This window comes from Rhizobium sp. BE258, assembly GCF_031457345.1.
Lineage (GTDB): Bacteria > Pseudomonadota > Alphaproteobacteria > Rhizobiales > Rhizobiaceae > Rhizobium.
In genome coordinates, this window is the sequence record NZ_JAVDWL010000002.1 from 439,159 (window position 1) to 552,696 (window position 113,538).

Annotated in this window: 115 protein-coding genes and 2 tRNA genes (2 of these 117 cut by a window edge); 34 read left to right on the forward strand and 83 right to left on the reverse strand. The window is 60.2% G+C overall.

Going from position 1 to position 113,538, the window contains the following annotated elements:
• Together J2X43_RS07405 and J2X43_RS07410 are read right to left on the reverse strand one after the other, a co-directional pair.
• Positions 1–280: the 5' portion of a polyamine ABC transporter substrate-binding protein gene (locus J2X43_RS07405; RefSeq protein WP_310292822.1), read on the reverse strand. Its footprint begins 818 nt before the window's first position; only the first 280 of its 1,098 coding nucleotides appear in the window; its start codon is at positions 278–280; the stop codon falls past the left edge of the window.
• 135 nt (positions 281–415) lie between these two features.
• The gene (locus J2X43_RS07410; RefSeq protein WP_310292824.1) at positions 416–1,825 is read right to left on the reverse strand and encodes a short-chain fatty acyl-CoA regulator family protein; all 1,410 of its coding nucleotides are present in this window, start codon (positions 1,823–1,825) and stop codon (positions 416–418) included.
• A 160-nt stretch (positions 1,826–1,985) separates the two neighbouring features.
• Between J2X43_RS07410 and aceA the strand changes: the two genes are divergently transcribed.
• The 3 genes from aceA (at position 1,986) to J2X43_RS07425 (ending at position 4,718) form a co-directional block, all read left to right on the forward strand.
• Positions 1,986–3,275: an isocitrate lyase gene (gene aceA / locus J2X43_RS07415; RefSeq protein WP_310292827.1), complete on the forward strand. Its 1,290-nt coding sequence runs from the start codon at positions 1,986–1,988 to the stop codon at positions 3,273–3,275.
• 23 nt (positions 3,276–3,298) lie between these two features.
• Entirely contained in the window at positions 3,299–3,535 is a 237-nt protein-coding gene (locus J2X43_RS07420; protein WP_112387649.1) for a hypothetical protein, read from the forward strand.
• 106 nt (positions 3,536–3,641) lie between these two features.
• Positions 3,642–4,718, forward strand: coding sequence for a helix-turn-helix transcriptional regulator (locus J2X43_RS07425; RefSeq protein WP_310292829.1), 1,077 nt, complete (start codon positions 3,642–3,644; stop codon positions 4,716–4,718).
• Between the two features lie 2 nt (positions 4,719–4,720).
• On the opposite strand, the gene J2X43_RS07430 is transcribed toward J2X43_RS07425, so the two are convergent.
• Positions 4,721–5,590 (reverse strand): LysR family transcriptional regulator, encoded by an 870-nt coding sequence (locus J2X43_RS07430; RefSeq protein WP_310292832.1) that lies wholly within the window; start codon positions 5,588–5,590, stop codon positions 4,721–4,723.
• 90 nt (positions 5,591–5,680) lie between these two features.
• Between J2X43_RS07430 and J2X43_RS07435 the strand changes: the two genes are divergently transcribed.
• Positions 5,681–5,914 carry a hypothetical protein gene (locus tag J2X43_RS07435; protein ID WP_310292835.1) on the forward strand — a complete coding sequence of 78 codons (234 nt, stop codon included), beginning with the start codon at positions 5,681–5,683 and terminating at the stop codon, positions 5,912–5,914.
• Here the strand turns inward: J2X43_RS07435 and J2X43_RS07440 are convergent.
• The 4 genes from J2X43_RS07440 to J2X43_RS07455 all read right to left on the reverse strand — a co-directional run bounded on the left by J2X43_RS07440 (position 5,887) and on the right by J2X43_RS07455 (position 12,234).
• Positions 5,887–7,731, reverse strand: coding sequence for a methyl-accepting chemotaxis protein (locus J2X43_RS07440; RefSeq protein WP_310292837.1), 1,845 nt, complete (start codon positions 7,729–7,731; stop codon positions 5,887–5,889). The two genes, J2X43_RS07435 and J2X43_RS07440, sit on opposite strands and share 28 nt — an antisense overlap.
• A 259-nt stretch (positions 7,732–7,990) precedes the next feature.
• Complete coding sequence (locus J2X43_RS07445) at positions 7,991–10,519, reverse strand: methyl-accepting chemotaxis protein (RefSeq protein WP_310292839.1); 2,529 nt, start codon at positions 10,517–10,519, stop codon at positions 7,991–7,993.
• 285 nt (positions 10,520–10,804) lie between these two features.
• Positions 10,805–10,948: a hypothetical protein gene (locus J2X43_RS07450; RefSeq protein WP_310292842.1), complete on the reverse strand. Its 144-nt coding sequence runs from the start codon at positions 10,946–10,948 to the stop codon at positions 10,805–10,807.
• A 152-nt stretch (positions 10,949–11,100) separates the two neighbouring features.
• Positions 11,101–12,234, reverse strand: a complete 1,134-nt coding sequence (locus J2X43_RS07455) for an NAD(P)/FAD-dependent oxidoreductase (protein WP_310293761.1) — start codon at positions 12,232–12,234, stop codon at positions 11,101–11,103.
• Between the two features lie 174 nt (positions 12,235–12,408).
• On the opposite strand from J2X43_RS07455, the gene J2X43_RS07460 reads away from it, so the two are divergent.
• The 5 genes from J2X43_RS07460 (at position 12,409) to edd (ending at position 19,363) form a co-directional block, all read left to right on the forward strand.
• The gene (locus J2X43_RS07460) at positions 12,409–13,845 is read left to right on the forward strand and encodes a glutamine synthetase family protein (protein ID WP_112387643.1); all 1,437 of its coding nucleotides are present in this window, start codon (positions 12,409–12,411) and stop codon (positions 13,843–13,845) included.
• 13 nt (positions 13,846–13,858) lie between these two features.
• Positions 13,859–15,157 (forward strand): FAD-binding oxidoreductase, encoded by a 1,299-nt coding sequence (locus J2X43_RS07465; protein ID WP_310292845.1) that lies wholly within the window; start codon positions 13,859–13,861, stop codon positions 15,155–15,157.
• Between the two features lie 135 nt (positions 15,158–15,292).
• Complete coding sequence (gene zwf / locus J2X43_RS07470; protein ID WP_112387641.1) at positions 15,293–16,768, forward strand: glucose-6-phosphate dehydrogenase; 1,476 nt, start codon at positions 15,293–15,295, stop codon at positions 16,766–16,768.
• An 11-nt stretch (positions 16,769–16,779) separates the two neighbouring features.
• Positions 16,780–17,478, forward strand: coding sequence for a 6-phosphogluconolactonase (pgl, locus tag J2X43_RS07475; protein ID WP_310292850.1), 699 nt, complete (start codon positions 16,780–16,782; stop codon positions 17,476–17,478).
• 64 nt (positions 17,479–17,542) lie between these two features.
• Entirely contained in the window at positions 17,543–19,363 is a 1,821-nt protein-coding gene (gene edd / locus J2X43_RS07480) for a phosphogluconate dehydratase (RefSeq protein WP_310292853.1), read from the forward strand.
• Between the two features lie 58 nt (positions 19,364–19,421).
• Here the strand turns inward: edd and J2X43_RS07485 are convergent, their stop codons facing one another.
• The 6 genes from J2X43_RS07485 to J2X43_RS07510 form a co-directional block, all read right to left on the reverse strand.
• Positions 19,422–19,775: a hypothetical protein gene (locus J2X43_RS07485; protein WP_112514332.1), complete on the reverse strand. Its 354-nt coding sequence runs from the start codon at positions 19,773–19,775 to the stop codon at positions 19,422–19,424.
• Positions 19,776–19,943: 168 nt separating this feature from the next.
• Positions 19,944–21,032 carry an ABC transporter ATP-binding protein gene (locus J2X43_RS07490; protein WP_112513939.1) on the reverse strand — a complete coding sequence of 363 codons (1,089 nt, stop codon included), beginning with the start codon at positions 21,030–21,032 and terminating at the stop codon, positions 19,944–19,946.
• Positions 21,033–21,051: 19 nt separating this feature from the next.
• Positions 21,052–22,704, reverse strand: coding sequence for an alpha glucosidase (locus J2X43_RS07495; RefSeq protein ID WP_310292859.1), 1,653 nt, complete (start codon positions 22,702–22,704; stop codon positions 21,052–21,054).
• 36 nt (positions 22,705–22,740) lie between these two features.
• Positions 22,741–23,907 carry a carbohydrate ABC transporter permease gene (locus J2X43_RS07500; RefSeq protein ID WP_310292862.1) on the reverse strand — a complete coding sequence of 389 codons (1,167 nt, stop codon included), beginning with the start codon at positions 23,905–23,907 and terminating at the stop codon, positions 22,741–22,743.
• A gap of 1 nt (position 23,908) precedes the next feature.
• Positions 23,909–24,922, reverse strand: coding sequence for a carbohydrate ABC transporter permease (locus tag J2X43_RS07505; RefSeq protein ID WP_112387634.1), 1,014 nt, complete (start codon positions 24,920–24,922; stop codon positions 23,909–23,911).
• A 164-nt stretch (positions 24,923–25,086) separates the two neighbouring features.
• The gene (locus tag J2X43_RS07510) at positions 25,087–26,448 is read right to left on the reverse strand and encodes an ABC transporter substrate-binding protein (protein WP_310292866.1); all 1,362 of its coding nucleotides are present in this window, start codon (positions 26,446–26,448) and stop codon (positions 25,087–25,089) included.
• A 284-nt stretch (positions 26,449–26,732) separates the two neighbouring features.
• Here J2X43_RS07510 and J2X43_RS07515 point away from each other — a divergent pair, with 284 nt between their 5' ends.
• On the forward strand, positions 26,733–27,758 hold the full coding sequence (locus J2X43_RS07515; RefSeq protein WP_112513942.1) for a substrate-binding domain-containing protein: 1,026 nt from the start codon (positions 26,733–26,735) through the stop codon (positions 27,756–27,758).
• Here the strand turns inward: J2X43_RS07515 and folD are convergent, their stop codons facing one another.
• From folD to J2X43_RS07645, 26 genes are all read right to left on the reverse strand, one after another.
• Entirely contained in the window at positions 27,759–28,658 is a 900-nt protein-coding gene (folD, locus tag J2X43_RS07520) for a bifunctional methylenetetrahydrofolate dehydrogenase/methenyltetrahydrofolate cyclohydrolase FolD (RefSeq protein ID WP_310292870.1), read from the reverse strand.
• 136 nt (positions 28,659–28,794) lie between these two features.
• Positions 28,795–30,525 carry a succinoglycan biosynthesis protein exop gene (locus tag J2X43_RS07525; protein WP_310292873.1) on the reverse strand — a complete coding sequence of 577 codons (1,731 nt, stop codon included), beginning with the start codon at positions 30,523–30,525 and terminating at the stop codon, positions 28,795–28,797.
• A gap of 115 nt (positions 30,526–30,640) precedes the next feature.
• A complete protein-coding gene (locus tag J2X43_RS07530; RefSeq protein ID WP_112387629.1) occupies positions 30,641–31,480 on the reverse strand; it encodes a WecB/TagA/CpsF family glycosyltransferase in 840 nt (279 codons plus the stop codon).
• 284 nt (positions 31,481–31,764) lie between these two features.
• Positions 31,765–32,304, reverse strand: a complete 540-nt coding sequence (locus J2X43_RS07535; protein WP_310292877.1) for a hypothetical protein — start codon at positions 32,302–32,304, stop codon at positions 31,765–31,767.
• The gene (locus J2X43_RS07540; RefSeq protein WP_112387627.1) at positions 32,304–32,669 is read right to left on the reverse strand and encodes a hypothetical protein; all 366 of its coding nucleotides are present in this window, start codon (positions 32,667–32,669) and stop codon (positions 32,304–32,306) included. Before J2X43_RS07540 ends, J2X43_RS07535 begins: the two co-directional genes overlap by 1 nt.
• An 11-nt stretch (positions 32,670–32,680) precedes the next feature.
• The gene (locus tag J2X43_RS07545; protein WP_112513947.1) at positions 32,681–33,244 is read right to left on the reverse strand and encodes a rod-binding protein; all 564 of its coding nucleotides are present in this window, start codon (positions 33,242–33,244) and stop codon (positions 32,681–32,683) included.
• Positions 33,245–33,279: 35 nt separating this feature from the next.
• Positions 33,280–33,690 carry a hypothetical protein gene (locus J2X43_RS07550; RefSeq protein ID WP_112387625.1) on the reverse strand — a complete coding sequence of 137 codons (411 nt, stop codon included), beginning with the start codon at positions 33,688–33,690 and terminating at the stop codon, positions 33,280–33,282.
• A 4-nt stretch (positions 33,691–33,694) separates the two neighbouring features.
• Complete coding sequence (locus J2X43_RS07555) at positions 33,695–34,447, reverse strand: flagellar biosynthetic protein FliR (protein ID WP_112387624.1); 753 nt, start codon at positions 34,445–34,447, stop codon at positions 33,695–33,697.
• A complete protein-coding gene (gene flhA / locus J2X43_RS07560) occupies positions 34,444–36,531 on the reverse strand; it encodes a flagellar biosynthesis protein FlhA (RefSeq protein WP_112387623.1) in 2,088 nt (695 codons plus the stop codon). The genes J2X43_RS07555 and flhA overlap by 4 nt, the downstream gene beginning before the upstream one ends.
• A gap of 92 nt (positions 36,532–36,623) precedes the next feature.
• Positions 36,624–36,890: a flagellar biosynthesis protein FliQ gene (fliQ, locus tag J2X43_RS07565; protein ID WP_112387622.1), complete on the reverse strand. Its 267-nt coding sequence runs from the start codon at positions 36,888–36,890 to the stop codon at positions 36,624–36,626.
• 78 nt (positions 36,891–36,968) lie between these two features.
• Positions 36,969–37,415: a flagellar hook assembly protein FlgD gene (gene flgD, locus J2X43_RS07570; RefSeq protein WP_112387621.1), complete on the reverse strand. Its 447-nt coding sequence runs from the start codon at positions 37,413–37,415 to the stop codon at positions 36,969–36,971.
• Entirely contained in the window at positions 37,406–37,855 is a 450-nt protein-coding gene (gene flbT, locus J2X43_RS07575; protein WP_112387620.1) for a flagellar biosynthesis repressor FlbT, read from the reverse strand. The genes flgD and flbT overlap by 10 nt, the downstream gene beginning before the upstream one ends.
• Positions 37,852–38,199: a flagellar biosynthesis regulator FlaF gene (flaF, locus tag J2X43_RS07580; RefSeq protein ID WP_112387619.1), complete on the reverse strand. Its 348-nt coding sequence runs from the start codon at positions 38,197–38,199 to the stop codon at positions 37,852–37,854. Before flaF ends, flbT begins: the two co-directional genes overlap by 4 nt.
• Before the next feature lie 36 nt (positions 38,200–38,235).
• A complete protein-coding gene (locus J2X43_RS07585) occupies positions 38,236–39,363 on the reverse strand; it encodes a flagellar hook-associated family protein (protein WP_112538197.1) in 1,128 nt (375 codons plus the stop codon).
• Positions 39,364–39,366: 3 nt separating this feature from the next.
• Positions 39,367–40,914 (reverse strand): flagellar hook-associated protein FlgK, encoded by a 1,548-nt coding sequence (flgK, locus tag J2X43_RS07590; RefSeq protein ID WP_112387617.1) that lies wholly within the window; start codon positions 40,912–40,914, stop codon positions 39,367–39,369.
• A 21-nt stretch (positions 40,915–40,935) separates the two neighbouring features.
• Positions 40,936–42,297 carry a flagellar hook protein FlgE gene (locus J2X43_RS07595; protein ID WP_112387616.1) on the reverse strand — a complete coding sequence of 454 codons (1,362 nt, stop codon included), beginning with the start codon at positions 42,295–42,297 and terminating at the stop codon, positions 40,936–40,938.
• 126 nt (positions 42,298–42,423) lie between these two features.
• Positions 42,424–43,095 carry a transcriptional activator Rem gene (rem, locus tag J2X43_RS07600; protein WP_112387615.1) on the reverse strand — a complete coding sequence of 224 codons (672 nt, stop codon included), beginning with the start codon at positions 43,093–43,095 and terminating at the stop codon, positions 42,424–42,426.
• A 281-nt stretch (positions 43,096–43,376) separates the two neighbouring features.
• Positions 43,377–43,961, reverse strand: coding sequence for a transglycosylase SLT domain-containing protein (locus J2X43_RS07605; protein WP_112513952.1), 585 nt, complete (start codon positions 43,959–43,961; stop codon positions 43,377–43,379).
• A complete protein-coding gene (locus J2X43_RS07610) occupies positions 43,882–45,291 on the reverse strand; it encodes a flagellar hook-length control protein FliK (RefSeq protein ID WP_112538199.1) in 1,410 nt (469 codons plus the stop codon). The genes J2X43_RS07605 and J2X43_RS07610 overlap by 80 nt, the downstream gene beginning before the upstream one ends.
• A gap of 1 nt (position 45,292) precedes the next feature.
• The gene (gene motC, locus J2X43_RS07615; protein ID WP_310292894.1) at positions 45,293–46,603 is read right to left on the reverse strand and encodes a chemotaxis protein MotC; all 1,311 of its coding nucleotides are present in this window, start codon (positions 46,601–46,603) and stop codon (positions 45,293–45,295) included.
• Between the two features lie 3 nt (positions 46,604–46,606).
• The gene (locus J2X43_RS07620) at positions 46,607–47,875 is read right to left on the reverse strand and encodes a MotB family protein (RefSeq protein WP_310292897.1); all 1,269 of its coding nucleotides are present in this window, start codon (positions 47,873–47,875) and stop codon (positions 46,607–46,609) included.
• Complete coding sequence (locus tag J2X43_RS07625) at positions 47,872–48,510, reverse strand: hypothetical protein (RefSeq protein ID WP_310292900.1); 639 nt, start codon at positions 48,508–48,510, stop codon at positions 47,872–47,874. The genes J2X43_RS07620 and J2X43_RS07625 overlap by 4 nt, the downstream gene beginning before the upstream one ends.
• A gap of 164 nt (positions 48,511–48,674) precedes the next feature.
• Positions 48,675–49,622, reverse strand: a complete 948-nt coding sequence (locus tag J2X43_RS07630) for a flagellin (protein ID WP_112387609.1) — start codon at positions 49,620–49,622, stop codon at positions 48,675–48,677.
• Positions 49,623–49,921: 299 nt separating this feature from the next.
• Complete coding sequence (locus J2X43_RS07635) at positions 49,922–50,827, reverse strand: flagellin (RefSeq protein ID WP_112387608.1); 906 nt, start codon at positions 50,825–50,827, stop codon at positions 49,922–49,924.
• A 247-nt stretch (positions 50,828–51,074) separates the two neighbouring features.
• Positions 51,075–51,974: a flagellin gene (locus J2X43_RS07640; RefSeq protein ID WP_112387607.1), complete on the reverse strand. Its 900-nt coding sequence runs from the start codon at positions 51,972–51,974 to the stop codon at positions 51,075–51,077.
• A gap of 269 nt (positions 51,975–52,243) precedes the next feature.
• Entirely contained in the window at positions 52,244–53,140 is an 897-nt protein-coding gene (locus tag J2X43_RS07645; protein WP_112387606.1) for a flagellin, read from the reverse strand.
• A 439-nt stretch (positions 53,141–53,579) separates the two neighbouring features.
• Here J2X43_RS07645 and J2X43_RS07650 point away from each other — a divergent pair, with 439 nt between their 5' ends.
• Positions 53,580–55,451 carry a glycosyl transferase gene (locus J2X43_RS07650; protein ID WP_112513959.1) on the forward strand — a complete coding sequence of 624 codons (1,872 nt, stop codon included), beginning with the start codon at positions 53,580–53,582 and terminating at the stop codon, positions 55,449–55,451.
• Between the two features lie 90 nt (positions 55,452–55,541).
• Here J2X43_RS07650 and fliP read toward each other — a convergent pair whose 3' ends face one another.
• The 13 genes from fliP to flgF all read right to left on the reverse strand — a co-directional run bounded on the left by fliP (position 55,542) and on the right by flgF (position 64,497).
• A complete protein-coding gene (fliP, locus tag J2X43_RS07655; protein WP_112387603.1) occupies positions 55,542–56,279 on the reverse strand; it encodes a flagellar type III secretion system pore protein FliP in 738 nt (245 codons plus the stop codon).
• A complete protein-coding gene (locus J2X43_RS07660) occupies positions 56,276–56,797 on the reverse strand; it encodes a flagellar basal body-associated FliL family protein (RefSeq protein ID WP_112387602.1) in 522 nt (173 codons plus the stop codon). Before J2X43_RS07660 ends, fliP begins: the two co-directional genes overlap by 4 nt.
• A gap of 10 nt (positions 56,798–56,807) precedes the next feature.
• Positions 56,808–57,524 (reverse strand): flagellar basal body L-ring protein FlgH, encoded by a 717-nt coding sequence (flgH, locus tag J2X43_RS07665; RefSeq protein ID WP_112387601.1) that lies wholly within the window; start codon positions 57,522–57,524, stop codon positions 56,808–56,810.
• Positions 57,521–58,063: a MotE family protein gene (locus tag J2X43_RS07670; protein WP_112513961.1), complete on the reverse strand. Its 543-nt coding sequence runs from the start codon at positions 58,061–58,063 to the stop codon at positions 57,521–57,523. The genes flgH and J2X43_RS07670 overlap by 4 nt, the downstream gene beginning before the upstream one ends.
• Positions 58,060–59,181 (reverse strand): flagellar basal body P-ring protein FlgI, encoded by a 1,122-nt coding sequence (locus tag J2X43_RS07675; RefSeq protein ID WP_112513962.1) that lies wholly within the window; start codon positions 59,179–59,181, stop codon positions 58,060–58,062. The genes J2X43_RS07670 and J2X43_RS07675 overlap by 4 nt, the downstream gene beginning before the upstream one ends.
• On the reverse strand, positions 59,178–59,660 hold the full coding sequence (gene flgA, locus J2X43_RS07680; RefSeq protein ID WP_112387598.1) for a flagellar basal body P-ring formation chaperone FlgA: 483 nt from the start codon (positions 59,658–59,660) through the stop codon (positions 59,178–59,180). The genes J2X43_RS07675 and flgA overlap by 4 nt, the downstream gene beginning before the upstream one ends.
• 18 nt (positions 59,661–59,678) lie before the next feature.
• Positions 59,679–60,467 (reverse strand): flagellar basal-body rod protein FlgG, encoded by a 789-nt coding sequence (gene flgG, locus J2X43_RS07685; RefSeq protein WP_112387597.1) that lies wholly within the window; start codon positions 60,465–60,467, stop codon positions 59,679–59,681.
• 18 nt (positions 60,468–60,485) lie between these two features.
• Positions 60,486–60,818 (reverse strand): flagellar hook-basal body complex protein FliE, encoded by a 333-nt coding sequence (locus tag J2X43_RS07690; RefSeq protein WP_112387596.1) that lies wholly within the window; start codon positions 60,816–60,818, stop codon positions 60,486–60,488.
• Positions 60,818–61,234 (reverse strand): flagellar basal body rod protein FlgC, encoded by a 417-nt coding sequence (gene flgC, locus J2X43_RS07695; protein ID WP_112387595.1) that lies wholly within the window; start codon positions 61,232–61,234, stop codon positions 60,818–60,820. Before flgC ends, J2X43_RS07690 begins: the two co-directional genes overlap by 1 nt.
• Positions 61,235–61,238: 4 nt before the next feature.
• Positions 61,239–61,631, reverse strand: a complete 393-nt coding sequence (gene flgB, locus J2X43_RS07700) for a flagellar basal body rod protein FlgB (protein WP_112387594.1) — start codon at positions 61,629–61,631, stop codon at positions 61,239–61,241.
• Positions 61,632–61,797: 166 nt separating this feature from the next.
• The gene (locus tag J2X43_RS07705) at positions 61,798–62,280 is read right to left on the reverse strand and encodes a flagellar protein (RefSeq protein WP_405049580.1); all 483 of its coding nucleotides are present in this window, start codon (positions 62,278–62,280) and stop codon (positions 61,798–61,800) included.
• A gap of 68 nt (positions 62,281–62,348) precedes the next feature.
• Positions 62,349–63,746, reverse strand: a complete 1,398-nt coding sequence (gene fliI, locus J2X43_RS07710) for a flagellar protein export ATPase FliI (RefSeq protein ID WP_112538621.1) — start codon at positions 63,744–63,746, stop codon at positions 62,349–62,351.
• 16 nt (positions 63,747–63,762) lie between these two features.
• The gene (gene flgF / locus J2X43_RS07715) at positions 63,763–64,497 is read right to left on the reverse strand and encodes a flagellar basal-body rod protein FlgF (protein WP_112387592.1); all 735 of its coding nucleotides are present in this window, start codon (positions 64,495–64,497) and stop codon (positions 63,763–63,765) included.
• Positions 64,498–64,743: 246 nt separating this feature from the next.
• Between flgF and motA the strand changes: the two genes are divergently transcribed.
• From motA to J2X43_RS07745, 6 genes are all read left to right on the forward strand, one after another.
• The gene (gene motA / locus J2X43_RS07720) at positions 64,744–65,616 is read left to right on the forward strand and encodes a flagellar motor stator protein MotA (RefSeq protein WP_112387591.1); all 873 of its coding nucleotides are present in this window, start codon (positions 64,744–64,746) and stop codon (positions 65,614–65,616) included.
• A gap of 6 nt (positions 65,617–65,622) precedes the next feature.
• Positions 65,623–66,564, forward strand: a complete 942-nt coding sequence (locus J2X43_RS07725; protein ID WP_112387590.1) for a FliM/FliN family flagellar motor switch protein — start codon at positions 65,623–65,625, stop codon at positions 66,562–66,564.
• Between the two features lie 64 nt (positions 66,565–66,628).
• The gene (gene fliN, locus J2X43_RS07730; RefSeq protein WP_310292921.1) at positions 66,629–67,195 is read left to right on the forward strand and encodes a flagellar motor switch protein FliN; all 567 of its coding nucleotides are present in this window, start codon (positions 66,629–66,631) and stop codon (positions 67,193–67,195) included.
• A 30-nt stretch (positions 67,196–67,225) separates the two neighbouring features.
• Entirely contained in the window at positions 67,226–68,266 is a 1,041-nt protein-coding gene (gene fliG / locus J2X43_RS07735) for a flagellar motor switch protein FliG (protein ID WP_112387588.1), read from the forward strand.
• A gap of 129 nt (positions 68,267–68,395) precedes the next feature.
• A complete protein-coding gene (flhB, locus tag J2X43_RS07740) occupies positions 68,396–69,478 on the forward strand; it encodes a flagellar biosynthesis protein FlhB (RefSeq protein WP_112387587.1) in 1,083 nt (360 codons plus the stop codon).
• Positions 69,479–69,483: 5 nt separating this feature from the next.
• Positions 69,484–69,927, forward strand: coding sequence for a hypothetical protein (locus tag J2X43_RS07745; RefSeq protein ID WP_112387586.1), 444 nt, complete (start codon positions 69,484–69,486; stop codon positions 69,925–69,927).
• Between the two features lie 57 nt (positions 69,928–69,984).
• Here the strand turns inward: J2X43_RS07745 and visR are convergent, their stop codons facing one another.
• The 13 genes from visR to J2X43_RS07810 form a co-directional block, all read right to left on the reverse strand.
• Entirely contained in the window at positions 69,985–70,728 is a 744-nt protein-coding gene (gene visR / locus J2X43_RS07750; protein ID WP_112387585.1) for a transcriptional regulator VisR, read from the reverse strand.
• Positions 70,729–70,737: 9 nt separating this feature from the next.
• Positions 70,738–71,484: a transcriptional regulator VisN gene (visN, locus tag J2X43_RS07755; RefSeq protein WP_112387584.1), complete on the reverse strand. Its 747-nt coding sequence runs from the start codon at positions 71,482–71,484 to the stop codon at positions 70,738–70,740.
• 583 nt (positions 71,485–72,067) lie between these two features.
• Positions 72,068–73,762 carry a flagellar basal-body MS-ring/collar protein FliF gene (fliF, locus tag J2X43_RS07760; RefSeq protein WP_310292929.1) on the reverse strand — a complete coding sequence of 565 codons (1,695 nt, stop codon included), beginning with the start codon at positions 73,760–73,762 and terminating at the stop codon, positions 72,068–72,070.
• Positions 73,763–73,871: 109 nt separating this feature from the next.
• Entirely contained in the window at positions 73,872–74,261 is a 390-nt protein-coding gene (locus J2X43_RS07765) for a hypothetical protein (RefSeq protein ID WP_112387582.1), read from the reverse strand.
• Between the two features lie 16 nt (positions 74,262–74,277).
• Positions 74,278–74,832: a chemoreceptor glutamine deamidase CheD gene (gene cheD, locus J2X43_RS07770; RefSeq protein ID WP_112387581.1), complete on the reverse strand. Its 555-nt coding sequence runs from the start codon at positions 74,830–74,832 to the stop codon at positions 74,278–74,280.
• On the reverse strand, positions 74,829–75,218 hold the full coding sequence (locus J2X43_RS07775; RefSeq protein WP_112387580.1) for a response regulator: 390 nt from the start codon (positions 75,216–75,218) through the stop codon (positions 74,829–74,831). Before J2X43_RS07775 ends, cheD begins: the two co-directional genes overlap by 4 nt.
• Entirely contained in the window at positions 75,218–76,264 is a 1,047-nt protein-coding gene (gene cheB / locus J2X43_RS07780) for a protein-glutamate O-methylesterase CheB (RefSeq protein ID WP_112513971.1), read from the reverse strand. Before cheB ends, J2X43_RS07775 begins: the two co-directional genes overlap by 1 nt.
• Positions 76,261–77,172, reverse strand: coding sequence for a protein-glutamate O-methyltransferase CheR (gene cheR / locus J2X43_RS07785; protein ID WP_310292933.1), 912 nt, complete (start codon positions 77,170–77,172; stop codon positions 76,261–76,263). The genes cheB and cheR overlap by 4 nt, the downstream gene beginning before the upstream one ends.
• A complete protein-coding gene (locus J2X43_RS07790; protein WP_112387577.1) occupies positions 77,169–77,636 on the reverse strand; it encodes a chemotaxis protein CheW in 468 nt (155 codons plus the stop codon). The genes cheR and J2X43_RS07790 overlap by 4 nt, the downstream gene beginning before the upstream one ends.
• A 4-nt stretch (positions 77,637–77,640) precedes the next feature.
• On the reverse strand, positions 77,641–79,929 hold the full coding sequence (locus J2X43_RS07795) for a chemotaxis protein CheA (protein WP_310292938.1): 2,289 nt from the start codon (positions 79,927–79,929) through the stop codon (positions 77,641–77,643).
• A gap of 17 nt (positions 79,930–79,946) precedes the next feature.
• On the reverse strand, positions 79,947–80,312 hold the full coding sequence (gene cheY1, locus J2X43_RS07800) for a chemotaxis response regulator CheY1 (RefSeq protein WP_003570362.1): 366 nt from the start codon (positions 80,310–80,312) through the stop codon (positions 79,947–79,949).
• Entirely contained in the window at positions 80,309–80,605 is a 297-nt protein-coding gene (locus tag J2X43_RS07805; protein ID WP_112387575.1) for an STAS domain-containing protein, read from the reverse strand. The genes cheY1 and J2X43_RS07805 overlap by 4 nt, the downstream gene beginning before the upstream one ends.
• Positions 80,606–80,668: 63 nt before the next feature.
• Positions 80,669–82,300, reverse strand: a complete 1,632-nt coding sequence (locus J2X43_RS07810) for a globin-coupled sensor protein (protein WP_310292971.1) — start codon at positions 82,298–82,300, stop codon at positions 80,669–80,671.
• 643 nt (positions 82,301–82,943) lie between these two features.
• Here J2X43_RS07810 and J2X43_RS07815 point away from each other — a divergent pair.
• Positions 82,944–84,374 carry a glycosyltransferase family 39 protein gene (locus J2X43_RS07815; RefSeq protein ID WP_310292973.1) on the forward strand — a complete coding sequence of 477 codons (1,431 nt, stop codon included), beginning with the start codon at positions 82,944–82,946 and terminating at the stop codon, positions 84,372–84,374.
• Positions 84,375–84,382: 8 nt separating this feature from the next.
• On the opposite strand, the gene J2X43_RS07820 is transcribed toward J2X43_RS07815, so the two are convergent.
• Complete coding sequence (locus J2X43_RS07820) at positions 84,383–84,646, reverse strand: helix-turn-helix domain-containing protein (protein ID WP_112513973.1); 264 nt, start codon at positions 84,644–84,646, stop codon at positions 84,383–84,385.
• Between the two features lie 79 nt (positions 84,647–84,725).
• Between J2X43_RS07820 and ybaL the strand changes: the two genes are divergently transcribed.
• The 4 genes from ybaL to J2X43_RS07840 all read left to right on the forward strand — a co-directional run bounded on the left by ybaL (position 84,726) and on the right by J2X43_RS07840 (position 90,395).
• Complete coding sequence (ybaL, locus tag J2X43_RS07825; RefSeq protein ID WP_112538613.1) at positions 84,726–86,522, forward strand: YbaL family putative K(+) efflux transporter; 1,797 nt, start codon at positions 84,726–84,728, stop codon at positions 86,520–86,522.
• A gap of 57 nt (positions 86,523–86,579) precedes the next feature.
• Complete coding sequence (locus J2X43_RS07830; RefSeq protein ID WP_310292980.1) at positions 86,580–86,957, forward strand: hypothetical protein; 378 nt, start codon at positions 86,580–86,582, stop codon at positions 86,955–86,957.
• 86 nt (positions 86,958–87,043) lie between these two features.
• Positions 87,044–89,599: a protein translocase subunit SecD gene (gene secD, locus J2X43_RS07835; protein WP_112387569.1), complete on the forward strand. Its 2,556-nt coding sequence runs from the start codon at positions 87,044–87,046 to the stop codon at positions 89,597–89,599.
• Between the two features lie 94 nt (positions 89,600–89,693).
• Entirely contained in the window at positions 89,694–90,395 is a 702-nt protein-coding gene (locus J2X43_RS07840) for an ATP-binding protein (protein WP_310292983.1), read from the forward strand.
• Positions 90,396–90,399: 4 nt separating this feature from the next.
• Here J2X43_RS07840 and J2X43_RS07845 read toward each other — a convergent pair whose 3' ends face one another.
• The 3 genes from J2X43_RS07845 to J2X43_RS07855 all read right to left on the reverse strand — a co-directional run bounded on the left by J2X43_RS07845 (position 90,400) and on the right by J2X43_RS07855 (position 92,393).
• A complete protein-coding gene (locus J2X43_RS07845; protein WP_310292985.1) occupies positions 90,400–90,837 on the reverse strand; it encodes a response regulator in 438 nt (145 codons plus the stop codon).
• A gap of 14 nt (positions 90,838–90,851) precedes the next feature.
• Positions 90,852–91,556 carry a helix-turn-helix transcriptional regulator gene (locus J2X43_RS07850; protein ID WP_310292988.1) on the reverse strand — a complete coding sequence of 235 codons (705 nt, stop codon included), beginning with the start codon at positions 91,554–91,556 and terminating at the stop codon, positions 90,852–90,854.
• A 459-nt stretch (positions 91,557–92,015) separates the two neighbouring features.
• Entirely contained in the window at positions 92,016–92,393 is a 378-nt protein-coding gene (locus J2X43_RS07855) for a response regulator (protein WP_310292991.1), read from the reverse strand.
• Positions 92,394–92,581: 188 nt separating this feature from the next.
• On the opposite strand from J2X43_RS07855, the gene J2X43_RS07860 reads away from it, so the two are divergent.
• The 7 genes from J2X43_RS07860 (at position 92,582) to J2X43_RS07890 (ending at position 102,443) form a co-directional block, all read left to right on the forward strand.
• Positions 92,582–94,723, forward strand: a complete 2,142-nt coding sequence (locus J2X43_RS07860; protein ID WP_310292993.1) for a PAS domain S-box protein — start codon at positions 92,582–92,584, stop codon at positions 94,721–94,723.
• Positions 94,710–95,135, forward strand: coding sequence for a response regulator (locus J2X43_RS07865; RefSeq protein ID WP_112387563.1), 426 nt, complete (start codon positions 94,710–94,712; stop codon positions 95,133–95,135). Before J2X43_RS07860 ends, J2X43_RS07865 begins: the two co-directional genes overlap by 14 nt.
• Positions 95,136–95,139: 4 nt before the next feature.
• Complete coding sequence (locus J2X43_RS07870) at positions 95,140–96,762, forward strand: response regulator (RefSeq protein ID WP_310292996.1); 1,623 nt, start codon at positions 95,140–95,142, stop codon at positions 96,760–96,762.
• A gap of 62 nt (positions 96,763–96,824) precedes the next feature.
• Complete coding sequence (locus tag J2X43_RS07875; protein ID WP_310292999.1) at positions 96,825–98,384, forward strand: VOC family protein; 1,560 nt, start codon at positions 96,825–96,827, stop codon at positions 98,382–98,384.
• Between the two features lie 514 nt (positions 98,385–98,898).
• The gene (locus tag J2X43_RS07880; RefSeq protein WP_310293002.1) at positions 98,899–99,828 is read left to right on the forward strand and encodes a glycosyltransferase; all 930 of its coding nucleotides are present in this window, start codon (positions 98,899–98,901) and stop codon (positions 99,826–99,828) included.
• A gap of 59 nt (positions 99,829–99,887) precedes the next feature.
• Entirely contained in the window at positions 99,888–101,378 is a 1,491-nt protein-coding gene (locus J2X43_RS07885) for a lipopolysaccharide biosynthesis protein (protein ID WP_310293005.1), read from the forward strand.
• A gap of 39 nt (positions 101,379–101,417) precedes the next feature.
• Complete coding sequence (locus J2X43_RS07890) at positions 101,418–102,443, forward strand: polysaccharide pyruvyl transferase family protein (protein WP_310293009.1); 1,026 nt, start codon at positions 101,418–101,420, stop codon at positions 102,441–102,443.
• A gap of 3 nt (positions 102,444–102,446) precedes the next feature.
• Here the strand turns inward: J2X43_RS07890 and J2X43_RS07895 are convergent, their stop codons facing one another.
• Positions 102,447–103,340: a DMT family transporter gene (locus tag J2X43_RS07895; RefSeq protein WP_112387557.1), complete on the reverse strand. Its 894-nt coding sequence runs from the start codon at positions 103,338–103,340 to the stop codon at positions 102,447–102,449.
• A 109-nt stretch (positions 103,341–103,449) separates the two neighbouring features.
• On the reverse strand, positions 103,450–103,878 hold the full coding sequence (locus tag J2X43_RS07900) for an OsmC family protein (RefSeq protein WP_310293013.1): 429 nt from the start codon (positions 103,876–103,878) through the stop codon (positions 103,450–103,452).
• 116 nt (positions 103,879–103,994) lie between these two features.
• On the opposite strand from J2X43_RS07900, the gene J2X43_RS07905 reads away from it, so the two are divergent.
• A complete protein-coding gene (locus J2X43_RS07905) occupies positions 103,995–105,206 on the forward strand; it encodes a TIGR03862 family flavoprotein (protein ID WP_310293016.1) in 1,212 nt (403 codons plus the stop codon).
• Positions 105,207–105,219: 13 nt separating this feature from the next.
• Here the strand turns inward: J2X43_RS07905 and J2X43_RS07910 are convergent, their stop codons facing one another.
• The 11 genes from J2X43_RS07910 to J2X43_RS07960 form a co-directional block, all read right to left on the reverse strand.
• Positions 105,220–105,576 (reverse strand): VanZ family protein, encoded by a 357-nt coding sequence (locus J2X43_RS07910; protein ID WP_310293019.1) that lies wholly within the window; start codon positions 105,574–105,576, stop codon positions 105,220–105,222.
• 124 nt (positions 105,577–105,700) lie between these two features.
• Positions 105,701–105,776: transfer RNA gene (locus tag J2X43_RS07915), tRNA-Phe, on the reverse strand.
• Between the two features lie 182 nt (positions 105,777–105,958).
• The gene (yacG, locus tag J2X43_RS07920) at positions 105,959–106,171 is read right to left on the reverse strand and encodes a DNA gyrase inhibitor YacG (RefSeq protein WP_112387554.1); all 213 of its coding nucleotides are present in this window, start codon (positions 106,169–106,171) and stop codon (positions 105,959–105,961) included.
• A 15-nt stretch (positions 106,172–106,186) separates the two neighbouring features.
• The gene (locus tag J2X43_RS07925) at positions 106,187–106,807 is read right to left on the reverse strand and encodes a Maf-like protein (RefSeq protein ID WP_112513984.1); all 621 of its coding nucleotides are present in this window, start codon (positions 106,805–106,807) and stop codon (positions 106,187–106,189) included.
• 45 nt (positions 106,808–106,852) lie between these two features.
• Positions 106,853–107,071: a translation initiation factor IF-1 gene (infA, locus tag J2X43_RS07930; RefSeq protein WP_003545338.1), complete on the reverse strand. Its 219-nt coding sequence runs from the start codon at positions 107,069–107,071 to the stop codon at positions 106,853–106,855.
• 120 nt (positions 107,072–107,191) lie between these two features.
• Entirely contained in the window at positions 107,192–107,677 is a 486-nt protein-coding gene (locus J2X43_RS07935) for a low molecular weight phosphatase family protein (protein WP_405049570.1), read from the reverse strand.
• On the reverse strand, positions 107,674–108,147 hold the full coding sequence (locus J2X43_RS07940) for a UPF0262 family protein (protein WP_310293027.1): 474 nt from the start codon (positions 108,145–108,147) through the stop codon (positions 107,674–107,676). The genes J2X43_RS07935 and J2X43_RS07940 overlap by 4 nt, the downstream gene beginning before the upstream one ends.
• A 3-nt stretch (positions 108,148–108,150) precedes the next feature.
• On the reverse strand, positions 108,151–109,449 hold the full coding sequence (gene hisD, locus J2X43_RS07945; protein WP_310293031.1) for a histidinol dehydrogenase: 1,299 nt from the start codon (positions 109,447–109,449) through the stop codon (positions 108,151–108,153).
• Positions 109,450–109,502: 53 nt separating this feature from the next.
• Positions 109,503–109,940 (reverse strand): DUF2948 family protein, encoded by a 438-nt coding sequence (locus J2X43_RS07950; protein ID WP_310293033.1) that lies wholly within the window; start codon positions 109,938–109,940, stop codon positions 109,503–109,505.
• Positions 109,941–110,083: 143 nt separating this feature from the next.
• Positions 110,084–111,376, reverse strand: a complete 1,293-nt coding sequence (murA, locus tag J2X43_RS07955) for a UDP-N-acetylglucosamine 1-carboxyvinyltransferase (RefSeq protein ID WP_112387548.1) — start codon at positions 111,374–111,376, stop codon at positions 110,084–110,086.
• 105 nt (positions 111,377–111,481) lie between these two features.
• Positions 111,482–111,676 carry a hypothetical protein gene (locus J2X43_RS07960; RefSeq protein WP_310293036.1) on the reverse strand — a complete coding sequence of 65 codons (195 nt, stop codon included), beginning with the start codon at positions 111,674–111,676 and terminating at the stop codon, positions 111,482–111,484.
• Positions 111,677–111,830: 154 nt separating this feature from the next.
• Here J2X43_RS07960 and J2X43_RS07965 point away from each other — a divergent pair.
• The 3 genes from J2X43_RS07965 to J2X43_RS07975 all read left to right on the forward strand — a co-directional run bounded on the left by J2X43_RS07965 (position 111,831) and on the right by J2X43_RS07975 (position 112,750).
• Positions 111,831–111,905: transfer RNA gene (locus J2X43_RS07965), tRNA-Thr, on the forward strand.
• A gap of 207 nt (positions 111,906–112,112) precedes the next feature.
• Entirely contained in the window at positions 112,113–112,280 is a 168-nt protein-coding gene (locus J2X43_RS07970; protein WP_112387546.1) for a Thivi_2564 family membrane protein, read from the forward strand.
• A 227-nt stretch (positions 112,281–112,507) separates the two neighbouring features.
• Positions 112,508–112,750, forward strand: coding sequence for a DUF982 domain-containing protein (locus J2X43_RS07975; protein ID WP_112387545.1), 243 nt, complete (start codon positions 112,508–112,510; stop codon positions 112,748–112,750).
• A 252-nt stretch (positions 112,751–113,002) separates the two neighbouring features.
• Here J2X43_RS07975 and J2X43_RS07980 read toward each other — a convergent pair whose 3' ends face one another.
• Complete coding sequence (locus J2X43_RS07980; RefSeq protein WP_310293038.1) at positions 113,003–113,269, reverse strand: hypothetical protein; 267 nt, start codon at positions 113,267–113,269, stop codon at positions 113,003–113,005.
• A 162-nt stretch (positions 113,270–113,431) separates the two neighbouring features.
• Between J2X43_RS07980 and J2X43_RS07985 the strand changes: the two genes are divergently transcribed.
• Positions 113,432–113,538, forward strand: partial view of a hypothetical protein gene (locus J2X43_RS07985; protein WP_162698714.1) — the 5' portion only. It continues 31 nt past the right edge of the window; only the first 107 of its 138 coding nucleotides appear in the window; it begins with the start codon at positions 113,432–113,434; its stop codon lies off the right edge, out of view.

Genomic DNA, 113,538 nt, shown 5'->3' on the forward strand with positions numbered 1-113,538 from the left:
CGCCCGCAGCGATCTGGCGCTGCATGAAGGAAACCGTCGGAACGACCACGTCATAGCCGGTGCCGCCTGCCAGGAGCTTGGTTTCCAGCGTCTCGTTGGAATCGAAGGTGTCGTAGACAACCTTGATGCCGGTTTCCTTGGTGAAGTCCTCTAGGATCGAGCTGTCGATATAATCGGACCAGTTGTAGACATTGACGACGCGCTCCTGGGCGTAGGATGGCGCTGCTGCAAAAATAGCCACGGCGGCTGATACCGCGAGCTTTGCGATGACTGACCTCATAATCTCTCCTGTGCCTTTATAATTATTAGGTATCACGCCCCCGGACACCCATTCCCTCTGGATTTTTGGCTAGACTAGAAAGGAATTTGGGAGGCGACAAGCGCTAAATCCGGGTGCTCGCAATGATTTCACCGGTCACCGGAAATCGAAGGCGCTGAGGCCGGTCACCATCTCGTCTAGCCCAAGCGGGCGAGTGACCGGCGGCTCGGCGCGGGCAAGACAGCCTTTTCGCTCACAAAGGCGGCAGGCTGGGCCGATTGCAACTGCATGTGGCGAAGATGACGTGGCCTGGCTGTAGACGGTCGCATCCCGGAACTGCGCGTCGCAGCCGACGAGCACGGCGGTGCGCCTGATCCGTTCGCCGAAGGGCGCGGCAGGGCCTTCGAGCGTTCTCGACACCGTGAGAAAACCGGAGCCATCGGGCGTTTCGGCCGTTTCGGCGATGATCTGTCCCGGCTGCAGCAGAGCGGCGTGTATGCCGAGCTTCGGACAGCCGCCGCCGAAGCGGGCATGCGGGAAACCGGCAGCACCTGCCCGGCGCAGACGGTTTCCCGCGGCATCGACCTCCATCAGGAAAAACGGAACGGCGGCATTGCCGGGACGCTGCAGCATGATCAGCCGGGCGGCGGCCTGCCCGAACGAACAGCCGTAGCGGCTGCGCAGCAGATCGAGATCGTAGCGCACCGATTTCGCTGCAGCGAGAAAGGCCTCATAGGGCATCATGATCGCCAGCGCCGCCGAGCGCGCCAGCTCGAAACGGGCAATGCGCTGGGCCTCCGGTGTGGAAAGGCCGAGACCATCGAGCTCCTTGCCGATCGCGTTACGCAGGGCGAGCGTTGCCACTTCGATGGCGATTTCCTGCAACTGTTCGGATGCGGACAACCGCTCGGAGATGAAAAGGCGCATCGAATGCCGGTCGAAACGGCGGCGCAGGTCCGGCATGACATGAACCGGCATAATGCGCACGGTGATGCCGCGCTCCTTCTGCAGCCAGTCCTTCAGCACCTGCTGGAGATCGCCCGATGGCAGCGACATGAAGAATTGCTCGGCGGCATCCTCAATCATGGCGAAATAGGCCTGGCGCCGCTCCAGCACATCGCGGACCTCATCTGCCGGAAGCCTGGCACCGGCGGCCGGGACATGGGCGTCGCCGGCCATGAGGGCGCTCAGATCCGACAGCCGCGCCGCCTGTTCGCGGTAGGCGCGGTAGAGCTTCACCATGCCGCTTGCCGCGTTCGGTGCCGCCTCGGCGATTTCGACGAGCTCCTGATCGCCCGGCAGCTCACCCGATAGCAGCGCATCGGCAAAGACCTCGCGCAATCCGGCGAGATTGTTGCCGGGTTCGCTTTGGAGATCGTCGAGATCGACCTTGTAGACCGAGGCGAGCTTCAGCAGTAGCTGGACCGTCAGCGGCCGCTGATTGCGCTCGATCAGGTTCAGATAGGAGGGCGAGATGCCGAGCGCCTCGGCCATCGCCGTTTGCGTGACGCCCAGGCCGTTGCGGATACGCCTGACTTTCGGCCCCGCGAAGATCTTCCGTTCCATATGCCAGCCTTTTACAAATCTTTACAATTTGACAGAGCGACCTTGTAAAACCCGAGGCAATATAACCTCTTTCTATTCCCAATAATCAAGTATTTTCTGGCCATTCTCGCGTGATTTGTAAATTCTGTCACACAGGCAAACGACGCCAAAGGAGGATACTGTGACTGAGTTTGACAAGCTGATCCGCAACGCACCGGCTGGCCGTTTCGACGGTATCGAGCGCCCCTATTCCGCAGAGGACGTCCGGCGTCTGCGCGGTTCCGTGGCGATCAGCCATTCGCTGGCGGAGATCGGCGCCAACAGGCTCTGGGAGCTCTTGCGCCGGGATGATTTCGTCAATGCGCTCGGCGCCCTCTCGGGCAATCAGGCGATGCAGATGGTGCGCGCCGGGCTGAAGGCGATCTATCTTTCCGGCTGGCAGGTGGCGGCTGATGCCAACACGGCGTCCGCGATGTATCCGGACCAGTCACTCTACCCGGCCAATGCCGGCCCCGAGCTTGCCAAGCGCATCAACCGCACGCTTCAGCGCGCCGACCAGATCGAGACCTCGGAAAACAAGGGATTGTCGGTCGAGAGCTGGCTCGCGCCGATCGTTGCCGATGCCGAGGCCGGCTTCGGCGGGCCGCTGAACGCCTTCGAGATCATGAAGGCCTATATCGAGGCGGGCGCGGCCGGCGTCCATTTCGAGGATCAGCTGGCATCGGAAAAGAAATGCGGCCACCTAGGCGGCAAGGTTCTCATCCCGACGGCGGCCCATATCCGCAACCTCAATGCGGCGCGTCTGGCGGCCGACGTCATGGGCGTCCCGACGCTGGTGATCGCCCGCACCGACGCCGAGGCGGCGAAGCTTTTGACCTCGGACATCGACGAGCGCGACCAGCCTTTCGTCGATTACGATGCCGGACGCACGGTCGAGGGCTTCTATCAGGTGCGCAACGGCCTGGAGCCCTGCATCGCCCGCGCCGTCGCCTATGCGCCCTATTGCGATCTCATCTGGTGCGAGACGTCGAAGCCGGATCTCGAGCAGGCACGGCGCTTTGCCGAGGGCGTGCACAAGGTGCATCCGGGTAAGATGCTCGCCTATAACTGCTCGCCGTCCTTCAACTGGCGCAAGAACCTCGACGAAGCGACGATCGCCCGGTTCCAGCGCGAGCTCGGCGCCATGGGCTACAAGTTCCAGTTCATCACCCTTGCCGGCTTCCACCAGCTGAATTTCGGCATGTACGAGCTGGCGCGCGGCTACAAGGACCGGCAGATGGCGGCCTATTCCGAGCTGCAGCAGGCGGAATTCGCCGCCGAGGCCAATGGCTATACGGCGACGAAGCATCAGCGGGAAGTCGGCACCGGTTACTTCGATGCCGTATCGCTCGCCATCACCGGCGGCCTGTCCTCGACGACAGCGATGCGAGAATCGACCGAACACGCACAGTTCAAACCCGCTGCGGAATGACCGCGCAACAGGAGGAGAAGACAATGGCTTCCATCTCACGTGTCCGCGAACGCGCGGAAGAACAGGCATCGACGATGACGCCGGACCAGCAGAGCATGATCCGCATGCTCGCCAACGATCTGCACCGGCTCAACGCGTCGGTCATGAAGGCGGTCGAGTCCGGAGTTTCCGTAGAGCTTGTCCGGTCCGCCCGTCATCACGGGGGCGACGGCAACTGGGGCGATCTGATGATCCCGGTTGTCGTTGCCAACCGCGCCTAAAGGAGGAGAAGGCGCCGGAAAAACCGGCGCCTTCTGCGTCATTTGACGCAATTGTCAGTCCCGGCAAAGACGAGCATAATGTCTTCAAGCTCTTATGGGACATCATATGCCTGCAATGATACGCGCGGACGTGCAGTCCCTGACCGACTTGGTCTATGGGGCACTGCTCGGGGAAACCAGCTGGCAGGATTTTCTGGATACGCTGAACACGCGCATGCCGGATGGAAAATCGACGCTGTTTTTTCACGATGCCGTTCTCGGCTCCGGCGGGCTGTCGCTTTCGTCGGGTCTCGATGGCTCGGCAGCCGAAGCCTACAACACCCATTTCAGTACCGTGAACCCATGGATGGCGAAGGCGGCCGTACGGCCCGTCGGGCTCGGCGTGATCGCCGATCAGATGCTGCCGCATGAAGAGCTGTTGAAAACCGAATTCTATCACGACTACCTGCGCAGCATCGATTGCCGCAGCAGCATCGGCGTGACGATCATGCGGGAGAAGGGCCGGTCCTTCAATCTCTCGACGCTGACCTCAAGCACCGACACCGGCTATAACCGCACCAATGCGCAGGCGCTGACCGAGCTTGCCCCGCATCTTCGGCGGGCTTTCGATTACCTGCGCCGCGCGCGAAGCAACGAGGCAGGCGGCAAGCCGCTGCTCGATGCGATCGGCGTCGGGCTGATCTATCTCGGCGAGGAGCGCAAGGTGCGCTCGATGAATGCTGCCGCACAAAGGCTGCTCACCGAAGGCTGCGGCATCAGTGTCACGCCAACCGGACGGCTCAATGTCAACGACGCTGGTATCAACGAGCAGCTGCGCGCGACCGGCCATTCCAGCGAGCCGCTGCAGCCGGTTTGCAGCGGGCGCATCGGCAATGTGAAGTATACGCTGGTTCGGCTGCAATCCGATTTCATGAGCGAGTTCCTGCAGGAGCCGACATCGGCGTTGATCATCGAACGCTCCGGCGGCACCTGCGCCCATTTGAACGACAGGCTGAACGGCAACGAGCACCTGACCGCCGCCGAACTGCGCATTGCCTCCTCCATCGCCAGCGGCCTGTCGCTGCGCGATACGGCGAAGCTCAACGACATCAGCTACGAGACGGCACGCTCGCACCTGAAGAACATCTTCTCCAAGCTTGGCGTCAACAGCCAGGTGGCGCTGGTGCGGCGGCTGATCCCCTAACGCTAGCTGCGGCTGGCGCGCTTTCCGGCGAAGAGGTCGGAATAGCTCTTCAACAGCTTCGTCATGCGATCGGCAACCGCGCGGATTTCCGGCCGGTGGCGGTCTTCGTTGTTCATGACGATCCATTGGCGATGCCGCAATTCCGGGATTTCGGCGCCGAGACGCTGTAGCTCGGGATCGAGATCGCCGACGAAACAGGGCAGGACCGCCCTGCCCGCACCCGCCCGCACCAGATCCGGCAGCGATCGCGGCCGGTTGACGGTGGCGGCGATCGGGCCGGATGCGTTTCGATAAGGCCAGCGCAGATAGCCGGAGATCGCTTCGTCTTCGGCAACGGCCACCCATTGCTCGGCGGCGTCGGCGGCATTGCGCCTGACATAGACGGCATAAGCGACCTCGCCGAGCAGGCGGGCGGCAAGGTTCGCCTCTTCGGGCTCGAAGGCGCGAATGCCGATATCGCTTTCGCGGTAAGAGAGATTAGCGCGCGTTTCGCCGATTGTCAGCGAGACGGAGAACGGATCGCCAGGCATGCGGATCGCTGAAAAATTCTCGGTCAGCAACCAGGCCACCCATGTTCCGGCAGCGATCCTGACCGTTGCCCCACCCTCGCCCGACTGCCGCCAGGCATCTATCTTGCGGGCAGCGGCTTCCATTTCCTGCAGATGGTCGAGCAATGCCTGTCCGTCCGGGGTCAGGCGATAACCGGTCTGGCTGCGGACAAACAGCGTCCGACCGGTGTCCTGTTCGAGTTCGAGCATGCGGCGGCCGACGGTAGCCGGGCTGAGCCCGCTGGTACCGCTCGCGCCCGTCAGCCCGCCGAGGCGCGCCACCTGCAGGAAAAGCTGATAGGAATCCCAGGTCGTGTTTTTCATCGGTGAAAATCATATGTCGATTTCGCGTGTTTAAGAAGCGATTTTTGATGTGTATCTGAAGTGATGTCTCGTAAAACGGAGGACATCATCATGATCGACCAGATCGCCATCGCCAACATGATCGGGCTGTCGCAGGGCGGGCGTATTTGCCGCCAGACGTCGGAGGACGAATTCTACGAGCAATATGGCAACTCGCGGATTGTACGGGCCATCGCGTGGCTGACGGATATCGGCCTCAAAAACAAAGGCCGCGCTGATGAGGCGCGGCCCAGGACCATTCATTCAATGCATGCCGATCAGGCGGCCCGTCTTGCCGGACGGTGAGCTGCGGCAGCGTTGCCGATGCGGAACTGCTGGAGCAGGCCCATCAGCGCGTCGGCTTCGTCGGCGAGCTGGCGGCTTGCCTGCGTCGTCTCCTCGACCATCGAAGCGTTCTTCTGGGTCATCTGGTCCATGGCATTGACCGAACCGTTGACCTCCTGAAGAGCGGCCGACTGATCCTGGCTGGCCGTGGCAATCGTCTCGACATGCTTGCTGATGACGATGATCTCCTGGCTGATCGAAGCCAGGACATTGCCGGTCTTCTGCACCAGCTCCGAACCAGCCGTAACCTCGCGGGTCGACTTCTCGATCAGACCCTTGATCTCGCGGGCGGCATCGGCCGAGCGCTGCGCCAGTTCGCGCACTTCCTGCGCGACAACGGCAAAGCCCTTGCCCGCTTCACCCGCACGGGCGGCTTCGATACCGGCATTCAGCGCCAGAAGATTGGTCTGGAAGGCGATGTCGTCGATGACTTCGATGATCTGTTCGATCTTCTGCGAGGCTTCCTCGATACGCCCCATGGCAGCCACGGCATCGCCGACCACGGCGCCGGAGCTGTCGGCGGTCTTCTTGGTCAGCGCCACAGTGTTGTTGGCCTCGCGGGCCCGTTCCGCGGAAGAGCGGACGGTAACGGTGATTTCCTCGACGGCTGCAGCCGTCTCTTCAAGGTTGGCGGCCTGCGCCTCGGTGCGCTTGGAGAGCTCACCGGCAGAGGCGAGCATCGCGCCGCTATTGCGCTGGATGGCGTTGGCATTGTCGCGGATGCTCGACAGCGTGTCCTGCAGACGCAGCAGCGAGCTGTTGAAATCAACGCGCAGCTGCTCGAGGCGGCCGACGAAAGGCGTTTCGATGGTTTCCGAAACATCGCCCTGCGCCAGACGGCCGAGACCGGCGGCGAGCTGGTTGACGGCGAAGTCAATCTGGCCGTCGAGCGTGCGCTTGTCGGCGTCGTTGCGGGTGCGCTCGGCTTCCGTCAGCGCGCGCTGTTCGGCGGCCTGGGTTTCCAGGTCCTGGCGTGCCTTGGCGCTGTCGCGGAAGGCTTCCAGGGCGCGGCCGATCTCGCCGAATTCGTTGCGCTTGTCGACACAGGGAATGGCACCGGAGAGATTGCCCGAGGAGATCGCATGCACCGTCTTCGTCAGCGCCTGGAGCGGGCTGACCGTCCGGCGGATGGCAAAGAAGGCAAGCAGGCTGACGGCCAGCATCACGGCAGCACCTGCGCCGATGACGAGGACCTGCAGATGCTGCAGCCGGGCGAAATAAACTTCCATCGGAATGCCGATGAAGAGGATGCCGATATTGGCGCCGGCGGCATTCTTCACCGGGAAATAGCCGGTCATGTAGTTCTTGCCGAACAGGACAGCCGGGCCGTAATAGGCGTCGCCCTTGGCAAGCACCGTCTGCGCCGGATGATCGGCGGCAAGCTTGGTGCCGACAGCGCGGCTGCCGTCTTCCTTCTTCACATTGGTCGAGACGCGCACATAGTCGCTGCCCTGCTTGTCGAAGATCGTGGCGACGCCAGCGATCGCCTGAGCCGTGCGATCGACCAGCGAGTGGTCGGTGAATGCGGGGATCTTTTCTTCGGTGACGGTGGCGAGCTGCGAATCCGTGACCGTGATCGTGGCGCTCTGATCGCCTGCGCCATAGAGGATGGCCATGGTGCGGTTTGCGTCCCTGGCATCGGAGACGGCGTTGTCCATCACATAGCGGCTGAGGTCGTAATAGGTCACGGCAACGATCGCGCCGGTGCTGACCACAAGCAGACCGAGTGTGATCGCGACCGCCTGGCGGACGATGGATGTCGAGAAAAAGCGCAGCATGAGGGCCCTCTGCAAGATGAATTGCAGATACTCTATGCGTTAAACGTTAAAGAAAATTTTCCTCTAATTACCTGAAAAAATGCAATAAATTTCATAAGTATGATAATTTACCTATGTCTTTTCCCACATCGGTAGAAAATATGGCCTGTCGCAGCAAGAACACAACCATGGCGGATATTTTCCAAGTCATTGACGTTGTTCGACAAACAGAAAACGGCGCCACGCGGCGCCGTTTTCTTCATCTGGTTTTCGGCTGGGATCAGGCAGCGCGGTAATAGGCCGTGTGCGATTCGCCTTCGATCTTGAACTGCTGCACGAGAGTAAGCAGGCTGTCTGCCTGGGAAGCGAGTTCGCGGCTTGCTGCCGTCGTCTCTTCCACCATGGCGGCGTTCTGCTGGGTCATCTGGTCCATCGAGTTGACGGTGGCGTTGACTTCCTGCAGCGCACCGGACTGATCGTGGCTGGCGCGGGCGATCATTTCGACATGCTGGCTGATGGTGACGATCTGCGCGCTGATCTTCGCCAGCACTGTGCCGGTTTCCTGCACCGACTGCGAACCGGAGCTGACTTCCGTCGTCGATTTGTTGATCAGGCCCTTGATCTCCTGCGCGGCAGCGGCGGAGCGCTGGGCAAGCTCGCGAACTTCCATCGCGACGACGGCAAAGCCCTTGCCCGCCTCACCGGCGCGCGCAGCTTCGATACCGGCGTTCAGCGCCAGCAGGTTGGTCTGGAAGGCGATCTCATCGATGACACCGATGATCTGCTCGATCTGTCGCGACGCATCTTCGATACGGCCCATGGCATCGATCGCCTTGCCGACGACGGTTGCCGAGTCATCGGCGCTGCGCTTGGCCTTACGGACGATCTGGTCGGCATCCTTGGCGCGCTCGGCAGACGAGCGGACGGTAACGGTGATCTCGTCGACGGCAGCAGCGGTCTCTTCGAGCGAGGCAGCCTGCTGTTCCGTACGCTTGGCAAGATCTTCGGCCGACTGGGCCATCTGGTTGCCGTTGCCCTGGATCATCTGCACATTATCGCGGATCTGGCTCATGGTCTCCTGGAGGCGGAACATCGAGCCGTTGAAGTCTTCACGCAGCTGCTCGAGGCGGCCGATGAACGGCGTGTCGATCGTCGTGGAGATATCGCCCTGCGACATGCGCTGCAGACCGGCGGCAAGTTCGTTGACCGCGTATTCGATCTGGCGGTCCATCTCGCGCTTTTCGGCATCGTTGCGCTGGCGCTCGTGCTCCGCGGCCTGACGCTCCTCGTCGCTCTGCTCCTCGATGCGGATCTTGGAGATCGCATTTTCCTTGAAGATCCCGAGGGCGCGGGCGATGTCGCCGATTTCATCGTAGCGCTGCTCACCGGAGATATTGGTGTCGAGCGCGCCCTCGGCGATGCGGCGCATCGCAGCGGTGATCTGGCCGATCGGGCGCTGCAGGGTCAGAACCAGGGCGATGCCGCCGATGATCGAAACCAGGATACCGAGGCCGGTGGTGCCGACGGAGATGCTGTTCGCCTGCTCGCGCTCGGCGCCAGCCGTCTGCTTCTGCAGTTCGGCGAAGCTGGTCAGCTGACCCCAGACGCTGTCGAGTTCCTGGCGGGCAGCGGCATAATCGCTGATGCGCTGATTGATGACATCGACGAGGCTCTGCGCGTCCTTGTCCATCGAGACGAGCGCGGGAGTAATCGCCGAGATGATGTCACCGGCAAAGTCCATGCCCTTGGCGCTGGCCTGCAGGGTGTTCAGCATGGTGTTGAGGGTCGAGATTTCCTGGTTCAGGCGAACCCGGTTCTCCTTGGTCGGCTTGGCGCTGAAATCGGCGAGCACCAGCTGTAGCGAATAGATCGACGTTTCCAGACGGCGGGTGTCTTCCAGAACCGAGTTGGTCTGGGCGATACGGCTGTCGAGCTGAACGAAGGTGGTCGTCGCTTCGCGCATCATCTGCGTGGCCGTCAGCTGCGTGTAGGTGGACATCTGGCGGAAGCGGGAAACGAGACGGCCGAGATTGGCAACGCCGTCATCGGAGCCGGCATCGGGCGCGGCGGCTTGCGTCTTCAGATCGCTGATGGTCTGGGCCATCGACTGCGTCATGCTCTTCTGGTTCTGCGGAACCGAGATTTCGATCATCCGCTGAGCCTTGATGATCGTCGGCAGCGCCGTCGTCACGACCTTCAGCTTGTCGGCAGGAAGCTGCGCCTTGTTGAAGTCGTTCATGGCGGTTGCCAGCGTATCGCCGCCCTTCAGCAGACGGTCGGCGGCGCGAAGCGTTGCGGTCGCGTTGCCTTCGTCGGTGCGCACGCTCTCTTCGAGCTGACGCGCGTCGTAGCTGACGTTAAAGCGGTTGGTGATCATCACCTTCTGGGCGTCGTCTATCTGCTTGCGCAGCGCGACTTCCTGGTCATGCAGCGTCCAGAGTTTGCCGACGGTGCCCGAAATGGCGCTGGTGCCGTCCATCGCAGCCTGCAGATTGTCGCGGCCGGCATTCTCGCCGATCTGAGACAGGGTGGCGTTCAAAGTTTCGCCCTGTGTCTTGATATCCGCGTAGAGCTTGTCGCGAGCCTGCTCGTTGGTGTTCTGCAGGAAGTCATCCATGGAGCCGTAGAGATCCTTGAAGCCGCTCAGCGACTGCAGAATGCTGTTCGAAATTTCCATGCGCCCTTGCAGCATGCCGGAGGCGTAAAGGCCGGTGAGGCCGACCGCCGAGATGGCGACGACGAAAGGCAGAACGAAGATCAGGACTTTCGTCTTGATCTTGAAGCGCGACAGGATCTTATCAATGAACATGGCTATACCGGCCTTCCATACACCACTCCTCCCACCGGCTGCTGTTGCTGCGCCGGTCGAGTGCATCGAGCTGACTTTTTTGGAATAATGGGAAACCCGAGGGCTCAGGCGGCAATCATTGCCAAGTCATCGCCGCACGAAACGGGATGCCCATAGTTTCAGCAAGTGTGACAGAAGAGATATTAATTTTCGGATAAGCCAAATCGTTTGAAATGGCCTTTCCGATCAACGCCATGCGGCTGCACGCCAAGGGCAGACCGCAAATTATATGATAATTCGGAAAGGTCAGACGGCGTGCGCGATCACCAAGGCGATAATCGCAGCGGTTGCGCCGGTGGCGAGCATGAGAAAGCGGAGCGTCGCGAGTTTCGTGTCAGGCTTTGCCTGGGCGATTGCGATGGCGCGGGCGCGGCGTGTGTTCCTATTCATCTAAAGGACCTCACTTTTCTCAATACTGTAACAATCCATCAAAATGGCTGTGCGGTAAAGCTTTAAATGGGAAGCTTGTTCCATCGTTGCCATTGAGACACGATGGCGCACCCGGCTTAAGAAGTCTTGAATCTATTTGCCCGGATTCGAGCCTATAAGGATTCACCTGCAGCAAAACCCGAGGCCCAGGCCCACTGGAAGTTATAGCCGCCGAGCCAGCCCGTGACATCGACGCATTCGCCGATGAAATAGAGGCCAGGAACGGCCTTCGCTTCCATCGTCTTCGATTCCAGCGTTGATGTGTCGATGCCGCCAAGTGTCACTTCCGCCGTGCGGTATCCCTCGGAGCCAGACGGCTTGACCGTCCATTTCTGCGCGGCGTCCGCAAGCCGCGTCAGCGCCTTATCGGAGAGGTCGGCCATGTTGCCGGAAATGCCTTCGCGCTCGACGAGGTATTGGGCGAGACGCTTCGGCAGGATGTCCGCCAGCGCCGTCTGCGCCGACTGGCGGCCATTCGTCTGCTTGGCTTTCTTCAGATGCTGGAGCAGATCGACATCGGGTTCGATATCGACGGTGATCCCCTCGCCTTCGCGCCAATAGGACGAGATCTGCAGGATCGCCGGGCCGCTGAGGCCACGGTGGGTGAAAAGCAGCGCTTCCCGGAACGCCGTCTTGCCGTGGCGGATTTCAGCCGGAGCGGCGATGCCCGAGAGCGGCGCGATCGCTTCCAGCAGCAGCGGATCAAGCGTCAGCGGCACCAGGCCGGGGCGGGTCTCGGTCATCGGAAGCCCGAACTGCTCGGCGATCCGATAGGCAAAGCCGGTGGCGCCCATTTTCGGGATCGACTTGCCGCCGGTGGCGATCACCAAGGAAGCGCACTCGTAGGCGCCTTCCGAAGTATCGACACGAAAACCTTCGTCCGTCTTTTCGACACCGAGGATTTCGGTGCGCAACTGCCATTCGGCGCCGGCCGCCCGCATCTCGTCGAGCAGCATATGGATGATATCCTTGGCGCTGTCATCGCAGAACAGCTGGCCGAGCGCCTTCTCGTGCCAGGCGATCTTGTGCCTGTCGACCATGGCGACGAAATCGGCGGGGGTGAAGCGGGCGAGCGCCGACTTGCAGAAGTGCGGGTTGGCGGAGAGAAAATTCTTCGGCCCTGCATGGATATTGGTGAAATTGCAGCGGCCGCCGCCAGAGATACGGATCTTCTCGCCGGGGGTCTTGGCATGGTCGAGAACCAGAACGGAGCGGCCGCGCTGGCCGGCGCGGATGGCACACATCATGCCGGCGGCGCCCGCGCCGATGACGATCACATCGCTCTTCCGTCTCAAGCCGGTTTCCTTCCGTAAAGTGTGCCTTCTTTTTCTATCAAATGGCGAAAGTCAACGCCTCTACCCCCCTCGCCAATTGCCAAACTCTGGCTATTATGGCCTTCCGATCAACGTAACCGGTGTGTCATGTCTCCAAAAAAGACAACGCTTAAGCCTGCCAAGAACGTTAGCCCCACGATCAAGACTCCCCCTGACCCTGGGTCGTCGCGCGGCGTAGCGAACTGGAAGGAAGCGGCACAGTGGCTACGGGCACGCGGCATCGAAGACATCGAATGCATCACCCCCGACCTCGCTGGCGTTCCGCGCGGCAAGATGATGCCGACATCGAAATTCACCTCCAACACCTCGCTTGCCCTGCCTTCGGCGATCTACCGCCACACGATCTCGGGCGCCTATCCCGAGGAGACGGAAAGCTTCCGCTATGAGCCGCGCGACAGCGACCTCAAGCTGGTCCCCGACCTTTCGACGCTCTCCGTCGTGCCATGGGAAACCGACCCGACGGCGCAGGTGATCTGCGATATCGTCAATTCCGATGGCGGCGAAGTGTCCTACACGCCGCGCAACGTGCTGAAGCGCATCATGGGCCTCTACAGCGCCCGTGGCTGGAAGCCTGTTGTCGCGCCCGAAATCGAGTTCTATCTGGTCGCCACCAACGATGACCCCGACTACCCGCTGCATCCGCCGAAGGGCCGCTCGGGCCGTTCGATCCTCGGGGGACAAGGCTATTCGATCGCCGGGATCAACGAGTTCGACGAACTGATCGACGATATCTACCATTTCTCGGAGAAGCAGGGTCTCGAGATCGATACGCTGATTCACGAAGAAGGTCCGGCGCAGCTCGAAATCAACCTACGCCACGGCAATCCGATCGAGCTTGCCGACCAAGTCTTTATGTTCAAGCGCACGATCCGCGAAGCGGCGCTGAAGCATGGCATCTTCGCGACCTTCATGGCCAAGCCGATGCAGGGGCAGCCGGGTTCGGCGATGCATATCCACCAGTCGGTGGTCAACGAGGAGACGGGGAAGAATGTCTTCTCCAACCCGGATGGCTCACCCTCGAAGGAATTCTTCCACTTTATCGGCGGCATGCAGAAATACGTGCCGAGCGCGCTGGCGATGCTGGCACCCTACGTCAACTCCTACCGCCGCCTGGCGCCGAACATGTCCTGTCCTGTGAACAACGCCTGGGGCTACGACAACCGCACGACGGCCTTCCGCGTTCCGGTTTCCGATCCGCAGGCGCGCCGCGTCGAGAACCGGCTGCCGAGCTCGGATGCCAATCCCTATCTGGCGCTGGCGGCTTCGCTGGCTTCGGGTCTGCTGGGGATCATGAAGGAAATCGAGCCGACGGCACCGACGGAAGATGCCGCCAACGAAGGCTCGATCGACCTGCCGCGCGGATTGCTGGAAGCCGTGGCGCTGATGGAAGACGAGCCGGCCTTCGAAGAGGTGTTCGGCGCGGAGTTCATCGGGCTCTATGCCGGCGTCAAGCGCGGCGAGTTCGAGACCTTCATGGAAGTGATCAGCCCCTGGGAGCGCGAGTTCCTGCTGCTCAACGTGTGAGGAGGCATTCCTCATGGCGGTGAAGCAAGACTGGCAGAGCCCGATCGCGCCCGGCGTTTCCTGGTATCAGGCAACGGCGGGCGAGCGGCCGACCTATCCGGAGCTCGACGGATCCAGAACCTGTGACGTCGCCATTGTCGGCGGCGGCTATACCGGGCTGCAGGCGGCCTACAATCTCGCCAAGGCGGGGGTATCGGTCGTGCTCATCGATGCCAACCGCTTCGGCGACGGTGCATCCGGCCGCAACGGCGGCCAGCTCGGCACCGGCCAGCGCTGGTGGCCGGAGGAACTCGAAGAGAAGATCGGCTACGAGCGCTCCAAGGCGCTGTTCGACCTGGCGGAGGGTGCAAAGAAGCACCTGCTCGATTTCGCCAACGAACATCAGATCGACATCGAGTTCATGCCCGGGCAGATGAACGTGGCGCACAAGGAGAGCTACAAGCGTTCATATGCCGAAAATGCCGAGATCGCAGCCTCGCGCTACGATTATCCGCATGTGCGCTTTATGGACAGGGAAGAGACGCAGGAGCGGCTGGGGTCGAAGCGCTATCATTGTGGCGTGCGCGACACCGGCACCGGACATATCCACCCGCTGAAACTGCTGGTCGGGCTTGCCCGCGTCGCCGCCAATGCCGGCGCTCAGATCTTCGAGATGACGCCGGCAAGCGCCGTCCGCAATGACGGCGGCAAGGTGAAGATCGATACTCCGAGGGGAACGATCACCGCGGACAAGGCGCTGATTGCCTGCAACGGTTACATCGGCAATCTTGAGCCGGTGACGGCAAGCCACGTCATGCCGATCCGCTCCTTCATCGGCGCCACCGCGCCGCTGGAGAACTTCCCCTCCGTGCTGCCGGGCGGCGAAGCGGTTGCCGACTCGCGCTTCGTCGTGCGCTATTTCCGCAAGTCGAAGGACGGGCGGCTGCTGTTTGGCGGGCGCGAGGCCTATACCTCCGACAACCCGCGCGACATCACGGAGCACATCCGCCGCCAGATCGCCGAGATCTACCCCGTATTGAAGGACGTCGAGATCACCCATGCCTGGGGCGGCTCGGTCGGCATCACCCTGCCGCGGCAGCCCTTCGTGCGCGAAGTGATGCCGAATGTGACATCGATCGGCGGTTATTCCGGCCATGGCGTGATGCTGTCAAATTACTGCGGCAAACTTTATGCAGAAACGGTTCTTGGAAAATCAGGGGAACTCGACCTCTTCAAAGGGCTCGATATCCCGGCCTTTCCCGGCGGACCAGCCATGCGGGCACCGCTGCTTTTCCTAGCCTTGTCCTGGTTCGCGCTGCGCGACAAGTTTTAGGGCGATTGCGGGATTTCCTCTCGGGTCAATTCGCTTTAAAACCGGGACCCGAGAGATTCATTGCATCGCACACTGGCTTTTTTAAATCGATTAGATTAAAACGGCCGCCAACCAGACTGATTGAGAGAAAAGCTCATGAGCAGCCAGATCATTCCCGTTGAACCCTTTGATTATGTCGTCTTCGGCGGCAGTGGCGACCTTGCCGAGCGCAAGCTCCTGCCCGCCCTCTACCACCGCCAGATCGAGGGACAGTTCACCGAACCGACGCGCATCATCGGCGCTTCGCGCAGCCCGCTGACCGACGAAGAATACCGCAAGTTCGCCCAGGACGCCCTCAAGGAGCATCTGAAGAAGGGTGAATATGACGAAGCGGAAGTCGAAAAGTTCTGCAAGCGTCTGCATTACGTATCGGTCGATGCCCGTTCGGACGCCGGCTGGGACAAGCTGAAGAAGCTGCTCGACGACGGCAAGGATCGCGTTCGCGCCTTCTACCTCGCGGTTGCGCCTGGCATCTTCGGCGACATCTCGCAGAAGATCCACGAACACAAGCTGATCACCAAGTCGACCCGCATCGTCGTTGAAAAGCCGATCGGCCGCGACCTCGCATCGGCGCTGTCGTTGAACGACAGCATCGGCAAGGCCTTCAAGGAAGAGCAGATCTTCCGCATCGACCACTATCTCGGCAAGGAAACGGTGCAGAACCTGATGGCGCTGCGCTTTGCCAATGCCCTCTACGAACCGCTGTGGAACGCCAACTACATCGACCACGTACAGATCACGGTTGCAGAAGCCGTCGGCCTCGAAGGCCGCGCCGGTTACTACGATACGGCAGGCGCGCTGCGCGACATGGTGCAGAATCATATCCTGCAGCTGCTTTGCCTGACCGCGATGGAAGTTCCCTCCTCGATGGATTCCGAAGCCGTGCGCGACGAGAAGCTGAAGGTGCTGCGCGCCCTGAAGCCGATCAACGCCTCGAATGTCGAGCAGATGACGGTTCGCGGCCAGTACCGCGCCGGCGCCTCCGGCACCGGCCCGGTCAAGGGCTATCTCGAAGAACTCGAAGGCGGCGTTTCCAACACCGAAACCTTCGTCGCCATCAAGGCCGAGATCAACAATTGGCGCTGGGCCGGCGTTCCGTTCTTCATCCGCACCGGCAAGCGTCTTGCCGGCCGCATGTCGGAGATCGTCATCACCTTCAAGCCGATCCCGCACTCGGTGTTCGACCAGTCGGCCGGCCGCATCAGCCAGAACCAGCTGATCATCCGCCTGCAGCCTGACGAAGGCGTCAAGCAGTCACTGATGATCAAGGATCCGGGTCCGGGCGGCATGCGCCTGCGCAACGTTTCGCTCGACATGAGCTTCGCCGAAGCGTTCCATGTCCGCAACCCGGACGCCTACGAACGTCTGCTGATGGACGTCATTCGCTCCAACCAGACGCTGTTCATGCGCCGCGACGAAGTCGAGGCGGCATGGGACTGGGTCGACCCGATCCTGAAGGGCTGGGAATCCACCGGCCAGCTGGTTCAGGGTTACACCGCAGGCACCTGGGGCCCGAGCCAGGCTATCGCGCTGATCGAGCGCGACGGCCGCACCTGGCACGACAACATCTAGGATTGAGAGCGATGGCAGCGACCATGCATGCTTTTGCCAATGCCGCGGAACTGGCCGCCAACCTTGCAGACAAGGTTGCGGACACGCTTTCCAAGGCGATTGCAGCGAAGGGAACGGCTACGATCGCCGTTTCCGGCGGTTCCACGCCGAAAGCCTTCTTCCAGGCGCTTTCGACGCGCGACCTCGACTGGCCGAAGGTAACGATCACGCTCGTCGACGAGCGCTTCGTGCCTGAAACCAGCGACCGCTCGAACCATCTGCTGGTTGCCAGCAACCTGCTGCAGAACAAGGCAAAAGCAGCGCGGTTCCTGCCGCTCTTCCACAACACGGGCTCCGCGGAAAGTGCCGCGAAGCTTGCCAGCGCAGAGACGACATCGGTCGGCAATCCGTTCGATATCGTCATCCTCGGCATGGGGGGCGATGGCCATACGGCTTCGTTCTTCCCGGGCGGCAACAATCTTGCGGTCGCGCTCGATCCGAAGACGCCGCGCGGCATCATCACTATGGAAGCGCAGGATGCCGGCGAGCCGCGCCTGACCTTCACCTTCTCCAGCCTTCAGGATGCCAAGCTCCTGGTGCTTCATATCGAAGGCCAGGGCAAGAAGGACGTGCTGACGAAGGCTGAAGGCGCCGGAGACGAGGCAGAGATGCCGATCCGGGCCGTGCTGCGGCGGGCGGCAACGCCGGTCGATATCTACTGGGCTCCGTAAGACCAAGCCTTCGGGCGAGCCGCGAACAGACAATTTGAACAGCAACCAAGGCAGGATAACTCCCATGTCCGCTAACGCACGCATTTCTGCGATTACCTCCCGCATCGTCGAGCGATCGAAGCCGACACGCGAGCGATATCTGGAGCGCCTGCGCGGCGCGGCATCGAAGGGTGCCGTCCGGTCTATCCTCGGCTGCGCAAACCTTGCGCACGGCTTCGCGGTCTGTTCCCCCGCCGAGAAGGATGCGCTCGCCGGCGACCGCGTTCCGAACCTCGGTATCATCACCGCCTATAACGACATGCTCTCGGCCCACCAGCCGTTCGAGACCTACCCGGCAATCATCCGTGAGGCGGCTGCCGAGGCTGGCGGCATTGCGCAGGTCGCAGGCGGCGTGCCTGCCATGTGCGATGGCGTGACCCAGGGCCAGCCGGGCATGGAGCTTTCGCTCTTCTCGCGTGATCTGATCGCCATGTCTGCAGGTGTGGGCCTGTCGCACAACATGTTCGATGCGGCGCTCTTCCTCGGTGTCTGCGACAAGATCGTTCCCGGGCTTGTCATCGCCGCTCTCTCCTTCGGCCACCTGCCGTCAATTTTCGTGCCCGCCGGGCCGATGACGACGGGACTGCCGAACGACGAGAAGTCGCGCGTGCGCCAACTCTATGCCGAAGGCAAGGTCGGCCGCGCAGAACTGCTGGAAGCCGAATCCAAGTCCTATCACGGCCCGGGCACCTGCACCTTCTACGGCACTGCCAATTCCAACCAGATGCTGATGGAGATCATGGGCTTCCATATGCCCGGCTCCTCCTTCATCAATCCCGGCACGCCGCTGCGCGAAGCGCTGACGCGTGAAGCCGCCAAGCGGGCGCTCGCCATCACGGCGCTCGGCAACCAATTCACGCCGGCAGGCGAGATGATCGACGAGCGGTCGGTGGTGAACGGCGTTGTCGGCCTGCATGCGACGGGTGGTTCCACGAACCACACGCTGCATCTCGTCGCCATGGCGCGCGCGGCCGGTATCCAGCTGACGTGGCAGGATATCGCCGAGCTCTCGGAAGAAATCCCGCTGCTTGCCCGCGTCTATCCGAACGGCCTCGCCGACGTAAACCACTTCCACGCTGCGGGCGGCATGGGCTTCCTGATCAAGGAGCTCCTGAAGCAGGGCATGCTGCATGGCGACGTGCGCACGGTCGCCGGTCAGGGCCTCGAAGCCTACACGATCGACGCCCGCCTCGGCGACAACAACACCGTCGTCCGCGAGCCCTCCCCCGAGAAGAGCCATGATCCGAAGGTGCTTGCCAGCATCGAGACGCCCTTCCAGGCGAATGGTGGCTTGAAGATGCTGCGCGGCAATCTCGGCAAGGCGGTCATCAAGATCTCGGCGGTAAAGCCGGATCGCCATATCATAGAGGCCCCGGCAATCGTCTTCCACAGCCAGCAGGAGCTGCAGGACGCCTTCAAGGAAGGCAAGCTCAACCGCGATTTCGTCGCTGTCGTGCGCTTCCAGGGTCCGAAGGCCAACGGCATGCCGGAGCTGCACAAGCTGACGCCGCCGCTCGGCGTGCTGCAGGACCGCGGCTTCCGCGTCGCGCTTCTGACCGACGGGCGCATGTCCGGCGCATCGGGCAAGGTTCCGGCAGCGATCCATGTGACGCCGGAGGCCGTCGAAGGCGGTCCGATCGCCCGCATCCAGGATGGCGACATCATTCGTCTCGACGCCATCCGCGGCACGCTTGAGGTGCTCGTCGATGCCGCAACCATGGCCGAACGCGAGCCGGTGACGGCCGATCTTTCGGAAAACGAATGGGGCATGGGCCGCGAGCTCTTCGCGCCGTTCCGCCGCGCGGTCGGCGCCTCCGATCACGGAGCGAGCGTCCTCTTCCACTAAACGAAAAAGCCCGCGATCAACTCGCGGGCTTTTTTCTTTTCAGGTCCTGCAGCCCTGATCAGCCGCGAACGTCGAGGACATAGTCGCGATGCGCCGGATGCGTGCTGTAGACGAAGATCTTGTTGAGTTCCTTCTGCGTCAGCAGACGCAGGAAGCGGACTTCCACAGTATTGTTGGCATTCACCCGCATCAACATGCAGCCGACCTTGGTGATGCGTGCATCCGGGATGTCCAGATAGAACTGCTTGGGCAGATTGAACTGCGTCAGGATGGCGAGAACCGCCGAGCTCATCGAGATGCGAACGATATCGCAACGGCGCGAGGCCATGTGCATGACGCCCTTCTCGGTATATTCGAGACGCGCCGCGTTCATCGTGTCCTCCATTTTGAACCGCTGTTCGCGGTCATACATGAAGGATTCTTCCTTGTTCAAAAAATGCCCTGATGGCGATGGATTTGATACACCCACGACCTTATTCCCCACTCGATACAATGGGGAAATGCTAGCAGCGCCGACTTAACAGAAAGTGTCGAACGGAGGGCTTCGGGGGCTTCGTGAAAAAGCCCCCAATTTTGGCTGTCAGCGACGGTAGGTGCGGCCTTCGGCATCGAAGAGATGCAGCTTCTGGCGATCGGCCGAGAAGCGCATTTTCTGGCCCTTCTTGATGTCGATCGTGCCGGGCAGCTTGACGATGATCGGCTCGCCCGGAACCAAGCCTTCGATGTAAAGCAGCGTCACTTCGCCGAGCGCTTCGACGATCGAGACTTCGCCTTCGAAGAGGTAGGCATCGCCGCTGGCGATCTCGAGATCCTCAGGGCGGACGCCGAAGCTGGCGGACTTGCCCTTTTCGGAAGCGGCGGTCGGGATGTCGAGAGTAACCGATTTGCCGCCGGTGAGAGTGACCGTCGTCGTGCTACCGGCTTCCGCGATGGTTGCCGGGATGATGTTCATGGCCGGAGAGCCGATGAACTTGGCGACGAAGAGGTTTGCCGGACGCTCGTAGAGTTCCAGTGGTGCCCCGACCTGCTCGATATGACCTGCCGAGAGCACGACGATGCGGTCCGCCAGCGTCATCGCCTCGACCTGGTCGTGGGTGACGTAGATCATCGTCGTATCGGCCATTTGCTCGTTGAGCCGGGCGATCTCGATGCGCGTGGCAACACGCAGCGCGGCGTCGAGGTTGGACAGCGGCTCGTCGAAGAGGAAGACCTTCGGATTGCGGCAGATGGCACGGCCGATGGCAACACGCTGGCGCTGGCCACCGGACAGAGCCTTCGGAAGACGGTCGAGATACTTGCCGAGCTGCAGGCTGTCGGCGGCAGCGCGGACGCGGCGATCGATCTCCTGCTTGTTCTCACCGGCGATCTTCATGCCGAAGGCCATGTTGTCGTAAACGGTCATATGCGGATAGAGCGCATAGGACTGGAACACCATGGCGATACCGCGCTTCGACGGCGGCACATCGTTGACCAGCTGGCCATCGATATACATGTCGCCGCCGGTGATGTTCTCAAGGCCGGCGATCATGCGCAGCAGCGTGGACTTGCCGCAGCCGGAGGGACCGACGAAGACGATGAATTCGCCCTGTTTGATCTCCAGGTCGATGCCGTGGAGAACGTCCACGGAACCATATGACTTGCGAATTTCCTTAAGCGACAGTCCCGTCATCAGTGCCTCCCTCTGATTTTTAGGCGAGCCGGGCGAAATAAGCGCCCCACGCCGGAATATCGATTTTTCCGCCATAGTTATTGCTGGTGAAGCCGTGGCCCGTCAACGCCTGCCAGTCACCATCCGGCAACGTAATGAGCGTTTCAGCAGCACCCATGTTGAACACGCAGAGCATTTTTTCGTTGCCGTATTCGCGCGTGAAAATCAGGCCGTCACCCTGCGGCTCCTCGAAAGCGATCTCGCCCTTCGCGAAGGCGGGGAACTGCTTGCGGAAGGCGAGGAAGCGCCGGTAGTGCTCGAGCACCGAGTTCTCGTCGCCCTGCTGCACGCTGACGGCGCGCAGGATGTGCTCAACCGGAACCGGCAGCCATGGCTTGACGGTGGAGAAACCGCCCTGCGCAACCTGGCTGTCCCAGACCATCGGGGTACGGCAACCGTCGCGGCCCTTGAACTCCGGCCAGAACTGGATGCCGTAGGGATCCTGCAAGTCTTGATAGGCAAGGTCAGCCTCGGTGAGGCCAAGCTCCTCGCCCTGATAAAGGCAGACAGAACCGCGCAGCGTCATCAGCAGCGATGCATATTGTTTGGCGAAGGCGTCGTGGTCCGACACCAGCGAGCCCCAGCGGCTGACATGGCGCATGACGTCGTGGTTCGAGAAAGCCCAGCAGGCCCAGCCATCGGGCGCCGCAGCGCCGAAATCCTTCATCACCTCTTCGACGCGCTCAGGCGAGAGCGGATCGGGTGCCAGAAACTCGAAGGCATAGCACATGTGCATCTTGTCATTGCCGGACGTGTATTCGCCGACGATCTCCAGGCCGCGCTGGCTGTCGCCGACTTCGCCGACGGCGGCGATCGCCGGAAACTCTTCGAGCACGGCACGGAAGCGCTTCAGGAAGTCGATATTCTCAGGGCGGTTCTTGTCGTAGAGGTGTTCCTGAAAATTATAGGGGTTCACGGCCGGTGCCGTGGACGCATTGCGGCGCTCGGGCGCCAGCGCCGGGTTATCGCGCAGTTGCTTGTCGTGGAAATAGAAGTTGATCGTATCCAGACGGAAGCCGTCGACACCGCGCTTCAGCCAGAAACGGACGACATCGAGCAGGCGGTCCTGAACCTCGGGATTGTGGAGGTTCATATCCGGCTGCGAGGTCAGGAAATTGTGCATGTAATACTGCATGCGCGTCGGATCCCACGCCCATGCTGAACCGCCAAAGATCGAAAGCCAGTTGTTGGGCGGCGTACCATCGGGCTTGGCATCGGCCCAGACATACCAGTCGGCCTTGGCGTTGGTCTTGCTCGACCGGCTTTCGACGAACCACGGATGCTGGTCCGACGAATGCGAGATGACGAGATCGATCATCACCTTGACGCCGAGGCGGTGGGCCTCGGCGATCAGGGTGTCGAAATCCACGAGCGTGCCGAAGATCGTATCGACGTTTTCGTAGTCCGATACGTCATAGCCGAAATCGCGCATCGGCGAGGTGAAGAACGGCGAGATCCAGATGGCGTCGGCGCCGAGAGCAGCAACATGCGGCAACCGGGCGGTGATGCCCTTCAGGTCGCCGATGCCGTCACCATTGGAGTCCTGGTAGGAGCGCGGATAGATCTGATAGATCACCGCGCCACGCCACCAGTCCTTGTCGTCAGCCAAATTGGGTTGAGATGCCACGCTCATGTCTTTTCCTATGCGAAGTCAGGTCTTGGGATTGGATCAGCCGCCCTTGACCGAACCCGCCAGCAGGCCACGCACCAGATATCGCTGCAGCCCGAAGAACACGAGCAGCGGAACGATGATGGTGACGAAGGCCGAGGCCGTCAGGATTTCCCAGTTGCCGCCGCGCGAACCGAGCAGCGCGTTGAGGCTGCCGGTGAGCACGAGATGCTGCCTGTCGGTGCCGAGGAAGACCATGGCGACGAGCAGGTCGTTCCACACCCACAGGAACTGGAAGATCGCGAAGGACGCGAGTGCCGGGAAGGACAAGGGAAGAACGATTTTGACGAAAATCTCGAAATCGGTCGCGCCATCGACACGGGCGGATTCGATGATCTCCTTGGGCAGCCCCGCGATATAGGCGCGGAGCAGATAGATGGCGAGCGGCATGCCGAAGGCGGTATGCGCCAGCCAGATGCCGGGATAGGTTTTCGATGGTGCATCGAGTGCCGCGCCAACGATATTGTAGAGCCGGAGCAGCGGGATCAGCGACATCTGCAGCGGCACGACGATGAGGCCCACCACCAGCGCGATGATCAGCGCGCGGCCCGGAAACTCCATCCAACTCAGCGCGTAGGCCGCAAAGGCCGCGATGAGAATCGGGATGATCGTCGCCGGGATCGTCACCGTCAGCGAGTTGATGAAGGACTGGCCGATGCCCTCGCCCGTCAGAACCGTCTTGTAGTTATCAAGCGTGAATTCCGGCGGGGTCGAGATCGCGACGTAAACACGGCGGCCGGCATCGTCATCGGTGAAGGCTGCGGTCTTGATATAGCGGTAGGTGCCGTCGGTGTTGACCTGCAGGTTGAGACCATCGCCGAGATCGGCGTTCTCGCCGACCTTGTAGGCCGACGGCTGCTGGATGCGCGTGCCGAAGGCGCTGATTGCGCGACCGGCCAGATCGCCCTGCAACACATTGCCGGAGATGACATAGAGCGGGCCTTCCTGCTTCTGATCGGCAGCGGCGCCGACGCGGGCGGCCACCGTGCGGGTGGAGCCGACGAAGGACGTCCACCAGCCCGACACGACGATCTGATCCTTATCGCGCAGCGCGCTGACGAAGATGCCGAGGGTCGGGATCAGCCAGATGATGACGATCAGGAGAACGCAGGCGTGAACGAAGAGACGGGCCGGGCCGATCTTGAAGAAGCTTCCTGACAAGGTCATCTCAGTGCCCTCCGAGTTCGCGGTTGGCGCGACGGACGTTCCAGACCATGATCGGCGTTACGGCCAGCATGATGATCAGCGCGATAACCGCACTTCGGCCGGAATCCCCGCCTCCGCGGAACATCCAGTCGAACATCAGGTTCGCAAGCACCATCGTCTGCCACTGCCCGTTGGTCATCGTCAGAACGATGTCGAAGACCTTGAGGACGAGGATGGTGATGGTGGTCCAGACGACGGCGATCGTGCCCCAGACCTGCGGCACCATGATGCGCCAGAAGATCTGCCAGCCATTGGCGCCGTCGATGACAGCCGCCTCGATCGTCTCCTCCGGGATACCGCGAAGCGCGGCCGACAGGATGACCATGGCGAAGCCGGTCTGGATCCAGATGAGGATGACCATCAGGAAGAAATTGTTCCAGAACGGAACCGAGATCCAGACCTCAGGCGTGCCGCCGAACATCTGGACGATGGCGTTCAGGAGGCCGATCTGCACGTCGTTGCCGCCGCGATATTCGTAGATGAACTTCCAGATGACCGAAGCGCCGACGAAGGAAATCGCCATCGGCATGAAGACGATGCTTTTCGCGATATTGCCCCACCAGATGCGGTCGGTCATCACGGCGATGACGAGACCGAAGAAGGTGCAGGCGGCCGGCACGACGGCGAGCCAGAGAATGTTGTTGAAGATCGACTGGCGGAATTCGCGGTCGCTGAGCGCCCAGGTGTAATTGGCGAAACCGACGAAATTCGAACCTGATCTGTCATAGAAGGACAGAATGAAGGTCGCGATCACGGGATAGACGAGATAGACGATCAGCAGGAAAAGCGCCGGGCCGAGAAAAAGCCAGGGGCGGATCATGCCGCGAAGATTGAGATTGCGCGCGGCGGAATGGATATCACCATCCCTGACCGGCAGCGCCAGATCCAAAATCTTGTTCGAGAAATAGAAATAGGCCGAGCAGGCGAAAACCGCCACGACCACCACGCCCAAAGCGGAAACTATCTGCGATAGCATTCGTCCCTCCCCTGCTACCCTAGTCTATCTGAAGGGCTTACACCGGCCTGCGTCAACTTCTTCAAGGTGTTTGACCACAGTTCCGGTGCCGGCCGGATCCTTTTGCGAATCCGGCCCTGCATTCCGGGCTGCCGCGGGGAACCCGCAGCAGCGTTCAAGGATGATTACTTGATGGCGTCCCAGGCAGCCTGGATTTCCTTGCCGGTGTCTTCGGCAGACTTGCCGCCGACGAAATCGACCATGCCCGTCCAGAAGGCGCCAGCGCCGATCTTGCCGGGCATCAGGTCCGAACCGTCGAAGCGGAAGGTCGTGGCCGTCGTCAGGATTTCGCCTTCGCGCTTCATCTGATCGTTGGCGTAAGCCGCGGTGCTGACACCCTTGTAAGGCGTCAGGAAGCTCGACTGTGCCATCCAGACTTCATGTGCGATCGGCGTCTTCAGGAAGTCGACGAAGGCGCGAGCCGTCTTCGAGTCCTTGGTGATCGACACCAGCGTGCCGGCACCCAGAACCGGCTTGCCGAGATCGGCATGCGCAGCATAGGTCGGCATGTAGAAGAAGTCGGCATCGGTGCCGAGCTTCGTGCCTTCCGGGAAGAAGGACGGGATGAACGAAGCCTGGTGGTGCAGGTAGCACTTCGGCGGAACGGCGAAGAGACCCTTCGGGCTATCGCGGAAGTCGGTCGAAGCCACGGCTGCGACACCGCCATCGACATACTTCTCGTTCTTGGCGAACTTGCCGAATTCGTCGATCGCTGCAACGACGGCCGAATCGGTGAACTTCACTTCGTTGGTGGTCCACTTGTCGTAGACGTCAGGCTTCTGCGTGCGCAGCATGATGTCTTCGATCCAGTCGGTTGCCGGCCAGCCGGTTGCACCGCCAGAACCGAGACCGATGCACCAGGGAACGCCGCCGTCCTTGACGATCTGGTCCGTCAGCGCATGGAGTTCTTCCATGGTGGTCGGAACCTTGTAACCGGCTTCCTTGAAGTTTTCAGGCACATACCAGACCAGCGACTTCACGTCGGCCTTGTAGGGGAAAGCGTAGAAGCCTTCCTTGCCGTCCTTGCCCTTGTAGGTGCCGTAACCGACCCAGCTGTCGCCGGCGCCGTAATTGTCCTTGACCCACTTGGCCGTGTCGTCACCCAGCGGCGTCAGAAAGCCCTTGCTGGCCAGATCGGCAAAGAGGCCCGGCTGCGGCAGGATCGCGACATTCGGCGGCGAACCGGCCTGGGTGTCGATGACGATCTGCTGCTCGTAGTTTTCAGAGGACGAATAGGTGGCTTCGATGCCGGTCGCTTCGGTGAAGTAGGCAAGAATGCTGCGGAAGAAGGCTTCATCTTCGCCGCGCCACGGTCCGAAAATGGTCAGCGGCTGACCCTTGAGGTCGGCATGCGATGCCTTGAATTCGTCGTAGCTCTTCCAATTGAACTTGGCGTCTTCGCCCGGAGCAAATTTCAAATCAGCGGCAGAAACACCACCTGCAAAAAGCGCCGCCGCGGCGACGCTCATCAAGAAAGTCTTTTTCATGTGATCAACCTCCCATCACAATCCCAACGGCACTTTCAACCTCTCACCGGAGGACTTCAAAGCGCTTTGACAAACAACTCATCTCACTCTCGCGTGAAAGGAGTCAAGCCATTTCGCGAATACCGCTAAAAGAGACGCAAATATCGCGGTGCAGCAACGCTTAAACGGGAATATGGAGCGATTTTTCTTGAGTCAAGCACGCCAGGTGCTACATAGTTTGAAAGCGCTTTGGGCGGTCTGGGAGAAACCGCAGCGTGCGCTGATCCCGGGAGGAAGCATAACACGTGAATCTCAAACAGCTATCGGAATTGCTTGGTCTTTCGCAGACGACTGTGAGCCGCGCCCTCAATGGCTATCCCGAAGTCAACGAGGCGACGCGCGAGCGTGTGCTGCAAGCTGTGCGGGAAACCGGCTACCGACCGAATAAGGCGGCGCAGCGTCTGGCCACCGGCAAGGCCGGCTCGCTCGGCCTGGTGATGCCGACCGCTCCGGGGCATCAGTCCGACGTGCATTTCGGCGAGTTTCTCGCCGGTCTCGGCGAAGAGGCTGTGCGCCACGACTTCCATTTCGTGATCATGCCTGCCGATCCCGACGACGAGGTAGCTGCACTCAGGCGTCTGGCGATCAGCGGCAATGTCGACGCGCTGTTCGTTGCCTACATGCGTGGACACGATCCGCGCCTGCCGATGCTGAAATCGCTATCGACGCCCTTCGTCGTCCATGGCCGCTCGCATGGGACGGAGCCAGATTATCCCTATCTCGATATCGACAATGAAGCGGCGTTCTACGATGCCGCCAAGCTGATGCTCCAGCTCGGCCACAAACGCTTTGCGCTGATGAACGGCCCGGAGCATCTGGATTTCGCAATCCGCCGGAAACAGGGCCTGGAGTCGGCGCTTGCCGAGCGCGGCCTGCATCTGAACGAGGACTGTATCAGCCATACGCTGATGACCGATGAGCAGGGACTGGTGGCGATGGAGCAGTTTCTGCAGCTGCCAGACCGCCCGACGGCGATCCTGTGTTCCAGTACGGTTCTGGCGCTAGGCGCCATCCGCGCCGTCAATCAGGCCGGACTGAAGCTCGGCGAGGATATTTCGCTGATCGCCCATGACGACGTGCTGCCGCTCTTGAAGCCCGAGAATTTCTCGGTGCCGCTGACGACGACGCGTTCGTCGCTGCGATCCGCCGGCGCGCGCATTGCGCAGCGGCTGATCGGAACGGTCAAGCAGACCGGGAGTTTCCCGGAGCAGGAACTCTGGAAGACCGAGCTGATCGTCAGGGGCTCGACAGGCCCTGCCCCGAAGCCCTGATCAGAACTTCGGCGGCGTTTGGCCGGCAGTGCGATGCGCTGCGATCACGGTATTCGCCATCAGCATGGCGATGGTCATCGGACCGACGCCGCCCGGAACAGGCGTAATCACCGCAGCGATCTGTTCTGCCTCATCGAATGCGACATCGCCGACAAGGCGGGTCTTGCCTTCGCCCTTCTCAGGTGCGGCAATGCGGTTGATACCGACATCGATCACTGTGGCGCCGGGCTTTACCCAGTCAGCCTTGACCATCTCGGGACGGCCGACGGCGGCGACGAGGATATCTGCGTTGCGGCACACCGCGGGCAAATCCTTGGTACGCGAATGGGCAATCGTCACGGTGGCGTTGGCATTGAGCAGCAGCTGCGCCATCGGCTTGCCGAAGAGGTTGGAGCGGCCGATGACGACCGCGTTGAGACCGGACAGGTCCTCGCCATGGGTGCTGCGCACGAAAACCATGGCGCCGGCGGGTGTGCAGGAGACCAGGCCGGTTTCCAGATCACCGGTGGCGAGCTTGCCGGCGTTGACGACGTGAAGGCCGTCGACATCCTTTTCCGGCAGGATCGACTGGATGATCGGCTCGCTGTTCAGCGGCTTCGGCAGCGGCAGCTGCACCAGGATGCCGTGGATCGACGGATCGGCATTGAGTGATGCGACGAGGGCTGCGAGTTCTTCCTGCTTCGTTTCGGCAGGCAGCGTGTACTGCACCGATTTGAAGCCGCATTCCTTGGCCATCTTGCTCTTGGAATTGACATAGGCGTGGCTGGCCGGATCGTCGCCGACGATCACCACGGCAAGACCGGTCTTCACGCCACTCTGCTTTTCAAGCGAACCCGCCGCCATCTTCACGGTTTCGATTACCGAAGCGGCCACCTGCTTGCCATCGATCACTGTCGTCACGCGTCTCTCCCGCCTGTGCGTTCGTGCGCAAAGCTAGGACTTTGCCAGCAGCGCCGTTTGCCTCAGAACGCCCTATCCTGTTTAAAAGCGGCAAATGCAAGGGCAATGATGCCGCCAGTTGCCAAGAAGATGAAGGTTAGCGGCCACTTGCCGCATAGGTCTGGAACTTGCTGCGCAGTTCTGCAAGCTCCGCACGCAGTTGGTCGAGCTCATCCGGCTCCGCCGCCGCTTCCTCGACTTGGGGCTCCTGGAGCACCACAGGCTCCACCGTCTCCGGCAGAACCGGAATATCGAATGCATCCTCGTCGCGCCTGCGCACGAGCGACAATGCCAGCGAGGTGGCGAGCCCGACAAGCAGACCGATTCCGCCGCCGATTGCCGAGCGCATCGGCGTTGCGTAGCCAGCCTGCGCCGCAGTCACCTTCGGCGGGCTCTGGACCGTGACCGATGCAGACGGCGTTGTCGCGGATGGCAAGGCATTGTCGAGGCGGGCTTTGGCGGCACCGGCCTTGTCACGCAGTTCCGTAAGTTTGGCGAGATCGACACCGGTGTCACGGCTCTGGGCGATCATGCCGTTGCGCTCGTCGCTGAGCTTGCGACGCGCATCGACGGCGGCCTTGGCATCCGCGGCTGCATCCTTGGCTTGCAGCGACAGTTCCTGGGCGAGCTTGTCGCGCAGACCATCGACGATCGCCTGCTGCGCAAGCAGCTTCGGATGGCGGGGGCCGAGATCGATGGAGAGTTGCGACAGCGACGCCTTTTCGACCGCATATCTGTCGCGTGCATCCAGCAGGACCGGTGACATCATCTCCGCAGGCAAGACGCCGTTGATCACGTCGTTTGCCTTTGCAGTCTTCAGACGATCGGCACGTTCCTTGGAGATGGTGATACGCTGCTCGGCGATCTTGAGATCGGCATCGCGCTGATTGATGCGCTGCTGAAGATCGGCGGCGACTTTGACATTGCCCTCCCCGGCCTTGGCCGTGAAGGCATCAAGTTCGGCACGCGCCTGATCGTAGGCGTTGCGAAGTGTGGCATTGGCCTCAATGGCATTGCCTGCCGGTGCGCCGGTCAAGATTGCTGAAAGCCGGTTGGCGATCTGCCTGGATTTTTCGGCGCCCAAGGTGGAGATCCTGAGCGTCACAAGACCAGTGCTGCCATCCGGCACGGCGTCGATCGCAGCGGCGACGGCTGTTTCTGCGCGGGATGCCGCGTCTGCCGCAGCACCGCTGCCAGAGAGCAGATCGACAGCGATGCCAACCGCATTTGGCTGGCCGCCTGCAAATTCGGGATCCCGGTCAAGTTTCAGGGCGGCGACCGTGGCGGCAATGGCCGGCGCCGAGACGAGCTTCTTAGCTGCAGCCGATGTCAGCGCCGGGCGTGTGGCGGTATCGGCTGCAACACGCAACGCCGTTTCGGCCACATAGCGTACCGGCGCCTGCGGCATCATCAGCGGAAAGGCGGCACCCAGCATCAGGCCGAGTATCGCGAACGCCACCGGCTTGACCGGAAGGCGGCGCGGCGCGTCGCCGATCTCAAGGGCGGCGATATCGTTGGTATTGGCAGGAATGAAGGCCGGTTCGTGCGGCACCGATGCCGGCTGCATCACAGCCGGCGCGGCTGGCGGCGGCGTCTTGACATCGTTGGCGGCTTCGAAACGGGGGGAGAGAATGGCTTCGATGCGGCTTGTCAGCGGCGCTGCAGCCGCCGCCCGCGCACGGCGCTGCTCGTCGAGTGCCTTTTCGATGACACGAAGAAGCTCGGCTTCCGAAGGAAGGACAGCAGCGCCCGAATTTGGCGCATGCGGTGCCGCACGGTGATCCGTCGCGCTAACGCGTCTGCCGTTCAATGCCTTGTTGTCATACATGGATGCCATTTCTCATGCACGTGATGATCCGGCTGGTTGCCCGCACTCGCGCGAGTATTAATCCAGCCTAAAGATTCATGGCAAAGAAATGGTTAACGGAAGACCAAGGTCGCGGTCAGCGCTGTGAGCCGCTGCGCTTTTGAAGCGGCAACTGACTGCTACGGTCGCCTTCCAGCTTCATGATCCGCTCCCGGCGGCTGAATCGGTATTGCAGTACATGGAACAGGAAGACCGGGATACCGACGACATAACGGCGCCACAGGCGCGACGGCTCCTGAACAAGCCGGTAGGCCCATTCGAGGCGCATCATGCGGATGGTATCAGGCGCGCGCGGTATCTCGCCCGAGACGAAGTCGAAAAGAGCACCGACCGTCAGCACCAGACGCGCATGCTCCGGACGGATATGGCGATGCGCCCACTTCTCCTGAAGGGGCGTGCCCATGCCGACGATCAGCATGTCGACTTGCTGGGCATCGAGTTCGCTGATGACATCGACCGGGTTATCCTTGTCGAAATAGCCATCCGAAATGACGATGAATTCGTGCCACGGCGCGTGTCTGGCAAAGTTCTCGGCCGCTCGCTCGACGACATCGCGCTTGCCGCCGATCAGGCCGACACGCCGCGGCGTTTCCATGAACGTCAGCAGCGCAGGGACAAAATCGGTGCCATTGAGATTGGCCGGGAACGGACCGCCATGCGAGACCTGCGAGGCGATGTTGAGCCCGATACCGTCAGGCAGGACGAGGTTGTGTTCGAGGATCTCGCGATATTCGGGGTCGCGCAGCGTCATCAGCATGTTGTGTGCGTTGACGAAGGAGATGACCGTCTGGCCAACCGGCAGTGACGCCAGCTCGTTGATGAAGACGAGGGCATCGTCCCATCCGAGATCGCAGACCGGCACGTCGAAAATCGTGCGGCGCGAGGCCATAACCGCGAAGTTCGCGATCAAATTCATCCCAACCTCCTGCAAGGGGTGCTTCATGCGCCCAGCATCCCGGAAAACGAGCGACAAATATCCGAACCGGCAGCTGCCCGCCGGCGTGTGGCTGTCATGACGATACCTGCTATCCCGGGCACCCGACCAAGACTGGCCTAACCGAGGGTATATCAGCTTGACTTCAAACAACCTTTAGGAAAATCCGTTGCATTGCGGGAACCGGAGAAAGCATTGGTTAACCGTCATCTCCCAAACGCAAATGGCGCCCGAGGGCGCCATTTTGATCCTGACTGTCAATGTGATCAGTGCGCCGCCGCTGCCGCCGCATCGGCGGCAGGTGCCGCTTCGACGATCTTGACCGGCTTGCCCATCTTCGGCTGCTGGCCCGATGTCGCCGCCTTCTGATCTTCCTTGGACAGATAGTCGAGCTGCTGCAGCATAACGTCGGCAATGTATTCGCCGCCCAGCCGTTCGTTCATGCCCTTCTTGATCGCATCGCGGAACGCCTGCGGATCGAAAGACTTGACCTTGCTGATATCGACCATCTTGTTGCCGACGAGCAGCGTGAAGAGCTGATCGGTGGTCATCTCCGTCAGCGGCAGGGTGGCTCCCTTGACGACATCCTTGTTCATCATGAAGGAGAGCTGGCCGATGAAGTATCCGGTGACGGCACCATCGCCGATGATCGGGATGGTGACAGTCTCGCCTTTGACAAGCTCAAGCTGCGCCTGCTTGGAATCATCCGGCGGCGGTGCCGGCGCGGTGGCCATTTTCACCGAGAAATAGACCGAAGCCAGCGTGATCGCGCAGACCCAGACGCCTGTGAAGACGAGTTTAAGCATCAGGCATCACGCGCGACGAATTGTTCCTGGGAATAAGTGCCGTCGGCATCCGCATCCTGCACGGCGTTCTTCAGAATATCGGCGACAGCACGAACGGCTTCGAGGTGAGCCTCGACACGGCGCGCGTTCAGCGTCAGCTTCTTCTTCAGGCCATGCAACTGCTCGAGATGCGAAGCGGCAAGCTCTGCCGGATCGGTATCGCTGAACAGCATCGAAAGCTCATAGAGGCAACGGCTCTTGTGCGCGTTTGAGACCTTGAGATCGAACTGCGGGTCGTTGCCGATCCGCGTGTTCTCGTTGTCGATGATCATCTCTAGGCGGCCGAGGACCGACTTGATGCGATATTCGTTTGAGATTATTTCCATTTTATCCTCGGTTATGCTTCATTATTGGTCTTGGCATCAGCGGTCGGGGTGCCAAATGTCTTGCGCTGGAACTCGTCGACCATGCTGAAGGCGACCTTGCGGTCGTTCTGATCGGCGCTAGCGTTGACGATGGCGCCTTCCTTCTTGCGAAGAGCGTCGTGATAAAGTTCCTTGGCGATACCGATGCCATCGCCCTTGGACATGACGTTGCCGAGCTGCTCGGCCATCATGCCCTTCCAGATATCGCCCGTGGCGCCCTTGCCGTAGACCTGCTCGCTATCGCTCGGCAGCATGTTCTTGACGAAGTTCTGCAGAACCATCGATTCGAACTTCCGATAGGTCTCGGGGATCTCTTCGGTCTTGGTGCGATTCTTGACGTCGTTGAGACCGGTCTTAGCGGCAGCGCTTTCGAGAACATCGACCTTGGACGAAAAACCGTTGCCGGCGTCAGCGAGGCTGTTTGCCCTGAAGGCGGCGCGCGTCGCCATGAGTTTTTCCTGGGCAGCCTGAACCTCGGTCGGGTCCGCAGCTTTGACAACGTCCAGGACGAGATCACTAGGGGGCGAAATAGCCAACGTCACAATCCTCTAATGTAAGGTTGCGGCGATTATTATTTTTGAAGCTTGCTGGAGGCTGGCGTTGCGAACTTCTGATCGATGATATCATAGACTGCATTGTCATCGGCCTCGCGGCGCTCGGACTCCTGGGCCTCTTTCATGCCCTCCTCCAGCCGGTCGCCCTTAGCCCGCTCATGCTGCAGACGCATCTCATGCAGCTGCTGGATGCCCGTCAGCTGCTTGTCCTTGGTGCTGAGGCGCTCGAAACGGTCGGCGTAATTCTGCGAGAACACCCGGTGGATCGGATCGACCGAGCCGAGTGCTGTGATGACCGTATCCATCGATTCGTTCACTTCGGCGCGCTGCCGTGTGGTTTCGGCAAGGTCATACTCGGCCATCTGCTCGAGGTGGCGCTGAACCGCGACAAGGCGCTTGAGTTTCTGCGAACGGGATTTTTCCGCCATTTCGCTACATGCCTATGAAGACGGACGGGAAGGATTCCGCGAACTGACTGATCAGCGCGGCCACGGAGAAATAGAACAGGAACAACCCGCCAAGTATCAGATATGGCGTCGAGATGAAGTAAACGGGGATCTGCGGCGCCAGCTTGTTGATGAAGCCGATCGAGACGTTGAACATCATGCTGTAGAGCAGAAACGGGCTGGAAAGCCTGAGCATGATGGAGGTCGTCGAGACCAGCGTGTCCGTCAGCGAGATGAGGTTGGCGCGCACATCGGTCAAGCCGCCAAAAGGCATCGTCGTGTAGGAATCGATCAGAGCCTTGAAGACGATGTGGTGAAAGTCCATCAGGAACAGGATCATGATGCCGGCGAAAGTGATAAAGCCGGACAGGCTGGTTTCCGGCGTATCTTCCACGACATCCTGGCCGCCCGGCGAGGTATAGCCGACCATCATGGCAATGATGGTGGCGGCAAACTGGAAGCCCATCGTATAGAGCCGCGCCAAGAGGCCGTACATGACGCCGATCAGCGATTCGCTGAAAATCAGCCCGATATAGCTGGCGCTGGTACCGCTGACCGCGGGATAAACCGTATCCCAAAGCAGCGGCAGAACGGCAAGCGACAGACCGGCAGCAACAAAGACCCGCAGGATTTCAGGCACACGCGCCGAGGAAAAACCCGGCATTGCCAGGACGCAGCCACCCATCCGGCAAAAAATCAGAAAGAGCGCAAGGATGGTGCCCTGCGGGTCTGTTATCATGAAACCGAGCCCAAAATCTTTATCTCGATGCCCTTCGCCAACTCGACGTGGGACAGAACCGGAAGCGTCGCGAACAGACGTTCGATGATCATGCGCACATAGGAGCGCGTTTCCGGCGACGTGACAAGGCAGAAAGGCAGGCCACGGTCCATGAATTCACGGATAACCTTCGTCGCCTGCTCGCTGAACTCTTCAAGGGCACGTGGATCGATGTCGAACTCGACGACTTCTCCCTTGTTGTCGCGCTTCAGAGCCTGGTGGAAGGCCAGATCCCACTTGCTGCCGAGTCGCAGCACGCGCAGCACGCCGTTGTCGGCCAGGTCGCCGCAGATCTGCTGCGCCATGCGGATGCGGACGTGTTCGACGATCTGTTCGGTCTTGCGGACATGCGGCGCCAGTTCGGCGACGGCTTCGAGAATGAGGTGCAGGTTGCGGATCGAGACGCGCTCGGCAAGCAGCAGCTTGAGGACCGCCTGCAGACCCGAATAGGACATGTGCGAGGTGCAGATCTCGTCCGCCAGCTTCTTGTATTCCGGGTCGAGCCGGTCGATCAGCACCTTGACGTCCTTGTAGGACAGAAGCTGCGGCAGGTTGTTGCGAATGACTTCGCTCATATGCGTCAAGACGACGGAGACGTTGTCGATCGGCTGGAAGCCCTCGCGCTTCAGATCCTCGGTAAAGGCTTCGAGAACGGAAACAGCCGGCATGCCGAAAGCGGGTTCGCGGATCTCGTCTCCCGGGATACGCGGCTTGCGGCCAGAGCCGGTGACGACGAGAACTTCGCCCACACGCAGCTGGTTGGCGGCGATCGTCGTTCCGTGAATGCGGATCTGGTAGGATTTCTCGGCAATGGCGATATCGTCCGTAACCTTGATTTCGGGGACGACAAAGCCGTATTGCGTCGCAAACTTCTTGCGCATCTTGCCGACGCGGAAAGCCAGTTCCTGGTGGGCACCGAGTAGACGGGTTGAGACCATCTTGCCGAGCGCGAGCTCGATCTCGGAGGTGCGAAGGACCGACTTGACCGAGTCCTTCTCCAGTTCCTTGTTGGCGACGACCTTCTTTTCTTCCTGGTCGCGGCGAACCTTGTTCTCCGCCTCGATCTGGCGCGGGATGAACCAGGCGCCGAAGGCCATCAGGCCGCCGAGCAGCGTGAAGGGCATGGTCGGCAGACCAGGCATCAGGGCCAGAATGAACATCAGTGCTGCCGAGACCGAGAGCGCGCGGGGATAACCGGACAGCTGACCGATAACCGCTTCGTCGGTGGAGCCGACATTACCGCCGCGGGAGACCAGAAGACCGGCAGCCAGCGAGACGATAAGCGCCGGCATCTGCGATACCAGACCGTCGCCGACCGACAGCTTCACGAAGACGTCGGCCGCTTCGCCGATCGGCATGCCGTGGCGGAAATAGCCGATGATGATGCCGCCGAAGACGTTGATGCCGGTGATCAGAAGACCAGCGACCGCGTCACCGCGCACGAATTTCGACGCACCGTCCATCGCACCGAAGAAGGAGCTTTCTTCTTCCAGCTCCTTACGGCGGCGCTGCGCTTCGCGCTCGTCGATGATACCGGCCGAAAGGTCAGCGTCGATCGACATCTGCTTGCCGGGGATGGCGTCCAAGGTGAAACGCGCGCCGACTTCCGCGATACGCGTCGCGCCCTTGGTGATGACGATGAAGTTGATGGTGATCAGGATCAGGAAGACGATCAGACCGATGACGAAGTCGCCGGACATGACGAGGCTGGCAAAGCCGGCGATGACGCCACCGGCTGCATCGTGGCCTTCGTTGCCGTGCGAGAGAATGACGCGCGTCGTCGCGATGTTCAGCGCCAGTCGCGTCATCGTCGCGATCAGCAGGATGGTCGGGAAGGACGAGAATTCCAGCGGCTTCTTGATCCACAGTGCGACCATGAGGATCAGCACCGAGAAGGCGATCGAGAATGCCAGGCCGAGGTCGATCAGAAATGGCGGGATCGGCAGGAAGAGTATGCAGATGATGACGATGATGCCGAAGGCAAAACCGACATCGCGCAAACTCGGTGCGACTTTCGGAAGGGGTAGTGCAGGTGGTTGCGCCATAACTGGTTCCGTCTCTTCATGAGAGGAGGCGGATACCGGGACCCGCCCTATTCGGATCGACAGTTAAATGGCGAAGCTTGCGCGAGGGTGGCTCAGAAGCCTGACTGGATGCGCGAAAATACCATGTCGGTAAAGATCGAAATCTGCGCGCCGACGAAGGGCGCGGAGATGCCGACGGTAATCAGGACGGCGACAATCTTCGGGACGAAGGTCAGTGTCGCTTCCTGGATCTGCGTGAGTGCCTGAAAAAGAGCGATGACGAGACCCACGACCATGGCAGCGGCAACTGCCGGGCCAGCCGCAACCAGCACGGTCCAGATGGCTGCCTGGAACAGATCGAGTGCGTCAGCTTCATTCATCAGGCAACCTCATATCGCCTTGGAGAAACAGCCCGGCACAAACCGGACTGTAGGTCTTCATTGTTCAAGCGAGCTCGACTAGGTGGAGCTGCCGGTATCAGTGCTCGGCGTCGTTGGTGCCGAATCAGAGATGGTGACACCGGTTTGCACCAGAATCTTACCCCCATCCTTCGTCGTTGCAATGATGCCGTCGGAATAAACCTTGACCGACGATACGACACCTTTGACGCTGCCGTCGGCGCTTTCCATGTATTTGCCGATGTAGCTGCCGGCCTGGGTGAGGCTGGAGCTGGACAGCAACGTGTCAAGCTTGGTGTTCGTCTGGATCGTCTGCTCGACCTGCGAGAAGCTGGCAAGCTGCGCCATCTGCTGGCTCGCATCGACGGGATCCGTCGGATCCTGGTTCTTCATCTGCGCGATGAGCAACTGCAAAAAGTTGTCGTAGTTCAACGTCGCCTTCTGCTGCGCGGAAGACGTGTTGCCCGACGCGGAAGAGCCTACGCCCGAGAGTGCGTCTACCGCCATGGTGCAATCTCCTTGCGAATCTGTTCGACCATCGCCGGCGCCATTTCCTGGTTGTTGAGGATGCTGTCCTCAAGCGTGTACATCGAGCGGATGGCCTTCAGAGCGTCGAACGCGCGGCCTGTCGAGACCAGACCGTCGATGCGCTTCAGCTCAGCAAGGATCTCTTCATTGCGGAAGCAGCTCAGCAGCATGGTGATCGACTTGCGGAACATCACCGTCGACTGCTCTTTGCCCTCAGGATTGATCAGAATCATCTGGGCAATGAAGTAGAGCTGGCGCAGAGGCGTCGTCGCGTCTTCAGGCTGCAGGACGTGGTTTTCGAGAAGGAATGTCACATCATTCAGGAATTCCAGCGCGACCTTGCGGTCAACGCGCAAGACCGCGCCGTTGATGAAGATTCTCTCTCCGGCTTTAAGCGAAATGCGAAGTGTACTTTTCATTTAAGTCCATCCCTGATGATGATGGTAATGTCGATAATGCCCTGGTAGTTATCGGACTGACGCCGTCTGATCCTGTCGCATTCCTTGAGAATCCAGATCGCGATGGAGATGAGGTTGGCACGCAGTTCGACTTCAAGCTGATTGTCGGGGTGCTTCAGGTCCTCGATAAAGCTCACCCAAACGCGGCGGGTATAAAACAGAGCCTCAATGGCTTCCCGGCCGTATTTTGTTTTCTCGCGCGCCGCAGCAAGCATTTCGATAGACCGATCGAGAACTTGCCGCTCTCTCTCTTTCGCATCGGTCACCGAGTCTTGCATGACCTCGGCATAAGAGAACTGATACATTCATGCATCCTTCTTTGTAATGCGCGCCTTTGATCATCAAAGGTAATTTACAAGGCTCAACTGCTGGATCTTCGAGATGATCGTGTAAGAGGTCTGAAGCTGCGTCTCCATGTTCTTGACGATCGTGGTGGCTTCAACCGGGTCGACGCCTGTCAGATCGATAAGCTTGCCCTGCAGAATGCTGGACTGTGCGTCGAGTGCGGCGTTCGACTTGGTCACGCGCTCCTGCGACAGGCCGAGCTGGCTCTGCTGGCCGGTGATACCGGTGGTCGCGCGGCCGGCGTAGTCGATGGCGGCGTCGGAGAGACCCGACATGCCTGCCGTACCCAATCCCTGATTGGTCAGCGCCTTGGTCATGACCGTCGCCATGGCGAAATAGCGCATACCGTCCGAATTGGCATTGGTCGAAGACGTGACGACTTCCGAGTTGCTGATGCGGCTCGTCATGTTCTGGTTGGATGCCGACGACCAGTTGCCCCAAGCCGGTGGCGTCGTGTCGTAGGTCAGGCCACCTGTCGGAGCCGGAGCACCGACGGGATATCCTGTAGGCAAAGTATCCTGCATGAACATCGGCTCGACGAACATGGTGGTGAAGTTCTTCATGTCCGTGGCATCGAGGTCGGCAACGGTCTTGGGATTGCCGGTTACCGGATCGGTCAGCGCGCTGGCATAGGCCTTCAGATTGGTTTGCATCGCCGACATTGCCGCAGCACTCTGGTCGGTCAGCGGCGCGACATCGGTGTTGATGCCCGAGAACAAATATTCGCCGTTCGTCAGCGAGTTGCCGGTATCCATCAGCTGCGAGAACGCGCTGGATGCCTGCTGCAGCGTGACGGTGATCGTGTCGGCGCTCTGGCTTCCCTTCAGGGCCGTCAGTTTGGCAACAAGGTCATCGGCGGCGCCGTTCATCGCGTCGAGACCGTTCTGCGACATCTCCAGACGAAGGTTGACGACCGAATTGCTATCCTTGATCGACTTGATGCGGTCGATCTCGCGGTTGAAATCGACGCTCTTGGCCGTATTCACGCCGAGCGCAACACCGACATCGGCGTACATCTTCGTGCTGGCCTCAACCGCCGACTGCACCATCTGGTTCTGCGACTGACGGATCGTCAGCCGCATGGCGTTTTGAATGGCTGAACTAGAAATAAAAGAGCTTTTCATTTTTTAACTCGCAATATCCAGCAATGACTTCAGCATTTCGTCGACGGCATTCAAAATCTTCGTTGCCGCCTTGTAGGACTGCTCGATGTCGAGCATCAGAGTCAGCTCTTCGTCGAGGTTGACGCCCGTCTCGTTGGAATAGGCCTGATCGGAGCGCGCCAGGGCAGCAGAAGTGTTTTCGGACGCATCGCTGGCACTGCTGCGGTACTGCTCGAGCCAACCGATGGAGTTGGCGGCGAAATCCATAATGCTGACGTTAGAATCTAGACCCGAGCCCGTGTTGAAGCCGGAGACACCAGTGCCAGGATCGAAATCTATCTTGGCGCCCATGGCGTTGTAGTACTTGTCGAGCTGATCCGTGTAACCGCCGTTGCCCGAAAGATTGGTGCTGTAGGGGACGTAAGGAGGAATAGCCGGCATCGGGTCCGGATCGTTGATCGAACCGTCGCGCAGCTTCATCGGATCGCCACCCTGAGAGGTGATGACTGCCGAGTTCACCTTGATCGATCCCGCCATCCCATTGATGATAGCGTACTGCCCCGTGACCGGATCGACGGTCGGCATTCCGCCCGCAGCACCGCTTGGAGACTGCGTCCAGACGAATAGTCCTGGCGTCGTCGAGCTGCCGTCGGTCTTCGTTTCGGCGAACATGTTGACGAGTCCCTTGGCGATCTCGTCAAGCTGACTCTGGAATTTCGGCGCGACATCGTCACGGATTTGAAGCAGCGCCTGGAGGCTTCCCTGGCCGGAAGTCGTGCCGCCCTGCCCCATAGCCAGCGCCACGCCGTCAATATAGACGCCGTTGCCCTTGTCGCTCGCCTGATAGGTCGGGGTCGCCGTGAATTTTACCTCGCGAGGAATGGTATCGAAAAGGACCACACCATCGGAGGTGTAGAGCGCCATATCGCTGCCATTGCGCGATACCGGCTTGACGCTGACGATGCTGGAGATCTGCTTCAGCAGCTTGTCGCGCTGATCGAGCGCATCCGACGGATCGGAATTGGTGTTGACCGCGTTCTTGACGGCGTTATTGGCCGTCTCGAACTGCGATAGCAACGAGTTCAGCGTGTCGACCTGGGTCGCAATCGACTTGTCGGCAGCGGCCCGGGTGTTCTGGACGGAAGCCGTTGCGTTATTCAGCGAGTTGGCGAGATCCTGCGCCGCATTGATCGCACCCTGCGCGGCGACGACATTGTTCGGCGACGTCTGAAATGCGGCCAGCTTCTTCTGGAAGGCGCTGAGATATTCGGACGGAGAGGTCTCGTAGTCGTTGCCGCCGAGGACGCTTTTCACATCCTCCAAGCCATTTAGCAGAGTCTGCTGGGCGCTGTCCTGCGAATTGCTGGCGAGGTACTGCTTTAGGAGAGCATCCTCCTGCGCCCGATCAATCTTGACCACCGATGCGCCGTTCAACGACGTGGTGATCATCGCCTGCCGGCGCACATAGTCCTTGTTGCCGGCATTGGCGATGTTCCCCGACACGGTCGCGCTCTGCGTGCCCGTGTTGTTGAAGATGCTTTGTGCCGTATTAAGTGCTGACGTGAGCGACATGGCTTACCGGTTACCCTGATTTTATCGCTTGAGGTTGACGAGGACGTCCATGATGTCCGAACCCGTCTGGAAGACCTTGGAATTGGCCGTATAGCTGCGCTGCGACTCAATCATTTCGGTCAGCTCGCCTGCGAGGTCGACGTTCGAGCCTTCGAGCGCGCCGGCCTGGAGGGTGCCGAGACCGTTGGTCTGCGGGAAGCCGGTGACAGTGACGCCGGAGCGGCCGTTCGCCTGATAGACGTTGCCGCTAAGCAGCGTCAGCTCGTCCGGGCTTGCAACGGTTGCAAGAGGAATACGGAAAACCGGCTTCGGGTCGCCTTCCTTGTAGTTCGCGTAGACCGTACCGTCCTTGTCGATGGTGACACCGGTCACTTCGCTGGCGGCCTGGCCATTCGGCGAACCGGTGCCGCTGCTGGCCGAAGCCTTCTGTGTATACTTCGAGAGATCGAGATCGATGTTGAGATCGCTCTTTGTATCGGCGATTGCGAGATTGCCGGTGATCGTACCGGCAGCAGGATCCGCCGCGTCGGTGATCAGCCCGCCGGTGGCGTTGAAGGCCATCGTGCCAGAAGCGACCAGCGAATCGGGCATCGGCGAATAGGGGAACGAACTCGTGCCCGATGCCGCTGCGCCATCCTTACGATAAATGGCAACGTCCCAAGTGCCAGAAGTCGCCGATGTCGGCGGAGTCGTCGTATTGTCGGCAGCCGTCGCTGCGGCGGACTTCGTGAAGTAGAAGTCGTATTGAACCTTGCCGCCAAGCTTGTCGAACACAACCATCGAGGTCTTGAAGGTGTTGGACACGCCGGCTGCCGTAGCGCCCGGATCTTGGTTGGCGCTTGGCAGATCGGTTGCAGCAACGACGGGCATGTCAGAATTCAGATTGCCCGAGAACGTTGCCAACGTGGATTCGATCGCGGTCAGACCTGTCTGGTTGACGTTAACAGGAACCAGACCATCGAAGCCGTTGACGACGACTGCCGGCGGGCCGGCCGTGTAGGGGTAGCCCATCAGCGTGAAGCCGGCGGCGTTGACCAGGTTGCCGTTCTTGTCCTTGGTGAAATCGCCGGCGCGGGTCAGAACCGAGGTTCCGTCCGGGCTCTGGACGATGAAGAAGCCGTCGCCCGAAATGGCGAGGTCGGTGCCTGAAGTCGTGTAGGAGAGGTCACCCTGGGCAGTCACGGACTGGCGGACGGACGTCTGAACACCACCGGAATTGTAGTTGCCGGCCGTGGAGGGCAGGACGAGCGACGAAAATGCCGTCGATACCGACTTGTAGCCCGTGGTGTTTGCGTTCGCGATGTTGTCGGCGACGGTGCTCAGGCGGTTCGCCTGGGCGTTCATGCCGGACACTGCCGTCTTCATGCTGCCAAAAATGCTCATCTGAAAACCTCGTTTTCCTTGATAGTCCGGAGAGTATTTGGCGGGCCTTGCGTGAAGCTGTCTGGTGCGGGCGGTGCTTTGGAAATCTTAAGCACCGCTGCCGCGCGGCGAGGCCCGTCGCTGAAATCAGTTCCAGTCGATGCAGTAACCGAGGAAGCGCTTGGAATCGACGGGATCGACACCGAGCTTCTTGCGCAGCTTCTTGCGCAGCTTCGAGATGTGGCTTTCGACGACGTTCTCTTCGACTTCCTCGTCGAAGATGCCGTAGATGGCGTTGAAGATCTGGGTCTTCGTAACGCGGCGGCCGCGGTTTGCGATCAAATACTCGAGGATGCGGCGCTCGCGGCGCGGCAACGCAAAGACCTCACCGTGGATCTCGGGATCGCGGCCGTCCGAGAAGACGCGAATGCCGCCGATATCGGTGTGGCTTGCAATCGCTTTCAGGCGGCGGCGGATGGCCGCGGCCCTAGCGAGAATTTCACGGGGATGGACGGGCTTGCGCACCACGTCATCGACGCCACAATCAAAAAGTGCAAGCGTCGTTTCAAGCGAAGGTTGATCGCTGACTGCAATCACCGGCGCCTGCGAACGGTCGCGGATGGCCCGCGGCAACTCGAAGGTCTGCTGGCCCTGGCCAATCAGAAACGCCTCGACGGCCTGGATATCCGAATCCGCCGCCGTCTGTACCCACTCACCAAATTCGCTTGGATCAAAACCGGTCGAAGGGATGCCTTCCCGGCCAAATAGAGATGTATATCCATCTTTAACGAGCTCTCGCTCATCAACCACGACGATCATTCGTCCGCCTCCGAATCAGTGTGGCACTTCAATGACCTATGGGTACGAATCGCGTGAATCTGGAACAAGGTGTTGGAAGTTAATGGCGGGAATTAATAGTTGATTAACTTTTGTGTCCCGATTTGCTCTACATGTAGTAGGCCACCTCAGTTATGCACACAAAAATTTCGTGGAAAAGTTAACGACCGGTAAATTAGGTCTTGCGTGGCCAGATTCTGGCGGATTCCTGCCACATTTTGACACGATTCCGCTTTGTTCTCTTTTTGCTATTTTTGATTGCATCAATTCTGGCAGAAGTTGCTCGCATTAGGAGTCCACTTGCCGTAGCCGGTGGCGACCAGATTGGCGATGACCCGGCACACATACTGCTTCTGCGCGGGGTCATTGTTCGGTCCGGCGTGGTATCTGGCTACCGCCATCGTCCAGGTCTCATGACGATCGTGAAGGTTGCGGAGGAACTTCGCTGCGTATTCGACATTGGTGTGCGGGTCGAACATCTCTTCAGCGGAGCGGAAGTTCTCACCATGAAAGTAATGGTTGATCTGCATGCAGCCGATATCGATGAGTTTGGCGCCCGCTTTGGTGGCCGAATAATACTGCCGCATGGCGTCTTCTTCGGAAGGCGGAAACACCGCCTTGCCCTCGATATTGAGAGCGAAGGGATACAACGATCCCTTGCGTCCCGTCTCCGTCAGACCCACCGAATAGAGAATGCCTTCGGGGATACCGTACTTGGCCGCGGCCGACTGGATTTCCTTCTCGCAGGCGCCGTTATAGGCGGCCGCCTCAGAGGTAAACGCTGCCAGAGCTGCCGCTGCCAGCGGCGCCAGAAGCAACGTCTTCCACACCGGTCTCAGTTGCGCCATCGAAGCCTCCATTCCCTCGCTGTGCTGTCTGCGACTGGCGCTCACGCGCCTCGCCGCCCTGGCCGTGCTGCAGGGACTGCTGACCCGACTGGCTCTGTGCGTTTGCCTGAGTGCCGGTATCGGCCTTTTCGACTGGCGCCATGCTGATCGTCACGTTGTCGACCGTATAGCCCTGGCTGCGCAGCGACTCGAGGATCTTGCTGTGATCCTCCTTGAGTTGGCGGTAAGCAGCACCCGATTCGACCTTGAGATCGACATTCAACGCATCGCCCGATAGGCGCATCGTCGCCGTTACCAGGCCGAGGTCAATCGGCGTCATCTGGATTTTCAGCGTGTTGACGACCTTGCCCGTGCTGGTCCATTCGGCTGCATTTGACAGCGCCGAACCCGGCTGCATGGCCTGCGCCCACTCCTTGTCGCCGCTGATTGCCGCGGTGACGGAAGCGGAATTCTGCGCCAACCCGATATAGCGGCGCGATTCAAGCACGGTGACGTTCTCGACATCGCCCTTGCTCTTCACGCCCTGCTCGCCATGATCTTCGGTGCCGATGTGGATATCCATCGACTGCCCGCGGCCATCGGCGCGGCTCAGGCGGAATGTCTTGCCATCAGAGGCCTCGGCACCCTCGGTACCCGGAACGGCATCGTCGGCTGCCTTGGAAACACCCACCGCAGCCAGCGCGTCGCTGACATGCGATGCGGCCTTGCCGCCAGCATCGATGGCATCGGCCTTCTTGTCCTTGGCGACGGCGCCGTCATCCTTGGTCTTCACGGATGATCCCTGCGCGGCCGCAGCGATAACGATGGGCACCTGCGGGCCGTCTTTCTGCAGGAGATCGAGCGCATCGCTTGCGGCGTCCTCGCCGTCACCCTTATCCGCCTTCTTTGTCTCGTCGCCCTTTGCAGGCTTGGCGCTCTTCGTCGCATGCGGCAGCGCGTCGTCGGCGAGCGTCTCCGGCGCATCCTTCTTGATGGCGTCCTTGGCCTGTTCGATCGCGTCCTTGACCTGATCCTTCAGCGACTTGCCCATCGCGACCGTTTCCGGTTTCACCGCCGCCTGCTCCTTCAGCGACGCGTCGCTGAGATCGATAACAGGCTTGGCATGGGGCCGAGAGCGGGCAAGTGCGGCAGCATCGGCCTCACTGGGCCCACCTGCATTCGACGCAGCGTTGGCATCATTCGGATTCTGCCCGTTGTCGCCGGCCTTCGAAAGCACGTCGGAAAAGCCGCCGCCCTTGCGGCCGTCGTCGTCTTTCCCAACCGGGCGATTGGATTTCGCTGACGGCGCCTCAACCGGTGCCGCTCCCCCCGAAACGCTGATATCCATCATCTCAATTGCTTTCTTGGCTCAACAACTTGTCGATATCGTCAAGTTTGGACCGGCTCGCAGCCATAAAGGATTTGTAGGCAGGATCGGCATTCTGCTGACCCTGGCTGCTGTCTGCCGGGAGTGCCTGCGCCGCGCCATCGTCCACCACCTCCGAAGGGGCGGTCGGCGACTGCGATTCGGCGTCCGTAGTAACAGCTGCCTGTTCTGAAGTATTCTCTTCATTAGAAGAAGTAGAATCCTTGGCTTGCGTCAAGCTTGCAGGGTCAGGCGCTTTCAATACTTGTTCGGCTACCGAGCGGGCTGCAGCTCGCAGAGCCTTGTCGCGATCCGAGAGATCGCCGTCTGCGACCTTGCCGATATGCTGGGCGGCCGAATCGACATCCGGCGTCGAGACCGACGCCATGTTGCCGTAGAAGCTTGCCAGGGCGCCAAGCGGATCGGTGTCGCCCCCAGACAGAGTCTGTGCGTGCTCGGCCGCGGTCTTGGCGAGTTCCACCTTGCCGGCGATACCGGCCGCACGGGCGATACGCAGATAAACCTCGCGCTGACGCGCATCATCCATGAAACCGAGAATGCTGACGACGTCCTCCGGCTTCACGTCATGCTCGTGATCGACGATCAGCTTGACGAACAGGTCGGCAAACTGGCTCGCATAGGGAGAATGCAGGAAGCGGCGAACATAGCGCTGCGAATAGGCCATGCCCTTGTCGACCAAGCCGGCCTCGACGCTGATCGCCACCGAGCGGCGCAAGGCCGCCTCCTCGACAATGGTGCCGGGTGCAGACAGCCGCGCCTGATCGTAGAGCTTCAGTGCCTCGAGCGGGCTTCGCGCCACCATGACATTGCCGCCAACCAGCGACAGATAGGGACCGATTTTCTTGTCGCGGTATTCGTTGGCCGTTTCGACCAGTGTCTTGGCAACCAGCAGTCCCTTGCCGCTCAGATACTTCCGCAACACGTCGGTGACACGATTGTCGAAATAGCCGTTGACGTCGCGCGACACCAGGTACTCCAGCGTCGCCGGATTGCCGCCGCTCATCGCGTAGACGAGCGCCGCATCAACGTTGCGATCATCGTCATAGACCGAGGCATCGACCGAGCGCAGACGCTGATCGATCGTGCCCAGCATGAAGCGCTGCATTTCGGCAGCGGAGTGATCGCCAAGAACCACGGAATCCTGCACGAATTGCAGCGAGCGCAGCATCTTGTAGGGCGCCAGATCTTCCTGCTCATCCGCAACGGCTACAGCCGGCGCTGTAAGCGCCAGTCCGAGCATGAGGGAGAGAAGATGATGGGGCTTGCTGCGCGCCATGGTTTATCCCTGGTCCGCCTGAACGAGGATTTCGATACGGCGGTTTGCGGCGTTCAACGGATCATCCGGAAGCTTGAGCTTACGATCGGCAAAGCCGGACACCTGCGAGACGCGCTGCTCGCCCAAGCCGCCACGCACGAGCATGTAATAGGCAGCCTGAGCGCGATCCATCGACAGGCGCCAGTTTTCGTTGTCTGCGCCCTTATACTGACGGCCATCGGTATGGCCACGGATCACCACCGCACCCTGGCGCGCCTTCAGGATCTCGCCCAACTTTTCCATGACCTGCACCATTTCCTTGCGGGGAACGGCCGAGCCGACGTTGAACATCGAGTCATTGCCCTGGTCGGAGAGGCTGACGAGCAATCCGCCTTCGGACGGGGTTACCGTCAGGCCTTCTGCGAGCTTGCCGCCTACGCCGCTGATCTGCTTGGCAATTTCCTGCTTCAACTCATCGGCCTGCTTCTGCTCTTCGGCCTGCTTTTGCGCATCCTGCTGCTTGTCGGCCGCGGTATCTGCCGGCTTCTGATCGGACTTCTTGTCGGTTGCCTTTTCGTGAGGCTGATCGGCAGGCTTGGCATCGGCAGACTGGTCTTCAGGCTTCTGCTCCTCGAGCTTGGCAAGCTCTGCAGCATCCGGCTGCTCCTCGGCGTCCTTGGTCGCCGGCGTCTTGCCAGGATTGTCGGCGCGCGTCACCTCGACCTGCTTGGTCCAGAAATCCGGATCGAAAGGATCGCGATAGGCCTCGCCACCATCAGCGCCGGTCGCCGGGCCGGAATCGGCTGCACCACCCTCGCCCTTGGCGCTGACGTTAGCCTGCTGTCCGACTTCCTGGGCGATTTCGGCCAGAACGGAATAGGGATTTTCGAAGAAGTCAGCTTCGGAGTAGTTCGTCTGGTCGCCTGACGTCGAGGTCTGGTCGTCGCCGCTGGCGGCAGAAGCGCCCTGCGTCTGCTGCTCTTCCTTCTGCTTCGACTTGTCCTTCGTCTCCTCGCCCTCAGCCGTATCGACAGGCTTCTTCAACCCCTTTTCGGTGGGCTTTTCGTCGGCAAGCTTGATCGGGTTGAAATAGGTCGCAACGGAGGCTTTCGTCTCCTCGTTTGCAGCATTGACCAGCCACATGACGAGGAAGAACGCCATCAGGGCGGTCATGAAGTCGGCGTAAGCGATCTTCCAGGCGCCGCCATGCGCGCCGTCATGATCGCCACCACCATGTTTCTTGATGATGATGACTTCATTTTTGCCGTGGTGGTGATTTTCGCTCTCACTCATTCCAGAACTTTCTTCAAGCTGGCAGACCAGGCAGAAATACGTGTGACGAGAACGGAGCCATCAACCTCAACAATGAGGTCGACGTCATCCGTCTCAATGTGCCGCAGAAGGCCGGACTTTTCTCCGAGCGCCTTCTCCAGCGATGCGAAAAGATTGGCGGGACCCTTGACGATCACCACACCGGCCGCGCCATCGAGAATTGCCTCTTTCAGAAGCACCGCAAGATCTGCGACAGCCTGCTCCGCGACAGCCTCCGTCACAACGGGCGCGATCGCCTTGGCGGCGGCGGCGCTGACAAGTTCCGCCACTTCGAAGGCGATGCCCGACAATCTGGCAGCGAGAAGGACCGCGAGTTCCTGCTCATACTTCTCTTTCAGCTCATCGAGCTGCCGTTGATAGCCAAGCTCGGCAGCCTGCAACTGGTCCGCGTGGGTCTTGGAGAGACCAGACGTTGCCGCGGCGTAGCCCTCGGCATAGGCAGAGCGGCGTTCAGCTTCGAGATCGACTGCAGGTTCTTCCGCGAAATCTGCAAATCCCCCAAACGCCTCTTCGGCGAAGTCGGAGGCTTCGGGCGCCGGGGCGACCGGCTTGATATCACTGAAATCCTTGAGATAGCGGGATAGCATCGCGCTCATCGACCACACCCGGTATCTGCAAAAAGCTGCGGCATGCCTGCGCCTCGTTCAAACCAATTCTGACCGCCGCTTCACAGAACTGAGGCAGCCTTGCCTGGAACCTAGAAAGTCAAACTTGCGCGAGGATGAATGGCGGGCACGTGCCCGCCAGCTGAGCCAGATTACTATTCGAGCAGGATCAGGATGTTGCCGGCGGAATTGTTAAGAATGTTCATCGCCTCGGTCGCGATGTTCAACTGCGCCTGGATTGCTGTCTGACGAGTCGATGCCTCATCCATATCGGTATCGACAAGCGCACCCACCGTGGTGTCGAGCGAATCCATCATCTTGTTCACATAGTCCGACCGGGCATCGACCTGGTTCTTCATGATGCCGAGACCGGCCGCTGTGGTGTTCAGACCGGAGAGGACCTTTTCAACGACAGCCTGCATGTCCGCCAGATTCTGCGGTGTCGTGCTGTCAGAAAGCGAGATCTGGCTGCCGGTCGCGGGGGTCGTCGAGTTTGCGTTCAGCAGGAAGTACTGGTTGCCGCTGCCAGTTCCCGGATCGATGTCCTTGGTCAGCAGACCCTTTGACGCGTCGCGCGTATCGATCATGACCAGGCTCGATGATGGAAAGCTGATGTTCTGCGGGTAGAACTGGCCGTTAGCGCCGCGGATATAGCCACCGATCACCGAGCGGGTATCCGGAATGACCGAGTTGTTGTTGTAGAGCCAGTTCTCGCCCGAGAAGCTGGTACCGGTAACGCCCGACTGGAGCTGCGACAAATACTGCTGCAGTGTGGTGTTCAGCTTGTCACGGTCATTCGCCGGGTCGGCGGCGGAAACGAGCGTAGCCTTGATATTGCTGACCAGGTCGATCAGCGAGTCCATGGTCGTATAGGTCGTATCGACCTTCGCCGCACCAAGGCCAAGCGCATCATCGATCGTCTTCAGCGAGCTGCCGTCGGTGCGCAGGGTCTGCGCGTAGGACCAGTATGTGGCATCGTCCGCAGCAGTCTGGATCCGCAGTTCCGATGAGATCTGCTGCTGAATTTTATCGGAGTCCTTGCCGAGGCCCCGCATGATGTTCAGTGCGGTCAGGGCAGCCGGGTCTTGAATGGTATAGGCCATCTGTCGATCTCTTGAATGAATGGGAAAGGGACAGACCGGTAACCGGTAGCGACAGATTATGGCTTCATGCCCCCGGCAAAGCGGCCGGTGCGTCGCAGTAACAAATCAACTCGTTGGTGAAATTAACCCAACTTTAATCATAGTTTCAAGGGTTGAGGCCCCTCGGGACGCCGAAACTTGAAAACGTACTTAAGCACATGTTTTTAAAACGAAAATCGCGCCTTTCGAGCGCGATTTCTGTGTGTTTTTGACGGATTGAAAACAGCGCCGCAAGATTCGGTCCAGCTTCAATTTCCGGCTTAGCTGCGGAACAGCGTCAGAACGTTCTGCGCGCTCGAATTCGCAATCGACAGCGACTGGATCGCCAGCTGCTGCTGTGTCTGAAGCGCGGTCAGTTTGGACGATTCCTCTTCCATGTTGGCATCGACGAGGCGGCCGACACCCGAGTCGATGGAGTCACTGAGCGACGAGACGAAATTCTCCTGCAACTGAATGCGTGTCGAAATCGAACCGAGCTGCGAAGCCGCCTTCGTCATCGATTCAAGACCTGCCTCCACAGCATTCAGGGCGAGGCCGATGTCATCCGTCGACAGGTTGGAGATGTCGAACGAGAAAATCGAGCCGATCGTGCCGTTGGAGCTACCGATGATGCCAGTCGAGGTATCGATCGATCCGTTGCTAGTGCCGAACAGCACGTTGCCGGTCGAAGCGGAGTTCAGCACATATTCGGTGGTGGTGACCGAAGTGTTGCCGTTGCCGTCGCGAACAAAGGACGAGACCACACTCTTGGTTTCGTTGCCCGCCACCCAGTTTTCGCCGGAGAACGATGCGGACTGCGCAATGCTCAGAAGCTGAGACTGAAGCTGCTTCACTTCTTCCTGGATCTTCGTGCGGTCGACGCCCTTTTCGGTTGCGGCAACAAGCTTGGACTTGATCTCGGTGACGACGTCGATGGCGCTGTCCATCGCCGAATAGGCGGTGTCGACTTTTGCTGCGCCAAGACCCAACGCGTCGGACACGGCGGAAAGCGCCTTGTTGTCGGAGCGCATGGTCGTCGCAATCGACCAGTAGGCGGCGTTATCGGCAGCCTTGGCGACACGGTAACCGGAGGATACGTGATTCTGGGTGGTTTCGAGACTGTTGTTAATCGTACGAAGTGTCTGAAGCGCAGCCATGGCTGCGACGTTCGTCAAAATGCTCGTCATGAAAAAGTGCCCCTTATTGGCAATACGTCGAGAAGGGACATTCCGGCCTACCGGGAACGGGAACCAGCGCTCATGCCTGTTAACCTGGGATTAAACTTGGTTAACTCACCGTTACGTTGAGCGCAGAAGACGGCAAAATGGTTAACAAAACGTTAACGCGGACAGCAAAAAACCGCGCCCGTTAAGGCGCGGTTTCGTTTTCCTGGGCCGACCGGACAATACCGGACGGCTTGTATCGCCAATCCTATTAGCCGCGGAAGAGCGACAGGATGTTCTGCGAAGAGGAGTTTGCAATCGAGAGCGACTGGATGGCCAGCTGCTGCTGCGTCTGCAGAGCGGTCAGCTTCGAGGACTCTTCTTCCATGTCGGCGTCGACGAGGCGGCCAACACCCGATTCGATTGCGTCGCTCAGCGACGAAACGAAGTTCGACTGCATGTCGATACGCGAGGAGATCGAACCGAACTTCGAACCGAGCGAGGTCATGTCCTTCAGAGCGGTTTCAACGTCGGTCAGCAGGCCGTCGATGTCGCCCTTGGTCGTGGAGGAGTCGATCGTGAACTCGGTGATCGACTTGCCCGAAGACGCGCCGGCCGTGCCGAGAATACCGCCGGTACCGGCAGTCGCATCGGTGTAGAGCAGATCGGTGTCGGAAGCGGTGTACTCGGTGACCGTAACAGATACAGCGCCGGTGTTGCTGCGGACGAAGGAGGAGACAACGCTCATCGTTTCGCCGGCGTTGTTGGCAACCCAGTTTTCGCCGTTGAACGAAGCGGAAGAAGAAATGCTCTTCAGCTGCGCTTGGAGCTGGGTGATTTCGTCCTGAACCTTCGACTTGTCAACGCCGTCTTCGGTTGCAGCAACGAGCTTCGACTTGATTTCGGAAACGACGTCGATGGAGCTTTCGACAGCGGTGTAAGCCGTGTCAACCTTGGCAGCACCCATGCCGAGAGCGTCAGAAACGGCGCCGAGGGCCTTGTTGTCCGACTTCATCGTCGTTGCGATCGACCAGTAAGCTGCGTTGTCGGCAGCCTTGCCAACGCGCAGACCCGACGAAACGTGGTTCTGAGTGTCGGCGAGGTTCTGGTTGACGTTGCGCAGGGTCTGCAGAGCGGACATTGCGGAATTGTTGGTAAGAATGCTGGTCATTTAAATGTGCCCCTAATTGGCTACGTGATGAAGGGCATTCCGGTCTCACCGGGAACGGCGCTCAGCGTCATGCCTGCCGATCGTCTGTTGACCGACCGCCGTTTCGATGTGCTTAGAAAACAGCATCATCGTTAAAAGAAGCTAAACACGGTTAAAAAAAATCGTTAAAAATCGGTAACTTAGGTTAAATCCTGTTAATCCATTTTTAATAACAAAAATGGCCGGTGAGACACCGGCCATTTCGATTTTTCGGTACTTGCTGCCAGCTCTTAACGGAAGAGCGACAGGATGTTCTGCGACGAGGAGTTTGCAATCGAGAGCGACTGGATAGCCAGCTGCTGCTGCGTCTGCAAAGCGGTCAGCTTCGAGGACTCTTCTTCCATGTCGGCGTCGACGAGGCGGCCAACACCCGATTCGATCGAGTCGCTGAGCGACGAAACGAAGTTCGACTGCATGTCGATACGCGAGGAGATCGAACCGAACTTCGAACCGAGCGAGGTCATGTCCTTCAGAGCGGTTTCAACGTCGCTCAGCAGGTTGTCGATACCGCCCTTGGTCGTGGAGGAGTCGATCGTGAACTCGGTGATCGACTTGCCCGAAGACGCGCCGGCCGTGCCGAGAATACCGCCGGTACCGGCAGTCGCATCGGTGTAGAGCAGATCGGTTGCACCGGCCGTGTATTCGGACGTGGTGACCGATACCGAACCAGAGCTGCTGCGAACGAAGGAGGAGACAACGCTCATCGTTTCGCCGGTCGAGTTGGCAACCCAGTTCTCGCCGTTGAACGAAGCGGAAGAAGAAATGCTCTTCAGCTGCGCCTGGAGCTGGGTGATTTCGTCCTGAACCTTCGACTTGTCGACACCGTCTTCAGTCGCAGCAACGAGCTTCGACTTGATTTCGGAAACGACGTCGATGGAGCTTTCGACAGCGGTGTAAGCCGTGTCAACCTTGGCAGCGCCCATGCCGAGAGCGTCAGATACGGCGCCGAGGGCCTTCGTGTCCGACTTCATCGTCGTTGCGATCGACCAGTAAGCTGCGTTGTCGGCAGCCTTGCCAACGCGCAGACCCGACGAAACGTGATCCTGGGTCTTGCCGAGGTTCTGGTTGACGTTACGCAGCGTCTGGAGTGCTGCCATTGCGGAAGTGTTGGTATTAATGCTTGTCATAAGTCTGTCCCCTAGAAAACTAGATACAAAAACGAGGACATACCGGACTGTGATTACCGGCGATGGCGGATGCGCTTCATGCTACTGGGCGCCTTTTCTGTGTGGCCCCAAACCCGTCATGTCCAGGGCAATCTCGCAGCCAATGCTTGCCAACTCCTTAAATGTGCGGGGGCCGACAGGACCCATGCCAAGTATAGTTAAATCTTCCGCAAGATATTTTCGGTTGCACTCACCGAGCCCGTCCGGCGCCTGCGCCACCAGCTTCGAGCAGGCTTCGCGTGCGAATATGGCAAAGCCGGGAAGCAGGTGAACTCGTTCCATTTCGAGGTGACGGTCTTCTGTGCCGCGGCTGCATTGGCGTTTTGATCAGAGCATTTCCAAACGGAGTTCGGTTTTGAACAGCAAAGTCTCGTTTTCGGTGGCATCCCGTGAATACCAGATGGGGCGCTACACAAAGTCTCTCGCAACCCTGAACCAGCTGATCGACGTCCAGAAAGATGCGAAGACCTACGCGCTGCTGGCCAAGAACCTGCTTCAGCTTGGTTTCAAGTCGGACGCGGCGAAATCCTATTCTCTTGCGGCCAAATCCGAAGGCCCGAACTCCTACGAGTATCACAAGCTCGCCGCGCGGCTGCATTTCGAATGCGGCGAGGAGGACGAGGCTCTGGTGATCTGCATGCGCAACTTCGAAAAGGCGCAGCGCGACCCCGACCTCGCATTCATTCTCGTGTCCGTATTCCTCGGCCGCCAACAGCGCGATCTGATCCAGCCGCTGAAGAACGTCCTTTCCGAGAGCAGCAACCGCGAGCACCTTGCCGCCGCTGCCAAGCTGGTTTCCAACGATCTCAGCGACGCTTCCAACGAGCTTCTCGCCCGCAATATCTTCAAGCGCTTCCCGAAGGATTATTCGGCACGCTTCCTCTATCTGATCTTCCTGCGCGAATTCAACGATTACGAAGAGGCGCAGAAGCACCAGAAGGTCGTCGACGACTTGGTTGCCGGCGGACGGCCGGAGGTCCTGCAGAAGGATCACCCATTCTATCACCTTCACTGGTGCGGCAACGAAGACCACAATCGCTACCCGACGGTCGGCGTGCCGAAACTCGATCCCGAAAAGATCGCACTTCGCCGCGGTCTGCCGCATGCGTGGGCCGGCAAGATCCGCGTCGGCTACATGTCCTCGGACTTCTGGGACAACCACGCGACCATGAAGCTGATGCAGCGCGTTCTCGAACTCCACGACCGCGACAAGTTCGAGATCGTGCTATTCGACCATAGCGGACCGCTGGCGCTGCAGACCAACAAGACCGATCGCAGCAAATGGGGTACCGTCGTCGATATTCACAGCATCGCCGACAAGGACGTGCTGCAGGTCGTTCGCGACCACAACATCGACATCATGGTTGACCTCAAGGGACACACGGCCGACAGCCGCGCCCACACATTCAACATGCCGCTGGCGCCAGTGCATGTCGCCTGGCTCGGCTTCCCGGGAAGCACCCTCGGCATCGATCTCGACTATGTCATCGGCGACCACTTCGTGCTGCCTGACGTCGCCAAGCCCTTCTATCACGAGAAGTTCTGCCGGATGCCGGAGAGCTACCAGCCGAACGACCCTGCGAACCGTCCGCAGCCGCGTCCGGTCACCCGCGACCAGTTCGGTCTTCCGGAAGACGCCTTCGTGTTTGCCTCCTTCAACGGCAATCGCAAGATCACCCCGGAAGCGATTGCGAGCTGGGCCCGCATCCTGAAGCGTGCGCCAAACAGCGTGCTGTGGCTGATGACGACCTCTCCGCGCAACGAGGGCAACCTGCGGAAGGCCTTCCAGGCAGAGGGCGTGCCCACCGACAGGATCGTCTTCTGCAAGCGCAGCGCCTATGAGGAACATATCAGCCGTCTGCAGGCTGCCGATATCGGCATCGACACCTTCCCCGTCAACGGCCATACGACGACGTCGGAGCAGCTCTGGGGCGGTCTGCCGGTTCTCACCATGAAGGGCACCAACTTCGCCTCACGCGTCAGCGAGAGCCTGCTGAATGCCATCGGGCTGCCCGAACTCGTCGGTGCGGACCTGCAGGGTTACGAAGATCTCGCTGTCGAACTGGCGGCGCAGCCGGAAAAGATCGCCGGTTACAAGGCGCATCTTGCCGAACAGCGCTACATCGCCCCGCTCTTCGACGCAGAGCGCTTCTGCCGCCATCTGGAACAGGCTTACGAAACGATGGCCGAACGCGCCAAGCAAGGCGAAGCACCCGATCACTTCGACGTCCCTGCCCTGCCGGCACGGACCGAACCGTTCCCGGCCGCATAATAGCGGCCCGAGACCGGAGACATGCAAAACCCGCCGGAGTTGCTCCCGGCGGGTTTTCTTTATGCGGACGAATGAAGGATCGTGAGCGTATCAGCTGAAGGAGCGGACCAGGCTGCCAACCAGAAGATTCCAGCCGTCGATCAGCACGAAGAACAGAATCTTGAAGGGCAGCGAGATCGACGTCGGCGGCAGCATCATCATACCCATGGCCATAGTGATGGTGGCGACAATGAGGTCGATGACCAGGAACGGCAGGACGACCAGGAAGCCGATTTCGAAACCGCGGCGGATTTCGGAAATCATGAAGGCCGGGAGCAGGACGCGGTAGTCGATGAGCGCGCCTGTCTGAACGTTCTGCCCACGCTCGCGGGCCAGATCGACGAAGAGCGCCAGATCCTTGTCGCGGGTATTGGCTGCCATGAAGGTGCGAAAAGGCTCGGCAATGCGCTGGACCGCTTCCTGCTCCTGGATCTGGTTGGCGAGAAGCGGCTGAACGCCGTCCTGCCATGCCTTATCGAAAGTCGGCGCCATGACGTAGAAGGTCATGAACAGCGACAGCGACAGCAGGATCATGTTGGATGGCGTGGACGAGAGGCCGAGGCCGGTGCGAAGGATCGAGAAAGCGATGATGAAGCGAGGAAAACTCGTCACCATGATCAGGATGCCCGGCGCGACCGAAAGAACGGTCAGAAGGCCGAATGTGCGGATGATCCAGGCAGCGACCGAACCATCGACAGGAAGATTTAACAGATTTGTCGGCAGCTGCTGAGCCACCGCCAATTCTGGTACCGCCATCATGGCGGCCAAGAAAATTATGAATCGAATCATTCGATGACAAAGGTCCTGAACATGACCTTGGATACGCGCCCCTGAGAGCGCAGGTCAACACGTTCCTGGATGTCATCCCGTAGATATTGAAAGCCGCGCGGACCTTCGATCTGCTGCAGCGAAACCGTTCTGATGTAAGCCATTATATCTTGATGGATATCTTCAGCGACCTTCACATCAGGCGGTCCGTTGAAGAGCAGTGCGACCTCTAGCCTCACCCAGTTTTCAGAGGGGTAAGCGAGATTGGAGGTGATAGGCTCGAGCTGGACGACGTTGTTCGCTTCGGTCGAGACATGCGGGAGGCCGGTTTCGCCTTCCTTCTTCTCGCCGCCAGCGGGCTTCGGTTCGGCAGCTGCCTCATTTGCCTGCTCGGCGCTCTTAACGTTCGGGGCGATCATCGTGCCCACCGCCCAGCCGCCGCCGGCGCCGAGAAGTGTCAGGATGGCGATGCCGACGATCGTCATCATCGCTGCCGATTTCTTCTTCGGTTTGGCTTCGCCTGCTTCTTCGTCTGCCATGGTTCCGGCCTTAAAGCGGTGAGAAGAGATCGACGGCCTGCTGGCCGCGCGGCGGCTGCTGCATTTCCATCAGGCGGCCACGGCCACCGTAGGAGATGCGGGCTTCGGCGATCTTCTCATACGAGATCTGGTTGTCGGAATTGACATCCTGCGGCCGCACGATACCGGCGACGTTGAGGATGCGGATTTCCTGGTTGACGCGAACTTCCTGCGAACCGCTGATAACAAGGTTGCCGTTCTCGAGGATACCGGTGACGACGGCGGCGACCATGAGCTTCAGCGTCTCGGACCGGTCGATCTTGCCCTTGCCGTCGGTGCTCGTGTCGGAGCCGTAGGTCAGGTCCGTCTTCGAAGCCGGATTCCAGCCGAGAATATTGGCATTGACGTCCCAGTTCATGCCGCTGGAATTGGTGCGGCTACGGCTGGTGTCGTTCTCGAACTTCGCCTTGTCGTTGATCTGGATATTGACCGTCAGGATGTCGCCGACATTCAATGCGCGTGCGTCCTTGAAGAGCGCGGCCTGGCTATCGCTCCAGAGCGAATAGCCCTGCGCGACCTGGCGTGGCTGCTTCGGATAAAGTGCCATCTGCGGCGTCTGGCCGTAAGCCAGGCCGCTGCCGATCGGGCTCATGGCGGGTGCCCGGCCGATCTCCCTCACGGACTGCGGCGACTGGCAGCCGGCGAGAAGGGCGACGGCGGCAATGGCAGCCGGGAAACGCTTGTTCATGAGGGATCCTTCGACGTATTGGGATCGGATGCACTGGCGATGATGTTGGCGATGACGGCGGCCTTCTCAGGGTCCATCTCGTTGAGGATCAGGCTCGACTGGCGCGGGCCAAGCCGCATGATCACGGCGGCCGCAATCTCGGTCTTGGCCTTCTCGAGCTGCAGTGCAGCAGCATCCGGCTTCATGTTCTTGTAGATGTCCGTCAGGCCGGCTTCGGCCTGCTTGAGGAAGACATCACGGCGCTTCAGCCAGTCCTGGTATTCGGCCTTGCGCTTATCCATTTCGGCGACGCGCGTATCGATGTCGGCGCGCAGCTTCTCGAGCTCCTGCTTTTGCAGGAGATAACGCTGGTCGCGGGCCGGATCGGCGATGTTGGTGCAGAACTGCTTGATTTCGTCCTCGGAGGTGATGTCGCCCTCCGGCTTCTGCGCTTCCTGTGCGAAGGCGCCAGGAATGGAAAGCAGCAGCACGGCTGCCGCCGGCAGCGCCGAGCGCCGCAACAGCTCGGCAACCGTCATGTCCTTGTTCAGCCTGATCATTGCAGCACAAGCTCCGCCTGCAGCGCACCTGCAGATTTGATGCCTTGGAGGATGGCGATGATGCCGTCCGGTTTCACGCCAATATTATTGAGACCGGCAACGAGGGTGCGCAGATCGGGACCATCAAGCATTGCCACCCGGCCGCCGGATTTCTGCGCGGCGATGTCGGTCTGCGGCTGTATGGCCGTCTGGCCCTTGGAGAAGGGTTCGGGCTGGATGACCTGCGGCGTCTCGGTGACCTGGACCGTCAGCGTACCATAGCTGACAGCAACCGGTGACACCCGGACGTCGGCGCCGATGACGATCGTGCCCGTTCGCTCGTTAACCACCACCTTTGCAGGCGTATCGGTCTCGACGACGAGGTTTTCGATATCGGCCATCAGGCGCGTCAGGTCGGCTTCACGCGGCTTCTGTACGATGACTTCCTGGGCGTCCTTGGCTTCGGCAACGGGGCCGCCGAAGCGCGACGACGCATAGCCGTTGACGACATCGGAGATACGCACCGCGGTCGAGAAGTCCGGGTTGCGAAGCTGCAGGACGAGATTGACGGAATCCTTGAAGCGCGATGGCAGTTCGCGTTCGATGATCGCACCACCGGGAACGCGGCCGGCGGTGGTGACACCTTCGGTAACGGTTGCCGCAGCACCCTGCGCCTGAAAGCCCGATACCACGACGGAGCCCTGGGCAACGGCATAGATCTGGCCATCGGCGCCCGACAGCGAGGTCATGACCAGTGTGCCGCCGCGCAGCGACGAGGCATCGCCCAGCGAGCTGACATTGACGTCGATGCGGCTGCCGGGGCTGGCGAACGGCGGAAGATTGGCGGTGACCATGACCGCTGCGGTGTTCTTGGCGTTGGATTCGCCGCCCTGCGTCGAGATGCCGAGATTCTGCAGCATGGCGCGCATAGACTGTTCGGTGAACGGCGAGGCACGGAAGCCGTCACCCGTTCCCTGCAGGCCGACGATCAAGCCATAGCCGATCAGCTGGTTATCGCGGCCAGCCTGCAGCGAAGCGATATCCTTGATACGCGACGACATCGCGACGGCAGGCGTCACGGTGGTCATGCACATGGAGAGAGCCGCGAGCGCGGCGAGGATGCGAGAGACGATCTTCATTTTGCCGCCACGTGGATGGTGCCGTCAGCCAGCACGGTGCCGCTGATGATGACGCCCGAATCCATGTTGCGGGCGCGGATGACCTGGCCGGTCGAGCCATCTTCGAGCGGCGAACCGGCCGCGGAAATGGTCATCGGGCCAAGATTGAATACCAGCCGGATCTGCGAGCCGCGCGTCACCGTATAGGCTTCGCGCAGCGCCGAGACATTGATGGTCCGGCCGGGAAGAAGCGTGCGCTTCGAGATCATTCCCCGGACCTCGTCGATCGACTTTGCGTAGTCGCCTGAGAGGTTGGGGTTCGTGACTTCGACTTCCTGAAGCTGGCCGGCGCTGATCGTTTCTCCGGGATAGATCGTCGCGGTCGGGACGACCGCGTAACCCATGCCTGCGCTTGCCGGCGATGTCACAAGGACACCGCCATATGCGATCGCAGCCAGTGCCGTCAGAGCGACGGTATTTCTCGCCCGGCGAAACATCATGTTCGGCCCTTTCCTTGATTACTTCAGGTTCTTGCTGACGATGGAGGCCATTTCGTCGGCAGTGGTGATGACCTTCGAGTTCATTTCATAGGCGCGCTGCGCGGAGATCAGCTCGGTGATTTCCTTCACCGGGTCGACGTTCGACGATTCCAGATAACCCTGCTTCATGTAGCCGTAGCCCTCTTCGTCGGGGGTGCCGACTACAGCTTCGCCGGATGCCGGCGTCTGCTGGAAGAGGTTGTCGCCCATTGGCGTCAGGCCGGCTTCGTTGACGAAATCGGCAATCGTCAACTGGCCAAGAGTGGTCGGATCGGTCTGGCCGGCGAGCACCGCCGACACTTCGCCGGAGCGGCTGATCGTCAGCTGCGTCGAACCGGTCGGAATGGTGATCCCGGGGACGACCGTATAGCCGTCGGTGGTGACCAGCTGGCCGGTTTCATTCTTGTTGAAGGCGCCGGCGCGGCTGTAGAGCGTCGTGCCGTCAGGTGTCTGAACCTGGAAGAACCCGCGGCCGACGAGCGCGACGTCGAGGTCGTTGCCGGTCTGGCTGAGTTCGCCCTGGATATGCAGGTTACGAACGGCGGCGGTCTGAACGCCGAGACCGATATTTGCACCTTCAGGAACGATTGCCTGGTTGGCGCGGTTTGCGACACCCTTTGCGCGTTCGGTCTGGTACAGCAGGTCGGTGAATTCGGCGCGGGCGCGCTTGAAACCTGTCGTGTTGATGTTCGCGATGTTGTTCGCGATGACTTCGAGATTGGTCTGCTGGGCATCCATGCCCGTAGCCGCAATGGCAAGCGCTCTCATCTGTTCGTCCTTATCCGGTTACATCTGCATCTTGGTGACGTCGAGGAAGGCCGATACAACCTTGTCCCGGATGGCGATTGCCGTTTGAAGTGTCTGCTCGGCCTGCAGCATGGAATCGACGACTTCACGGGTCGTTGCCGTGCCCTTGATGCCGGCGAAAGACATTGATTCCGCGCCCTTGACCGAGTCCATGGCCTGGGTCGCCATGTTGCCGAGCATCGAGGAGAAGCTCTGGCCGGCCTTTGCGCTTTCTGCGGCCGAAGTGACCTGCGACGATGAATTTTCGTCCGTGATGCTTCCAAGGCCGCGTGTGCCGGAAAGCGAACCGATGCTCTGTACGTTGCTAATCATTATTGGCTCTTCAGAAGGTCGATGGTGGAGGAGATCAAATCGCGCGTCTGCTTAATGGTCTGCAGATTGGCGTCATAGGACCGGTTCGCTTCGCGCATGTCGGCCATTTCGACCAGCATGTTGACGTTTGGCATCTTCACCACGCCACGCTCATCCGCTGCAGGATTGCTCGGATCGTATTCGGTGGTGAATTCCGTCTCGTCGACACCGAGCTTCTTGACGCCAACTGTTGTGACGCCCCCGGCACGATCGACTTGCTCACCGAAGGTTACCGTCTTGCGGCGGTAAGGATCGGCGCCCGGCGTATCGCCAGTCGAACGCGAGTTGGCGATGTTTTCCGAGACAATGCGCAGGCGAGTCGATTGAGCCTCAAGCCCCGACCCAGCAATCTTCATGGCTGCTGATAAAGGATCCACGATTTTACTTCCTTACAGTCATCAACATCATTCTATTGAAAGAGCCGACCAGCGAGGTGTTCAGCTCGTACTGGCGCTTGATTTCGCCTGACTTGGAGAGTTCTTCAGCGAGACCGACAGTGTTGCCGGATTCCTGCACGCCGATCTCCTGATCGAGTGCGGCTTCCTTGACGTCGATGCTGCCGCTGGTGCTGAAATCGTTGCCGCTGAAATGCGCAGGATTGGTGCGCGCCATGGAAACATCAGCGTTTTCGAGGACCGACTGGAAGGGCGAGACGTCCTTCGCACGGTACTTCGGGGTGTTCGCGTTCGCGATGTTGCCGGCCACAACCTCCTGACGGACTGTCAGCCATTCCGCCTGCCGCGAGGCCAAGTCGAACAGTTGAATCGGTTGCATGGGAACTCTCCGTTTTTACTAAGAGGACCCTAGGGCGGTAATCTTGCGTCAGACTTACGGAGAACGCGGCTTTCGACCGGCGTGTCCGTTATGCCTCGGGCATCAACAAAAAAGCCCCAGGTGCGGCCGGGGCTTTTCTTCATGCTCTGAGCTTTGCAGTCTGGAATTAGCGGTAGATGTCGCCCTTTGAGGTGACGATCACCCATTTGCCGTCGCGCTGCTCGATCGTCGCGAGGCGGCTTTCGTCCGGCAGGACCGATCCGACGCGCACGACATACATTCCGGTCGTATCCTTGATCAGCGCCCGGCCGTTCGCCACATGCAGAAGCTTGAATCCGGAGCTCGCCGGGAACGGCTGGTCTTCCGGCACCAGGCCCTTTTCGACTTCCTTGCCGACGCTGGAGACCGTTGCGGTGGTCAGCTGGTCGAGCGGCTCCGGCTTGTTCTGGACTTCGTTCTTGTTGACCATGGCAAGCGGCGAGACGCTGAAGACGTTGCGTGCCGGCCAGTCGGGAAGATCCCGCGTGCGATCGCCCTGGGCAACATTGATGCTGAACTTGTCCTCGTTGAAGAAGACGTACCAGGGGAAAATCGCAGCAGCGCCCGCGAGCGCGAGGCCTGTCACGGTCAGCAGGCGGTCGAGCATCATCGACTGCCGCTTCTCATTCGACTTCAGCGGAGCAATGCGCTCGTCGTCGTCTTCAAACCCGGTCACGTTCAACCTCTTCTCGGAGCCCCTGGCTGGTTCGGCATTCCGGCTGCCGCCTTAAGGGCAGTGGCCAGATCGGCGAAGGCGTCTGGCGACGCCGAATCGCCCGGCGACTGTTTCAAAACATCGTAAATAATTGGTACTTGCTTGACCGCCATGTCCAAATCCGGGTCAGCGCCCGGACGGTAGCCGCCGATCAGACGCAGGTCGCGTGTCTCTTCGAAACGGTGGATCAGCGACTTCAGACGCGAGACCAGTTTCTCCTGGTCCGGCGTCCAGGCCTTGCGGGCGAGACGCGAGATCGAGGCGAGCGGGTCGATCGGCGGATAACGGCCTTCTTCAGCCAGGCTACGCTGCAGGACGAGGTGGCCATCGAGAATGCCGCGGGTCGAGTCTGCGATCGGATCGTTGTGATTGTCGCCATCGACGAGGATCGAGATTATCGCGGTGATCGTGCCGGTTCCTTCAGGTCCCGGGCCGGCGCGCTCCAGAAGCCGGGGCAGTTCGGTGAAGACCGAGGCCGGATAGCCGCGAGCGATCGGCGGCTCACCCGATGCGGTCGCCACTTCGCGGATTGCGTGGGCAAAACGGGTGACGCTGTCGACGATCAGGAGGACGTTCTGGCCCTGGTCGCGGAAATACTCGGCGATCGTTACCGCCGTCAGCGGCGCCATCTTGCGCAGCATCGGGCTCTCGTCGCTGGTTGCCACGACGGCGATCGACTTCTTCATGTTTTCGCCGAGCGTATCCTCGATGAATTCGCGCACTTCGCGGCCGCGTTCGCCGACCAGCGCGATGACAACCTTGTCGAAGGCATCGGCCATGGCGAGCATCGAGAGAAGTGTCGACTTGCCGACGCCAGAACCGGCGAAGATGCCGAGGCGCTGGCCATGGCAAAGCGGTGAGAAGATATCGACGGCGCGTACGCCGGTCTTGAAGCCCTTGTCGACGCGCTTTCGGGTCATCGACGGCGGCGCGGTGTTGGAGATGGAACGGCGATCGAGCCCTTCGGTGATCGGACCCAGACCATCGATCGGCTCGCAGAGAGAATTGATGGTCCGGCCGCACCAGCTGTCGGAGGGAGCGATGCGGAATGCACCCTTGCGGATGACGGTATCGTGGATGCCGATCGGCTCGCCCGGCTCGATCGGGCAGACATAGGCGAGATCCGGTTCGACGCGGACAACCTCGCCGAGATGAATGCCGGTTGCCGACTTGTGCGCCACGAATTCGCCAAGGCGCACATGCCTGGAAAGACCTGTAACCGTGTAGTGGCCCGCGGCGATTGTCTGCACATGACCGCCATGGGCCACGGAAAATTCCGGCTTCGTGTAACGGGCGGCGAGAGCGGCGAGATGCTCAAGCTTGGGCGAAAGCGCTTCTTTTGTCAGCGGCACGGTGTTCATGTCTCAGACCTTCCGCTTAGCGGCTGCCACCAAGCGTCTTGATCGCCTCGTTGAACGAGTTTTCGCTATCGGTCGTCAGCGATGCGATGCTTTCGAAGGCGCGGTTGACCTCGATCAACTGGGTGATCTCGCGCATCGCGTTGACGTTGGAATTTTCCAGGTAACCTTGCTCGACGCCGACGTTGAAGCGGTCGGTAACGGCGCGCGGCGTTTCCGTGGTCATGACGCCGCTGTTCTCATAGCGCAGGTAACCCTTGGAGATATCGGCCTCAAACAGACCGATAGAGCCAACCTGGCGGTTGCCTTGATAGATACCGCCGTCTGCGCCGACCTTCGGCTCGCCGCCGGCCGTGTTGAGGATGATCGGCGCTCCGCCGGCATCGAGAACCGGATAGCCGCGGATCGAAACCAGCTCGCCGGTGTCCTTCATCGTGAAGCGGCCGTCTTTGGTCAGAACCTGACCGGCCGGCGTATCGAGTGAAAACCAGGCGTCGCCCTTGATGGCGAAATCCAGCATGTTGCCGGTGTGCTGCAGCTCGCCGGTATCGCCAGAAAGATAGTCATTACCCTGCGAGACGAAGGCAACCTTGGCATTCAGCTTGTTGTCGGTGTTGCTGAGGATCTGGTTGAACTTCACTTCCGTGCCGCGGAAGCCCGTCGTGTTCACGTTTGCCATGTTGTCCGCGATGGTCGTCAAACGCTTTTCGAGTGCCATCTGTGATGACAAAGAAACATAAAGACCGGATTGCATCGGGGTAAGCTCCTGGCATTGGCGATGAACGGTACGAAGATCGGGTTCCTGGTGTGCGACCCGATTTCCGCTGAGGCGGCATCTCAGAAACGGGCGTAGTTCGCCCATTCGTCATCTCCAATCTGACAGCAGTTCCTTGTGCGAAACTGGCACGCGAAAATCCTGTCAGCGGGGACAACCATCAGCCTCACGCAAGCCAGCAACCCTATCCCATCAGCTGAAAATAACGATCAGGTGTGACTGACGATGAATATCATTATCGGATTTGTGATTACGATCGGCTGCATCATCGGCAGCTTCATGGCCATGGGTGGCCATCTCGAAGCGCTATTTCAGCCGTTCGAGCTTGTTATCATCGGCGGCGCCGGTCTCGGCAGTTTCATCATGGGTAACCCCATGAAAGTCGTGAAGGATTCGGGCAAGGCGCTCGGTGAAGCCTTCAAGCATACGGTTCCGAAGGAACGCAATTATCTCGATACGCTCGGTGTGCTTTACTCGCTGATGCGCGACCTGCGCACAAAGTCGCGCAACGAAATCGAAGCGCATATCGACAACCCGGCCGAATCCTCGATCTTCCAGACCGCCCCGACGGTGCTGAAGAACAAGGAGCTGACGGCGTTCATCTGTGACTACGTCCGCCTGATCATCATCGGCAATGCCCGCTCTCACGAGATCGAAGCGCTGATGGACGAAGAAATCAACACTATCCTGCACGACAAGCTGAAGCCCTATCACGCGATCCAGACCATGGGTGACGCGTTCCCGGCTATCGGTATCGTCGCGGCCGTTCTCGGCGTTATCAAGGCCATGGCGCACATCAACGACTCGCCCGAAGTTCTCGGTCACCTGATCGGTTCGGCGCTTGTCGGTACCTTCCTTGGTATTCTTCTCTCTTACTGCGTCTGCTCGCCGATCTGCTCGCAGATCAAGATCGTTCGCTCCAAGCAGCACCGTCTCTACGTCATCGTGAAGCAGACGCTGCTCGCCTACATGAACGGCTCGGTGCCGCAGGTTGCTCTGGAATACGGCCGCAAGACGATCTCGGCTTACGAGCGTCCATCGATCGACGCGGTCGAGCAGGAAATGATGAACCCGGGTGGCGAGAACAAGGCGGCCTAAGCGACCATGAACAACGTTGCACTAGAGAAACCGGCAATGAATGCCGCACTGTTGGCCAAGCTTACTGGCCGTCTCGGCGACAAGGCGACCATCGACAAACTCTGTGCCGCCTTTGCGGACGTCTATATCGAATTCATGCCCGACATCTTCAAGAGCGAGACGGGCCTCGAAGTGACGATCGGCTATCTCGGCTGCGATTCTGGCTACAAGAACGACCTGATTGCCGATCTCGGCGCCAACTCGACACTCGTCGATGCAACGCTGCGCAACTGGTCACAGGACATCACGCTTTCCTGCGGCAACGGCTTCATCATCACACTGATGGAAAGCCTGCTGGGTGCCGCACCCGAAACGATCGAGCAGCCAGCCGACCGTCTGCTTTCGGTGATCGAGCTGGAACTTGGCGTCATGGTGTTCGACAAGATCGCCAGCGTGCTGCGTTCCGCGGTCAACGCGCCTGGCGGCTTCGAGCCGATGCTGGAACTGCCGCATGCACTGGAAAACCGCGCAAAGCCTTCCGAAGACAAGCCGGACGAATTTGCGGCGGCGATCAACATGTCAATCACGCTTGCCGGGATGACGTCGGAATTTTCGCTGATCGTGCTGCAGTCGGCGCTGCTCAAGACGCAGATTTCGGCGCCGAAGGCGAAGAGCCAGTCGTCGAAGTCATCGGAATGGGCGGAGCAGATCGGCCACCAGGTCCGCCGCTCGCATGTGACGCTCGAAGCCAAGATCCGCCTTCAGGATCTGACGCTGCGCACGATCTCCAAGCTTGCTGCCGGCGATGTCATTCCGTTCCGAGACGAGCAGGATGTCCGCGTCGAAGTCAGCGCCAACAGCAAGGAATTGTATGTGTGCGAGTTCGGGCGTTCCGGCGAGAATTATACCGTCCGGGTGAAGGATACGATGAGCTCCGACGACGAGCTCATCCGCCACTTAATGAATTAATCGGTTCCCGCCATTTTGGCTGCCACGGCAGCTTGAGGCAAGTTTCAACTGGAATAGTGATTTCATGGCTACGAAGAAAACACAGCAGAACGACGATCTGTCATTGGAGCTTCCGGGCAACGAGGCTGACCTCGATCAGGCGATCGATGATCTTCGCGGGGTGCTGAAGCAGGATTCCGACGGCGGCCTTGCTGATTTCGGCGGCGACGCCGACGCGTTCAGCACCGGCACGGATCTTTCGGCATTTGGCGACTTCGGTGGTGAAGACGAAGCAACTCCGGCATTTGGCGGCGGTGATTTCGGCGGCGACTCGGATTTCGGTGATACCGGTTTCTCGGCATCGAGCGGCGAACCTGCTCCACTTGGCAGCGCGCTGTCTTCGAATTTCGAACTGATCATGGACATTCCGATCGATGTCCAGATCATGCTCGGAAGCAGCCGCATGCAGGTTTCCGGCCTGATGAACCTCAACGAGGGCGCAACGATCGCGCTCGACAAGAGGATCGGCGAGCCGGTTGATATCGTGGTGAATGGCCGCAAGATTGCACGTGGCGAGATCACCGTTCTTGAGAATGACGACACGCGTTTCGGCGTTAAACTGATAGAAGTTTTAAGTACCAAAAAAGCCTGATCCCGGTTTTAGGGACGGAGAGGTTAGACCATGATGGACTTTGACGATTTCAGCGGCGCCATTGCCGGGAAACCGTTGACCCAGGCTGAAAAGGCAGCGGCTGTTCTTCTCGCAATGGGAAAGGGCGTCGCTGGCCGGCTGTTAAAATATTTCACGCAGGCTGAGTTACAGACGATCATCTCTTCGGCGCAGGCGCTTCGTGCGATTCCGCCGGATGAACTGCTTGGCCTCGTTGCCGAATTTGAGGACTTGTTCACCGAAGGCGCAGGCCTGATGGACAATGCCAAGGCAATCGAAAGCATTCTTGAAGAAGGCCTCACCCCTGACGAAGTCGATAGCCTGCTCGGACGCCGCACGGCGTTCCAGGCCTATGAGACGTCGATCTGGGACAGGCTCGGCGAAGGCGACCCGGCCTTCATCGGCAAGTTCCTGCTGCGCGAACATCCGCAGACCATCGCCTATATCCTCTCCATGATGCCATCGTCTTTCGGCGCCAAGGTGCTGATGCAGCTTCCCGACAGCCGCCGCGCCGACATCATGAACCGTACCGTCAATCTCAAGACCGTCAGCCCCAAGGCGGCGCAGATCATCGAAAAGCAGGTCATGACGCTGCTGGCCGAGATCGACGCCGAGAAGAATTCGAGCGGCTCCAACAAGGTCGCCGAGCTGATGAACGAGATGGACAAGCCGCAGGTCGATACGCTGCTCACCTCGCTCGAATCGATCAACCGCGAAGCGGTCAACAAGGTTCGTCCGAAGATCTTCCTCTTCGAGGATCTGCTCTACATGCCGCAGCGCAGCCGCGTCATGCTGCTCAACGACATCTCGGCAGACATTCTGACGATGGCTCTGCGCGGCGCGCCTCCGGAGATCCGCGAATCGGTTCTCGCTTCGATCAGCCCGCGCCAGCGCCGCATGATCGAATCGGACCTGCAGAGCGGCACAGCCGGCATCAATCCACGCGAAATCGCGATTGCCCGGCGCGCCGTTGCCCAGGAAGCGATTCGTTTGGCCAATTCCGGCCAGATTCAGCTCAAGGAAACCGAGGGCGAGGCTTCGGCGGCGGCCTAAGCCATCGGAGCTGTTGACAAATCTCTACTCCTGGCGCTGCGCGGTTGATCGCCATGCCCCGGGGGACTACCCTTCGAACATCAGGCCGCGATCTGTCGCGGCCTTTTGCGTTCAGGGAGTGCGGCTGACTTGGCTGACGATGACGACAAGGACAGCAAAACAGAAGCCCCGACAGGCAAAAAGCTGTCGGACGCGGCCGAGAAAGGCAATACGCCTTTCTCGCGAGAGGTGCCGATCTTTGCGACCGTTCTCGCAACCTATGTCTATCTGACGTTCTACCTGCCGGACGGCATCAGTACGGTCAGCGAGCAGTTACGCGATATTTTCGAGCAACCGGACCAGTGGAAGATCGAGACCGGGCCGGATGCGCTGTCGCTTTTCGTCCATCTTGGCTGGGTGAGCGCCGTATTGTTGACGCCGGCCATGCTGCTTTTCATGTCGTTCGGCCTGATCGCCTCGCTCAGCCAGAACCTTCCCAGCCTGGTTCTCGAACGCATTCGTCCGCAGTTCTCGCGCCTGTCGCCGGCCAAGGGCCTGTCGCGCATGTTCAGCCTGCCGGGCCTGATCGAATTCGGCAAATCCCTGTTCAAGGTCGTCATCGTCGGCATCGTCATGTTCTTCGTGCTGAAGAGCGAATATTTCAGCTCGATCGACTCGATGTTCTCGGACCCGCAGACGTTCTTCGATCGGGCCATGACGATCATGCGCAAGATCGTGCTGATCGTGCTCTTTGCAACCGCCTTCGTTGCTATCGCCGACTTCTTCTGGACGCGCCATCACTGGTTCAGCGAATTGAAGATGACGCGCCACGAAGTGAAGGAAGAAAACAAGCAGTCGCAGGGTGACCCCTTCGTCAAGGGACGCCAGCGCTCCCTGATGCGTGACCGCGCCCGCCGCCGCATGATCGCCAATGTGGAGCGTGCGACGATGGTGATCGCCAACCCGACCCACTTTGCCGTGGCGCTGCGCTATGTGCGCGAAGAAAACGACGCGCCCGTCGTCATTGCCAAGGGTCAAGACCTCATTGCGTTGAAAATCAGAGAGATAGCCGAGAAGAACGGAATCCCGGTTTTCGAAGATCCGCCGCTTGCACGCTCCATGTTTGCGCAAGTCTCGATAGATAGTGTCATCCCGTCAGTCTTCTACAAGGCCGTCGCGGAGCTCATCCACCGGGTGTATGCCGCACAAGCCAAGAACAAGCGGGTCAGATAAGTCGAATGAAGAAATGCCCTTACTCCTCGCAGCGTGAAAGAATTCTTGCTGAGGCGATCAGCCCGGTTGCAACGGAGCTTCGGCTTCTTGACGCTTCCGATCTGATTTCGCTGCTGCGATTCGAGTATTACGGCAATCTCGCCGACCTGGTGGCGTCCGCTGCCGAACTGTTTTTTCATCCGGGCACCGTGAATTTCGGCCTTGGCGGCAATTACACGCTGGAATGGGGCGGCAAGCCCGAAGTCGTGCTCGATCTGGAGATCAAGCCGCGCGGCGTCACTGTCTACGCACAGCTGACGCTTGCCGAAGACCATGCCGGCATCGAGATCAACCACATCGCCTTCCAGGATCCGTCTGCTGATCCAGACGAGAACACGGCGTATCTGGAGCGCAGCCTCAACGAGTCGCGCTACAACGTGCGTCCGGCGCTTCACGCCCTCGCAGGCTAGTCCTTCATCTCATCGAAACGCAGCCCGGCCGGCATGTTCGCGCCGGGCACTTCTTTCTCAGCTGATGTAGCCGAGACGGATCGCCTTGGCGATCGCCTGGATGCGGTTGACCGAATCCAGCTTGATCGTTGCCGAGCCGAGATAGGCGTTGACGGTGTGAACCGACAGACCAAGCTTGTCGGCGATCTCTTCGCTGATGCGGCCGTCACCGGCGAGCTGCAGGCAGGCGATCTCGCGTTCGCTCAAGGCTTCGGCGACAGCCGCGCGCCGCTCGTCCAGCGACAGCAGGTCCATCATGATATGGCTGCTGCGGCCGTGGAGCTCGATGATCGTATCGCTGCCGGGCTCCATGTAGTCGCCAACGAAGACCACGTAGCCGTTACCGTTGGCGCCAAGGCGCACCGGGAACGCCATGCCCGAGAACGGCAGCAGGCCGTCCTTCAGGCGCGTCATGAACGGCGCAAAGGCTGCGGGGCCCGGAGCGGCGCGGTCGTGCCCACCGGCCCATGTCAGCGGTAACAGAGACTTGTCGATATGTTCGAGCAGGACGTCACCGTAGGCATCGACGAAGGCCTTCGCGGCCCCGCTGGATGGTCCCCAGTTCTCAAGCTCGCAGACGAGCCGCTGCTTGGCCGGTACGCCCGATCCGCTGACGCGGTAGACGCCGAAATTCTGTGCGTCGGCCATCTTCTGCATGGCGACCAGGCGCGGAAACAGATCCGAACGGCTGGATACCCTGCTCATCCGCATCGATCTTATCTGCTCTGCATTTCCCATCGTTCTGGTTGACGTCTGCCCCATGTATCCCTCTCAGACCAGACTGTTCCTGACCGCAAATGCAATCGCTTCGGACCGCGTCTTGGTGGCGGTCTTACGCATCACGCTTGTGATGTAGTTGTTGATCGTGTTGCGCGAGATTCCGAGGATCATCGCGATCTCGTCGCTGGTCTTGCCCTCGGCAATCCAGAACAGGCATTCGAGTTCGCGTTCGGTCAGTTCGAAATCGCGATCGGCCTTGGTACCGCCGCAGCGCAGGAAGCTTGCGAAGTATCCGGCCAGCAGACCGACGTCGCGAAGACGCTCGGGCGACAGGATGAAGCCGTCGTCGAACAGGAACATCAGCGACAGGCGGGAACGCCCGACATTGAAGGAGAGCGAGCAATACTGCCGGCTCGCGCCATCAGGCACATCGGCACTGTCAGGCAGCAGAGCGAAACTCGGCTGGAAAAGCTGCATCGACTTCTCGAGCTCGGTCGTGCGCGAGTAACCGCCGACGATGGCGCTGGCCAGATCCTTGACGAGATCGAAGGGCCAATCGGATGAGACGATGAAATCCAGGCCCTCTTCCTGCACAAGGTCAGAGCGGGCAAGCAGATAGTGGGAGGCGCCGACATAATCGGTCAGCGTGCGCATCGCAGGTTGCATCCGGCCGGTTTCTGCGATCTCGCCGAGCTGTTTAATCAGCTCGTCGCGCGAACACAGGCTAGAGGCCTGAAGGCCAATGAAATTCGCCGTCTGATTTTCGCCCTTAAGCGACTGCAATATATGCATATCCATAGGCAGCGTCCTGCGGCTGAAACCAATCTCTGCAAATGCACTAACTGCGCAGGTCCAACGCCGGCCCACGGCAACCCTTACACGAATCACTCAAGCCTAGGCGAAGCGCTCTAAACCGCCATCTCCGAGTTCTGGGGATTTACTCTTGCCGCATTCCATGCGCTGATTCGCAGGCAGTGATCGCTCGATTAATTTCTAGTAAAACTAAATTGATTCTCCCCTTGCCGCAACACAATTCGCGCCTTACGCGAGCGAAGAAAAGACCAAATATCGCACTAATATATAATGTATATCCACTGAAACGTATAATCATCAGCAAAAATTCCAATAACAACTCTAAACATACTTGAAATATCTCCAGATTAACTCTTTCGATATTCTTGTGTATTTCCACATATCACGCAATCAAGAGTATATGCTTTGCCTGGGGATTAAGGCCATTTTGCCACAATCGGACAAAATGTGTTCTGCTTGCGCCACGGACGCATTCCCCCAAAAAAGGTCAGTCAAGCTGACGGACCGGCATGGGACGACCAACGCATCCTGAGGACAAAGAAAAAGGCCGGTTGCCCGGCCTTTGATCTTACGCGGCGTTGTCGACCGCCCATTTTCTGAGGATTTTCGCAGCGCGCTCCTCGTTGATCTCGACCATTCGCGATAGCTTGCGCTCCGGGCCTTCCTTGACACGGCGATTGAAGTTGCCGTCGTCGTCGCCAAGGCTGAGAAGATCCTCGGTGCTGTCGAAGCCGAAGTCCGAGCCAAAGCCGTCCATGAGGGCGCCTCCGCCGCCGGCTGCACCGGCTGGTGCGAAGTCGGGCAGTTCGAGACCGGCCGATTCCGGCGAGCTGTCGCCGATGACCCCTGCCCCACCGACACCGATCGTGCGAGCCAGCGGACGCATGCCCATCCAGACCACGATAAAGGCGACACCCAGGAAGGCCAGCGAGTTGATGATCGTCGCGAGGTTGCGGCTCAGCATGTCGAGGACGCGGACACCGCCGGAGGTACCATCATCCAGAAGCTGGTTTTCGAGGAAGTCCATTGCCGTCACAGTGACGACGTCGCCGCGGTTCGCGTCGATACCAGCCGCAGACGAGACAATGCTCTTCATTTCAGCGAGATAGGCGTCGATCTTGGCCTGATCAGCGGGCTCGCCGACCATCTTGGCGATACGGCCCTTGTTGACGACAACAGCGATGGACAGCTTCTCCATCTTGTAGCTGTTGCGGGTCGTGGCCGTGGTCTTGCTGTTGATTTCGTAGTTGGTCTGCTCTTCCTTCTTGTCCGACTTGTCTTCCGACTGCGGACCTGCGGTACCGCCAGCCTCAGGTGCGGCCTGCGGAACGTTCTGCTCGACCGTCGTCGCGTTGTCGGACTGCTTCTGGGAAGACTGGTTGGCTTCCTTGGTGGTACGGACGGAGCGCTCGACCTTGGATTCCGGATCGTAGGTGGTTTCCTGGATCTGCTGAGCGTCGGTGTTCAGGTTTGCCGTGACGCTGGAGCGGAAGTTGTCCATGCCGAGAAAGGGTGCGAGGGCCTTATCGATGTTGGATTCGACTTCCTGCTGAACGTTCTGGACGATCCCGAGAGAACGATTAAGCGAGTTGTTGCCGGCCTCGTCGCCGGACGCCAGCAGCTGTCCGGTGGAATCGAGAATAGTGACGTCATCGACGTCGAGCCCCGGCACGGCCGAAGCGACGAGGTGACGGATAGAGCTCGCAGCGCTTCGACCCGCCGTAGCGCTTGCACGGATCATAACGGAAGCCGTCGGCTTCTGCTCGGCTTTACGGAAGTTTCCGACCTCCGGCATGACGATGTGGACGCGGGCAGCATTGATGCCCGAGATCGACTGGATGGTGCGACCGATTTCACCTTCAAGCGCGCGAACGCGGGTGACTTCCTGCATGAACGACGTCAGGCCGAGCGAGCCGACCTTGTCGAACAGCTCATAGCCGGCATTGGCGCTGTTCGGCAGACCGCGTTCGGCCAGCAGCAGACGAGCCTTGCCCGTCATACCAGCTGGAACGGTGATGCTCGAGCCGTCGGTGCCGACTTCGAAAGACATGTTGTTTTCGGCCAGCGCCATACTGATCTGATTGAGATCGGGGCTGTCGAGACCTACGTAAAGGGTTTCCTGGGCAGGCTTATTAACAAAAAGAGCCGCAGCCAAAACAATTGCTATTGAAAGAACACCTACACCCGCAAGCGCCAGCAAGCGGGTCCGGCCTAGCGAACCGAGGTTCTTCATGACCTGAACTAATTGATTTAACAGATTCATTCTGTTCTCGCACGATCCGTCAAAGACAAAACAGGCTTATTGCCTCATTCCTTGATAGAGACCGAAACTTGTGCGAGCGTTTCGTCAGGGCATGCTTGGAAGGCAGAGACTAGAAAAAGTCGAAGTCGCCTGCGGCCTTGCTGAGAGGCTGAGAATGGCCGTGGCGCGTGCCGCCACCGAGTGCCTTCTGCATCTCTGCAAGCTTCACGAGGCTGAGTGCCGTCGCAACATCGACGGTCCAGTTCTGCGGGATTTCTCCGGTGATCGTGTCGATGAATTCGGCAAGGCCGCGGGTCTTCTGGACAGCGAGATCGATGCCCTGCATCACCTTCATGCTGTCAGGGGCGTTCAATATGTCTGCGCCACCGATTTCGAGGAGCTGCGGCTCGATACGTTCAATAAGATAGGCAACATCATGCAGCTCGGAAACGATGCGCATGAGAAGGTCCGGCAACGCCTCCAATGGCGAGGGCGGTTCAATGGGGGCGCTAAAAGTCATATAAAAATCCTCGGTATCAGAAAAACTCGATACTAGTTTCAACCGGTTTCGGCGGAGCAGCAGGACGCTGTTCAAGAGCCACAGTCTTTTGCGTTTCAGCACCAGTCAGCGGGTATTGACGGGCACGGCCGGAAACCGGCCAGAATTCCAGCTTGCGGCCATGGTCGCCGCCGGTGCTGGAACCGACCACGGGGATTCCTTCGTCCCTGAGGAACTGCGCGGCAAAAGCGGCATTCTGCTCGCCGACATTGGAGAAGGTCGAGATGGTCTTCGCCCCTCCAAAGATCTTGGCCTCAAGGCGGTCGCGGCGCGCGCCCTGCTTCAGAAGGCCGTTGATCAGCAATTCCATCAGATGCACGCCGTAGCGCGTCGCATCCCCGCCGGTCATCGGCGTATTTCCGGTCCCCGGCAGAAGGAAATGGTTCATACCGCCCACTCCTGCCACTGGATCCCGCAGGCAAGCAGCCACGCACGAGCCAAGAATGGTCGTCAGAACCGCGTTCGGATCATTCAAGACTTTCCATTCGCCTTGGATAATGTGGACACGGCGGGCTGCTGCCTCGACTGTCATTTCAGTGCTCCGAACACGGCTTCAATGGCCGCTTTCATCTTTTCGATGGTGAACGGCTTTGCCAGCACGTTGTTGGCTCCGAGGGCTGCGGCCTTCGTGACCAATGCACGGTCGCCCTGCGCGGTCAGGATGATGAACGCTGCCTTCTTGGTGGCCGGGTTGGTGCGCACGGCCTGCAGCAGACCGAGACCATCCATCTTCGGCATGTTGAAGTCCGAGATGACCAGGTGGTGCGGCTGCTGGGCCATGATCTTCATGCCCTGTTCGCCGTCACCTGCAGAGGTGATCTGCTTGAAACCGAGCTGGGTCAGCGCATCGCTGAGCAGCAGGCGGCTGGTGACCTGATCGTCAACGATCAGAACCTTAATTTTCTCCGCTATCGACATTATTCTGTCCCTTCCTTCCGGGCGGCTGTCATTTTCAGTATTTCTTCGCCGATCGCATTCAGTGGCAGCTGATGCTCAACGGCGCCAAGCTCATAGGCAACACGGGGCATTCCGTAGACCACGCAGGTCTTTTCGTTCTGACCGATGGTGCGCGCGCCGGCATGGCGCATTTTCAGCAGGCCAGCCGCGCCATCGCGGCCCATGCCTGTCAGGATCACGCCGACCGAGTTACGGCCGGCAAGTTCTGCGACGGAATCGAACAGCACATCGACAGAAGGGCGATGGCCATTGACAGGGTCGCGTTCGACGAGCCGGCAGTGCGGCGCCGAGACATTGGCGACCTGCAGGTGTCGTTCACCTCCTGGTGCCAGATAAATCTTGCCAATTTCCAAACGGGCGCCGTCCGTCGCCTCTTCGACCACAGGCGCGCAGAGGCGGTTCAGCCGTTCCGCGAAGCTTTTGGTGAAGGTCGGCGGCATGTGCTGGGTGATGACGGTCGGCGGGCAATTGGCCGGGAACTTCTGCAGAACCGCGATCAGAGCCTCGACACCGCCCGTCGATGAGCCGATCGCGACGATCTTGCGGCCGACGCGGAAATCGGCAACTGCGGGCGGCGCGACGGGAGCTGCGGCCGGGCGCTGGGTGAACTGGCGCTGGGTGCGGGCCGCAGCCTTGACCTTTTCGGCGAGGTCGCCGAACGGGCGAAGATCGCCGGGCGCCGGCTTTCCGATGCAATCGAACGCACCGATCTCGAGGGCTGCGAGGCTCGCCTCGGCACCGCGATGCGTCAGCGTCGATACCATGATCACCGGCATCGGACGCAGGCGCATGATCTTCTCGAGGAAGTCGAGGCCGTTCATGTTCGGCATTTCGATGTCGAGCGTTACGACATCGGGATTAAGCTTCTTGATCGCTTCGCGGGCTTCCAATGCGTCGCCGGCCTGGCCGATGACGCTGACATCCGGATCGGCGCTCAGTACAGCCGTAATCAGGCCGCGCATGGTCGGTGAATCATCGACGACGAGGACCCTTGCAGGAGCACTCATGCCTTCCTCCCAACACCCTTCGTGGTGTAGCGGTAGGTGGTGATACCGATATTGTCGAAGACATTCTTGGCGTCACCGGACACGCGCTCTGAATGGCCGATGTAGAGATGGCCACCCTCCGGCAGAAGCTCGGCGAAACGGGACCAGATCTTCATCTGCGTCGGCTCATCGAAATAGATCACCACGTTGCGGCAGAAGATGACGTCGAACTTGCCCTTGAAGGGCCACTGCGCCATCAGGTTCAATTCATTGTAGGTGATGAGGCGCTTGACGCGGTCATCGACCTGGAATTTGCGGCGGCCCTGGATATCGACTTCCGAGAACCACTGCTTTCGCATGGCGGGAGACACCGTTTCCAGCGCGCTCTCGTCGTAGGCGCCCTGGCGGGCAATCGCCAGAATCTTCGGATCGATATCGGTCGCCAGGATCTTGAAGTCGTAGTCGGCGATATTGGGCATCATCGCCAAAACCGTCAGCGCGATCGAATAGGGCTCCTGACCATCCGACGAGGCAGCCGACCAGATGCGAACGCGGCCGCCCATCTTGGCGCGATGCAGGAACTCCGGCAGGACATTGTCGCGCAGATGATCGAAGTGATGGTTCTCGCGGAAGAACCGCGTGAAATTGGTTGTCAGATGCGACAGCATTTCACGGCGCGGCGCGGCACCGGAGGGCGAAGCCACCAGAGAACAGTATTCACGGAAGCCCGACAGGCCAAGGCTGCGGATATGCTTTGACAGGCGCGAATAGACGAGCGACGCCTTCGTTTCGTTGAGAAAGATCCCCGCGTCCGAGTAGATCATGGCGGCGATCTCCGAGAGGTCGCGGCGGGTCAGCGGATATTCGCCGCTCGCCAGAACCTCGTCAGGACTTCCCTGCCGCACATCTTTTGCACTCATTACGGTCATGCGGCTTCGCTTTCGGCTTCCGGGAAGAGGGCTTCAAGTTCGATAAGGCAGATCATCCGCTTGTCGATCGCCAGGATGCCACGGGCAAATTGGCGCTGGATATCGGATGAGATTTCAGGCGTCGGCTGAATGTTTTCATCCGTCACCGTCAGAATGTCGGACACGGCATCGACCAGCAGACCGACGACCTTCCGCTTGACCTGCGCCACGATAATGACGTGGCGGGCCGACGGTACGGTCGCCCGCATTCCGAGGCGGGCCGACAGATCGATGATCGGCAGGACCGCGCCACGAAGATTGATGACACCCTTCATGTAGCCGGGCGCATGCGGCATTTCTGTCGCAGGCGTCCATCCGCGAATTTCGCGGACCGACATGATATTCACGCAAAATTCCTGGTCACCGATGCGGAAGGCGATGAGTTCGCTATCCCCTTGGTTCAGATTTTTCACGCCGTAGGACATTGTCTTAACCTGCCGCCGCCAAGGAGATTTCTTGCTTCAGGGCCTGGCCGCGCGATGCGCCGACCACCGCATCGACATCGAGGATGAGCGCCACGCGGCCATCTCCGAGGATCGTTGCAGCCGCGATACCCGGAACGTGGGTATAGTTGGCTTCCAGGCTCTTGATGACGACCTGGCGCTGACCCTGGATGGCATCGACCATCAGAGCGCGCTGGCCGCCACCTTCGGATTCCACCAGCAGGGCGACACCTTCGACAGGGTTTGCCTGGGTGGCGCGGAAGTTGAGGATCCGGCCCACATCCACCAGCGGGCAGAAGGAGTTGCGGATCGAGATCAGGCGATGGCTCGCACCAAAGGAGTGGATCGCAGCGGCTTCCGGCTGGAGCGTCTCGACGATTGCCGTCAGCGGCACGACCAGCGTCTGGCCGGCGACCGTGACGACCATGCCGTCGAGGACGGCGAGCGTCAGCGGCAGGCTCATCGTGAAGACCGATCCATGGCCCGGCTTCGAGGTGATGTTGATGCGGCCACCGAGGGCCTGGATCGAGCGCTTGACGACGTCCATACCGACGCCGCGGCCGGAGATATCGGAAATCTTGTCGGCCGTGGAGAAGCCCGGCAGGAAGATCAGGTTGTCGATTTCTTCATCCGACAGGTTGGCATCGGCCGGGATCAGCTCGTTGGCAATTGCCTTCTGCTTGACCTTTTCGCGGTTGATGCCGGCGCCGTCGTCGGCGAGTTCGATCAGGATGCGGCCCGAACGATGCTTTGCCGTCAGGCGAACCGTGCCTTCCGGATTCTTTCCGAGCGCCGTGCGCTTCTCCGGGCTTTCGACGCCGTGGTCGACTGCGTTACGGATCATGTGCGTCAGCGGTTCGGCAAGCTTGTCAATGACCGTCTTGTCGACTTCGGTGTTTTCACCTTCGGTGATCAGGCGGATCGACTTACCGGTCATGTCGGCGATTTCGCGGACGATACGCGACATACGCTGGAAGACCGGCTTCACCGGCTGCGCGCGGATCGCCATGACCGAGTCCTGGATCTCGCGGGTGAGCTGCTGCAGCTCCTCGAGGCCCATGTTGACGGCAGACGTACCGGTCGCGTCGTTTTCGATGACACTCTGCGAGAGCATCGCCTGATTGATGACGAGCTCGCCGACGAGGTTGATCAGGCGGTCGACGCGATCGAGATCGACGCGGATCGTCTGGCCGGCGCTGGCGGCAGCGGCGTTGTTCTGGGCAGCGGCTGCGGCGGCAGCGCTGGCAGCGGCGGCCGATTCTTTCTTCTCGACGCGGGAAGCGGCAGCAGCCATTTGCGTGACGTTGGAAGCCGTCTCGGCGGCGGCAACAGCAGCAGCCGCATCCGACTTGGCCGTTTCGGCAGGTGCTTCAGCGCCTTCGTCGAGAACGGAGAGATCGAAGGGAACCGGCACCATCGGCAGTTCGTCGTTGGAAGCTTCGGCAGCCTTGGCGTCTTCGACAGGGGTGATCGTCAGATCGCAATCCCACTCGGCAAATTCGAAGACGGTACGGATGGCGTCTTCACCCTTGTCCGTGCGGAGCGTAACGTTCCAGAAGAAATAGGCCGCTTCCGGGTCGATCTCGTCGATGCCGACGAGAGCGTCCGTGTTGCAGTAGATGCTCATCTCGCCGAGGCGGGAAAGATCGCGCAGCAGAAGGGTGGCGTCGTTACCCTTCGAGTAGAGATCCGAGCGCGGCTTGAAGACGATCTCGTAGGCCGGCAGATCGGAACCGGTTTCTTCTTCATCGCCGAAATCGCCGAAGGAGAACGGGATCGGCTGAAAGCCGCTGTCGTCGGTCGGTACGGGCGCTGCAGCAACCGGTGCCGGAGCCGGCTTTGCGGCAGGCTTCGGGGCCGGGACTTCGGCAGCGGCGGCGGCCGACGGCATTTCGCCGTGCGCCAGCGCTTCAAGTTCCTTCACCAGGCCGCGGCTGCGCGTTTCATCGACGCTGCCGCCGTCGCGGGCAGCGTTGGTCAGATCCGCCAGAACGTCGGCCGACTTCAGCATGACCTTCAGGACGTCCTGGTTGGGCTCAAGCTTGTTGGAACGAACGCAATCAAGTGTAGTCTCGAACACATGGGCGAAGGCGACGAGATCGTCCAGACCGAAGGCGCCAGCGCCGCCCTTGATCGAGTGGACGGCACGGAATACCGCGTTGACGGTTTCCGGATCGCGATCGCCATCATTCAGTTTCAGCAGACCGGATTCCAGTTCGGCGAGCTGTTCCTCGCACTCCTGAAAAAAGATCTCTTTGATTTCGTTCATATCCATAGGAGAAGTTCCTGGGTTTAAGCGGTTACACGCTCAATGGCATCGATCAGCTTGGCAGGGTCGAAAGGCTTGACGATCCAGCCTGTCGCACCGGCCTGGCGGGCACGGTTCTTCTTTTCAGCGTCGCTTTCGGTGGTCAGCACCAGAATCGGAATCGCACGGTACTTTTCGTTGCGGCGAACGCCTTCGATGAAGCCAAAACCGTCGAGACGCGGCATGTTGATGTCGGTGACGATGACGTCAGGGTTGGATTCTTCGAGGACTTCGAGGCCCTCGACGCCGTCTTCCGCCTGGATCGTCTCGAAGCCCGCATTGTTGAGCGTCACGAGAAGCATGTTTCGGATCGTCCGTGAGTCATCCACGGTAAGCACTTTTTTCTTCATTGCCGGATCTCCTTGGCAAGCAGGTGGTCTACATCGACGCCGACCAGCTGCATGGTTTTTTCGAATGCATCAGACATCTTCGAGAAGCTGAACGACAGCTTGTCCTGATCCCAGGTCTTCTCTGCTGCCAGCAATACCTGCGTGCACAGACCGCCGACCCGCTCGACGCTGGACGCATCGATAACGATGTCGCTACCGCGCATTGCCAGAAGCTTGTCGCGCAGGGGCGCCGCTTCATTGAGGTCGAGTATCGCTGCAAGATTAAGCGTCTTGCCGCTCTTCTTCGCTGCCATCAGCCTGTCCTTGTTTCCTTGTGTCCCGCCCTCGAATGCGAGCGGCCCTCATATTCAGATAGGTTAGTAAACATTCCGCCCTCCGAGGCCTGAAACCTGGCGGGAAAAACCGAAATCTTCGTTGTCGTATTGCTCGTCGAGCGTCACCGGCCGGGCGGCGATCTCGACACGCGGCTGGACCGCCGGACGGGCGATCTGCTGGCGCACCGGCTGCGCATTTTCGCGAGCGATGCGGAATTCGCGGATCGTCTGGCCAAGCTCCAGGATGACAGTATGCAGGTGGTCGGCGCCATCGGCCGAATTGCGGGCAACGCCTGCGCTTGCCGCAACATCGGCGCCGAGGCTTTTCACGTCACCGGTCAGCGCATCGAGGCTCGCCGCGTGCTCACCGGTATTTGCGGCAATGGTGGTGATCGCCTCGTTGATGCCGGTGACCTGGCGGACGATGCTGCCGATCGAATCCTGCGTGCGGCCGACCATCTGTACGCCGGCATCGACCTGCGCCTTGGTGGTGGAAACCAGCGTCTTGATTTCACGGGCCGCTTCCGCCGAACGTTGCGCCAGAGCCCGGACTTCCTGGGCGACGACGGCAAAGCCGCGGCCGGAGTCACCGGCACGCGCCGCTTCGATGCCGGCATTGAGCGCCAGAAGGTTGGTCTGGAAGGCAATCTCGTCGATCGTGCCGATGATCTGGCCGATCTTTTCCGCCGACTGCTCGATATCGGCCATGGCGGATATCGCCCGGCCGACGACAGCGCCACTTTCCTCGGCGGCAACACGCGTCGAGGCTGCGGCCTGTTCGGCAGCGCGGCTTCCCGCTGCACCCTGGCGGACGCTTTCGGCGATGGCCTGCAGTGCAGCGGCCGACGACTGCAGCTCGTCAGCTTGCCCGGCGGCGCGTCCAGCAAACCCCTTCGAGACATCGGAGAGCGAGCGCGTCGATAGCTCTGCTCTCTGTGTCCGGTCGGAGATTTGCGTGAACTCCGTCTGCAGGGTGTCGAGCGCACCATTGAGAGCGGCGGCAATTTCGGCATGAGCGCCGTCAGTCTCGACAGGTGCGCGCACCGTGAGATCGCGGGCGACGAGACCGTCGATGACATCGGCGAAGATGCGGGCGACGTCGTCCTTGTCCTTGGCGCGCTGTTCCGCGAGCAGATGTGCCTGCGATGCACGCAAAGCATTGAAGCGAAGCGACACGGCGATTTCGACATCGACCATGACCAGGCGGATGATCGCGGTCATCATCCCGGTGATTTCCCTGGCGCGGCGCTTTGCACCTGGAAGCAGCGGCTTGCCGGCAAGATCGCCCGCGAGGCCCGAGATCAGATGCTCCAGCATGACGCCGTGACCGGCGACGTGCCAGCGCGGGTCGAGGCCCATCTTGCTTTCGGTATCGGACAGAACCTTGACGCGCTCGGCATAGAGACTGTCGAACCGGGCATCGGTCAGCACATCCCAGTGCGACGATTGCAGGTCGTGCAGCCGGTCGAGCTGGCGGTCGTTCTGAAAATTTTCTGCCGCATCAGGGAAAGCCTGGAAGCGCTGAAAGAGATCGCGCAGGCCGCTCTTCAGCTGGCCCTCGAGCAGCGGGCGGTGACGGCGGACAAGCTCGCATTGCTCGGCATCGAGGCCGGCAAAGCGCAGGCGGTCGCGGAGGCTGCCTGCCTGTGCGCCCTTGGCCTGATCTGATGGCATATCCTGCCGCAATGCCTGTCCCCAACAACATCCGGACCTTGTCCGGTGAAAAAACCGTTTTGCTCCATCCGACGAGCACAATGCAGGGAGGCCCTTGTCACCGGCATATGGCCGGAGAACAGGCGTCTCCCATCAACAGAAATCTGTTTCGGAAAAGAGATGGATACCGGATCGAGCCGGTACGGCGGGACGGCGTCATGCCTGGTGGGAACGAGCAACATTTCCCATTCCGACGTGTATCGCAATGTTTATGGTTAATTCCTTGCTTGAAGGTTAATGCGGATTTTAATCAGCCAAGCTTTTAAAAGCATTCCTGAGCCTACAAACGAAATAGTCCCAAGGAGTTGCAGGCATGCTACAAGTCCTGCGCAAGCTTTGTGTTATATCCCACCCTTAAGACATGACATGATGTCGTTAAGGATAGAGCAATGATTGTTCTCGGACTGGGATCCTGCCTCATCGCAATCGCTACGCTGGCCGCCGTTGCCCTGCTCGATCAAATCGAAGCACGCCGCGGCTCAAGCGATCTGCGCGTTCTCTGAAAAGCCATTCGCTGCGGCATAGTGCGGCTTTCTGAGCTGCCCTTGTTGGCAGCCCTGCCCGGCTGATGTATGGCAGGCGCCTTAACCAGCGGAAGTACCATATGTCAGCCAGAACCGGCCTTTTCATCATTCTTGCCGTCACCCTGTGGCGCATTGTGACGTTGCATTTCGACACGACGGATTTCTTCGTCGACGAGGCGCAATACTGGTTCTGGTCGCAAAATCTCGATTTCGGTTACTACTCGAAGCCGCCAATGATCGCCTGGTTCATCCGCGCCTTCACTGCTCTCGGCGGGTCGAGCGATATCTTCTGGGTGCGTGTCGGCGGCCCGATTGTGCATGCGGCAACCGCCGTTTTGCTGATGAAGCTTGCCAAGCGCTTCGCCGGTCCCGAGATCGAAGGCTGGACGGGCGCGATCTATGTGACGATGCCTGCGGTGGCGCTGTCTTCCGTGTTCTTCTCCACCGACGTCGTGCTGCTGTTCTTCATGACGATCGGCCTCTTGGCCTATGCGGGCCTGACGAAAAAGCCGTCCGTCGGCCTGGCGCTTTTGATGGGGGCTGCGTTCGGATGCTCGTTCCTATCCAAATACGCGATCCTTTTCGTCGTTCCAGGTGGACTCATCGCCCTGCTTTTCGTGCCGGCCGCTCGTATCGCCTGGCGCGACTTCTTCATTTCCGTGGTGACGGCGCTTGTTTTTGCGGCGCCGAACCTCTGGTGGAACTTCACGCATGATGCGACCACCGTTCGCCACACCGAAGACATCGCCAAATGGGACCAGATGAAGCTCGACTTCGCCGGAGCCGGCGAGTTCTTCGCCGCACAATTCGGCGTCGTCGGACCGATCATCTTCTTCGCGATGCTCTGGGCGGCGTGGCGGATGATCAGAGGCAGAAGCAGCGAAACCGAAAAACTGCTCGTCTGGTTTTCGCTGCCGGTCGTCTTCCTGATCACGCTGCAGGCTTTCGTCGCCAAGGCCGAGGCGAACTGGGGCGTCACGGCCTATGTCGCTGGCACCGTGCTTGCCGTCTCCATCCTTGCGCAGCTATGGCCGAAGGGCCTCAAGATCTCGCTCGGCATCGGCGCATTTGCGAGCATCGTCTTCCCGCTGGCAACGATCTTCGCGCATCAACTGGTGCTGCCCGGCGGCAATGAGATCATGAAACGCTATCTCGGCCGTGCCGATATCAGCCGCGAGGCCGCCGAGCTGGCGAAGCAGGCCGGCGCCGCGGCAATCGTCACCGACAACCGCGATTTCATCGCCGACATGTTCCACACGCTGCGCGCCGATCCAGTGAAGATCTACGCCCGGCCGCCGGCCGATTTCCCGAAGAGCTACTACGAGCAGAATTTTGCCCTGCCGGCGGGATCTCAGGAGCCGGTGCTGTTCGTCAGCCGTTACGAACTCACCTGCACCAATGGCGGCACCGCTGAGCTCGTGAAGAGCTGGCAGCCCGCCAATGGCTACTATCGCGGCAAGACTATCTATGCCTACAAGACGCCGGGCACCTGCTTTGACAAGCAATCGTAGCAGATAGCTTAACCGGCATTTCGCGGGGGCAGGCATAGGCCGGTCCCCGCCCCCTCGACATCGACGAATTTCACGCCGCCATCCTCGAAGGCGAGGCGCAGCTGTGCCTCGGTCGCACGATGGATTTCGTGGTGCCGTCCCTCGTAGTCGCGTATCGTGCTGCGCGAGACCGCGGCCTTGTCTGCAAGGTCGCTCTGCGTCCAATCGAGCAGGCCACGTGCTGCGCGGCATAAAGCAGGCGTCAGAATTGTTTCTTTTGCGCCTTGACCCATGATTTTAAGTCACCCATATTGGTCAACATAAGCCATATATGTCATGTTTTGAACGGGAATACCAGATCGGGAGATTGCGATGCCGCACGATACACCTTTGATTTCGACAATTGTCGGGGGTCTCGTGCTGGCGTTTATCTTCGGCGCCATTGCCAACAGGCTGAAACTGCCGCCACTCGTGGGCTATCTGCTAGCCGGTATTCTCGTCGGTCCGCACACTCCGGGTTATGTGGCTGACCAGAACCTCGCCCCCGAACTCGCCGAAATCGGCGTTATCCTGCTGATGTTCGGCGTCGGTCTGCATTTCTCGCTGAAAGACCTCCTCTCCGTTCGAGGCATCGCGGTTCCCGGCGCGATCGTGCAGATCGGTTTTGCGACACTGCTCGGCTGGGGTCTGGGCTGGCTGATGGGATGGCCGACGGGCGGCAGTCTCGTCTTCGGTCTCGCTCTCTCCGTCGCCTCTACCGTCGTCCTTCTCAAAGCATTGCAGGAGCGGCGGCTGGTCGAGACGGAGCGCGGCAAGATCGCCGTAGGCTGGCTGATCGTCGAAGACCTTGCGATGGTTCTGGCGCTCGTCCTCATCCCGGCTGCCGCCAGCATCGGCGGCGGCGAGCATGCGACGGTGGAGCCGCTGTCTGCTGGTCTCAACCGTCTGCTCGGCCTCGATCTCGGCATTGGCGGCATCATCGGCATGACGCTGGTTAAGGTAGCGCTGTTTGTGGCGTTGATGCTGATCTTCGGACGCAAGCTCATCCCCTGGACGATGCATCGCATCGCCCACACCGGCTCGCGCGAGCTCTTCCGCCTCGGCGTTCTCGCCATCGCGCTCGGCGTGGCCTTCGGCGCCTCGAAGATGTTTGGCGTGTCGCTGGCGCTCGGCGCCTTCTTCGCCGGCATGGTTCTCGCCGAAAGCGAGCTCAGCCACCGCGCCGCCCAGGAAAGCCTGCCGCTGCGCGACGCTTTCGCGGTTCTGTTCTTCGTTTCCGTCGGCATGCTGTTCGATCCGAACATCCTGATCGAAAAGCCGCTGCCGGTTCTGGCCACCGTCTTCATCATCGTTATCGGAAAATCGGTGGCGGCCTTGTTGATCGTGCTGCTGTTCCGGAAATCCGTGAGCACCGCGCTGACGATTTCCGCAAGCCTTGGTCAGATCGGCGAATTCTCCTTCATTCTGGCGGCTCTCGGCGTCGATCTCGGCCTGCTGCCGGAAGAAGGCCGCGACCTGATCCTTGCAGGTGCGATCATCTCGATCATCCTCAATCCGGCGCTTTTCTATCTCTGCGATCGCATCAAGCCACTGCTGGAGCGGCCGAAACGCGAGGAAGCACCTGTTGAGGCTGCACCGGCCGAACCCGCCGAGCCGGAAGACGAGGTCCTTCCAACGGCACTGTCCGGCCATGCCATCCTCGTCGGCTATGGCCGCGTCGGCAGCATCGTCGGTCAGAACCTCAAATCCTCGGGCACGCCTTTCCTTGTCATCGAGGATGCGGAAAAGCGGATCGAGGAGCTGAAGGCACAGGGCGTGGAAACAGTAATGGGCAATGCCGCCGCCCGCGAAGTGCTCGATCTTGCCAACCTGACGGGCGCCCGCAGCCTGGTCATTGCCATTCCGAACGCCTTCGAGGCCTGCCACGTCGCCGAGCTTGGCCGCGCGGTCAACCCGTCCATCCTCATCGTCGCGCGCGCCCATTCGGATGCAGAGGTCGAGGCGTTGAAGCAGTATGGCGCCGATACCGTGATCATGGGCGAACGAGAAATCGCCATGGGAATGGTTGACCGGCTGGCTCAAGTGCATCATGACAGTCCAGCCTATGAAGATGGGCCGGAGACTGATACAATTCCGCCAGCGGTCACAGAGCCGCCAGCGAAAGAATGACGGGTTTTTGCGCTTTTGAGCCGGTTTGAGAGCGAGATCGCAAGGAATGATGAGGGAATGCCGGATGCGCGCCGCCTGAGCGCTCGCATTGCCGTTTCCCTCGTGCTTGCAATCTTTGCCTATCTTGGCCTGCTGCTTGGCGGCAACCTCATTCTCGGGCCCGATTCCCAGACCAACAATGCGCTGAGCGCGCCGGGCAAGGAAACGCAGCCGCTGCAGCTGACGGCGCGTGAAGCCGTTCGCGGGCTGCTTGCTACCGACCGCAAGATCGCGCCGAAGCAGACGCTGCACGATTCCGATGCAGCCGCGCTGCCGCTTCTTCCGCATCTCGAATTCGCCGAATGGCCGGCACCTGCGACTGCGGGCGTCACCGATACGGCCACCCGGCCCGCCGCCACGGCGGCCCATCAGCCTCGCGCACCGCCGCTAGCCTGATTTTCCGCGCCACTCGCGCTTCAAGAACATGCAGAGACACAGCCAGCGCCTTGCGCCGGCCTACTTTTATTCAAGGATCAGATAGAATGCGCAATTCACCATGGCTGGTGTTCACCTATTCGGTGATCATCGTGCTCGGCCTCATCATCGCGCTGCCGAACGTGCTGTCGCAAAGCACCCTCAGTAAGCTGCCGGCCTGGCTGCCGCATAGCCAGGTCTCCCTCGGCCTCGACCTTCGTGGCGGCTCGCACCTCGTTCTCGAAGTCGACGAAGCCGACCTGACCAAGGAACGGCTGCAGACCCTGCTGCAGGACGCCCGCCGCGTTTTGCGCGAAAAGAGCATCCAGACGAAGTCGATCGTTCTCAACAACAACCAGATCGTCGTCACACCTGTTGATCCGGAGCAGAGCGGCGCAGCCGTTACCCAGCTGCAGACGCTCGGCAACCCGATCAGCACAGGCCTCAGCGCCGGTCAGTCCGATCTCTCGGTCACGACCAACGGCGGCAACGTGATCGTCGCCTTCTCGCCGGCCGGTCTCGCGAGCCATGTCGATTCCGCTGTCCAGCAGAGCCTTGAAGTCATCCGCCAGCGCGTCGACCAGGTTGGCGTTGCCGAACCGACGATCCAGCGCATCGGTGCAAACCGGGTTCTCGTGCAGCTTCCGGGCGCGCAGGATCCGTCGCGTCTGCGCCAGCTCCTCGGCTCGACCGCCAAGATGTCGTTCCACATGCTCGCCCCGAACAACCAGCCGGGTCCTGGCGTGACCATGCTGAAGGACGACAAGGGCGAAAGCTATCCGGTTCTAGACCGCGTCGAAATCTCCGGCGACCGGCTCTCGGACGCGCGCGTCGGCTTCGACCCGAACACGCATGAGCCGATCGTCAGCTTCCGCTTCGACAGCGCCGGCGCAACCCGCTTTGCCGATATCACCCGCCAGAATGTCGGCAATCCCTTCGCCATCGTTCTCGACGACAAGGTGCTGAGCGCCCCAGTCATCCGCGAACCCATCACCGGCGGCTCCGGCCAGATTTCCGGCAGCTTCTCGGCGGATACAGCAACGACGCTTGCCGCCATGCTGCGCGCCGGCGCCCTGCCCGCAAAGCTGACCGTCATTGAAGAACGCACCGTCGGTGCCGACCTCGGCGCCGATGCGATCCGCATGGGTATCTATTCGGGCATCGTCGGCTTCGTCCTCGTCGCCCTCTTCATCTTCGTCCTCTACGGCAAGTGGGGCTTCCTAGCGAACTTCGCCCTGCTGATCCACACGATCCTGACCTTCTCGGCCCTGACGCTGGTCGGCGCGACGCTGACACTGCCGGGCATTGCCGGTATCGTGCTCGGCATCGGTCTGGCCGTTGACGCGAACGTTCTGATCAACGAGCGCATCCGCGAAGAAACACGTAAGGGCAAGAGCGCCTTTGCTGCTATCGACACCGGCTTCCGCCGCGCCTACTCCACGATTATCGACGGCAACATGACGGCGCTGATTGCCGCCGCCATCCTGTTCTGGTTCGGCTCCGGCCCTGTCCGCGGCTTCGCCGTTACCATGGCTCTCGGCCTGATCATCTCGATGTTCACCTCGGTCGCCTTCGTTCGCGTGACGATGATCGAGATTACCCGCCGCCAGAAGCTCAAGGTTCTGAACATCAAGCCGCTGCTGCCGATGATGTTCAACCCCTACGGCCGCCACATCCAGTTCATGAAGGCACGCTTCTTCGGCGTCAGCGTCTCGGCGCTGCTGTCGATCGCATCCGTCATCCTCTTCATCCATCCTGGCCTCAACTACGGCGTCGACTTCCGTGGTGGTATCCAGATGTCGGTCAAGACGACCGAGGCCGCCGATCTCGGCAAGTTCCGCGAAGGCCTGAACAGCCTTGGCCTCGGTGAAGTCTCCCTGCAGTCCTATGGTGACAACAACACCATGGCCGTGCGCGCACAGCGCCAGGACGGTGGCGAGGAAGCCCAGACCGTTGCTGTCGAGAAGCTGAAGAACGAGATCGTCAAGATCGATCCGTCGGCGACCGTAACCGGCACAGACGTCATCGGACCGAAGGTCAGCGGCGAACTCGCATGGGCAGGTATCCTGTCCGTCGTCATCGCCAGCCTGGCAATGCTCGCCTATATCTGGGCGCGCTTCGAATGGCCGTTTGCGGTCGGCGCAATCGTCACGCTCGTTCTCGATGTGACCAAGGCGATCGGCTTCTTCGCACTGACGGGACTGGACTTCAACCTGACCGCCATCGCGGCGATCTTGACGCTTGTCGGCTACTCGGTGAACGACAAGGTCGTCGTCTACGACCGCATGCGTGAAAACATGCGTCTCTACAAGTCGATGCCGCTGCGCGAAATCATCGACCGCTCGATTAACGAGACGCTGGCACGAAGCCTCTACACCAACGCCACCGCCTTCCTCGCCCTCCTTCCGATGGCGATCTGGGGCGGCAGCGCGGTCGAAAGCTTCGCGATCCCGATGGTGTTCGGCATTCTCGTTGCCGGCGCGTCGTCGATCTTCATCGCGGCCCCGATCCTGCTGTTCCTTGGCGACTGGCGCCGCCGCCACGCCAAGCCGGCAGCGGATGCCAAGCCGGAAGCCGAGATCATTCCTCCGGCACCGGCAGAGCCGCGCAAGTCGATCGGCTAAAAACCGGTTGCTAACAAAAGCTTGAGGCGGGCGCCGGTTGCAGAACCGGCGCCCGCTTTCTATGGTGCTTCCAAGGTCGAGGGGAGATACCGCCATGTCATCCAGCACGACGCCGGAAGAGACCAGGAACACCGAGGAGCGGATCCGCCGCTTCCTGGCCGTGGCCTCTCATGACCTGCAGTCGCCGCTCCGTCACATCGCCATGTATTCGGAAATCCTGCTGGAGGATCTCGAAGGCCGGATCAGCGCCGACGAGAAGCAAAGCCTGACGACCATTCTCGAAAAGGTGCAGACGGCGCAGAAGCTGACCAAGGCACTGATGACTTTTGCATCGGGCACCCCGCAGGCCGCGCGCGAGAATGTGGATCTGACCATCGCTTCTGAGACCGCGTGGTCTGAAGCCACGGCGGAGTTTCCAGAGAGCAAAGCCGTGCTGGCTCATCGCGGGCTGCCGGAACTGCGAACCGACACCACCTTGCTGACGGCAGTGCTGAAGCAGCTCTTTGTCAACGCGATTGCCCATGGCGAGCGAGAGGACCTTCGGGTGGAAGTCGGGGCTGTGCGCGATGGCGGAGAGCTTGTCATTTCCGTCGCCGATAACGGCCGGGGCATCGATCCCGCGCATCAGGCACGCATTTTCGAGGCGTTCTGGAAGCTGCCCAAAGCCGGAAGAGTTCCCGGGCCGGGACTTGGCTTGACTGCTTGCCGTGAGCTGGCCGCGGCGCTTGGCGGCACGGTGACGATTGCGGCATCATCCGCCAGTGGCAGCCGGTTCGAAGTCCGTCTGCCTGCCTGAGCCGTCAGATCGTGTAGTCGTCCTTCCAGAAATCCGGAACGTCGTAGGTCACGTATTCGCGGATGATATATTGCAGCGTCCGCGCATCCATCTCATCCTTGCCGATGCGGAAATCGACGCCGTAATCCGGGAACTGCTGGAAATAGCCGTCGGAAATATCGGTCGAGATCACGCCGATCGGCCCGGTATAGCCGATGCCGCGCAGTTCCGGCACCGTCTCGCGGAAGTCCGCATTTGGGAGCAGACGGTTGTCGAGCAGGATCAGATCATAGCGCGCAACCTTGATCTTCTCGAGGGCATCTCCGATCGACTGGGCGTATTGGACATCGACGGCAGGCTCGGAGAGGCTGCCGATCTTCTTCTTCAGCGAGCGAAATTCAATGAATTCGTCGTCCACGAACAGGACCTTAACGGTCCGCCCGGCGCTTGTCTCGGCTGCCATGCCATCCCCTCCGGTCACGAAACGAGCCCGTTCCGGAGCGCTATGGCTACCATGTGTACGCGGTTGACCGCGTCGAGCTTTCTGACTGCCGCCGTAATATGCGAATTCACCGTGTGCTCCGACAAGCCGAGAATGATGGCGATCTCAGCAGAGGTCTTGCCTTCGCTCGTCCATTTGACGATCTCGGCTTCGCGCTGCGTCAGACGTCCAGACATTTCCTGGGTCAAGATTTCCTCGTACAGCTTGTCGAAGATACGCATGACGTCAAGCAGGACGTCGGCGATCTCGCTCTGGTCCGGCTCCTGGCGAACGCCGCTGAGCACCAGACAGTATCGCCGCCCCTCTGGCGTAAAGAGCGGAATCAACAGAAACGTGTTGCCGTTGAATTCGTTGAACACCAGATCGGCGGGATAGCCTTCCAGCTGCGCGCTCTTGCCGAAAACGGGTGACGTGAGGAACTGCGTGGATTTCGCCTTGATCGCCCCCAGCGCCTCCTTCAGTGTCCGGATAAACAGCGTCGCACGCCGCTCCGCCACGTTGGTGATGACGATTTCACGCTCTCCGAACGGCGCTGCCGCCTCGGAAATCTTTGCCAGAACGAAATTGTCGAAATGGTAGTGGTGTGCCGCCGCCTTAAACAAGCGGAAGAAATCGGTCCGGTTGATGGCCCGGTTCAGCTCGGGCCCAGTATGAAAAGGAACAGCCGCAGCATTGGTCATTCCGGCAACCTTACCTCGAAACTTCCAGAAGTCACTCCACACCATCCCGAAATCTTGGGATATACGTCCTAAACGCGAACAGTTACAAAAAAACCGAGACAGTTGATGGGGATAACGGAACGGGGACTTCCCAGTATCCCAAGGCAAACAAGCCCATCAATTTCTCAACCGCAAGTGATGCAAAGGCAGATATACTGAAATCGTAGTCTTACCTAGGTATCGCATTTTTCGTTGTTCATGATCTCATGAGTAGCGGGAAAAGTGCCGGAAGTAAGCGCGAGAGAGCCGATAGATCCATTCAGCTAAGGGGTTGGCTGAAGTTCGTGGCGGCGAATATGGGTCAGTCGGCTCTCTCAGCGCTCAAATCACTCCTCTTCCTCTTGGTTGTATCTTGGGACGCTGAACAAGCCTTGTCAATTGGCGTTTCAGCGCGCTGTCGCGTGTTCGGGCACCTCGCGCCTACACCAGTTGATTGAGAAGACTATCGTTCAAATTCAAAGGCTTTTGCAGGTAGATATGGGCGCCGGCTTCCAGCGAGCGCTCCCGGTCCTCATCGGCATCCGAACCGCTGCATATGCCAAGCTTCACCGATGCGAAGCGAGGATCGAGGCTGACCTTGCGCACCAAAGCAAGGCCGTCGTCGAGAGGCATGTAGAGATCGGCGATCAGCAGATCGGGAAGCGGCTCGCCCGTGGCATGACGCGCCTCCAGCATCTCCCAGACTGGCTGCGCCTGGGAGAACGACACAAGCTCGGCGGTGAAGGCGCCCTTCCGGTGCATGTAATCGAGATAGAAGAGATCATCCTTGCTATCATCGATGTAGAATATCAAAGGCATAGCTGCTTCACCCGGTCGCCACCGGCGATGTCCCGCCTGTTTCGCGATGCGACAATAAAGATACTTCGCTAAGAATCGTTATCAACCTCCCCCGAATCGGCAGAGGAAAGACGTACACAACCTTAAGTTTCCTATTGTGTATTCGGTCATTTCGGAAAAGATGACCCGAATTCAGGAGGATCGACCGCGTGTGGAATGCCGCCAGCTTGAGGGACGAAGCGCAGAAGAGGGGCCGCTACCGCGTGGCCGCGATTGCCATCGGAACGCTCATCACGCTTCTCGGCATCTGCGCGATCACCGGCTGGCTGCTGGAAGTCGAGGTCATCGTCTCCGTCGTGCCGGAATTTCCGGCGATGGCGTTCAATACGGCGCTCTGCTTCGTGCTTTCTGGTCTGGCATTGGCGGGATCGGTATCGAAACGGCAGCGTCTGAACATGGCGGCGTCCCTGATCTCGCTGTGTGTGGCGGCAATCACCGTGACGCGGTTTGCTGAGATCATCTCGCTCGGTCGCACCTCGCATATGATCGATCGCGTGCTGACCAACCTCCTCGTCTCGCGGGAATTTTCCGACCTGATCGGCGGCGGCATGGGGCCGAATACGACGCTCTGCTTCCTGATCGGCAATCTTGCGCTGCTTGCCGGCCGGAACTGGAAGGATGACAGGGCTCCCCTTCTCCAGGAATTGACGGGCTATGTGATCATCACGCTCGGCATGGTCGCCTTCGCTGCTTACGTCACCAGCGCCGAGGAGGGTTATCGCTGGGGTCCCTATGCGGCGATGGCGCTGCATACGTCGATCGGCGTGACGTTCTTCGGCGGCGGATTGCTGGCCGCCGCCTGGTGGCGCCAGCCGCAGGACAGCGCCAGCGTGCCGCTGTGGATACCCGGCGTCGTTTGTTTCACCGGACTGCTCGCCGACCTCTATACGCCGCTCGGGGTGGCGAACGGCATTCTTTATGTGCCGCTGATTTTGACCGCCCTCTGGTTCGGCAATCGCAACGCACCGCTCTACCTGGCGTTCGTCTGCACGGTCCTCATCCTTCTCGGCTTCTTCGCCGTCAACCATAGCGACACGGTCGTCTGGCCCGAGGCTGCCAACCGCGCGATCACAATCGGCCTGCTGTGGCTGATCGGCTATCTGGTGCACAATTACATGCGCAACAGCGCCAGCCTGGAGACGGAGCGCATCCGCTTCAGCTCATTGGTGCGCAACACGCCGGATGCCGTGATCACCATGGACCAGCGCGGCGTTATCTCCAGCTTCAATCCCGCGGCCGAGCAGATGTTCGGCTATCTGCCATCCGAAACGCTCGGCAAGAACATCAACATGCTGATGCCGGAGCCCTATCACTCCGAGCATGACCATTACCTGCAGCACTACCATGAGACCGGCGAGGAACGGATCATCGGAACGACGCGCATGGTGTCCGGCCGCCGCAAGAATGGCGTGGTGTTTCCGCTCGATCTGTCCGTCAGCGTGGTGCCAACAAGCGGCGCGCGGACATTCGTCGGCATCGTGCGCGACATAAGTGACAGGGTGCAGCAACAGGAACGGCTGAAGACGACGCTGGCGCAGCTGGAGGCCTATACGGCCGATCTGGAACGCAGCAACCAGGACCTCGACGAATTCGCCTATATCGCCTCGCACGATCTGAAGGAGCCGCTGCGCGGACTTCATAATCACTCACGCTTCCTGCTCGAGGACTACGAGAACCAGCTCGACGAGGACGGCGTTCGCCGTCTCAACCGGCTGGTGCGGCTCAGCCAGCGGATGGAGAAGCTCGTCAACGATCTTCTCTATTTCTCCCGCATCGGACGCCAGCAGCTGGCCGTCAAGCGCACCGACATCAATCTCGTCATCAAGGACGTGGTGGCGACGCTGGAAGTGTTCCTGGAGGAGCGGCACGCGCGGGTCGTGGTGGACGGTGAGCTTCCCGAGGTTGTATGCGACGCGACGCGGCTGACCGAGGTGTTCCGGAACCTGGTGACCAACGCCGTCAAATATAACGACAAGCCGGAGCCGCTGGTCACCATCGGCTATCTGGAGCAATACACCGGCAAAGATGGTGCAACGGCGCGCGGCGTGTTTTTCGTCAAGGACAACGGCAAGGGCATCGCGACGGAATTCTACGAGGACATTTTCCGGATTTTCAAACGGCTTGAAAAATCGCAGGATTCGGATGATGGAACCGGGGCCGGACTGACCTTCGTGCGAAAGATCATTGGCCGCCACAATGGCGAGATATGGCTGGAGTCCGAGATGGGTGCAGGCACCACATTCTACTTTACGCTGGGAAGCAACAGAGAGGGCCACAATGCAGCCGCGTGATATGCAGCCGATCCTGATTGTCGAAGACAGCGAGGACGACTTCGAGGCGACGATGCGTGCCTTCAAGCGCACCAACCTGCGCAACCCGATCCGCTGGGCCGCTTCGGGCCAGGAAGCGCTCGATGAGCTTGCCGGCATGAACCCGCGCCCCGGCCTGATCCTGCTCGATCTCAACATGCCGGGTCTCGACGGCCGCAAGACCCTTGAGGCCATCAAATCCAACCCGCAGTGGCGCAAGATCCCGGTAGTCATTCTGACGACATCAGACGATGAGCGCGACATCGAAGGCTGCTATGCACTCGGCGCCAATACTTATGTGCAGAAACCTGTCGATCTCGACGGACTGTTCTCCGCGATTCAGCGGCTGAAGGAATACTGGTTCGAGATTGCCATCCTGCCGCACGAGGATTGAACGATTGGCGGAAGACTGCCTGGTACTGATCATCGACGACAATATCGACGACCGCGAGGTCTACCGGCGGATGCTGTCACGCGTTGCCGGAACGAACTACGTGGTAGCCGAGGCCGAGACCGGCGACCAGGGATTGGAGCTTGCCGCCAGCAAGCGTCCAAGCTGCATCCTGCTCGACTATTCGCTGCCCGGCCGCGACGGACTTGGGGTGCTTGCCGAAATCCTGAAGCTCGATCCGGCCGCCAATGTGATCATGCTGACAGGACAGGGCAACGAGACTGTCGCCGTCGAGGTGATGAAGAACGGGGCACGCGACTACCTGACCAAGGATGCGCTTTCGCCCGAGACGCTGCACCGCTGCGTGCAGAATGCCGTCATGCATGGCGCGCTGGAGAAGAAGCTGGAGCAGAAGCGGCAATCGCTCGAGATATTCACCCGGGCGATGGCGCACGACCTCAAGGAGCCGCTACGCACCATCAAGTCCTTCAGCAAGATCCTGCACGGCTCGGCTTCGCTGCCGGCCGAGGACCGCGAGCTTCTCGATTATATCCTGAGTGCCGCCGACCATATGGAAGACCTGATCGTCAAGGTCTCGGGCTTCACCAAGCTTGATGTCTCCGGGGAACTGGAACTGAAACCCGTCTCGCTCGCCGCCGTTTTGGGGCAGGTCGAGGATAATCTGCACCAGCAGATGGAGAGCAGGCAGGCAACCATCGTCAGCGGCGATCTGCCGGAGGTTATGGGCGACGGGACGCTGCTGATCCAGCTGATGCAAAACCTGATCTCCAATGCGATCCGCTATTGCGAAGACCAGCGCCCTCAGGTGCATCTCAGCGCCGAGGCCGCCGGTAGCGGGCTCTGCCGTCTGCTGGTCAGCGATAACGGACCGGGCATCGATCCTGATCATCGCGAACTGATTTTCCAGCCCTTCAAACGGCTGGTCGGCCGCGGCATCGAAGGAACGGGGCTTGGCCTTGCTATTTGCCGCCGCATTGCGCAGTTGCATGGCGGTGCGATCTGGTGCGAGGCGAAGACGGGACGCGGCGCGACCTTTGCGCTCGAATTGCCGCTCGCAAACAGCATGTCCGCCGAGGCGGCAGCGCAGACGGGGCCGCAGGCGGTGCGGGCAATCGAACAGCCTCAAGAAGCCAAGGGCCGTCTTGCCGAAGTGCTTCTCGTCGAAGACAGCCCCGCCGATATCCAGCTTCTGAAGCTCAAGTTGATGCGACGGGAGAAAGTGAGCTTCAACCTGCATGTGGCGACCAACGGGCGTGAGGCCATGCGGCTTCTGGAGGAGCGGGCGATCGATCTCAGCCAGCCGCCGATGGACCTGATGCTGCTCGATATCAACATGCCGATCATGGACGGTTTTGAGGTGCTGAACGCGCTTTCGGCCGATATCCGGCTGAAGCAGATACCGGTCTGCATCCTCAGCACATCCAGCGACGAGAGCGACATGCAGAGGGCCAAGGAACTCGGCGCTCTCGCCTATATGATCAAACCGCCGACGCTGCAGCAGCTGGAGCAGGCCCTGGCAGATGTCGACAGTTTGGAATTGCAGCCGCGCGGCGATGCCCTAGTTCTTTGTGTAGAACAATCGAGGCAATCTCCAACGGCACTGGTATGACTTTAGTATCCGCATTAGTTCTGGCGCTTCTCGCCACTCCCCAGCAATACGGACTGCTTTCGATGATTTCTGGCATACATCACATCACCGCCATCACCCGCAAAGTGCAGGCGAATGTGGATTTCTATGCCGGTTTTCTCGGCATGCGGCTCGTCAAACAGACTGCCGGTTTCGAGGACGAAACCCAGCTGCATCTCTTCTATGGCGATGGCGAGGGCACGCCCGGCTCGCTGCTGACTTTCCTTGCCTGGGAAGACGGCTCACAGGGACGCGCCGGTTTCGGCCAGATCAGCGAGATCGCGCTGGCAATCGACCCGACCAGCATCGGCTACTGGCTAACGCGCGCCATGAGCTTCGGGATCCGCATGGAAGGCCCGGCCGACGAATTTGGCGAGCCGGTGCTTCGCTTGAAGGATCCCGACAACATCATCCTGAAGCTTGCCGGCAGCAAGGAGCTCAAAAGCGCTGCGGCCTGGGCGGACGGACCGGTTCCGATCGAACATGCGGTACAGCGAGTCCGCGGTGCAACGATGCTGACCGAAACGCCCGATGCCAGCCGCGCCTTCATCGAGAGCCACTTCGGCTATCGTTTCCAGGCAAACAAAGGCGCCATCGACAGGCTGGTCTCCGATTCCGGCGATGTCATGGACGTGCGCAACGCAAAGGGCTTCTGGTCCGGTGCGCCGGGCACGGGAACGATCGATCACGTTGCTTTTCGCGCCGCGGATGAGGCCGAGCTGACATCGGTTCATGACACACTTGCCAAGTCGACGGACTCGGCAACCAACATGCATGACCGGAAATATTTCAAATCGCTCTATGTCCGCGAACCGGGCGGCACCCTGATCGAGCTTGCAACCGACAAGCCGGGCATGCTGGTAGATGAGCCGGCGCCGACGCTCGGCACCAAGCTTTTCTTGCCCCCGAAGGATTCGATCAAGGATCTGAAGGATCTAAAGGTCGTGCTGCCGCAATTTTCGATGCCGGGCGAGCCAAGGGTCAACTACCGCGATCTGCCCTTCGTGCACCGCTTCTACACGCCGCCGGATCCGGATGGCAGCGTCTTCGTGCTCCTCCACGGCTCCGGCGGCAACGAGACGACGCTGATGCCGCTGCTGCACAAGGTGGCGCCGCGGGCAACACTGCTTGGGGTGCGCGGCCGGGCGACCGAAGAAGGCTTTCCGCGCTGGTACAAGCGGATCACGCCCTTCTCCTTCGACCAGGACGACATCAAGAGCGAGGCGGAAGCCTTTGCCGCCTTCATCGACGGTGCGGTGAAATCGTATGGGCTGGATCCGAAGAAGATCGTCTTCGTTGGCTATTCCAACGGCGCGAATCTTTTGAACTCGCTGATCTACCTGCACCCGTCGCTGATCCATAAGGCGGTTCTGCTGCGCTCCATGCCGGTTCTAACGAATTATCCGCATGCCGATCTCAAGGGCACAGACCTGCTCGTCATCAGCGGCAAGACAGACGCCTATGGAAAATATGCCAACGATCTCGAGGGACGGTTGAAAACCTCGGGCGCGACCGTCGATTCGGACGTCATCCCCGGCGGTCACGATCTCGGCGATGCCGACGTGCCGATCATTCAGCAGTGGCTGTTGAAGGAAAGCCAGTAGCAAGCCGCGGCGCGAAAGACTTGCGATGACGGAATTTGTTCTTTCATCCCTACTCTTGCGGAAGCTTTTCCGGTGTGATCACCGCCGGAAAGCTTGGCTTACACTGCGCGCCATGCGCTAAATCTTCGGCCTTCACCGGCTGCAACTCTCTATTGTGCAGCGCAAAGCGGCATCGAAGAAAGGGAGATATTTTACGGCATTCTCGTTATGTAAAATTCTCATATTTCTATTTATATCACAGCAGAATTCCTGCGTACTTACACGATAATTTCAATGGCTAACGATAGCGAAAATATCAAATCAGCAATTGTAACCATAGTTATCACGATTTATTACAATAGATCGACAATACATTCGTGAATTTAATTACCTAAAATTCACTCGCCTATAAATTACCTCATTCTTTCTGTTTCTTCTGCGCCTGTTCTATTTTGCTGCATTGCAAAAAGTCCTTGCCGAGTTCTGATATCAGACCTATCTTGGCCCGGACATCGATCGCAGAAGGGGAAATTGCATGCCTCCTCGGCCCGTTGATATCAGCCTGATTATCTCATCGAGAAATCGGGCTGGCGGCCTGTTGAACTGCCTGGATGCCATTGCGAATGCCGCCCGGCAGGCGGACGATTTGCAATTGGAGCTCGTGTTTGTCGACAATGGCTCGACGGATGATACGTCCGAGGTCTTTCGCCGTTGGGCGGCTGTCGCGCCTCTTCACACCAATCTTGTCCATGAGACGCTGCCGGGGCTGGCCAATGCCCGCAATTCCGGCATCGCGGCGGCAACCGGCCGTCTGCTGGCCTTCACGGATGACGACTGCGAGGTGTTTGCGGACTACTTCACGACCATCGCGGCTCTGTTTGCCGCCGACGATGCGATCGTCATGCGCGGCGGCCGGGTCGAGCTTGGCGATGCCCGAGACCTTCCCGTTACCATCAAGACGGAGCTGGAACCGGCTGTGCTGAACAACGAGCTGCATGCCGGCGGATTCATTCATGGCTGCAACATGGTTTTCCCGCGCGCGCTGGTCGATCGCGTCGGCGATTTCGATCCGCGCTTCGGCGCCGGTGCCACGTTCCGCTCCGGCGAGGATACCGACTACATTCACCGCGCCTTCAACGCCGGTATCCGGGTTGAGTATGTGCCCGAGCTGGTGGTCAAGCATTTCCACGGCCGCCGCAAGATCGAAGATATCCATCGCCTGCACGCCGGCTATGCCTTCGGCAACGGTGCGCTCTATGCGAAATACCTGTTCGACAAGCGCTCGAACATGCGCGGCATGCTGCGCTGGGATATCCGCCAGGCTGTCCGCGAAGCGATCGGCGGCCAGCCGATGAGCAAGGAGATGGGGCTGACCTATCGCCGACAGCTCCGGGACAATCTGACGGGAATGATCGCCTACTGGCAGAGCACCCGCCGCAAGACGCCCGGCGCAATCCGCACCTGACACCCGCACACTCTTTGCGCCGATGACCCAAGCTTCGGCTGCAATCGATAGGATGATGAATGGCAGAACATGCAGTTGCGCATGCCGATCTGAAGAAGAAGACGGCACTATCCGTCCTCTGGTCGGTTGTCCGTGTGGCCTGGAGCACGATTGCGACCTTCATCATCTTCGTCATTCTGGCGCGCATTCTCGGGCCCGGCGACTTCGGCACTTTCGCGCTCGCCAGCCTGTTCGTCGAAATCGGCCGCGTGCTTGCCTATGCCGGGCTCGGCGATGCCATCACCCGGCAGCTGGATCTCGATGAGGAGCTGGCCGATACCTGCTTCTGGGCCACAGTTGCGTTCAGCGCCATCATTGCCGCCGTGGTCTTCGTGTTCGCGCCCTATTACGGCGAGCTGGTGCGCGACGAATCCGTTGCCGGAATTCTCCGCTGGCTGGCGCCTCTGCTGCCCGTCTCGTCGCTCGCTGTCATCCACAATGCGCGTCTCGCCCGTGAATTCGGCCACAAGAACCTTGCGGCGCAGAGCATCGCAGCCAGCCTCCTGTCCGGCATCACTGCCGTCGTCTGCGCCTATCTTGGCTGGGGCATCTGGGCACTGGTCGCGCAGACGGCGGTCAATGCCGCGGTCACTGTCGTTCTTGGCTGGGTCGCCTATCCCTGGATGCCGCGCTTGCGGTTCAATGTTGTGAAGTTCCGCTCTGTCTTCCTGTTCAGCGTCAGCCTCGTCGTCACTCAGCTGATGTGGATGCTGCTGGCCCGCGTCCAGGACATTTTCATCTCCCGCTGGTACGGCGCCGTCGAAGTCGGCCGTTATCGTATCGCCTGGCGGCTGATCGAACTCATCGGCCAAGCCGTTCTCGCGCCGATCGGCAGCGTCTCGCTGGTCACGCTGTCACGCCTGCAGAACGATCGCGTCGCCTTCCGTAACGCCTACAACAAGATCGTCGGCGCCGCCGCGCTCGGCACCATCCCGCTGCTCTTCGGTTTCGGCGCCCTGTCCAACGACGTGATCGCGCTGCTCTTCGGCGACAAGTGGGGCAATGCCGGCGATATCGCCACCGTGCTGGTGCTGATGTCGGTGCCGTTCGTGACCAACTTCTTCGCCTCTTCGGCGCTATCGGCAGTCAATCGCGCAGAATCGATCCTTTCGGTCGCCGCGCTTCAGTTCGCCGCAACCCTGCTGCTGACCTGGCTGCTTGTGCCCTACGGCATCCTCGCCGTTGCCGCCGGCTATGTGCTGCGCGCCTGGCTGACAATGCCCTACCAGCAATATGTGCTGCATCGCTATGCCGGCATCGACTCGCTCGGCACCTTCAAGTCGGTAGCCCTGCCCTTCTGCGGCAGCGCCGTCATGGCGGTCTGCGTCTGGTTTGCACATCCCCTCATCGCCGAACACCTGCAGAGCCGCTGGCTATCGCTTGGTCTCAGCATCGGTCTCGGCGCCGTCATCTATCTCGCCTTTCTGCCGGTCTTCGGCAGATCCGCCATCCGCCCTTATATCGCGCTCGGCAGGTCTTTGCTGCCGTTCGGAAAGCGGGCCGAGGCCTAGCCGCCGGGGCTGGGCCAGACTCTTCAACAGGAGCCTTATATGCAGGAAACCAACATTACGATCATCAACCGCCTTCAGGGACTGATCGCAAATTGCCTTTCCGACCTCGTCGATCCGGCCGAGCGCTTTGCGCTGCTCGATTTCCCGAACCACTACAATATCGGCGACAGCGCCATCTGGCTGGGGGAACTTGCCTATTTTGATCGCCGCAAGACGCGGCCGGCCTATGTGACCGAAATCCCCACCTATGACGACGAGCGCATGCTGGCAGCGATCGGCGATGGCCGGATCTTCCTGCATGGCGGCGGCAATTTCGGGGATATCTGGGCAGGCTACCGGCAGTTCCGCGAGGACATGCTGACCAAGTACAAGGGCCGGCCAATCGTCCAGATGCCGCAGACAATCCACTTCAAGGAACAGGCTGGTATCGACAGCACCGCCCGCGCCATTGAGAAGCACGGCAATTTCACGCTGCTGGTGCGCGACCACAAGAGTTTCGAATTCGCCAAGCGCTGGTTCCAATGCGATGTCAGGCTTTGCCCCGACATGGCCTTCTGCATCGGCCCGGTGACCCGCCCGGTGCCGCAGCACGAACTACTGCTCAATCTGCGCGAGGACCAGGAAGTGGGCGCGCCGCAGGACCTGACGGCGGCGACCAGCCGCCCGGGCACGGTGAAATCAGACTGGCCGGATGAGCCTGCCGATTTCCAGAAGCAGACGAAGCGTGCCGCGATCCTGAAGGGGCTGCTCTCCGGCCGCATCGGCGGACGCGCCAGGATGACCGAGCTTGCCTATCGCGAGCGGGCTCAACAGCGCTTCGACCGCGGCGTGGCGCTGCTGGGCTCTGCCCGCCAGGTGATCACCGACCGCATGCACGGCCACATCATGTGCGTGCTGATCGGTGCTGATCATTGCGTGCTCGACAACAGCTATGGCAAGACCAGCAGCTTCATCGAGGCGTGGGGCACCTGCAACAATGCGGAAAAGGCGGCGATCGCGGCAACCGTCGACGAAGCGCTTGGCATTCTCGATGCGCGGCGCATGCAGCCGGCGGCTGTCGCCTGAGGCTCAGCCTCGCCGGGCGATCATGATCCCGGCGAGCACCACGAGGCCGCCGATCGCCTGCATCGGGCCGATCGCCTCATTGAGCAGCACCCAGGCAAGGATGGCCGCCACGACCGGTTGCAACAGCAGCGTCAGCGACGAGAAAGCGGCCGGCAGATAGGCGAGCGCAAAGGCGATTGCCACCTGGCCGCTTGCGTGACTGATGAAGGCGAGGCCGAAGACGATCGCCCAGCCATAGGCCGTCGGGGGTAGCATATGTGCCTCGAAGAAGAAGCCCAGCGGGAAGACGCAAATAGCGGCCGATGCCGTGCTCCACAGCATGATGCGGATCGTATCGAAACGGCTGCGCAGCTGGCCGATTGCCAGGATGTAGCCTGCATAGAAGATCGCTGCGATGATCGCCACGCCATCGCCGCGCAGATCGCCGTTGCCGAGTGCCGCCGGTCCGCCCTTGAGGATCACCACGCCCGCCAGCGCCAACGCCAGCCCCAACACGAAAATGCGGGAGACAGGTGCGCGGAAGGCCACGAAACCGATGACGGTGACGAATACGGGCGCGAGGTTGGCAAGCAGCGTGGCATTGGCAACCGAGGTCATGGTGATCGACAGGTGCCAGGCCGCAAGATCGGCCGCGAGGATGACGCCCGGCAGGATCAGCATGGCATAATCGGAGAGCTTTTCAGGCTTCGGGCCTGAATCCTTCTTGATCAGCGAGAAGATGAAGATCGGGATCAGCGCCAGCGCGACGCGCCAGAAGGCCGTTGCCATCGGCCCCACTTCGGAGAGCCGCACGAAGATCGGCGAACCACCGATGGCGGCGCCGCCAAGGATGAGCGCCGTCAGCGCGAAACGTTGTGAAGGAGCGGCTTCTGTGGAAGGGGCGGCGGCCTGCGACATGATCTCTATGCTTTCCCGGCCAGCCATGATTGAGACGCCAGCCGTGATGCGAGTTATCAGATCGAACCGAAAGAGGATAGCGCGGGAACGACACCCGCGACACAAAAGCTCAACCGGAAATAACCGTCGAGAATTCCGGATTGCCGCGGATCGTGTTGCTGACCGTGCAGATCTCGTCTTCGGCCAGATGCGCGATCTTCTGGCGCGTTTCCTCGTCGATCTCCCCCTTTATCGAGAAGGCGATGTTGAACTTCTGGACGCGCGACAGGCCTTCGACAGCCTTCTCGCCTGTGACGTCAGCGGTGATCTCGGTGATCTTGTCGAGGACGCCCAGATTGCTGGCGGCGATACGGGCGCTCAGCACCAGGCAGGCCGAGAGCGATGAATAGAGAAGATCGAGCGGATTGAACCCTGGCTGAGACGGGCTGGTGACGATATCGATCTCGCCCTTCGTCGCCGAGGTGACATGCGGAAATCCGGTCCGGCCGAGGACGGCCTTGGCGCCTGTGGGTCTGGGTCTTGCTTTGAGATCGGCCATGCCGCGACACTCCATTTGCGATGGGATTGAGATAGTGAGTTTGGCCGCAACACGCAACGAAACGGCTTCTCTCAAATCCGGAGACGGACGCATTTGAATGCTGTATCAGGCAGCCCATGAAGAAAAAACAGATCGCGATCATCGGCGGCGGCCCGGCGGGCCTGATGGCGGCGGAAACGCTGGCCGGTTCCGGCCATGCGGTCACCGTTTATGACGCCATGCCGACGGTGGCGCGGAAGTTTCTGCTGGCAGGGAAATCCGGGCTGAACATCACCCATTCCGAGGACTACGCGCAGTTCACCGCCCGCTTCGGCAGCACTTCCAGCCGCCTTCGCCCGGCGCTTGACGCGCTGACCCCCGGCGATATCCGCCGTTGGGCGGGCGAACTCGGCACCGAGACATTCGTGGGATCATCCGGCCGCGTCTTCCCGACGGCCATGAAAGCCTCGCCGCTGCTTCGCGCCTGGCTCGCCCGTCTGGAGACGCAAGGCGTGGTCATCGCAAAACGCCACCGCTGGATCGGATTTGCTGATGGGGGCCTGATTTTCGAAACCCAGGAAGGCCGGAAGGTCATCCGCCCGGACGCGGCATTGCTGGCGCTTGGCGGCGCGAGCTGGCCGAAGCTCGGCTCCGATGCCGCATGGGGGCCGTGGCTGCGGGAGAGAGGCGTCGATATCGCGCCTTTCCGCCCTGCCAATTGCGGCTTCGATGTCAACTGGAGCGAAGTGTTTCGCGAGCGTTTTGCCGGGGCGCCGTTGAAGGCGGTGACCGCCACTTCGGCGGCCGGGACATTTCCCGGCGAATTCGTGATCTCGGCGCATGGGATCGAGGGTAGCCTTGTCTATGCCCATGCAGCCGCCCTTCGCGACGATCTGGAGCGCCATGGCACCGTCTCGCTGCTTGTCGATCTCGCGCCAGGGCGACCCATCGAACGGCTGGCGGCCGACCTCGCCAGGCAGGATCGGAAAGCAAGCCTCTCCAACCGGCTGCGCAAGGGCGCCGGTCTCGACCCCGTCAAGGCAGGGCTGATCCGGGAGCTTGCAGGCGACGACGTGCTGAAGGACCCGCAGCACCTCGCGGCACGGATCAAGTCGCTGGCGATCCCGCTGACCGCAACCCGGCCGATTGCCGAAGCCATATCCTCGGCCGGAGGCATTGCGCTGGATGCGATCGATGACGGTTATATGCTGAAGGCCATGCCCGGTATCTTCGCCACCGGCGAAATGCTGGATTGGGAAGCGCCAACCGGCGGCTATCTGCTGACCGCATGCATGGCGACGGGCAAGGCAGCGGCGCAGGGCATGCTTGCGTGGCTGGACCGCGACTGAACACAGCCCGCGCTTATCCCGCCTTGTGCCGGATACCCCTAATGCGGTTGACGACCTCCGCCAGGAAGACGCCAAATAGCGCGCCCATGCTCTTCGTCGCCGCATCCTCGAAATGCGCATGACGCGTCGGAGACAGGAACTGCAGCGTCTCCAGCGCGAAGGCACCGATGACCAGCAGCACCGCACACAGAACGACCCGCCGCGGATAACCGGTGACGAACAATATGCCCATCACCATGAAGGCCATGGCGCGATCGACATCGACGTCAATGATATCGTGCGGCCGGTACTCGATCGGACACACGGTGACAAAGATAACGGCGGCCAGCGACAGCCAGGCGGCCACTCTCACGAGAAGCATCTTGTTCATGGGCGAAGGGTAGGCCGATGGCGGGCAGGTGCAATTCAGCCAAAAGTACAAAATGGGCTAATCCGCGACATGCAACTGCCACGAAACGCGAGGCGATGATCAAGCTTTTCTTAAGGAAAAAGAGTGGTGCCCAGACGCGGATTTGAACCACGGACACGCGGATTTTCAATCCGCTGCTCTACCAACTGAGCTATCTGGGCATTCCTGCTTCGGCCTGCATTCTTTCGAAGAAAGAACCGGAGGGTTTGGTGTGCCCCGGAAGCGAGCGGGGTTATAGCATCTTGTCGGGACATGGCAAGCGTCAAATGACAGTTTTTTGAGGCTTGTGGAATTTTTCCAAATTCCCGAGTGAATTGAAGGACTTCGCCTGTGGTTTTAGAGGCTATTCCTCGTCGTCGTACTCGGCTTTCTTCTCATCGTCGGCAACGGGGATGGCGTAAGCGCCCGTCAGCCAGCGCGAGAGATCGACCTCACGGCAACGGTTCGAGCAGAACGGATAATGTTCGCGATGCGATGGCTTGCCGCATTCCGGGCAGGGCCGCGTCTTGCGAAGCGGTTCGACCTTGGCGGTGGTTCTATTCTCGTCTTCGGACATGACGATGCCCCCGGCTTAGCCCTCAGGCCACCGGCTGTGCACATCGAAGCCTTCGCCGGTCAGCAGGAGGATAGTTTCATAAAGCGGCAGGCCCACCACATTGGTGTAGGAGCCGACCATTTTCTGGACGAAGCTGCCGGCAAGACCCTGGATGCCATAGGCACCCGCCTTGCCGCGCCACTGGCCCGAGGCCAGATAGCTTTCGATCTCGAAACCGGAGAGGCGCTTGAAGCGCACCTTGGTCTCGACGATCTTCTGGCGGATCTTGCGATCGGGCGTTACCAGGCAGACGCCGGTGTAAACCCAGTGGCTGCGGCCGGAGAGCAGATTGAGCGAGGCGGAAGCCTCATCCGCAAACTCGGCCTTCCCCAGAATGCGGCGGCCGACGGCGACGACCGTATCGGCCGCAAGGATGTAGCTGCCCTTCCAGGCCAGATCGCCCTTGATCGCCGACAGCGCCGCCTCTGCCTTCTCGGTCGAGAGCCTGCGGGCCAGCGAGCGCGGATGCTCCGATTTCTTCGGCGCCTCGTCGATATCCATCGGCATCAGGCGCGACGGTTCGATGCCTGCCTGATTGAGCAGGTCGACACGTCGCGGAGAACCGGAAGCCAGGATGAGCTTGTATGTGAGCGCCATGGAACCTCGACCGGAAAGGAAGCCTCGAGGGCTTGCGGCCCAAGCTTACTTGAAACGGTAGGTGATACGGCCCTTGGTGAGGTCGTAGGGGGTCATTTCCACAAGAACCTTGTCGCCCGCCAGAACGCGGATGCGGTTCTTGCGCATGCGGCCGGCCGTGTGGGCGATGATTTCGTGCTCGTTTTCAAGCTTCACGCGAAAGGTCGCGTTCGGCAGAAGTTCGGTCACGATACCCGGAAATTCAAGGACTTCTTCTTTAGGCATATAAGGCTTTTCTTCCTGTCGGTTGAGATGGCGGACTTGCGCCACCTTAAAATTTGGGCGGAAACTACACAATCAACGGTCATTTGTGAACCTTGTTGATCGGGCTTTCTTCCTTTTGTTTTAGGCCGATTGCGCGGCAATGCCGTTTCGTCTGAGTAGCCGGCTCTCGATCAGCGCCGCAATGTGATCCCGCACCTCTCTGTAGGCATCGAGAATCTGGTCGCGGCTGCCGGTTTCGCCGGTCGGATCCATGGTCGGCCAATACACCACTTCAACGGCGTTGGCACGCGTCAGTTCCAGCGCTGCGTGATGGGCCTGCGGCGACAGCGTGATGATCAGGTCGAAATAGTCGTCCTCGAGCTCCTCAAGCGTCTTCGGCAGGTGGCGGCCGAGCGAAAGGCCGATCTCTTCAAGCACAACATCGACGAAGGGATCCCGCTCGCCGGCGCGAACGCCTGCCGAGCGTATATAGGTGTTGGCGGGCAGCATGCTCCGGGCGATTGCCTCGGCCATCGGCGAGCGGATGGCGTTCATGCCGCACATGAAGAGGATCGCGCCCGGCGCCTTGCCTTCTGCGGTGAGCGGAGCGGGCTCCATCCCGGTCATCCGCGCCAGTAGAGCACGCAGACCAGCGTGAAGATGCGCCGCGCGGTGTCGAAATCGACGTCGATCTTGCCCTTCAGCCTGTCCTTCAGCGTCTGCGAGCCCTCGTTGTGGATGCCGCGGCGGCCCATGTCGATCGCTTCGATGCGGCTTGGCGAGGCCGAGCGGATCGCTTCGTAATAGCTTTCGCAGATCATGAAATAGTCTTTCACGATGCGGCGGAACGGCGTCAGCGACAGGATGTGGGTGGCGACATCGCCGCCTTCCTCCGTCCTGATGACGAAGACCAGCTTGCTGTCGATGAGCGAGATATTGAGCTTGTAGGGCCCGCCCGGATGACCGGCGGGCTCGAAGGTATTTTCCTCGATCAGATCGAAGATGGCGACGGCGCGCTCGTGCTCGACATCGGGCGTCGAACGGCCGATCGTGTCGTCAAGGACGACATCAGAAAGCCGGAAGTCGCCCTTCGCCATGCCTCACCTTTCGAGATTGAGGCGGATCGCGACCGATCGCGCATGGGCGTCGAGGCCTTCGGACACCGCCAAGGCGATCGCCGCCGGGCCAAGCTCGCGCAACTGCTGCGGGCCAAGGCGCAGGATCGATGTGCGCTTGACGAAATCGAGCACTCCAAGGCCGGACGAGAAGCGCGCCGAACGCGCCGTCGGCAGCACGTGGTTGGAGCCGCCGACATAATCGCCGATCACTTCAGGCGTATGCGCGCCCATGAAGATCGCGCCGGCATTGCGAATGCCCGGGAGAAGCGCATCGGGATCGACGACCGCCAGCTCCAGATGCTCGGGCGCGATGCGGTTTGCGAGCGGAATGGCGTCCTTCAGATCCTTGACGAGGATGACGGCACCGAAATCACGCCAGCTGGCGGCAGCGGTCTCGGCGCGGTTCAGCGTCTTCAGCTGGCGCTCGACGGCGGCTTCGACAGCCTTGGCGAATGCGGCATCATCGGTGGCGAGGATCGCCTGCGAGCTCGCGTCATGTTCGGCCTGCGCCAGAAGATCGGCAGCGATCCAGTCCGGATTGTTGTCCTTGTCGGCAATGACCAGCACTTCCGATGGTCCGGCGATCATGTCGATGCCGACAGTGCCGAACACATGGCGCTTGGCGGCCGCGACATATGCATTACCGGGGCCGGTGATCTTGGCAACGGGGGCGATGGTTTCCGTGCCATAGGCAAGTGCGGCGATCGCCTGCGCGCCGCCGACACGGTAGATCTCGGAAACGCCTGCGAGCTTCGCAGCTGCCAGTACCGCCGGATTGACGACGCCGCCGGTTGCCGGAACGGCGATGACGATGCGATCGACGCCCGCGACCTTGGCCGGAACGGCGTTCATCAGCACCGAACTGGGGTAGCTCGCCGTACCGCCTGGAACATAGAGGCCGACGGCTTCGATTGCCGTCCAGCGCGAACCGAGGCCGACGCCCATGGTGTCTTCGTAGATATCGTCTTTCGGCAGCTGGCGGGCATGATGGGATTCGATGCGGACGGCGGCGACCTTCAACGCGCCCAGCACTTCGGCCGGGACCGCCTCGACGGCAGCGTCGATCTCGGCTTCGGTGACGCGCATCGGTACCTTGGCATAATCGATACCATCGAATTTCTTCGAATATTCGGCAAGGGCCACGTCGCCGCGGGCGCGCACGTCATCGATGATGGCGCGCACCGCGATGTTGACGTCTTCGGAGACCTCGCGCTTGGTGGTCAGAAAAGCGGCGAAACGCTGCTCGAAACCATCCGATGCCTGATCCAGCCAGATTGCCACGCTCAATTTCCTTCCAAACCAACGCTAAACATCAAACCGCGCAGAGACGATCGTCAAGCGCCCGGATGGCGCGGCTTGGAGGCGGTTTCCCATGCTCCGCCGATATCTGCAAGCTGAACTTCGATGCATTCGACATCGAGAACGATCTCGGCCGCACCTGACAGCGTGATTTCGATCGTGCCTTCGGGGCCCTCGCCCTTCGGCTCGAAGACGACCGACAGCAGCGACAGCACTTCGTCGCGGCGCTTGCGGTCGATGCCGGTGGAGCGGACGGCGAGAACGCGCTTGAAAACGAGGGCAGCGCGGCGGCGCTCGAAGCCCTTGCGCTTACCGCCAGCCTCTTCCCAGACGAAGCGGTTAGCGGCGAAGGCAAACTGGCCGTCCTTGGGGGACCAGGCGATGTCGCCGACCTTGAAAACGGCGTCCTGCAGATGCGCGGAGACCACAGCAAGGTCTTCACTGTCGAGTGCAAGAAGCTTCAGATCGGTCATGCAGGCTGTACCCCCGGTCGATGATGCCGCATCGCCGGTATGGCGATGCGTTAGACAAGGGAAATAGGACGCCTGAGGGCAATGCGCAACAGCTATGCCGCAATGCCCGCAGGGGAAAGCAAAGGGCGGAAACCGCCCTTCCCTTATTCGCTGACGCGTTCGACGATGGCGCCGCAGCGGGTGAGCTTTTCTTCCAGACGCTCGAAGCCGCGATCGAGGTGATAGACGCGCGACACCATGGTCTCACCTTCAGCGGCAAGACCGGCGATGACGAGTGAGACGGAAGCGCGCAGATCTGTCGCCATAACAGGCGCACCCTTGAGCCGCTGAACGCCTTCGATTTTCGCCGTCTGGCCGGACAGAGAAATCTTGGCGCCGAGGCGGGCCAGTTCCTGCACGTGCATGAAGCGGTTTTCGAAGATGGTTTCGGTGACATGCGAGACGCCGGACGAACGGGTCATCAGCGCCATGAACTGCGCCTGCAGGTCGGTCGGGAAGCCCGGGAAGGGATCGGTGACGACATCGACGGGCTTGATGCCGGCGCCATTGCGCTTGATGCGCACGCCGCTGTTGGTCGCCGACACATCGGCACCGGCGCGGCGCAGCGTTTCGAATGCGGTTTCGAGCAGCGCCATGTCGGTGTTTTCGAGAACGACGTCACCACCGGTCATGGCAACGGCCATGGCATAGGTGCCGGTTTCGATACGGTCCGGCAGAACCCGGTGGCGGGCGCCCGAGAGCGACTGCACGCCTTCGATGGTGATCGTCGGCGTGCCGGCACCGGTGATCTTGGCGCCCATGGCGATCAGGCAGTTGGCGAGATCGACGACTTCAGGCTCGCGGGCGGCATTGCCGATGACAGTCGTGCCGCGGGCAAGCGTTGCCGCCATCATCATCACATGGGTGGCGCCGACCGAAACCTTCGGGAAGGTGTACTTGGCGCCGATCAGGCCGCCCTTCGGCGCCGTCGCGTTGATGTAACCGCTATCGATTTCCAGGTTGGCGCCGAGCGCCGTCAGGCCTTCGAGGAAGAGATCGACAGGACGCGTGCCGATGGCGCAACCGCCCGGCAGCGAAACGCGGCACTGTCCCTCGCGCGCCAGAAGCGGACCGATGACCCAGAAGGAGGCGCGCATCTTCGAGACCAGCTCGTAAGGGGCGGTCGTATCGACGATAGTGCGGCAGGTGAAATGGATGGTGCGCGAATAGGCATCGTCCTGGCGCTCGCGGCGGCCGTTGACGGCAACGTCGACGCCGTGATTGCCGAGGATGCGCATGAGCAGCTCGACATCGGCCAGATGCGGCACGTTTTCGAGCGTCAGCGTGTCGCTGGTCAGCAGAGACGCGATCATCAGCGGCAGTGCGGCATTCTTGGCGCCGGAAATCGGGATGATGCCGTTAAGCTCATTCCCGCCGACAATTCTGATACGATCCATGGGGCTTACGGGCTGCGCCCGCCTTTCCTGAAAGTTCTGCCTTTAAAAGGGATGGGGGTCTTTAGACGAATTCCCGCGACGCTTCAATTCGCCGCGGAGCCAACATTACGATTCGTCCATTTTTGCGGCAGGCAGGCCAATCGTCTCGTCTGCCTGCCCGGAACGGCGCGCCCGGACCTGCTGCTTGCGCCTCGAAAGATTTTCCCGGAGTTTTTCCGCAGCCCGCTCGCGCCTCAGCCGCGCCTGCTCCTCGATTGCCGCCTTGCGGCCATTTACAGGCTTTTCGCTATTGTCTTCCATGCATTCTGCTTAGCGGATTCCCGCTCCCGCCAAAAGGCCTTCCTCGTTAATCCACGTGAAGTTCGAAATTGCGGCTTGCGCTTGTCCGGAACCTGTGGCAATAGGCGCCCCGTCCACGCAACACAGCCTGATGGCTCGAAGCGTTCCTGGTCCTGCTGCCGTAGCTCAGTGGTAGAGCACACCCTTGGTAAGGGTGAGGTCGGTGGTTCAATCCCACTCGGCAGCACCAGTTTTTCTTCAGATAATCCACAAACCCCCGGCTTAGGCTTAGGCTGATCCTGCACGGTCACCTGGAATGTGCCGTCGCCAACATGAATGGCGGCACCGCTCCGACAAAGCAATTTATCAAGTTTCAGACCTCCCCCTTTTCTTTGACTTGTTGCCCCATAGTTAAATCCCTGTCGCCGAAAGGCTTTTTGGATAGGAGTGGGGATAAATGGGTGCTTCGATACTGATCGGTATTCTGATCACGTTTCTCGTCATCATTCTCGTATTGTACTTGGTTCAACGCCTGCCGATCGATGGCCGCACACGGCAGATCGTGCAGATTATCGTGATCATCATCGGTATTGTGTCGCTGCTGAAATACCTAGCTGTCTTCTAGGATCCGGGGGCCCGGCTTTTGCCGGGCCACAATTCCCGCACGGAGCACGGCCACACGTTCGCCCTCGGCATCTCCTCCAATGTGAGATGGCCGATCTGGCCAAGTTCAGTTCAAATCCCCCATTGCCCCGCCAAAATAACCCGCTAATATACTCTCAGCACGAGCCTCTCGGGAGGAACACGAGGGGCGTTGTGCGCGTTTGGCGTAAACACTGGAGGAATACGCCTATGGCAACTGACAGATGGGATAGTCCGGTCAAGGTCGGCTTCGAGGATACCGATGCCCGTACCGTCAACGGTCCGTTCGATGCATTGAAGTGCCTTGCCGATCTCTGGCCCGCGGCGCGCGGTCTGCGCTATCTGAAAGCCCGCAGCACCTGCCGTGCAGCACTTGATGGCCGCAAGACGGCGGAAGAGGCGCGGCTCGAGTTTGTGGCAGCGGCCGAAGAGGCGAAGCTCAGGCTTCACTGACCGGCGACAGCTTCGGCCCTAAACAGCGACCCTGACGGCGGCGTGCCGGAACGGGACGGCTGTTTATTTTCATTTAACCAACGGTGAAGGACGGACTGGATAGGCCAAGTATTGCCGTTGCGCGCCGGCGCAGGCCGACAATAAAACATCGGCAGCCATCATGATGATGGTCAGAGGCTCGTCACCCTCTGCTTATGCAGACGAGCCTCGAACAGAGATAATTTGCGGAAATACTTCGAATATTTCACGCTTTCAGCAGCCGGTATCGCTCTGGCTTTCGACTTCCACATAGCCGACGCCCATGATCGTACCATCAGGCGCGCGGATGAAGGACGGCACGTAATGCGCCTCGGCCGGCTGGCAGGCGACGGTGCTGGTATATTCGTTGAGCGCGATCTGATCCTGCGGCAGAGCCGAGTAATAATCGACATCGGTTTCCAGAGAGGCGGATGCGGGAATGGCAAATGCGGCGGAGGCAATTAAAAGGGCTGGAACCCCCATACGGATAAACGTCCTCATGACTCTCTCCAGCGTTGAAATCCGCCCAATCAACCCTTGAAGGGCGGCTTTGGTTCCCCGCTTTTCTTCGCACGATTTCACGCGCACTTGCCGGAACTTTTCGGGCAAGCGGACTGTTCAATAGGGTTGAAAACAACGTGGCCGGACGAAGTAGAATTAATCATGAAAACACTGATGCTGATCATCGTCGCGCTCATGGTGGCATCCGTTCTCAGTATTCTCGTCATCAAGCCCTTCGAGCAGGGCGGCAGCAACGATGACACGCCGCC

Coding starts and splice junctions, on each gene's coding strand:
- J2X43_RS07690 (WP_112387596.1), bottom strand. CDS start 60,818: ATGATTAGCAACGTACAGAGCATCGGTTCGCTTTCCGGCACACGCGGC.
- flgF (WP_112387592.1), bottom strand. CDS start 64,497: ATGCAATCCGGTCTTTATGTTTCTTTGTCATCACAGATGGCACTCGAA.
- J2X43_RS07445 (WP_310292839.1), bottom strand. CDS start 10,519: ATGTTCATTGATAAGATCCTGTCGCGCTTCAAGATCAAGACGAAAGTC.
- J2X43_RS07880 (WP_310293002.1), top strand. CDS start 98,899: ATGCCTCCTCGGCCCGTTGATATCAGCCTGATTATCTCATCGAGAAAT.
- J2X43_RS07650 (WP_112513959.1), top strand. CDS start 53,580: ATGGGGCGCTACACAAAGTCTCTCGCAACCCTGAACCAGCTGATCGAC.
- J2X43_RS07625 (WP_310292900.1), bottom strand. CDS start 48,510: ATGAGCGCGATGCTATCCCGCTATCTCAAGGATTTCAGTGATATCAAG.
- J2X43_RS07775 (WP_112387580.1), bottom strand. CDS start 75,218: ATGTCGATAGCGGAGAAAATTAAGGTTCTGATCGTTGACGATCAGGTC.
- J2X43_RS07595 (WP_112387616.1), bottom strand. CDS start 42,297: ATGAGCATTTTTGGCAGCATGAAGACGGCAGTGTCCGGCATGAACGCC.
- flgA (WP_112387598.1), bottom strand. CDS start 59,660: ATGATGTTTCGCCGGGCGAGAAATACCGTCGCTCTGACGGCACTGGCT.
- rem (WP_112387615.1), bottom strand. CDS start 43,095: ATGATCGTCGTGGTTGATGAGCGAGAGCTCGTTAAAGATGGATATACA.
- cheR (WP_310292933.1), bottom strand. CDS start 77,172: ATGACCGTAATGAGTGCAAAAGATGTGCGGCAGGGAAGTCCTGACGAG.
- J2X43_RS07540 (WP_112387627.1), bottom strand. CDS start 32,669: ATGGAAATAATCTCAAACGAATATCGCATCAAGTCGGTCCTCGGCCGC.
- J2X43_RS07430 (WP_310292832.1), bottom strand. CDS start 5,590: ATGAAAAACACGACCTGGGATTCCTATCAGCTTTTCCTGCAGGTGGCG.
- cheD (WP_112387581.1), bottom strand. CDS start 74,832: ATGACAGTCGAGGCAGCAGCCCGCCGTGTCCACATTATCCAAGGCGAA.
- J2X43_RS07555 (WP_112387624.1), bottom strand. CDS start 34,447: ATGATAACAGACCCGCAGGGCACCATCCTTGCGCTCTTTCTGATTTTT.
- edd (WP_310292853.1), top strand. CDS start 17,543: ATGTCCGCTAACGCACGCATTTCTGCGATTACCTCCCGCATCGTCGAG.
- ybaL (WP_112538613.1), top strand. CDS start 84,726: ATGCCGCACGATACACCTTTGATTTCGACAATTGTCGGGGGTCTCGTG.
- J2X43_RS07895 (WP_112387557.1), bottom strand. CDS start 103,340: ATGTCGCAGGCCGCCGCCCCTTCCACAGAAGCCGCTCCTTCACAACGT.
- J2X43_RS07450 (WP_310292842.1), bottom strand. CDS start 10,948: ATGAATAGGAACACACGCCGCGCCCGCGCCATCGCAATCGCCCAGGCA.
- J2X43_RS07420 (WP_112387649.1), top strand. CDS start 3,299: ATGGCTTCCATCTCACGTGTCCGCGAACGCGCGGAAGAACAGGCATCG.
- J2X43_RS07630 (WP_112387609.1), bottom strand. CDS start 49,622: ATGGCCTATACCATTCAAGACCCGGCTGCCCTGACCGCACTGAACATC.
- motC (WP_310292894.1), bottom strand. CDS start 46,603: ATGGCGCGCAGCAAGCCCCATCATCTTCTCTCCCTCATGCTCGGACTG.
- J2X43_RS07840 (WP_310292983.1), top strand. CDS start 89,694: ATGTCATCCAGCACGACGCCGGAAGAGACCAGGAACACCGAGGAGCGG.
- J2X43_RS07790 (WP_112387577.1), bottom strand. CDS start 77,636: ATGTCCTACGGCGTGAAAAATCTGAACCAAGGGGATAGCGAACTCATC.
- J2X43_RS07845 (WP_310292985.1), bottom strand. CDS start 90,837: ATGGCAGCCGAGACAAGCGCCGGGCGGACCGTTAAGGTCCTGTTCGTG.
- visN (WP_112387584.1), bottom strand. CDS start 71,484: ATGGATATGCATATATTGCAGTCGCTTAAGGGCGAAAATCAGACGGCG.
- J2X43_RS07890 (WP_310293009.1), top strand. CDS start 101,418: ATGCAGGAAACCAACATTACGATCATCAACCGCCTTCAGGGACTGATC.
- J2X43_RS07875 (WP_310292999.1), top strand. CDS start 96,825: ATGATTTCTGGCATACATCACATCACCGCCATCACCCGCAAAGTGCAG.
- J2X43_RS07815 (WP_310292973.1), top strand. CDS start 82,944: ATGTCAGCCAGAACCGGCCTTTTCATCATTCTTGCCGTCACCCTGTGG.
- J2X43_RS07460 (WP_112387643.1), top strand. CDS start 12,409: ATGTCTCCAAAAAAGACAACGCTTAAGCCTGCCAAGAACGTTAGCCCC.
- yacG (WP_112387554.1), bottom strand. CDS start 106,171: ATGTCCGAAGACGAGAATAGAACCACCGCCAAGGTCGAACCGCTTCGC.
- J2X43_RS07425 (WP_310292829.1), top strand. CDS start 3,642: ATGCCTGCAATGATACGCGCGGACGTGCAGTCCCTGACCGACTTGGTC.
- secD (WP_112387569.1), top strand. CDS start 87,044: ATGCGCAATTCACCATGGCTGGTGTTCACCTATTCGGTGATCATCGTG.
- J2X43_RS07640 (WP_112387607.1), bottom strand. CDS start 51,974: ATGACCAGCATTCTTACCAACAATTCCGCAATGTCCGCTCTGCAGACC.
- flgG (WP_112387597.1), bottom strand. CDS start 60,467: ATGAGAGCGCTTGCCATTGCGGCTACGGGCATGGATGCCCAGCAGACC.
- J2X43_RS07485 (WP_112514332.1), bottom strand. CDS start 19,775: ATGTATGACCGCGAACAGCGGTTCAAAATGGAGGACACGATGAACGCG.
- J2X43_RS07490 (WP_112513939.1), bottom strand. CDS start 21,032: ATGACGGGACTGTCGCTTAAGGAAATTCGCAAGTCATATGGTTCCGTG.
- J2X43_RS07900 (WP_310293013.1), bottom strand. CDS start 103,878: ATGGCCGATCTCAAAGCAAGACCCAGACCCACAGGCGCCAAGGCCGTC.
- murA (WP_112387548.1), bottom strand. CDS start 111,376: ATGGATCGTATCAGAATTGTCGGCGGGAATGAGCTTAACGGCATCATC.
- J2X43_RS07975 (WP_112387545.1), top strand. CDS start 112,508: ATGGCAACTGACAGATGGGATAGTCCGGTCAAGGTCGGCTTCGAGGAT.
- fliN (WP_310292921.1), top strand. CDS start 66,629: ATGGCTACGAAGAAAACACAGCAGAACGACGATCTGTCATTGGAGCTT.
- fliQ (WP_112387622.1), bottom strand. CDS start 36,890: ATGAATGAAGCTGACGCACTCGATCTGTTCCAGGCAGCCATCTGGACC.
- J2X43_RS07535 (WP_310292877.1), bottom strand. CDS start 32,304: ATGCTTAAACTCGTCTTCACAGGCGTCTGGGTCTGCGCGATCACGCTG.
- flgK (WP_112387617.1), bottom strand. CDS start 40,914: ATGTCGCTCACGTCAGCACTTAATACGGCACAAAGCATCTTCAACAAC.
- J2X43_RS07670 (WP_112513961.1), bottom strand. CDS start 58,063: ATGATCAGGCTGAACAAGGACATGACGGTTGCCGAGCTGTTGCGGCGC.
- visR (WP_112387585.1), bottom strand. CDS start 70,728: ATGGGGCAGACGTCAACCAGAACGATGGGAAATGCAGAGCAGATAAGA.
- J2X43_RS07465 (WP_310292845.1), top strand. CDS start 13,859: ATGGCGGTGAAGCAAGACTGGCAGAGCCCGATCGCGCCCGGCGTTTCC.
- J2X43_RS07940 (WP_310293027.1), bottom strand. CDS start 108,147: ATGGCGAAGGGCGACTTCCGGCTTTCTGATGTCGTCCTTGACGACACG.
- J2X43_RS07810 (WP_310292971.1), bottom strand. CDS start 82,300: ATGCCATCAGATCAGGCCAAGGGCGCACAGGCAGGCAGCCTCCGCGAC.
- fliG (WP_112387588.1), top strand. CDS start 67,226: ATGATGGACTTTGACGATTTCAGCGGCGCCATTGCCGGGAAACCGTTG.
- J2X43_RS07500 (WP_310292862.1), bottom strand. CDS start 23,907: ATGACCTTGTCAGGAAGCTTCTTCAAGATCGGCCCGGCCCGTCTCTTC.
- J2X43_RS07935 (WP_405049570.1), bottom strand. CDS start 107,677: ATGACCGGGATGGAGCCCGCTCCGCTCACCGCAGAAGGCAAGGCGCCG.
- J2X43_RS07970 (WP_112387546.1), top strand. CDS start 112,113: ATGGGTGCTTCGATACTGATCGGTATTCTGATCACGTTTCTCGTCATC.
- cheB (WP_112513971.1), bottom strand. CDS start 76,264: ATGAGTGCTCCTGCAAGGGTCCTCGTCGTCGATGATTCACCGACCATG.
- motA (WP_112387591.1), top strand. CDS start 64,744: ATGAATATCATTATCGGATTTGTGATTACGATCGGCTGCATCATCGGC.
- J2X43_RS07950 (WP_310293033.1), bottom strand. CDS start 109,940: ATGACCGATCTGAAGCTTCTTGCACTCGACAGTGAAGACCTTGCTGTG.
- J2X43_RS07610 (WP_112538199.1), bottom strand. CDS start 45,291: ATGATGGATATCAGCGTTTCGGGGGGAGCGGCACCGGTTGAGGCGCCG.
- pgl (WP_310292850.1), top strand. CDS start 16,780: ATGGCAGCGACCATGCATGCTTTTGCCAATGCCGCGGAACTGGCCGCC.
- J2X43_RS07410 (WP_310292824.1), bottom strand. CDS start 1,825: ATGGAACGGAAGATCTTCGCGGGGCCGAAAGTCAGGCGTATCCGCAAC.
- J2X43_RS07855 (WP_310292991.1), bottom strand. CDS start 92,393: ATGCCTTTGATATTCTACATCGATGATAGCAAGGATGATCTCTTCTAT.
- J2X43_RS07530 (WP_112387629.1), bottom strand. CDS start 31,480: ATGAATTTGATCGCGAACTTCGCGGTTATGGCCTCGCGCCGCACGATT.
- J2X43_RS07910 (WP_310293019.1), bottom strand. CDS start 105,576: ATGAACAAGATGCTTCTCGTGAGAGTGGCCGCCTGGCTGTCGCTGGCC.
- J2X43_RS07660 (WP_112387602.1), bottom strand. CDS start 56,797: ATGGCAGACGAAGAAGCAGGCGAAGCCAAACCGAAGAAGAAATCGGCA.
- J2X43_RS07440 (WP_310292837.1), bottom strand. CDS start 7,731: ATGCTGCGCTTTTTCTCGACATCCATCGTCCGCCAGGCGGTCGCGATC.
- J2X43_RS07865 (WP_112387563.1), top strand. CDS start 94,710: ATGCAGCCGCGTGATATGCAGCCGATCCTGATTGTCGAAGACAGCGAG.
- cheY1 (WP_003570362.1), bottom strand. CDS start 80,312: ATGAAGAAAAAAGTGCTTACCGTGGATGACTCACGGACGATCCGAAAC.
- J2X43_RS07905 (WP_310293016.1), top strand. CDS start 103,995: ATGAAGAAAAAACAGATCGCGATCATCGGCGGCGGCCCGGCGGGCCTG.
- flbT (WP_112387620.1), bottom strand. CDS start 37,855: ATGAAAAGTACACTTCGCATTTCGCTTAAAGCCGGAGAGAGAATCTTC.
- J2X43_RS07960 (WP_310293036.1), bottom strand. CDS start 111,676: ATGGAAGACAATAGCGAAAAGCCTGTAAATGGCCGCAAGGCGGCAATC.
- flhA (WP_112387623.1), bottom strand. CDS start 36,531: ATGGCGCAACCACCTGCACTACCCCTTCCGAAAGTCGCACCGAGTTTG.
- infA (WP_003545338.1), bottom strand. CDS start 107,071: ATGCCTAAAGAAGAAGTCCTTGAATTTCCGGGTATCGTGACCGAACTT.
- J2X43_RS07830 (WP_310292980.1), top strand. CDS start 86,580: ATGCCGGATGCGCGCCGCCTGAGCGCTCGCATTGCCGTTTCCCTCGTG.
- J2X43_RS07805 (WP_112387575.1), bottom strand. CDS start 80,605: ATGGCAGCGAAGAAGAGCGGCAAGACGCTTAATCTTGCAGCGATACTC.
- J2X43_RS07980 (WP_310293038.1), bottom strand. CDS start 113,269: ATGAGGACGTTTATCCGTATGGGGGTTCCAGCCCTTTTAATTGCCTCC.
- J2X43_RS07620 (WP_310292897.1), bottom strand. CDS start 47,875: ATGAGTGAGAGCGAAAATCACCACCACGGCAAAAATGAAGTCATCATC.
- J2X43_RS07645 (WP_112387606.1), bottom strand. CDS start 53,140: ATGACAAGCATTAATACCAACACTTCCGCAATGGCAGCACTCCAGACG.
- J2X43_RS07705 (WP_405049580.1), bottom strand. CDS start 62,280: ATGATGCTCGACCGCCTGCTGACCGTGACAGGCCTCGCGCTCGCGGGC.
- flgH (WP_112387601.1), bottom strand. CDS start 57,524: ATGAACAAGCGTTTCCCGGCTGCCATTGCCGCCGTCGCCCTTCTCGCC.
- J2X43_RS07605 (WP_112513952.1), bottom strand. CDS start 43,961: ATGGCGCAACTGAGACCGGTGTGGAAGACGTTGCTTCTGGCGCCGCTG.
- J2X43_RS07510 (WP_310292866.1), bottom strand. CDS start 26,448: ATGAAAAAGACTTTCTTGATGAGCGTCGCCGCGGCGGCGCTTTTTGCA.
- J2X43_RS07585 (WP_112538197.1), bottom strand. CDS start 39,363: ATGAAAAGCTCTTTTATTTCTAGTTCAGCCATTCAAAACGCCATGCGG.
- flgD (WP_112387621.1), bottom strand. CDS start 37,415: ATGGCGGTAGACGCACTCTCGGGCGTAGGCTCTTCCGCGTCGGGCAAC.
- J2X43_RS07635 (WP_112387608.1), bottom strand. CDS start 50,827: ATGACGAGCATTTTGACGAACGTCGCAGCCATGGCTGCGCTTCAGACA.
- J2X43_RS07820 (WP_112513973.1), bottom strand. CDS start 84,646: ATGGGTCAAGGCGCAAAAGAAACAATTCTGACGCCTGCTTTATGCCGC.
- J2X43_RS07525 (WP_310292873.1), bottom strand. CDS start 30,525: ATGTATGACAACAAGGCATTGAACGGCAGACGCGTTAGCGCGACGGAT.
- zwf (WP_112387641.1), top strand. CDS start 15,293: ATGAGCAGCCAGATCATTCCCGTTGAACCCTTTGATTATGTCGTCTTC.
- J2X43_RS07725 (WP_112387590.1), top strand. CDS start 65,623: ATGAACAACGTTGCACTAGAGAAACCGGCAATGAATGCCGCACTGTTG.
- J2X43_RS07850 (WP_310292988.1), bottom strand. CDS start 91,556: ATGACCAATGCTGCGGCTGTTCCTTTTCATACTGGGCCCGAGCTGAAC.
- flgB (WP_112387594.1), bottom strand. CDS start 61,631: ATGCAACCGATTCAACTGTTCGACTTGGCCTCGCGGCAGGCGGAATGG.
- J2X43_RS07495 (WP_310292859.1), bottom strand. CDS start 22,704: ATGAGCGTGGCATCTCAACCCAATTTGGCTGACGACAAGGACTGGTGG.
- J2X43_RS07455 (WP_310293761.1), bottom strand. CDS start 12,234: ATGATGTGTGCCATCCGCGCCGGCCAGCGCGGCCGCTCCGTTCTGGTT.
- J2X43_RS07505 (WP_112387634.1), bottom strand. CDS start 24,922: ATGCTATCGCAGATAGTTTCCGCTTTGGGCGTGGTGGTCGTGGCGGTT.
- fliI (WP_112538621.1), bottom strand. CDS start 63,746: ATGAACACCGTGCCGCTGACAAAAGAAGCGCTTTCGCCCAAGCTTGAG.
- J2X43_RS07550 (WP_112387625.1), bottom strand. CDS start 33,690: ATGGCGGAAAAATCCCGTTCGCAGAAACTCAAGCGCCTTGTCGCGGTT.
- J2X43_RS07765 (WP_112387582.1), bottom strand. CDS start 74,261: ATGACTTTTAGCGCCCCCATTGAACCGCCCTCGCCATTGGAGGCGTTG.
- J2X43_RS07745 (WP_112387586.1), top strand. CDS start 69,484: ATGAAGAAATGCCCTTACTCCTCGCAGCGTGAAAGAATTCTTGCTGAG.
- J2X43_RS07435 (WP_310292835.1), top strand. CDS start 5,681: ATGATCGACCAGATCGCCATCGCCAACATGATCGGGCTGTCGCAGGGC.
- J2X43_RS07795 (WP_310292938.1), bottom strand. CDS start 79,929: ATGGATATGAACGAAATCAAAGAGATCTTTTTTCAGGAGTGCGAGGAA.
- fliF (WP_310292929.1), bottom strand. CDS start 73,762: ATGAATCTGTTAAATCAATTAGTTCAGGTCATGAAGAACCTCGGTTCG.
- J2X43_RS07885 (WP_310293005.1), top strand. CDS start 99,888: ATGGCAGAACATGCAGTTGCGCATGCCGATCTGAAGAAGAAGACGGCA.
- J2X43_RS07675 (WP_112513962.1), bottom strand. CDS start 59,181: ATGAAGATCGTCTCTCGCATCCTCGCCGCGCTCGCGGCTCTCTCCATG.
- flaF (WP_112387619.1), bottom strand. CDS start 38,199: ATGTATCAGTTCTCTTATGCCGAGGTCATGCAAGACTCGGTGACCGAT.
- J2X43_RS07925 (WP_112513984.1), bottom strand. CDS start 106,807: ATGGCGCTCACATACAAGCTCATCCTGGCTTCCGGTTCTCCGCGACGT.
- fliP (WP_112387603.1), bottom strand. CDS start 56,279: ATGATTCGATTCATAATTTTCTTGGCCGCCATGATGGCGGTACCAGAA.